The following is a 114415-nucleotide window of genomic DNA, read 5'->3' on the forward strand; positions in this document are numbered from 1 at the left end:
AAGATGGTGAACCGGCTCATCGAACCGTCGAGCGGCCGGATATTCCTGGACGGCGAGGACATATCCACCGTCGACCCCGTCCGGCTCCGCCGCCGCATCGGCTACGTCATCCAGCAGGTCGGCCTCTTCCCGCACAAGACGGTGCTGGACAACACGGCGACCGTCCCGCACCTGCTCGGCGTCAAGCGCGCCAAGGCCCGCGAGCGCGCGGCCGAACTCCTCGACCTGGTCGGCCTCGACCCGTCCGTCTACGGCGGGCGTTACCCCGAGCAGCTGTCCGGCGGCCAGCGCCAGCGCGTCGGCGTGGCCCGCGCCCTGGCCGCCGACCCGCCCGTGCTGCTCATGGACGAGCCGTTCGGCGCGGTCGACCCGGTGGTGCGCGAGCACCTGCAGAACGAGTTCCTGAGGCTCCAGCAGTCCGTGCGCAAGACGGTCCTGTTCGTCACGCACGACATCGAGGAGGCCGTACGTCTCGGCGACCGCATCGCCGTCTACGGCGCCGGCCGCATCGAGCAGTTCGACACCCCGTCCGCCGTCCTGGGCGCCCCGGCGACCGACTACGTGGCGGACTTCGTGGGCGCGGACCGGGGCCTGAAGCGGCTCTCGGTGACGCCCATCGAGGAGAGCGACCTCGACCAGCCGCCCGTGGTGCGCCTCGACGATCCGCTGCCCGGGAAGCTCGACGCGCCCTGGGCGGTCGTCCTGGACGCGAACGGCGACCTGCACGGCTGGATCTCCGCCGACCACGCGCGCGGGCGGACCGGCACGGTCAGGGAGCACGCCCGGCGCATGGAGGCCTGGCTGCCGGTGGGCGCGTCCCTGAAGCAGGCGTTCTCGACGATGCTGCAGCACGACGCCGGCTGGATCGCCGTCATCGACGAGAACAGCGAGGGCCGCTTCCTGGGCGTCCTCACCCCCGCCCGGCTGCACGAGGCCCTGCGCCGCTCGACGGCCGCGGACGCCCGGGACATCGCACGCGCGGACGTCGATCTGGAGACGGTCAGCGGCTCCTGATGCCGCCGGCCGCCCAAGCCGCGGGGCCCCCGCCGCGGGCGGCCGGGGCCCCGCGGTGCTCAGCGGTCGCTCAGCCGTCCGCTGATCCACTGGAGGGTGCCGGGGATCTCGCGCCGCCAGGTGTTGAAGTTGTGTCCGCCGCTGTCCAGGATGACCGACGCGATCCGGGTCGGCCGCCTCGACTTCACCAGCTCTATGAACTTCAGCGTGTCCCGGTAGTTCGCCTCCCCCTGCCTGCTGCTGGTGACGAGCAGTGAGGTGTCGGGCGCGGGCCGGTGCTTGAGGTACCACCACAGGTCGGCGTGGTCGCGCAGCGCCTCGTCCCCGTGGAAGAGGTCGCCCGTCGTGGGGTCGGCGGGTGCCCGGTAGTACGGCGAGAGCCCCGCCCCCGCGGCGTACGTCCCGGGGTGGTGGACGGCGAGTTTCAGCGCGCAGTACCCGCCCGTGGAGTCACCCACGACGCCCCAGCTGCCGGGCTTCCTGCCCACCCGGTAGTGGGCCGCCACGGCGTCGGGGAGGTCCTTGGCGAAGAAGGACTCGGCCTGCGGGCCGCCGGGTACGTCGACGCACTCGGTGTCCCGCGGCGGCGCCACGGTCGGCCGCAGCATGACCAGGATCATCGGCTGGATCTTCCCGTCCTTGGCCATCGCGTGCGCCGTCTGCGGGTAGTGCAGCCCCTTGATGAGCGCCTCGGCGGTGCCCGGGTAGCCGGTGAGGACGGTGACGGCCGGGAACGTCCGGGTGCGGTACCGCGGCTGGAAGTACTCCGGCGGCAGGTACACGTACGCGGGCGTGGCGATGTGGGTCGTACGGCCGACCACGTCGACCTTCTGGATCTGGCCGCCGACCTGCGGACGCGCCCCGCCCGACACGTTCACCTGCTGTGTGCCGACGACCTGGAGGGGGCCGCCGCCCGCCCCGCCGGGGCCGTGGTCGACGACCACGCCCTGACCGCTCTCCCGGCCGAACAGATCCGCCCAACTGGCGTAGAAGCCGAAGGCCTGGTTGGCGCAGAGCCCGACGGCGGCGAAGACCGCGACCTGGGTGGCCAGCAGCAGCCCGACCCGGCCGCTGACGGCCCGCCAGGTGTGCCGCGCCAGCCGCGGCCACAGCCACACCGTGCCGACGAACAGCAGCACGGCGGCCACGACCGCCGATACCAGCACCTTGTTGCTCGTGAGACCCATGGGCTCTTCCTGCCTGCGCTTTCCGGTCCCGGGCGCGCGCCACGCCTCTTCGCGGACGCTTGCCCGGGACTTTCCCTGCCTTTTGAAACGGCTTTCCGGAAGGGAGTGAACCTGTCTCCCCAAGACACCGTCCTAGAGGGCGCAATGTCGCCGGATGCCGGATTGGCACCGGATTCACGGTCTCTCGCGGAACTACGGGATGCGATGTCTGTCAGGATAGATGGGGAAATGTCCGGCGCGGTTCCGGACCGGCCGCGCAAGACGCGCCGACTGCTCCGCGGCCCGAGCGCCGAGGCCGCCCCCACGCTGGTCGCCCGGGCCTGCGCCCTCGTAGGACTCCTGGACATCTCCGCCGGTGTCTTCCCGCGCTTCCGGCACAGCCGCGTGCACACGCTGGCCGAGGTACTGCCGGGCGCGCTGGGCCCGTTCACCGCCGCGCTGTCGCTCAGTGCCGGCGTGCTTCTGCTGCTCCTCGCGCACGGGCTGCGCCGTCACAAGCGCCGGGCGTGGCGGGCCGCCGTCGTCCTGCTGCCGGCCGGTGCCGTGGCCCAGTTCGCGTACCGGCACTCCCTCATCGGCGTCGCCATCTCCCTCGCGCTGCTCGTGCCGCTGCTGCGCCACCGCGGTGAGTTCGCCGCCCTGCCCGACCCGCGCAGCCGGTGGCGGGCCCTCGCCAACTTCGTACTGATGGGCGCCGGTTCACTGGCCCTCGGACTGGTCATCGTCAGCGTCCACTCCGACCGGATGACCGGCGACCCCAGCCTCGCCGACCGCATCCAGCACGTGCTGTTCGGCCTCTTCGGCTTCACCGGCCCCGTCGACTACACGGGACCCACCTCCTGGACGGTCGCCTTCTCCCTCGGCGCGCTCGGCCTCCTGACCGCCGTCACCACGATCTACCTGGCCTTCCGCCCCGAACACCCCGCCGCGCGGCTCACACCGGACGACGAGAGCCGGCTGCGCGCCCTGCTGGAACGGCACGGCGGCCGCGACTCCCTCGGCCACTTCGCGCTCCGCCGCGACAAGGCCGTCGTCTTCTCCCCCAGCGGCAAGGCCGCGGTCACCTACCGCGTCGTCTCGGGTGTGATGCTCGCGAGCGGCGACCCGATCGGCGACGTGGAGGCCTGGCCCGGCGCCATCGAGCGCTTCATGGACGAGGCGAGGGCCCACTCCTGGACGCCCGCCGTCATGGGCTGCTCGGAGACGGGCGGTGAGGTGTGGACGCGCGAGACCGGGCTCGACGCCCTCGAACTGGGCGACGAGGCGGTGGTGGACGTCGCGGATTTCAGCCTGTCCGGGCGCGCGATGCGCAACGTGCGCCAGATGGTGAAGCGCATCGAGCGGGCCGGTTACGAAACCCGCGTCCGGCGCGTCCGTGACCTCGGCGAGGGCGAACTCGACCGGATACGCCGGGCGGCCGAGGACTGGCGCGGCACCGACACCGAACGCGGCTTCTCCATGGCGCTGGGCCGCATCGGCGACCCCGCGGACGGCGACTGCCTGATCGCCACCGCCCACAAGGCCGACGCCCGGCCGGGCCCGTACGGCGATCTCAAGGCAGTCCTGCACTTCGTCCCGTGGGGTGCCGACGGCGTCTCGCTCGACCTCATGCGCCGCGACCGTGCGGCCGACCCCGGCATGAACGAACTCCTCATCGTGGCCGCCCTGGAGGCGGCTCCCCGCCTGGGCATCGCACACGTGTCCCTGAACTTCGCGATGTTCCGCGCGGCGCTGGCCCGCGGCGAGAAGATCGGTGCGGGGCCGGTGCTGCGCGCCTGGCGCGGTCTGCTGGTCTTCCTGTCCCGCTGGTTCCAGATCGAGTCCCTGTACAAGTTCAACGCCAAATTCCGGCCCCGCTGGGAGCCCCGCTTCGTCGTCTACCGCTCCTCCGGCGAACTCCCGCGGATCGGCCTCGCGGCCATGCAGGCGGAAGGGTTCGTGAACCTCGCCCTGCCCCGGCTGCTGCGCCGCCGCACGCCGGTACCCCGCCGCCCCTGCGCACACGGGGTCACCGAGCGGGAGATGCGACCGGCGTGAGCCCCGGGAACGTGCGGGGGCGGGTCTTCCTGCCCAGGGCCCCGGGGGAGCCTCCCCCGGGGCCTCGCGTCCGCGGAGCCCGCCGACGGCGGGGACTGCCCGGTCCGCCCGAGGGGAAGCGGCGCACCCCCGGAGGCCTAGGCTGGACGCATGAGCACCAAGAGCGGGCGCGGCGAAGTCGCGGGGCTGCCGGTATGGGACCGCTGCGCGGTCATGGGGGTCGTCAACGTGACGCCCGACTCCTTCTCCGACGGGGGCCGCTGGTTCGACACGACGGCCGCCGTCAAGCACGGCCTGGGTCTGGTCGCCGAGGGCGCCGACCTGGTGGACGTCGGCGGTGAGTCGACCCGTCCCGGGGCCACCCGCGTCGACGAGGCCGAGGAACTGCGGCGCGTCATCCCCGTCGTGCGGGGACTGGCCTCGGAGGGCGTGACCGTCTCGGTCGACACCATGCGCGCCTCGGTCGCCGAGCAGTCCCTCGCCGCCGGGGCCGCCCTCGTCAACGACGTCAGCGGCGGCCTCGCCGACCCTGCGATGATCCCGGTCGTCGCCGCCGCAGGCGCCCCCTTCGTGGTCATGCACTGGCGCGGCTTCCTCTCGGGCGGCAACGCCGAGGGCTCGTACGAGGACGTCGTCTCCGAGGTCGTCGACGAACTGCACGCGCGCGTGGAGGCCGTTCTGGCGGGCGGCATCGCCCCCGACCGGATCGTCCTGGACCCCGGCCTCGGCTTCTCCAAGGCGGCCGGCCACGACCTGTCCCTGCTGGCCCACCTCGACCGGCTGCTGGCCCTCGGCCACCCACTGCTCGTCGCGGCCTCCCGCAAACGCTTCCTCGGTCGGGTTCTGGCGGGCCCCGGGGGCGCCCCGCCGCCGGCCCGCGAACGGGACGCCGCCACCGCCGCCGTCTCCGCGCTCGCCGCCCAGCAGGGCGCCTGGGCCGTCCGCGTCCACGAGGTGCGGGCCACCGCCGACGCCGTCCGGGTCGCCCGTGCCGTGGAGGGTGCCCGTGCCGGCACGCCCGCCCGGCCCGCGGGCGCCCTCCCCGGCACCGCGGTCCGGGACGCCGGCCCGCACGAGCCGGGCGGAGCGGGAGACCGGTGAGCGCGCCCCACACCGACGTCGAGCAGGTGGAGCTCGCCAACACCGCCTACTACGAGGCGATGGAGCGGGGTGACTTCGACGAAGTGTCCTCCCTCTGGATCACACCGTCGGATCTCGGCCACGACGAAGACGTCCACGACCCGGCGGACGCCGCCGTGATCTCCTGCGTCCACCCCGGCTGGCCCGTACTCTTCGGCCGCGGCGAGGTCCTCAGGTCGTATGCGCTGATCATGGCGAACACCGAGTACATCCAGTTCTTCCTCACCGACGTCCACGTCTCCGTCACCGGCGACACCGCCCTGGTGACCTGCACCGAGAACATCCTGAGCGGCGGTCCGCCGCCGGCGGACGGCGACGAGCTGGGCCCGCTCGTGGGCCAGCTCGTCGTCGCCACCAACGTGTTCCACCGCACACCGGACGGCTGGAAGCTCTGGTCGCACCACGCCTCGCCCGTACTGGCCGAATCCGGTGCCGAGGACGACGAGGACACACCCGGTTGAGTGGGTAGGCGCGCAGCGGCGGTTCGAACCACGGGGCCCTGGGTAGGGGCGGCTACCAACCCGTGAGCCGCCGTGTTCCCCATGGGAAACGCCCGGTGCAGCCCTGGCGGCGCCGCACCGGGCACCCCACCCGTGGCCGAGCACTGTCAGTGCCCGCAGGTAGATTCACCTGATGAGGCTGGTGCGCCGTCCGCACTCGGTACGCACCCGCCGCCACCGACGATTGCAGGAGTGATTCGCGTGGATCGTGTCGCGCTGCGCGGCCTGAAGGCCCGCGGGCACCACGGCGTCTTCCCCAGGGAGCGCGAGGAGGGCCAGACCTTCATCGTGGACCTGGCGCTGGGCCTGGACACCCGACCGGCCGCGGCCGACGACGACCTGACGAAGACCGTGCACTACGGCATCGTGGCCGAGGAGGTCGTGGCGGTCGTCGAGGGCGAGCCCGTCGATCTCATCGAGACGCTCGCCGAGCGCATCGCCCAGACCTGTCTGAAGCACGAAGGGGTCCTGGAGGTCGAGGTCTGCGTCCACAAACCGGACGCGCCGATCACCGTCCCCTTCGACGACGTGACCGTCACCATCACCCGGAGCCGAGTATGACCGCCTTCTTCACCGGAGGTCAGAGCGACCCGACCGTCCAGCCGGTGCCGCCCTCCGTGGTCGAGCGGGTCGACGCCGCCGACATCACCCTGAACAACCCGAAGCGCGCGGTGATCTCCCTCGGGTCGAACCTGGGCAACCGCCTGGAGACCCTCCAGGGAGCCGTCGACGCCCTGGAGGACACCCCCGGCGTCCGCGTCAAGGCCGTCTCCCCCGTCTACGAGACCGAGCCCTGGGGCGTGTCCCCGGACAGCCAGCCCGCCTACTTCAACGCGGTCGTGGTCCTCAAGACCACCCTTCCGCCCTCGTCCCTGCTGGAGCGGGCGCACGCGGTGGAGGAGGCCTTCAACCGCGTCCGCGACGAGCGCTGGGGCCCCCGCACGATCGACGTGGACATCATCGCCTACGACGGTGTCGTCTCCGACGACCCCGAGCTGACGCTGCCCCACCCGCGCGCCCACGAACGCGCGTTCGTCCTCGCGCCCTGGCACGACGTGGACCCCGAGGCGCAGTTGCCCGGGCACGGCTCCGTGGCCGGTCTCCTCGGCTCCCTCACCCGGGACGGTGTCACGCCCCGCGCCGACCTGGAACTCCGGCTGCCCGAGTAGTCGTTAAGGTCAGGACGACCGACCAAGCGGCTTACCGAAGGGGCAACGTGAAAGAGCTGCGCATCAGGACGCTGGCTGCCGTGTTCGTCGTGGCCGGCGTCCTGTCCTGGGCGGGCGCCCGCCTGTGGAACGCGGTGGGGACCCTCCCCCGGGTCCCGCTGGCCGCCCCCGTCGTCCTCGCCCTGATCGCCGTCGTCCTGCTGGCCACGGCGCTCTCGCTGCGCGCCCGCCTCCGGGCCCAGCGCGAGCGCCGGCCCGGCGCCAAGGGCGTCGACCCGCTGATGGCCGCCCGCGCCGTCGTCTTCGGCCAGGCCAGCGCCCTCGTCGCCGCCCTGGTCTCCGGGATGTACGGCGGCACGGGCGCCTTCCTGCTGGAGTCCCTGGAGGTCCCCGCCCGCCGCGACCAGGCCATCTACGCGGGCTTCTCGGTCCTCGCCGGCATCGGCGTCATCGCCGCCGCCTTCTTCCTGGAGCGGGTCTGCAAGCTCCCGGAGGACGACGACGAGAACGACGGGACGGCCGCGGCGGCCTAGGCACGCCGCGGCCGTCCCGTCGGAGCCGCCGTCTCGCGGCGGCCCGTACGCGGGTCAGCGGGCCCCGGCACGGTCAAGGGGCCCAGGCGCGGGTCAGCGGGCCATGATCAGGCTCATCGCTTCGTTGCGGGTGGCCGGGTCGCGCAGCTGCCCGCGCACCGCCGACGTGATCGTCTTGGCCCCCGGCTTGCGCACCCCCCGCATGGACATGCACATGTGCTCGCACTCCACGACGACGATCACCCCGCGCGGCTCCAGGATCGCCATCAGCGAATCGGCGACCTGCGTCGTCAGCCGCTCCTGCACCTGGGGGCGGCGGGCGTAGACGTCCACCAGACGGGCCAGCTTTGACAGACCCGTGATCTTGCCGTCGACGGACGGGATGTACCCGACGTGGGCCACCCCGACGAACGGCACGAGGTGATGCTCGCAGGAGCTGAGGACCTCGATGTCCTTCACCAGGACCATCTCGTCGTGCCCGATGTCGAACGTCGTCGTGAGCACGTCCTCGGGCTTCTGCCACAACCCCGCGAATATCTCCCGGTACGCCCGGGCGACCCGCCCCGGCGTCTCGCGCAGGCCCTCCCGGTCCGGGTCCTCGCCGACCGCGATGAGCAGCTCGCGCACGGCGTTCTCGGCACGCTTCTCGTCGAACACGCCGATCGTGCCCTCGCCGTCCAGCGTCACGGGGTCGGTCATCTGCTCCTCGTTCCTTGGCCTCTCACGCGTGTGACTCGACGCGTGATCACTCCGGGCATCAGAAATGCCGCACCCCCCAGGCTAGAACCTGGGGGGTGCGGCATCCATTCCGGGCCTGGTGAGGCCACCGGGAGCCGGACCATCAGCTCTCGGGGCGCTCCTCCGGGGCGGTCTCCGTCGAGGGGACGGACTCCGTCGCGCCGGCGATGGCGGCGGAGGCGCCGTTCGCCCCGTTCGTCAGCGACAGCTCCTTGGGGGAGAGCACCGGCGGGCGGGTGGACGGCGTGCGCCGGGAGGAACCGGTCCACGCGGGGCGGGCCGGCCGCTTGACGATGGGAGTGAAGATCTCGGCGATCTGCTCCTTGCCCAGCGTCTCCTTCTCCAGCAGCTGGAGCACCAGGTTGTCGAGGACGTCGCGGTTCTCGACCAGGATCTCCCAGGCCTCGTTGTGCGCGTTCTCGATGAGCTTCTTGACCTCTTCGTCGACGAGCGCGGCGACCTCTTCCGAGTAGTCGCGCTGGTGCGCCATCTCCCGGCCGAGGAACGGCTCGGTGTTGTCGCCGCCGAACTTGATCGCGCCGAGGCGCTCGGTCATGCCGTACTGCGTGACCATCGCGCGGGCCGTCGCCGTGGCCTTCTCGATGTCGTTCGCGGCACCCGTGGTCGGGTCGTGGAAGACGAGCTCCTCGGCCGCGCGGCCGCCCAGCATGTACGCGAGCTGGTCCAGCATCTCGTTGCGCGTGGTCGAGTACTTGTCCTCGTCCGGCAGGACCATCGTGTAACCGAGGGCCCGGCCACGCGACAGGATCGTGATCTTGTGCACCGGGTCGGAGTTCGGGGACGCCGCCGCGACCAGGGCGTGACCGCCCTCGTGGTACGCGGTGATCTTCTTCTCCTTGTCCGACATGATCCGGGTCCGCTTCTGCGGGCCCGCGACCACACGGTCGATCGCCTCGTCGAGCATGTTGTTGTCGATCAGCTTCTGGTTGCTGCGCGCCGTGAGGAGCGCGGCTTCGTTCAGCACGTTCGCCAGGTCCGCACCGGTGAAGCCCGGGGTGCGGCGCGCGACGGCGGACAGATCGACGTCCGGGGCGACCGGCTTGCCCTTCTGGTGGACCTTGAGGATCTCCAGACGGCCCTGCATGTCCGGGCGGTCGACCGCGATCTGGCGGTCGAAGCGGCCGGGGCGCAGCAGTGCCGGGTCGAGGATGTCGGGCCGGTTCGTGGCGGCGATGAGGATCACGCCGCCCTTCACGTCGAAGCCGTCCATCTCGACGAGCAGCTGGTTCAGCGTCTGCTCGCGCTCGTCGTGACCGCCGCCGAGGCCGGCGCCGCGATGGCGGCCGACCGCGTCGATCTCGTCGACGAAGACGATCGCCGGAGCGTTCGCCTTGGCCTGCTCGAACAGGTCACGGACCCGGGAGGCACCGACACCGACGAACATCTCGACGAAGTCGGAACCGGAGATCGAGTAGAAGGGAACGCCCGCCTCACCCGCGACGGCGCGGGCGAGCAGCGTCTTGCCCGTGCCGGGCGGGCCGTAGAGGAGCACACCCTTCGGGATCTTCGCCCCGACGGCCTGGAACTTCGCCGGTTCCTGCAGGAACTCCTTGATCTCGTGGAGTTCCTCGACCGCCTCGTCCGAGCCCGCGACGTCCGAGAACGTCGTCTTCGGGGTGTCCTTGGTGATGAGCTTCGCCTTGGACTTCCCGAAGTTCATGACCCGGGAGCCGCCGCCCTGCATCTGATTCATCAGGAACAGGAAGACGACGACGATGAGGACGAAGGGAAGCAGGGACAGCAGGATGCCCACGAAGGGATTCTGCTTGGACGGCGAAACGGTGTAGCCGTCCGGAATCTGCTTGTTCTGGTATTTGTCCTGGAGGGTGGTGGCGAGGGCCACACCCTGGTCGCCGATGTAGCTCGCCTGGATCTTCGAGCTGCCGTCGACCTTCTCACCGTCCTTGAGCGAGGCCTTGATGACCTGCTCGTCGCCGGTGGTGATCTTGGCCGACTCGACCTTGTTGTCATTGATCGCCTGGACGACCTGGCCGGTGTCCACTGTCTTGTAGCCGCCGGACGAGCCGACGACCTGCATCAACACGACCACGGCAAGGACGGCCAGCACGATCCACATGACCGGCCCACGGAAGTATCGCTTCACGTCCATCCATACGGAGCGGAGCCGCCCCGTCCCTCCTGCCATAGTGAGTTTGACAAAGACTTGTAAAGACTGTTCTTCGGACGGTACCCCAGCATTGTCACCCGAAGTCGCAGGGGACGACTGTCATTCCCGCCCACGCATGCTCCAACGGCGCGGAACCCGCTGGGGTTCCCGATCGTCCTGTGAAGAACGGCACCGGGCCCGTCAGCCGCCGTAGACGTGGGGCGCGAGCGTACCGACGAACGGGAGGTTGCGGTACTTCTCGGCGTAGTCGAGCCCGTAGCCGATGACGAACTCGTTCGGGATGTCGAAGCCGACCCACTCCACGTCGATCGCGACCTTGGCCGCCTCCGGCTTGCGCAGCAGCGTGCACACCTTGAGGGAGGCCGGCTCGCGGGAGCCGAGGTTGGAGATCAGCCAGGACAGGGTCAGACCCGAGTCGATGATGTCCTCGACGATCAGGACGTGCTTGCCCTTGATGTCGGTGTCGAGGTCCTTGAGGATCCGCACCACGCCGGAGGACTGGGTGCCCGCGCCGTACGAGGACACGGCCATCCAGTCCATCGTGACGGGGGTGGACAGCGCACGTGCCAGGTCCGCCATGACCATCACCGCGCCCTTGAGGACGCCGACGATCAGCAGGTCCTTGCCCGCGTACTCCGCGTCGATCTTCGCGGCCAGCTCGGCCAGCTTCGCGTCGATCTCTTCCTTGGTGATGAGCACCGACTTGAGGTCGGTGCCCATGTCTTTCGCGTCCACCCGCATCACTTTCGGTCGTCCGTCCCAACGGCCGCTCGGACCGCCCACACCCCGCGTAAGCGGTCCCCAGGAGCCACGCGAGCGGCTCCGGCGGAGGGTCCGGTTCAGCCTTGCCGGATCACCAGTCTGCCACCCTGCCGCCGGGCGACGACTTTGCCCGGGAGATTGATGGCTCCCTGACCTCGCCATCCGGTGATCAGCCGGTCCATCTCCTCGACGTGCCGGGCGAAGAGCGAGCCGGCCGGTGCGCCCGCCTCGATGGCCGCACGGCGCAGGATGCGGCGGCGCACGGCGGGCGGCAGGGCGTAGAGCTTGGCGCACTCCAGGAGGCCGGCGGAGTCGCGCACGGACGTCTCCGCCTGCCGGGCCCAGGCGTCGAGGGCGTCCGCGTCGTCGCGCGAGAGCTGGGCCGTACGGGCGAGCGCCTCGACGACCCCTTTTCCGAGCGCCTTCTCCAGCGCGGGCAGCCCCTCGTGGCGCAGCCGGGAGCGGGTGTAGGCCGGGTCGGCGTTGTGCGGGTCGTCCCAGACGGGGAGCGACTGCGCCATGCAGGCCTTGCGGGCGGTCTGCCGGTCCAGGTGCAGGAACGGGCGCCGGTAACGGCCGTCGGCCCCCGAGACCGCGGCCATTCCGGACAGGGAGCGGATGCCGGAGCCGCGGGCGAGGCCGAGCAGGACGGTTTCCGCTTGGTCGTCGCGGGTGTGGCCGAGCAGGACCGCGGCGGCTCCGTGACGTTCGGCGGCAGCGTCCAGGGCGGCGTAGCGGGCGTCGCGGGCGGCGGCTTCGGGCCCGCCGTCGCGGCCGACGGTGACGGCGACGGACTCGGCGGGACCCAGTCCCAGCTCGGTCAGGCGCAGGACGACCTCGTCGGCGCGCAGGCCGGAGCCGGGCTGCAGACCGTGGTCGACGGTGATGCCGCCGGCCCGGATGCCGAGTTTGGGGGCCTCGAAGGCGAGGGCGGAGGCGAGCGCCATGGAGTCGGCGCCGCCGGAGCACGCCACGAGCACGAGCGGCGGGGGCTGTTCGTGCGGGGTGTCCGCGGGCACGCCGGTGCCGCGGGCGCGCCGGCCGGCAGGGACCGGGACGCGGTCGCCGCTGCCGAGAGCCGCGGGGCGTACGGCGGTGGAGGAGGGCGCGCACCCGGCGCAGGAGGCGGGCGTACGCCCGGTGTCCGGGGAGGGTACGTGCTCGGTGAGGATGTCGTGGAGTACGCGGCGAACCGCCAGGCGTATCGCCGCGACCGCAGGATGGGGACCCATGTCCGGTTCCCTTCATGAAGTTTTCGGGGGGTGAACCCGGTGTCGGTCACTCAGAGTGTGTAGATGGTGACAGAACCGGGCCGTTCCCCGAGCATTGCACGCCTACTCCTGGCTCACGGTCCCTCGGACGGGTGATTGAAGGGGCGTTCGCCTGCCGTCGGCCGGATTCGTCTCACGCCCCCCCGCGGGCGGCTTCACGACTCCGCCGTGCGGTGCACCCGGGTGACCCAGTCCGCCGGTTTGGCGATCTCCGCCTTGGTCGGGAGCGTGTTCGGGGAGGTCCAGACGCGGTTGAACCCGTCCATGCCGACCTGTTCGACGACCGCGCGGACGAACCGCTCGCCGTCCCGGTACTGCCTGAGCTTGGCGTCGAGGCCGAGCAGCTTGCGCAGGGCGAGGTCCAGGCGGGAGGCGCCCGCGGCGCGGCGCTGCTGGAATTTCTCGCGGATCTCGGCGACGGACGGGACGACGGCCGGGCCGACGCCGTCCATCACGAAGTCGGCATGCCCTTCGAGCAGGGACATGACGGCGGTGAGGCGGCCGAGGATCTCCCGCTGGGCGGGCGTCTGCACCAGTTCGACGAGGGACCGGCCGCCGTCCTCGCCCTCCTCGCCCTCGGGGCGTCCGCCGACGAGGGACTGCGCGGCTTCCCTGATCCGCTCCAGGACGGTCATCGGGTCGACGTCGGTCTCCGCCAGGAAAGACTGGATTTCGCCCTCGAGGTGGTCGCGCAGCCAGGGCACGGCCGTGAACTGGGTGCGGTGCGTCTCCTCGTGCAGGCAGACCCAGAGGCGGAAGTCGTGGGGCTGGACGTCGAGTTCGCGCTCCACGTGCACGATGTTCGGGGCGACCAGGAGGAGCCTGCCGCCGCCGTTCCCACCGGCCGGAAGGTCGCGGGTGGCGGGGGCGAAGGTCTCGTACTGCCCGAGGACCCGCGACGACAGGAACGACAGGAGCATGCCCAGCTCGACGCCGGTGACCTTGCCGCCGACGGCTCCGAACACGGCTCCGCCGGCGCTGTCGCCGCGCCGTTCCTGCATCTTGTCCAGGAGCGGCTTGAGGAGTTCCCGGAACCCTGCGACGTTCGCCTGGACCCAGCCGGGGCGGTCGACGACGAGTACGGGGGTGTCGTGCACGCCGTCCACACCCAACCGGGTGAAGCCGCGGACGTGTTCCTCCGAGGCCTTCGCGTGCCGCCGCAGCTCCGCGACGACGGCCCTGGCCTCGTCGCGGCTCACCTCGGGGCCCGGCCTCACGAGCCGGGTCGCGGTCGCCACCGCGAGATTCCAGTCGACCATCTGGGCACCACCGATGCTCGTCATGCGTCAACCGTACGTGAGGGCGTCCGAGTGCGGTGAGGGGTGCGCCGCCGGGCGTGCGGCCGCCCCGTGGCCCTGGGGGTCCGTGAGGACCCGCGGTGCCTGGGGGGCGGCCGGGGCGCTGGCGCTACCGGCAGCCGCAGGCCGCCAACGCCGACGCCGAGCGGTCCAGGGCCGATTGGGCGCTCGTGCGGTCCGTGGTCCCGGAGGCGAGGAACGCGAAGGCCAGCAGGCGTCCCTCGGTGTCGACCACCGTGCCGGCCAGCGCGTTGACCCCCGTCAGGGTGCCGGTCTTGGCGCGTACGACTCCGGTGGCCGGGCGGTCCGCGCCGTCCGCGTAGCGCTGGCTGAGGGTGCCCGTGAAGCCTGCCACCGGGAGCCCGGTGAGGGCGGGGCGCAGCTCCGGGCGGGCGGGGTCACCGGCCTTCGCGAGCAGGGCGGTCAGCAGTTCGGCAGACAGCTTGTCCGAACGATTCAGGCCACTTCCGTCCGCGAAAACGGCGCCTTGCAGGGGCATGTCCAGTTTCTTCAGCTGGGCGCGGATCGCGGTCCCGCCGCCCTGGAAGCTGGCCGGTTCGCCGGAGGCGAGGGCGGTCTGCCGGGCGAGGGCCTCGGCGATGTCGTTGTCGCTGTTGGTGAGCATCCGCTCGACGAGGGCGGACAGCGGCGGGGACTCGACCTCGGCGAGCGTCCTGGAGCGGCCGGTCGCCTTGGAGGGCCCCGGCGCCGTCGTCTCGATGCCCTCGGCCTCCAGGAGTTCCGCGAACTCGCGCGCCGCGTCCGCCGCCGGGTCGGCGCTGCGTCCCGCGGCGCCGCTGGAGGAGCCGTCGAGACGGCCCTCGTCGACCATCAGCGGCGTGACCTGGGCGAGATTGCCCTCGACCCCGCTGGGCGGCTGCCCCGAGCCCGCGTACAGCGAGATGTCGTACGAGAGCGTCACCTTCTCCCGCTTGCGGGCCTTGAGCGTGCGGGCGGTGTCGGCGGCCAGGGTGCGCAGGCTCGCCCAGCCCCCGTCGGTCTTCTTCCGGGCGGTCAGGGTCGGGTCGCCGCCGCCGACCAGCACGACCTCCCCGGTGTCGGGCTCCAGGGCGGCGCGGGTCGTGATGCGGTGGTCGGCGCCTGCCGCGGTGAGCGCGGCGACGGCGGTGGCGATCTTCGTGGTGGAGGCGGGGGTCAGAGCCTCGCTGGCGCCCGTGCCGTACAGCCGTCTGCCGGTCGCGACGTCGACGACGACGGCCGAGCGCCGCGTACCGAGGGAAGGATCCTGCAGAAGCGGGTCGAGGACGCCGGCGAGGGCCCTCTCGGCGGGCGGGCGCGCCGAACCGCCGGCACCGCTCAGGTCGGCCAGGACGGACGCGGCGCTGGGCGCGGGCCGGGGTCCGCCGGGCGCCGCACCGGGGTCGCGGCCGTGATCTGTGCCACCCTGCCGGTCCCGCGCTGCGGCCCGGTCGCGCTCCGCCGTACGCTGACCCGAGGAGTCCCAGGGACCGGCCGCGGTCGCCAGCCCGGCCGCGAGCGCGAGGCCCGCGGCGGCGGCCACGGCCGTGAGCTGCACAGTCGTGACCTTCACGGGGCGCGGCCGGACGGCTCGGGTGACCCGCACGACGTGCGGTGCCACGGTTCGCGCGACCCGCGCCACATGCGGTCTCGCGGCCCGCCAAGCCCTCAGCTCTGGCACGATCACCAGCCCCTTTCGCGATCACACACCTGCGTGAGGGACACTTAACCACCAGAACTATGTGCTGATCATGGAGGAGCCACCGGTGGAGTTCGACGTCACGATCGAGATTCCGAAGGGTTCGCGGAACAAGTACGAGGTGGACCACGAGACCGGTCGGATCCGCCTGGACCGTCGACTCTTCACCTCGACCAGCTACCCGGCCGACTACGGCTTCGTCGAGAACACCCTCGGCGAGGACGGCGACCCGCTGGACGCGCTGGTCATCCTGGACGAGCCGACCTTCCCCGGTTGCCTCATCCAGTGCCGCACGATCGGCATGTTCCGCATGACCGACGAGGCGGGCGGCGACGACAAGCTGCTGTGCGTCCCGGCGCACGACCCGCGGGTGGAGCACCTGCGCGACATCCACCACGTCTCCGAGTTCGACCGCCTGGAGATCCAGCACTTCTTCGAGGTCTACAAGGACCTGGAGCCCGGCAAGTCCGTCGAGGGTGCCAACTGGGTGGGCCGCACCGAGGCCGAGGCCGAGATCGAGCGTTCCTACAAGCGCTTCAAGGAGTCCGGCGGTCACTGACCTGCCACTTCTTCGCGAGCGGGCCGTGCGACCCTGAGAGGGCCGCGCGGCCCGTTCGCGTTTCCGTACGCATACTGAGGCGTACGGAAGGTACGGGTGAGACGTACGGAAAGTACGCGTGAGGCGTACGCGCACATGCACGAGAGGCAAGGCAGGGGCTGGTGACGGACCCGCAGGCGGAAGACCGCACACCGCAGTCGGACGAGGCGAGGAGTGCGTTCGCCCCACCGGCCGGTGTGGTGGCGCCGCAGGCCCCGGTGGCCGAGGACGAGTCGTCCACGACGTCGGAGTTCGCGCTCCCCAAGGGTCTCGACGTCCCGCACCCGGTCCCCGGCGACACCGAGGGCTCGGCGTTCAACACCCCGCGCACCTACAGCGCGAAGCACGCGCCGCCCGCATTCACCCCGGCGGCCGGCCTGCCCGTGGTCAGGCTGACCAAGGACGCGCCCTGGCAGGACCGGATGCGCACCATGCTGCGCATGCCGGTGACCGAACGTCCGGCGCCGGAACCGGTGTCCAAGGAGGACGACTCCGGGCCGGCCGTCCCGCGCGTGCTGGACCTGACGCTGCGTATCGGCGAGCTGCTGCTGGCGGGCGGCGAGGGTGCCGAGGACGTGGAGGCGGCGATGTTCGCCGTCTGCCGCTCCTACGGGCTGGACCGCTGCGAACCGAACGTCACGTTCACCCTGCTGTCGATCTCGCACCAGCCGTCCCTCGTGGACGACCCCGTGACGGCCTCCCGGACGGTGCGGCGCCGCGGCACCGACTACACGCGTCTCGCGGCCGTGTACCGGCTCGTGGACGACCTCAGCGACACCGAGACCGCGATCTCCCTGGAGGAGGCCTACGGGCGCCTCGCGGAGATCCGCCGCAACCGCCACCCGTACCCCGGCTGGGTGCTGACCGCGGCGGGCGGGCTGCTCGCGGGAGCGGCCTCGGTGCTCGTCGGCGGTGACGTCTTCGTGTTCGTCGCCGCGGCGCTGGGGGCGATGCTGGGCGACCGGCTGGCGTGGCTGTGCGCGGGGCGCGGGCTGCCGGAGTTCTACCAGTTCACGGTGGCGGCGATGCCACCGGCGGCGATCGGGGTCGCCCTCCAGCTGTCGGGGGCGGGGGTGAAGGCGTCCGCGGTGATCACCGGTGGGCTCTTCGCGCTGCTGCCGGGAAGAGCGCTGGTCGCGGGCGTCCAGGACGGCCTGACCGGTTTCTACATCACCGCGTCCGCGCGCCTGCTGGAGGTCATGTACTTCTTCGTGGGCATCGTCACGGGCGTGCTGCTGGTCCTGTACTTCGGCGTGAAGCTGGGCGCCGAGCTGAATCCGGACCAGGCCCTCGGCGTCTCCGAGCGGCCGGTGCTCCAGCTCGTCGCGTCGATGCTGCTGTCGCTCACCTTCGCGGTGCTGCTCCAGCAGGAGCGCTCGACCGTGCTGGCGGTGACCCTCAACGGCGGTGTGGCCTGGGCGGTGTACGGCGCGATGCACTACGTCGGTGACATCTCACCGGTCGCCTCCACCGCGGTGGCCGCCGGTCTGGTGGGCCTGTTCGGGCAGCTGCTGTCCCGCTACCGGTTCGCGTCGGCGCTGCCGTACACGACGGCCGCGATCGGCCCGCTGCTGCCCGGTTCGGCCACGTACTTCGGGCTGCTGGCCATTGCGCAGAACGACGTCGACAAGGGTCTGGTGTCCCTGACCAAGGCGGCCGCGCTCGCGATGGCCATCGCCATCGGGGTGAACCTCGGGTCCGAGATCTCCCGGCTGTTCCTGCGGGTGCCGGGCGGGGACGCCGCGAGCCGCCGCGCGGCCAAGCGGACGCGTGGCTTCTGAGTCCGTACGGCTGCGGAGCGGTCCCCGGGCGTCCCTGCCGTCCCGGGGCGGGCGTCTAGCGTTTGGCGTGGCGGCCGCGCGGGCCCTGCGGGGGCTGGGCCGAAGCGGCCGAGGCGGCGGACTTCCTGCCCTTGCCGCGGGCCCGCAGGTACTCGACGGCGATCGGGACCACCGAGACGAGGACGATCAGGATCAGAATCGCCTCGATGTTCTTGTGCACGAACTCGATGTTGCCGAGCCAGAAACCGAGCAGCGTCACCCCCGCGCCCCACAGGACGCCACCGATGATGTTGAAGGTGATGAACGAGCGGTACCGCATGCCGCTGACGCCGGCGATGATCGGCGTGAACGTGCGCACGATGGGCACGAAGCGGGCCAGGACCAGGGACTTGGGGCCGTACTTCTCGAAGAACTCGTGGGCCTTGACCACGTTCTCCTGCTTGAAGAGGCGGGAGTCCGGGCGGGTGAAGAGCGAGGGGCCGACCTTCTTGCCGAAGAGATAACCGGCCTGGTCGCCGACGATCGCGGCGAGGCAGATCAGCGCGACGGCCGCCCACAGGGGGAAGTCCAGCTGCTTCGACGCGATCAGCAGACCGCAGGTGAACAGCAGCGAGTCGCCCGGCAGGAAGAAGCCGATGAGCAGACCCGACTCCGCGAAGACGATGAGCAGCAGGCCCCAGATGCCGAAACTGTCCAGGAGGGTGTTCGGATCCAGCCAGCTTGGTCCAAGGGCAAGCGTCGTCACGGTTCCGGGCTCCTGAGGGTGAAGGATGGGTGCGGCGGTGAGGTTCGGCCGTCCCAAAGCTATCAACGTCGGGTGTCCCCGCCAGGTTCCACGGGTGCCTCCGGGATGCACTGTGCCCCTACTGGGACAAAGCTGTGAGGCATGGGAATCGAAGACTACGGCGGCGGCATCGGCCCCCAGTCCGACGTACTGGTCGTGACGACGAACGATGTGCCGGGCCATCGCGTCGAGCAGGTCATCGGAGAGGTGTTCGGCCTCACCGTGCGCTCACGGCACCTGGGCAGCCAGATCGGGGCGGGCCTGAAGTCGATGATCGGCGGCGAGCTGAAGGGCCTCACCAAGACGCTGGTGGAGACCCGCAACCAGGCCATGGAGCGGCTCGTCGACCAGGCACGCGCGCGGGGCGCCAACGGCGTGCTGATGTTCCGCTTCGACGTGTCGGAGGCCGCCGACGTCGGCACGGAGGTGTGCGCGTACGGGACGGCGGTGGTCCTGGCCCGGGAGTGACCCCGGGCCAGGACGATCAGGCGTGCCGTTCGGCGTTCGCCGTGATCGCGTCCCGCAGGTGCTCGGCGAGTCCCGGCCGCACGGAGTCGTAGAACTCCTTGAACCGCTCGTCGGAGACGTACATCTCGCCCAGCCCCCGGTGGATCTCGTACGAGCACGCGTAGAACCACCGGGTGATGTGCCGGCGGTGCTCCTCGGCCAGGTCCATGGCCCGCTCGCCGGCCGGGGGCTCGCCCGCCGCCATGAGGGCGTCGTAGCGCGCCCCCCAGGCGGCGACCTCGGCCTGCATCCGCTTCCAGTCGTCCTTGGTGTAGCGGGCGGTCCGGCGCTGCGACTGCGCGTACGCCTCCGTGCCGCCCCAGCGCCGCCCTGCCTCCTCCGCGTGCGCCTCGGGGTCCTTGTCCCCGAAGACCTCGAATTTCTCCTCGGGCGTGAGATCGATGCCCATCGTGCGTGCCTCCATGGCGTGCTCCACGGCCGCGGCCATCCGCCGCAGCTTCTCGATCCGGGCGGTCAGCAGCTCGTGCTGGCGGCGCAGACGCGCGCGCGGGTCCGCTTTTCCGGTGGCCTGCTCGTCGAGCAGGGCCGCGACCTGGTCCAGTGGGAAGCCGAGCTCCCGGTAGAACAGGATCTGCTGCAGCCGGTCGAGGTCGGCGTCGCCGTAGCGCCGGTGTCCCGCGTGGCTGCGCTCGCTCGGTGCGAGCAGGCCGATCTCGTCGTAGTGGTGCAGCGTGCGCACCGTGACCCCGGCGAAACCGGCGACCTGGCCCACTGAGTAACTCACTTCCGCTCCTTCTCCGGTACGCCTCCAGGCTGGGGCCTCACGTCGCGTGAGGTGCAAGCCGGAATTCCCCCGGATGTTATGAGGCTTATGCCCGCTTAAGGTGTGGATCGTGAGCACCGAAGCCCCGGCGGCGCCGGGCCGGACCCCCGTCCGGCGTCTGCTGCCGCTGATCGTGCCCTCCGTCGTCGTCGGCGCCGCCGCGGCGCTGGTCCTGCTGGCCGTGAGCACGGTCGCCGGACAGCTCCAGGACGTCCTGTGGGAGACCCTCCCGGACGCCCTGGGCGTCGGCCGCTACTCCGTGTTATGGATGCTCGTGGTGCTCACGGCGACCGGTGTCGCCGTGGGGCTGGCCGTGTGGAAGGTGCCGGGGCACGCGGGTCCCGACCCGGCGGCCAGCGGCCTGGTCGACCCGCCGCTGCCGCCCGGCGTGCTGCCCGGGCTGCTCCTCGTCAGCGTCCTGGCCCTGGCGGGCGGGGTCAGTCTCGGCCCCGAGAACCCGATCACAGCCACCAACATCGCCCTCGCGTGCTGGCTGGGAACCCGGGTCGCTCCCGGCTCCCCCGCCCTGCTGTGGATGTCGCTGGCGGCCGCGGGCACGGTCGGCGCGCTGTTCGGCACCCCGGTGGCGGCCGCGCTGATCTTCTCCGAGGTGCTGGCCGGGCGGCCGGGACCCGGCGCCCTGTGGGACCGGCTGCTGCCACCGCTGCTCGCCGGCGGCACGGGCGCAGTGATCGTGACCCTGCTCGCCCACCCGAGCTTCGACCTCTCCCTGCCCGACTACCCGGGCCCGCACTGGGGCGACCTGCCGGGCGCCTTCGTCGTCGCCTCGGTCGCGGCGGTGATCGGCATGGCCGCGGTGCACGCCCTCCCGTACGTCCACGGCGCCTTCGCGCGGCTCCGGCGTCCGTGGCTGGCGATTCCCCTGGGCGGGCTGGTGCTCGGCCTGCTGGGCGCGCTGGGCGGGCATCTGACGCTCTTCAAGGGCCTGGACGAGGTGGAGGTGCTGGCCGCGGACCCCGACGGCTGGTCGGCGGGCGGGTTCGCGCTGATGGCCGTGGTGAAACTGGCCGCGCTGCTCGTCGCCACCTCGTGCGGGTTCCGCGGCGGCCGGATCTTCCCCTCGGTCTTCGCCGGGGTGGCCCTCGGTCTGTGCGCCCACGCGCTGGTGCCCCAGGTGCAGGTCACGCTCGCCGTGGTCTGCGCCGTCCTCGGGGTCCTGCTCGCCGTCACCCGGCAGGGCTGGATCAGCCTGTTCACCGCGGCCGTCCTGGCCGCCGACACGACCGTGCTGCCGCTGCTCGCGCTGGCGTCCGTACCGGCCTGGCTGCTGGTGACCGGCCGGCCCCAGATGCAACTGCGCGACGACGGGACCCCGCTCCGCTGACCCGCTCCCCCGACCTCATCCGCACCCCCATCCGCAACCTCATCCGCACGGAGGCGACATGGCGCTCCACAAAGGCCCCGGACAGTCCGAATCCGGGGACCGTCCCCTGTACGTCAATCCCTTCTTCGGGCAGGCCAACCCGGTCAGCGAAATGATCGAGGCCCCGCCCAAGCACCGGCTCCCGGACGGCCCGCTGCCGCCGACCACGGCGTACCAGCTCGTCCACGACGAGCTCATGCTGGACGGGAACTCACGGCTCAACCTCGCCACCTTCGTCACCACCTGGATGGAACCCCAGGCCGGGGTGCTGATGGCGGACTGCCGCGACAAGAACATGATCGACAAGGACGAGTACCCGCGCACCGCCGAACTGGAGCGGCGCTGCGTGGCGATGCTGGCCGACCTGTGGAACGCGCCCGACCCGGCCGCCGCCGTGGGCTGTTCGACGACCGGGTCGAGCGAGGCGTGCATGCTCGCCGGGATGGCGCTCAAGCGGCGCTGGGCCCGGCGGAACGCGGACCGGTACCCCGGGGCCCGCCCGAACCTGGTGATGGGCGTGAACGTCCAGGTCTGCTGGGACAAGTTCTGCAACTTCTGGGAGGTCGAGGCGCGGCAGGTGCCCATGGAGGGCGACCGGTTCCACCTCGATCCGAAGGCGGCCGCCGAGCTGTGCGACGAGAACACCATCGGGGTGGTGGGCGTCCTCGGCTCCACCTTCGACGGGTCGTACGAGCCGATCGCCGACCTGTGCGCGGCACTCGACGAGCTCCAGGAGCGCACGGGCCTGGACGTCCCCGTCCATGTGGACGGCGCGTCCGGGGCGATGGTGGCGCCCTTCCTCGACGAGGACGTGGTGTGGGACTTCCGGCTGCCGCGGGTGTCGTCCATCAACACCTCGGGGCACAAGTACGGGCTGGTCTACCCCGGTGTCGGCTGGGCACTGTGGCGGGACAAGGAGACGCTGCCCGAGGAGCTCGTCTTCCGGGTCAACTACCTGGGCGGTGACATGCCGACCTTCGCCCTGAACTTCTCCCGGCCGGGCGCCCAGGTCGTGGCGCAGTACTACACGTTCCTGCGGCTGGGCCGCGAGGGCTACCGGGCCGTGCAGCAGACGACCCGGGACGTGGCCCGCGAACTCGCCGGGCGCGTCGAGGCCCTGGACGACTTCAGGCTGCTCACCCGGGGCGACGAGCTGCCGGTCTTCGCCTTCACGACGGCGCCCGGGGTGACGGCGTACGACGTCTTCGACGTGTCCCGGCGGCTGCGGGAGCGCGGCTGGCTGGTGCCCGCGTACACCTTCCCGCCGAACCGGGAGGACCTGTCCGTACTGCGCGTGGTGTGCCGCAACGGCTTCTCGATGGACCTCGCCGAGCTCTTCGTCGACGACCTGAGCCGGCTCCTGCCCGAACTGCGCCGGCAGCCGCGCCCGTCGACCCACGACAAGGGCACGGCCACCGGCTTCCACCACTGAGGCTCTCTCAGGACACCGTCAGCGGCTGAGGCGGGCGAACCTCCGCACCGCCAGCGGGAAGAACACCGCGAGCAGGGCGAGCGGCCAGGCGACGGCCGCCCAGACGTGGCCCGGCTCGCCGCCCGGGCCGCCGAGGAGGTCCCGTACCGCCGTCGCCGTCCGGGACATCGGGTTCCACTCGACCGCCGTGCCCAGCCAGCCGGGCATGGCGTCCGGGGTGGCGAACGCGTTGGAGAGGAAGCCCACCGGCCACACCAGGATCTGGACGGCCTGCACCATCTCGGGCCGGCCGGCCACCATCGCCAGCTGGATGCCGATCCACAGCATCGCGAACCGGAAGAGCAGCAGCAGGCCCATGGCCCCGAGGAAGGCGTCCGGGCCGCCGTGCGCGCGCCAGCCGATCGCGTACGCGACGCCGGTCAGCACGAGCAGGGCCAGCGCCGACTGGAGCATGTCGGCGGTCGAACGGCCGACGAGCACCGCGCCGTTGGCCATCGGCATCGTCCGGAACCGGTCGATGACCCCCTTGTTGAGGTCCTGGGTGACGGCGAGCATCGTGCCCTCCAGGCCGAAGGCCATGGTGAGCGCGAGCATGCCCGGGACCAGGTAGTCGACGTAGGCGCCCGCCACCTCCCGGCCGCCGCCGACCAGGTAGCCGAACATCAGCAGCAGCATCACGGGGAAGACCAGGCCGACGAGCACCTGCACCGGCTGCCGTGCCCAGTGGGCGAGTTCGCGGCGGGTCATGGTCCAGCAGTCGCTCAGGACGTGGGATCCGGTGCGGCTGCGGCCGGTCTCGTACGTCGTGCTCACGCGGCCTCCTTCGCGCGGTGGTCGCCGGCGGTGAGGTGCAGGAACACCTCGTCAAGCGTCGGCCGCCGCAGGGCGATGTCCTCGGCCACGATCCCCGCCTCCTCCAGGGCGCGTACGACCCCGGCGAGCGCCGCCATCCGGTCGGTGACCGGCGCGCTCAGCAGGCGCCGGTCCGTGTCCACCGAGACACCTTCGGCGGGGACGGGCAACAGGGCGACGGCCGCGCCCAGTTGGCCCCCGTCGCGCAGCACCACGTCGATGCGGTCGCCGCCGGTGCGGGCCTTCAGCTCGTCCGCCGTGCCGTCCGCGACGACCCGGCCCCGGTCGACGACGGAGACGCGGTCGGCGAGCTGGTCCGCCTCCTCCAGGTACTGCGTGGTGAGCAGGACCGTGGTGCCGCCGCCGACCAGGGACCGTACGGCCGCCCACACCTCGGCGCGTCCGCGCGGGTCGAGTCCGGTCGTCGGCTCGTCGAGGAACAGCACCTCCGGCTCGGTGATCAGGGACGCCGCCAGGTCGAGCCGGCGGCGCATTCCGCCGCTGTACCGCTTGACGGCCTTGCGTCCGGCGTCCGCGAGTCCGAAGCGCTCCAGCAGCTCGCCGGAGCGCACGCGCGCCCGGCGGGCGCCCAGGTGGTGGAGCCGCCCGAACAGCTCCAGGTTCTGCCCGCCCCCGAGCTCCTCGTCGAGCGCGGCGTGCTGGCCGAGCAGGCCGATCCGGCGCCGCACCCGGGCGGCCTCGCGCACCACGTCGCACCCGGCGACCGCCGCGCGCCCCCCGTCGGGCCGCAGCAGGGTGGTGAGCACCCGCACCGCGGTGGTCTTGCCCGCGCCGTTCGGGCCCAGCAGGCCGTGCACGGTGCCCCTGCGGACCGTCAGGTCCAGGCCGTCCAGCGCCGCCCTGTCCCCGTACCGCTTCCGTAGGCCCTCGACTGCGATCGCGTCGGTCATCCGGCTCCCTTCACCCCAGGTAGTCAAACTTGACCACTTCGGGAAAGGTAACGCGCGGAACTCCGTCCGTCAAACTTGACTAGTCGTGGTCCCCGGGGTGCGGGGTCCCCGTGGCGTACGGGTTCTCCTCGCCCTCCGCCAGCACCCCGACGAACGGTTCGCCCTCACCCGCGAAGGTGTACGCACCGCCCTCGACCCGTTGGATCAGCCCCCGGGTCCACTCGGCGTCGGCGTCGGCGGCAAAGACCCACAGGTTCATGATCTCGCCGATGTGGCCGAGCTGTCCGGGGCCGCCCTCGGGCACGTAGTGCTCGGTGACCGCGGAACGCCACGCCTCGATCCGGTGGATGCGCTCCTTCAGAAGCCCCACCGCCTCGTCCCGCGGCAGTTCGACCAGGAAGCCGACCGCCGCCGACTTCACGTCCATCTTCTGGTCGTACGACGTCAGGGACTCCCGCAGGAGCGCAAGGAACTCCTCCGTGCCGCGGTCCGTGATCTCGTACTCGGTGCGCGGCGGGCCGCCCGCCGTGGAGGGCGCGATCTCGTGGGCGTGCAGCAGCCCCTGCTTCGCCATCTGCTTGAGGGCGTGGTAGATCGAGCCGGGCTTGGCGTTGGACCACTCGTGCGCGCCCCAGTACTCCAGGTCGTTGCGCACCTGGTAGCCGTGGGCCCGCCCGTGCTGACGCACCGCGCCCAGCACGAGGAGACGGATCGCTGACATGGGGTCCAGGTTAGGACCCCGCTCTCCGCCACCCCGCGTCCGGGCCGCTCAGCCCCGGCCGCCGCCCCGTTCCTCGGCGACCAGCTCGAAGGCCGTCCTTCCGTCCAGGGACTCCCTGATGATGTCGGCGTGGCCGGCGTGCCGGGCCGTCTCGGAGATCAGCCGCAGCATCACCCAGCGCATGGAGACCCGCTCGTCCGGCGGGAACCAGGGGTCGTTCGGCAGCGGGAAGGTGTCGTCGAGGCTCGGCACCGAGCGGATGAACGCCTCGGTCCCGGCCGCGACCTCCTCCCAGTACGCGAGCACCGACTCGGTGGTCTCGTCCCCGGCCAGCACGAAGCACTCGTGCCAGTTCGACTCGTCGCGCCGGACGGCGGGACGCTCGCCCCTGGCGCGGGCGATCCAGCCCTGCTCGACCTCGGCGAGGTGCTTGGCCAGCCCGGCGAGGGACAGTTCGCTCGCGCTCGGCCTGCTCGTGGCCTGCTCCGCGGTGAGCCCGAGCAGGGCCCGCCTGATGGCGCCGCGCTCGCCCTCCAGGAAGGCGAGCAGCGCGCCGCGCTCGTCGCCGTGTGCTTCCGCGGAAACGTGAGTGACCATGAAGGGCCGCCTTTCGTGGATGCCGTTGCCGTTCTTTCCGACACCCCGAACGTACGGGCCCTTGCGGACACCTGCTGTCCGCAAGGGCCCGGTGCGGGCGAGAAGAACCGGAACGGATCAGAACGGGAAGAGGCTGCGCCCGTGCTGCACGGAGATCCACTTCTGCGTGGTGAAGGCCTCGACGGTCGCCTCGCCGTTCAGGCGGCCGACACCCGACTGCTTCTCGCCGCCGAAGGCGACCAGCGGCTCGTCGTGGACGGTGCCGTCGTTCACGTGGAACATGCCGGTGTCGATCCGCTTGGCGAAGGCGACACCGCGCTCCACGTCCGCCGTGTGCACCGCGCCGCTGAGGCCGTAGGGGGTGTCGTTCACGATGCGCACGGCCTCCTCCTCGCCGTCGAAGGGGACGAGCAGTGCCACCGGACCGAAGATCTCCTGGCGCAGGATGCCGGAGCCGGCGGGCAGGCCGGTCAGCACGGTCGGCTCGACGAGGTTGCCGGTGGTGGCGCCGCGCAGGAGCGCGGTGGCGCCCTCGGCGAGCGCCTGATCCACGACTCCCGTGAGCGCGTCCGCCTGCGAGGAGTTGATGACCGGGCCGATGACCGTCTGCGGGTCGCTCGGGTCCCCGGACTTCAGCCCCCTGACCTTGGTGACGAACTTCTCGGTGAACTCGGCCTCCACCGAACGGTCCACCAGGACGCGGTTGGCAGCCATGCAGACCTGGCCCTGATGCACGTACCGGCTGAAGACGGCCGCGTCCACGGCGTAGTCGATGTCCGCGTCGTCGAGCACCACCAGCGCGCTGTTGCCGCCGAGTTCGAGCACCGAGCGCTTGAACTGGGCGGCGCAGACGGTGGCGACGTGGCGGCCCACCTGGTCCGAGCCGGTGAAGGAGATGACCTTGGGGACCGGGTGCTCCAGGAAGGCGTCACCGATCTCGGCGATGTCAGTGATCACCACGTTCAGCAGACCGCCGGGCAGCCCCGCGTCCTCGAAGATCCTGGCCACCAGCGAACCGCCGACGACCGGGGTGTTCTGATGCGGCTTGAGGACGACGCCGTTGCCGAGCGCGAGGGCCGGCGCGACGGACTTCAGCGACAGCAGGAAGGGGAAGTTGAAGGGGCTGATGACGCCGACGACGCCGACCGGGACGCGGTAGACGCGGTTCTCCTTGCCGTCGACCGGCGAGGGCAGGATGCGCCCCTCGGGCCGCAGCGCGAGCTGGATCGACTCGCGCAGGAACTCCTTGGCGAGGTGCAGCTCGAAGCCGGCCTTGAGGTGGGTGCCGCCCAGCTCCGCGATGATCGCCTCGGTGATCTCCGGCTCGCGCTCCTCGATGATCCGCAGGGCGCGCTCGAAGACGGCACGGCGCGCGTACGGGTTGGTCGCGGCCCACTCCCTCTGGGCGCGCTGTGCCGCGCGGTACGCGTCGTCGACCTCGTCGACCGTGGCTATCGTGATCGACGCCAGCTTCTCGCCGTTGTACGGGTTGAAGTCGATGATGTCCCAGGAGCCGGTACCCGGGCGCCACTCGCCGTCGATGTACTGCTGTGCCAGGTCGGTGAAGTAGGACGACATGTGATCCCTCAATCCCAGGGCTGCCGAGGCAGACATCCGATCAACGTCTGATCACACGTCATCGTACTGGTGTATCAAGGGAGTTGAGGGACGCTCGGGACAGTCCGCGGGGACTCCGGGAGACCTCGCGGACGGCACCGCCGGCCGGGTCAGGAGAGCTGGAGGAGTCCCCTGAGCAGGTCGCGGCTCTCGGACGGTCCCGGGCTGTCCTGCTGGAGCTCCTTGAGCGCGCCCTCGTACTGGGTGACGTCCTCGCGCTTGTCCAGGTACAGGGCGCTGGTGAGCTGCTCCAGGTAGACGACGTCCGACAGGTCGGACTCCGGGAAGCTCAGGATGGTGAAGGAGCCGCTCTCGCCCGCGTGGCCGCCGAAGCTGAACGGCATGACCTGGATCTTGACGTTCGGCCGTTCCGACAGGTCGATCAGGTGCTGGAGCTGGCCGCGCATCACCTCGCGGTCGCCGTACGGGCGGCGCAGCGCGGCCTCGTCCAGGACGCAGTTGAACTCGGGGGCGCGCTCGGAGACGAGGTGCTTCTGGCGCTCCATGCGCAGGGCGACCCGCCGGTCGACGTCCGCGGCGCTCGCGCCCTTCATGCCGCGCCGGACGACCGCGTGCGCATACGCCTCGGTCTGCAACAGGCCGTGCACGAACTGGACTTCGTAGGAGCGGATGACGTGTGCCGCGCCCTCCAGGCCGACGTACGTCGGGAACCAGCTGGGGAGCACGTCCGAGTAACTGTGCCACCACCCCGCGACGTTGGCCTCCTTCGCGAGGGAGATGAGGGACGTGCGCTCGGCCTCGTCGGTGATGCCGTAGAGCGTCAGCAGGTCCTCGACGTCACGCGTCTTGAAGCTCACCCGTCCCAACTCCATGCGGCTGATCTTCGATTCGGAGGCGCGGATCGAGTAACCGGCCGCTTCCCGGGTGATCCCGCGCGCCTCCCGCAGACGCCTCAGGTGCGACCCCAGCAGCATCCGCCGCACGACCGAGCCGCTCGATTCACCAGCGCTCACGTTCGTCCGCCTCCCCAACCGTTCCCAGGAGCCGCAGTCTGCCACTAAAACACTTCGAGCTGTACTCGTCCGGTTACAGAAACGGAAAGGAACCGAAGGAGCCAGGCCGGAAAAGATCAGTGAAGGACAAACACGAGGGAATTGGAGAGGAGAAGAATTGTCCAGAAAGTCGTACGGATCGTACTAATTCGTGCGCGTGCACGTGCATCTGCCCTTGCATCTGCTGACCGCTTTCGGAACCATGGCTCCCGCGCCACCGCTGCATCGCCACGACCGCGAACCCCGGGAGTGCCTCGCATGGGGACGAATGGATCGACCATGCTCGAGCCGTTACGGCAGGGGCTTCCGCCGCTCGACCCGACGGCCGTGTCCGACGCCGCCTCGTGCGCCCTGCCCGCCCGCTACGAAGCGGTGCGCGAGGCACGGCAGTTCACCCACAGAACGCTCGACCAGTGGGACATCGGCGACCGCTTCGACGACGTCTGCCTGGTGGTCTCCGAACTGGTCACCAACGCGCTGCGGCACGCGCTGCCCGCGGACACGCCGCCGCGCCCCGGCGAGCAGGACCCGCCCGTACGGCTGCATCTGATGCGGTGGACCACGCGTCTGGTGTGCGCCGTGCGCGACCCCAGCGGCGAGAGTCCCGCCGCGCGCGACTCGGACGACGCGGCGGAATCGGGACGCGGCCTGTTCCTGGTCGACTCGTTCGCCGACGGCTGGGGCTGGCATCCGCTCGCGGGCAGACTCAGCGGCAAGGTCGTGTGGGCGCTGTTCCGGTTGCCACCCGCCGGGGCCACGACGGAGTGAGGGACCGCGGCGCTTTTCGGCGCCGCGGTTCTACGCGCGTCACTGTACGTTGTTCAACCGTTACGGAAAGTTAGGCGGGTGGGTGGGCTCGGGTCGGCCCTGCGGGCGTCCCGAGCGGGCGATTCTCTGCGGGCGACCGTGCCGGCGTTTCGAGCGGACGTCTCCGGAACGGCCGTGCGGGCCTTCCGGGCGGGCGGCTTCAGGTCGGCCGTGCGGGCCTTCCGAGCGGGCGGCTTCAGGCCGGCCGTGCGGGCGTTGCCTTCAGGCGCCCGCTATCAGGTGATCGAACTCGCCGTCCTTGACACCCAGCAGCATGGCCTCGATCTCGGCGCGCGTGTAGACGAGCGCGGGCCCCTCGGGGAAGCGCGAGTTGCGCACCGCCACCTCACCGCCGGGCAGCCGCGCGAACTCCACGCAGGAACCCTGCGAGTTGCTGTGCCTGCTCTTCTGCCAGTTCACCCCATGCAGCGCCGTGGCCGCCATGCCGTTGTACACGTCGTCCACGTCGCACACGTCGTGGTCCACAGGTCGCTCCCCGGGTGGTGCATTGGCTGATGTGGCCATTGATGCAGTGGTCAACTGTTCCGGATCATAGCTTTGTTCATGTGCAGATGCATGGGCATATGCACGTGCACGCCGGGTGGTGACCCGGTTACAGCTTTTACCGGTTCTTGACTACTGCGCGCTGTCCCCGCGACTACAGCCCGTCCAGATCCCGCCCGAGAGGACACGGCACCCGCGACCGCCCGGCCCCCGCCCGTGATCTTCCACGCCCTCGTCCGCGCGGGGTTGTCCGGGTCGAATCCCTCGTGCACTAGGAAGAGACGCGTGCCGCGGCGTTCCTGTTCCACTGTCCGCGTGAAGGTCCGGACCGCGGGACCGGCGGGACCGGTCCCGGCCCGCTCGACGCACGGCGTCGGCCGCTCCCCCGGTGCGAGAACGTGCACGTCGGCCACGCCGCAGACGTCGGCGTCCGGCGTGGGACGGAGGTCAGGGGCATCGGGCCAAGGCCTTCGGCCGAAAGTTTTCGGAGCCCGGCGAGTGCTCGTCCACGGTTCGGCCGCCCGGCGGCCGAACCGTGGACGAGCACTCCCGCTGCTGTCCGCGCGCCTTCGGCTCTCCCGGGTCGACCCGCGTGAGCAAGCGCACGCCGGTTTCCACCCCGGGGTCCGCACGTCCTCCTGGTAGCTTGCTGCGGTCGTTCCGGCGACCTCAGTGATCATTTTGATCATCCGCCCACCCATGGGGGACTTCCAGTGACTTCGGCGACCTTCCCGCGCCGGCGGGTACAGAGCGCGGCCGCGGCCGCGGGACTGGCGGCGGCACTCGTGCTGACCGCCTGCAGCAGCGACGGCGACGGCGGTTCGGAGAAGGACTCCGCCACCTCCGCGAGTCCGTCCTCGACCGCCGGTGCGGACGGGGACACCGGGGGCTCAGGAAGTACGTCCTCCGCGGGGAAGCTGGAGGGCAGCTGGCTGGCCACGACGGACGGCAAGGCGGTGGCCCTGGTCGTCCACGGCAAGGAGGCCGGGCTGTTCGCCACCGGCGGCACCATGTGCACCGGCACCGCGGGCAAGGAGGCGGGCATGCGGATGATCCACCTGAAGTGCCCGGACGGCTCCGCCAAACGCTCCGACGGCATGGTCGAGTCCGTCGGCTCCACGACCCTGAAGGTCAAGTGGGAGGGCGGCCTCCAGGAGACGTACCGCAAGGCCGAGGGCGGAAAGCTGCCCACCGCTCTGCCGACGGCGGGCGGCTCCTGAGCTTCGCCGGGGGCGGGCGCCGGGTGGCTTCCGGGCAGGCGACGCCGACGGGCCGGTCATGCTTGTCGGGCCGCGGCATTCCTCGGGGTGCCGCGGCCCTACGCCGTTCCCGGGAGAACGGCGTGACGGCGGGGGCGTGACACGAGCGTGGACCGGACCGTCGTGACGGCGGGGGCGCGACACGGACATGGGCCGGACCGTCGTAACGGCGGGGGCGCGACACGGACATGGACCGGCCCCTCGTAACAGCGGGGACGCGACACGGACGTGGAGTGGTTTGCGCGATGATCCATGTGCACCGTCACGACTTCAAGGGGAACCCATGCGCGCCCTTCCGATCGCCGTCACCGTTCTCGCGGCGGCACTCACGCTGACCGCCTGCGACGACAGCGGCACCAACGACGCCGACACCAAGCCCTCCGCGGCCTCCGGCGCCTGCACCGCCGACCAGGTCGGTGTGGAGGTCGGCCCCGGCAACGCCGCCCCCGCCGCCGGGGACACCGGCAACATCCCGGTCACCGTCACCAACCAGGGCCCCGGCGACTGCTCCGTGCGGGGCTTCCCGGAGGTCGGCCTGCACAACGGCTCCGACTCCTGGACCGTCGCCCCGCAGGAGGGAGCGAACCCGGTGAAGGTGAAGCTGAAGGCGGACGAGGCCGCGACCTTCACGATCACGTACGTACGGGGGCCCGAGGGCGACTCCGCGAAGAGTGCCGACGTGAAGACCGTCAGGATCGGCCTGCCGGGCGCGACGGCCGCGAAGTCCTTCCCGTGGGAGTACGGCCCGGTCGCCCTCCGCGGCAAGAGCGAGCCGGACACGTCGGTGAGCCCGTTCCAGACGGCGGGCGACTGAGTCCGGGCCCGGGGCCGTCCGGACCGGGGGCAGCCGGGCCGACGTCGTTCCGGTCCGTCGCCGCGGTGGCGGAACCCGGTCCCGACGAGGGCCGGTTCACCCCCGTCGCGGCCGCCCCCGGCCGGCCCCCGAGCCGGCTCACCCCAGCCGAGGCCGGGCCCTGACCTGGGCCTCGTCCGCCGCGGCGGCGCCCTCGTGCCAGCCGGCGGCGTCGGTGACGCCGCGCAGGCGGGTGGTGACCGTGCGCGGGAACATGTCGTCCACCCGGTCCGCGACCGCGACGTCGCGCGCCGCGAGGACCGGCAGCAGCTCGCCCGCCGAGTCGGCCACCTGCCCCTCGGCTGCCGCCGCGAGCCGGTCGCCGATCCGGTGCGCGTACGCGGCGAGGAAGGACTGCCGGAAGGTCTTCGTGCGCTTGCGGCCCCCCGCCCGCTGGGCCGCCTCCGCCCTGGTCATGGCCACCGTGGCCTGCACGAGCAGGGAGGTGTGGAGCAGCTCGACCGCCTCCAGGTCGGCCTCGAAACCGACGACGGTGGAGAAGCCGAGGTCGTCGTTCCACACCGCGCGGCAGCGGTTCGCCCGGGCCACCGCGTCCAGCAGCACCGCCTTGGCCGTCTCGTACGGCGTCTCGATCCCGATCCGGCAGGCGCCCGGCGCGTCCTTGGCGTGCGTGCGGGCGGCGAGCAGCGCCTCGTCGATGCTGTGCCGCGCCATCAGCTCCTGCGCCTTGGCGCTCAGTGCCTCCGCCTCCTCCGGGAAGCCGGTCGCCTCCGCCTTCGCGAGCAGCGCGCGGATCCTGCCGAGCATGCGGGAGTCCTGGGAGGCCCGCCCGGCGTCCCTGGGGGCGCCCTCCCGGGGTGCGTCGAGCGGCTCGATGGACGGGAGCCGCAGCAGCAGCCGGTACAGCTCCAGCACGGCGGTCGCGTATGAGAAGCGGTCGGTGCGCGGGGCACGCGCCTCGTCCGCGAGGTCGTCGAGCTGTGCCGCCCACCGCGGTCCCCGGCCGGCTTCCTCCCGCCGCTTCGACTGCGCCATGATCAGCTCCGCCACCAGGCGCACGTGCACGCCGTCCAGCCGGCGGCGCACCATGCGTACGACGTCCGCGGGCTGCCAGCCGCGACGCCAGGCGGCGGCGACGAACTCCTCGCCCCGCCGGGTGAGTTCGGCGTCACAGGCGGGGTCGGCCGCGAGCAGCGAGGCCCCGGTGTCGAGGGCGGCGTCGGTGTCGGCGTAGAGGGCCTCGAAGGCGCGCTCCACGGTGCCGGGCGTACTGCTGGTCATGCACCGATCGTGCCACGGCCGGCGGGAGGGGCCCGCCCTGGCCTGCGGGGACAGTCTTGGCCCCGGGGGTGGGGCGGGGTAGGCCCGGCCCCACCCCGGGGACGCCCGCTGGTGGTCGTGTGCGCGGGGCCGGCGGACGGTTCGCTGGGAGGCATGACCACCACAGCCGTACGTATCCGATCCCTGCGCCGCCACTACGGCGCCGTCACCGCCCTGGACGGGGTGGACCTCGACTTCGCCGCCGGGACCTTCACCGCCGTGATGGGGCCGTCGGGGTCGGGCAAGTCGACGCTGCTGCACTGCGCGGCGGGCCTGGACCGGCCGACCTCCGGGACGGTGACCGTGGCCGGGGTGGAGCTGGCGGCACTGAGCGAACGGCGGCGGACGCTGCTGCGGCGGGAGCGGATCGGGTTCGTGTTCCAGTCCTTCAATCTGCTGCCGTCCCTGTCCGCCGCGCAGAACGTGGCGCTGCCGCTCCGGCTGGCCGGGCGCCGTCCGTCGCGGAGTGCGGTGCGCGAGGCGCTGGACCGGGTGGGGCTGGCGGAGCGGGCCGGGCACCGTCCGTCGCAGCTGTCGGGCGGCCAGCAGCAGCGGGTGGCCCTCGCGCGGGCGCTGATCACCCGCCCCGACGTCCTCTTCGGCGACGAGCCGACGGGCGCCCTGGACACCACGGCCGGCCGCCAGGTCATGCTGCTCCTGCGGGAGCTGGTGGACCGTGAGGGACAGACGACCGTGCTGGTCACCCACGACCCGGTGGCCGCCTCGTATGCGGACCGGGTGGTGTTCCTGGTCGACGGCCGGGTGAGCGGCGAGCTGTCGGCGCCCTCGGCGGGAGACGTCGCCGCGCGTCTGATGCGGCTGGAAGGCCCGCGCGGCGCGGCGCCGGCGGGTGCACCGTGCTGACCTGGTCGTCCCTGCGTACGCGCGGGGTGTCGCTGCTCGGTTCCTTCGTCGCCGTGGCGCTCGGGGTCGCGGTGGTGGCGGCGATGGGCCTCGGTCTGGCCGCGACGCTGGACGCCCCGGTGCGCGAGCCGCAGCGCTTCGCCGGCTCGCCCGTCGTGGTCATGGGGCAGGACACGCTCACGGTGGAGGTGCGGCGCGGACCGGGCACCGCGTCCGTGTCGAGGAGACTGGCGCATCCACACCCTGTGGATGGCGATCTGGTGCGCCGACTGCGCGAGTTGGGGACCGTCCGGACCGACGGCGCGGCCCGGGACGCGGTGGGCGTCGACGCGCCGGCCGCCGCCGTGCGCGCGGTCGTTCGCGAGGCCGCGCCGCCGGACGGGGCCGCCGACGGGGCCGGGTCCGGCCGGGTGCGGGTACTGACGGGTGACGACCGCCGGCTGGCCGATCCCGCGACGGCACGGGACACCGAGGCACTGGTCGCGGTCAACTCGCTGCTCGGGACGGCCGCCGGGGTCACGGGCTTCGTCTCGGTCTTCGTGACGGCGTCCACGTTCGCCTTCGTCGCGGCCCTGCGGCGGCGGGAGTTCGGGCTGCTGCGGCTGGCCGGGGCGACACCGGGACGGGTGCGCCGGCTGCTGCTCGGCGAGGCGCTCGCGGTCGGCGTCGCGGCCTCGACGGCGGGGTGCGCGCTGGGGGCGTGGGGGGCACCGCGGCTGGTGCGGGCGCTGGTGGAGGGCGGGATGGCCCCGCCGTGGTTCGCGCTGCGGGGGACGACGTACTGGCCGTACGAAGCCGCTTGCTGCACGGGGCTGTTGGTGGCCGTCACCGGTGCGTGGGCCGCCTCCCGCCGGGCGGGCCTGACCTCTCCCGTGGAGGCGTTGCGCGAGGCGGCGGTGGACCCGGGGGTGCTGCCGTGGCCGCGGCGGGTCCTCGGCCTCGCCCTGCTGGCGTGCGGACTCGGCCTGCTGGCCTGGAAGCTCGGCTCCGGCCCGGCCGAACTGCTGAAGCGCAAGACGTACACGACCCAGCCGATGATCCTGGCCACCGCGGTGGCCGCGCTGGCACCCGTGCTGGTCCGCCCGCTCGCGGGCCTGGCCCGGCTGCCCGGCGCGAGCGGCCTGCTGATCCGCGAGAACGCGCGCGCCTCCGTGCGGCGGACGTCGGCCGTGGCCGCTCCGGTCCTGGTGACCGTCGCGCTGGCGGGCTGCCTGCTCGGGTCGGCACAGACCGTCACCGCGGCGAAGGCGCGGGAGGCCGGCCAGGGGACGAGCGCCCGATTCGTCGTGACCGGCGACGACTTGACGCCGGTCCGGGTCGCGGGGGCGACGGTGTCGGGCACCGCGTCCACGGCGGTGTTCGTACGGGAGGAGGGCACCTCGCTGATCCGGTCGGACGCACGGGCGGTGACGGACGTGCGCGCGTTCGCGTCCGTCGCGCGGCCTCCGGTGGTGGCGGGGGACGTACGCGATCTCGACGACCGCTCCATCGTCGTGAACGAGGAGTGGGAGCGGCACGAAGTGGGTTCCGTGGTCCGGGTGTGGCTCGGCGACGGGCGGCCGGCCCGGCTGCGTGTCGCCGCGGTCCTGGCCCGGGGCACGGGGAACAACGGCGCCTACGTGACCAGGGCGAACGCTCCGCGGGCCGCCGTCGACCGGCTCGATGTGCGGGTCGGGCGCGGCGCGGATCCGGCGGCGGTCGCGGCTGCCCTGCGGGCGTCCGGTTCCGGCGGGCAGGTGCGCACGACGGCGGCCTGGCTGGCCGCCACCCATCCGCGCACCAGCCCGCAGACCCGGCTCGGACTGCTCGTCGTGCTCGGTATCGCCCTCGTGTACGCGGGCATCTCACTCGCCGGCACCCTGCTGATGGCGACCTGTGCCCGAGGCCAGGAGCTGCGCTTCCTGCGGCTGGCGGGAGCCACCCGGGCGCAGGTGCTGTGCGTGGTGGCGGGTGAGTCGGCGCTGGGAGTCGCCGTGGGCGCCGTCCTCGGCCTGGCCGTCACCGCCGTGACCCTCACCGGGCTGGCCGCGGCCCTGGGCCGCCTGTCGGCACCGGTGGTGGTCACGGTCCCGTGGGACCTGCTGGGCGGGTGCGCGGGGGCGTGCCTGGTGGTCGCGGTGGGGGTGTCGGCGGCGGGGGCGACGGTGGCGGGGCGTCGGTAGCGGGGGCGACGGTGGCGGGGGCGACGGCGGCGGGGCGACGGTGGCGGGGGCGACGGCGGCGGGGCGACGGTAGCGGGGGCGACGGCGGCGGGGCGACGGTGGCGGGCGTCGGTGGCGGGCGTCGGTGGCGGGGCCGGGGAGTCGCGGCGCCCTCGCGCGCAACTCCCCTCCCGTGACGCGGTGGTGGCGACGAGGCCGGGTATGACGGGCGGTGCCACCGGCTGCTGCGCCCCACCGGGCAACCGCCCGACGAGGATGAACGGTCCCCTCGTACGCGGCCGCCGTTCTCGTGCTCCGGCAGGGCCAGGAGGATCCGCTCGTGGCGACGTGGTGGTGGCCCGGTCGGCGGGGTACGAACGCCGCGCGGTCCGCGCGGAACGCCGATGTCAGACCCCCCTGCGACACTCGCAGACATGACGGACCGGTGGGCTCTCGCGCCGGCCGAGGACGGCGGCGTCGAAGTCGCCGCCCTCGGCCGGGACGGGCTGCCCGCGGGCCCGGTCCGTCGGGAGGCGGATCTCGTCGAGGCCGTGCGCGCACGGCCGGACGTGGTCCGCTGGGTGTGGCGGTCGACGGCCGAGGTGTATCCGCATCTGCTCGCCACGGGGGTGCGAGTCGAGCGGTGCTACGACATCGAGGCCGCCGAGACCCTGCTGCTCGGCCACGAGGGTCGCCTCGGTGAACCCCGGTCGGCGGCCGCCGCACTGGCCCGGCTGCACGGCGGGCCCGTACCGCGGGACCCTCCGCAGCGCTCCGCCGAGCCGGGCGCGCAGTCCTCCCTCTTCGAACCGCGCCGTGCGCACGTACCCCTCCGGGACCTCCTTGAGGTCTACGCGGACCAGCAGCGCCGCCACGACGCGGCGGAGCACCCGGAGCGGATGCGGCTGCTGACCGCCGCCGAGTCGGCGGGGATGCTGGTGGCCGCCGAGATGAACGGGGCGGGGCTCCCGTGGAGCGCGGACGTCCACCGCGAGGTACTGCACGAAATGCTCGGCGAGCGGTACGCGGGCGGCGGCGAGCCCCGCCGCCTGGCCGAGCTCGCGGACGAGGTGTCGGCCGCGTTCGGCCGCCGGGTCCGCCCCGACCTGCCGGCCGACGTCGTCAAGGCCTTCGCCCAGGCCGGGATCAAGGTCAGATCCACCAGACGGTGGGAGATCGAGTCCCTCGACCACCCGGCCGTGAAGCCGCTCGTCGAGTACAAGAAGCTGTACCGCATCTGGGTCGCCCACGGCTGGTCCTGGCTCCAGGACTGGGTCAGGGACGGCCGCTTCCGTCCCGAGTACCTGCCGGGCGGCACGGTCACCGGCCGCTGGGTGACCAACGGCGGCGGCGCCCTGCAGATCCCCAAGGTGATCCGCCGCGCGGTCGTCGCCGACCCGGGCTGGCGGCTCGTCGTGGCCGACGCCGACCAGATGGAACCGCGCGTGCTGGCGGCGATCTCCCGCGACCCCGGCCTGATGGAGGTCGCGGGACGCGAGAGCGACCTGTACCAGTCGGTGTCCGACCGCGCCTTCGCCGGCGACCGTGCCCAGGCCAAGCTCGCCGTGCTGGGCGCGGTGTACGGACAGACGTCAGGCGACGGCCTGAAGAACCTCGCCCTGCTGCGCCGCCGCTTCCCCAAGGCCGTCGCGTACGTCGACGACGCGGCGCGGGCGGGCGAGGAGGGGCGCCTGGTGCGTACGTGGCTGGGGCGGACGTGCCCCCCGGCGGCCGGGTCCGGCGAGGACTCCACGGAGGAGGCCGGCATCCCGCAGGACGACCCGGCGGACCCCGCCGACACCGCGAGGAGCACCGCCGACCAGGCCTGGGTCCCGGGTTACGCCTCCAGCGACTCCCGCGCCCGCGGCCGGTTCGCGCGCAACTTCGTCGTCCAGGGCAGCGCCGCCGACTGGGCCCTGCTGGTGCTCGCCGCCCTCCGCCGCACGTGCGCCGGCCTGGCCGCCGAACTCGTCTTCTTCCAGCACGACGAGGTGATCGTCCACTGTCCCGCCGAGGAGGCCGACACGGTGGTCACCGCGATCCGCGAAGCGGCGGAACTGGCGGGCAGGCTCACGTTCGGGGAGACCCCGGTCCGCTTCCCGTTCACCACGGCGGTGGTGGAGTGCTACGCGGACGCGAAGTGACGTCGGCCGGCGCCTCGTCACCCCTCCCCCAGCAGCACCCCCCTCAGCTCATTCCGGTCGTCGGAGGTGGGCGACCGGGGCCCTCGTCCACGTGCGTCCGCGCCCGCGCCCGCGCCGGAACCTTCGCCCGGCCTGAGCTGACGGACCGCCGGAACCGAACGGGGATGAGGCCGTCCCGATCCCCGGCGGCACGCCGACGACGGTCAGATGACGGGCGGCCGTCCCAGCCGCGTGAGCCGCCAGACCGTACGCCACCGCATGGGCCGCCGCTCCCCGCCCGACGCCCGGAACCCCTCGACGAACCCGCCGAACCAGGCACGCAACCCGCCCGCGGACCGCGTCCGGGCGAGCGTGAGGAGCACCCAGATGCCCAGGTGAACGGGGATGAGTGGAAGGGGAAGCCGCCGCCGGACGAGCCAGACGCGGTTGCGGGCGGTGACGCGGTAGTAGATGGCGTGCCGCGCGGGCGAGGTCTTCGGGTGCTGGAGGAGCAGTCCGGGTTCGTACAGGACGGTCCACCCGGCGTCGACGGCGCGCCAGGCGACGTCGGTCTCCTCGTGGGCGAAGAAGAACTCGGCCGGCCAGTCCCCGATCTCGTCGAGCATGCGCATGGAGAAGGCGTGCCCGCCGCCGAGGAAGCCGGTCACGGGCCCGCCCCGCATGGGATCGCGGGCGCCGACACGGGGTACGTGGCGCCGCTGAGTCTCCCCGTGCTCGTCGGCGATGCGGAACCCCACGATGCCGAGCCGCGGGTCTCCGGCGAACAGCTCGCGCACCTTGCGCAGCACGTCGGCGTCGACGAGGAGCCCGTCGTCGTCGAGCTCGACGACGACATCGACGTCCCCGAACTCCCGCAGCCTGCTGAGCGCCACGTTGCGCCCGCCCGGGCACCCGAGGTTCTCGTCCACCTCGATGGGGGTGACCTCGCCGGGCAGCCCGAGCCGCTCGGCGAAGTCGGGAAGGGGGCAGCCGTTCCCGACGATCACGATCCGGGCGGGAGCGACATCCTGCTTGGCGACGGACGCCAGCAGCGCGTCGACCTCGGCGGGCCGGTTCCCCATGGTCACCACGGCAACAGCGATCCGCGGCTCCTGCGCCACGACACCCACCTCATCTCGGCCGACACCCGTCCGCGATGCTAGCCGTTCACCGAGCCGTTCCCGGTCGTACGAACTCCGTCTGTCGGCAACGCCCCGGCCCCGCGGACGCGCTCAGGCAGCCGTCCAGGGAACCCGGCAGGTGTGGGGCGCCATGCCCTCCGGGCACAGGCTCCTGACGACCGTCTTGCGGATGGCCCGCCACGTCCGCAGGGAACACACCAAGTGGACCCGCAGCTCGACCGGTTCCCGCGTCCCGCCGGACTGACCGGGATGCTCCCAGTCCCACTGCTCCGCCAGGAAGTCGTACAGGTGGGCGGTCGTCAGCCCTCCGTCGGAAACCGTGCGCACGGCGACCTCACCGACGACCCGAGCACTCCGAGCGCCCACGGCCTCCCCGACGAGCCCACGAACCCACGCGACCCCTTGCTCGTCCGCGTACAGCCCGAACCGCAGAGTGCGCTTCCTCATCGCCCCAGGCCTTCCTGAACTGCTCACGTTCATCGGCTGTCCCCCACGGCCCCATTGAGCGCGAACTGGAGCGACCGGCTGCGCGGCGCCCGATCCGGGCCCCACCGAGACCCTCGACAGCCGAACGGCCCGCGCCCAGCGCCGTCACAGCGTCCGCGCAAAGCAAAAGCCCCAGGTCACGGCGAGTGAGTCCTGAGGCTTTCACAGAGCCGCCTTCGGGATTCGAACCCGAGACCTACGCATTACGAGTGCGTTGCTCTGGCCATCTGAGCTAAGGCGGCGCGCTGTCCGCACCATGGTGCGATCAGCAACGTCGGTAAGTCTACACAGTTTCGCAGGGTGCTCCGCACACGCCCTGGGGCCCTGGACACCGGGGCGTGCGGTGGGGTCACGAGCAGCTCTTCTCCTTGCTGGGGGCGGCGCCCCGGAGGAGGTAGCGGTTGATCGCGGCGTCGATGCAGGCGCTGCCGCGGCCGTAGGCGGTGTGGCCGTCGCCGTTGTAGGTGAGCAGCGTCGCGGAGGCGAGCTGGTCGGCGAGGGCCTGGGCCCAGGCGTAGGGGGTGGCCGGGTCGCGGGTCGTGCCGACCACGAGGATCGGAGCGGCGCCCTTCGCCTCGATGCGGTGCGGCTCCCCGGTGGGCCGGACCGGCCAGTACGCGCAGTTCAGGGCGGACCAGGCCAGGCCCTCGCCGAACACCGGGGACGCCTTCTCGAAGGCCGGGAGCGCCTTCTCCACCTCGTCGGGGCCCGAGAAGGCCGCCGGCAGGTCCACGCAGTTCACCGCCGCGTTGGCGAACATCAGGTTCGCGTACTTGCCGTTCTCGTCGCGCTCGTAATAGCTGTCCGCGAGGACGAGCAGACCCGCTCCGTCCTTGTCCTTCATCGCCGAGGTGAGCGCCTCGCGCAGCTGCGGCCAGGCCGTCTCGTCGTACATCGCCGCGATCACGCCGGTGGTGGCCAGCGCCTCACCGAGCTTCCGGCCGTCCGCGTCGCCCGCCGGGACGGGTGCCTTGTCGAGCCCGTCGAAGAACGCCCGCAGGTTCCTGCCCGCCTGGGCCGCGCTCGTGCCCGCCCCGCCGAGCGGGCAGTCGCTCTGTCCCACGCAGTCCTTCGCGAAGGCCTGGAACGCCGTCTCGAAGCCCGCCGTCTGATCCTCGTTCATCCTGCGGGCGGACAGCGAGGGGTCCATCGCGCCGTCCAGCACCAGCCTGCCCACCCGTCCGGGGTACAGCCCGGCGTACGTCGCCCCCAGGAACGTCCCGTACGAGGCTCCCACGTAGTGCAGCTTCGAGTCGCCGAGCACGGCGCGCAGCACGTCCATGTCGCGGGCCGCCTCGACCGTCGACACATGCCGCAGCAGACGGGGCGAATCCCGGCCGCAGCCCTCCGCGAACTCCTCGTAAGCGGCGACCAGTTCCCCCTTCTCCTTCTCGTCGTCCGGGGTGACGTCCGTCTGCGTGTACGCGTCCATGCGGGGGCCGGTCAGGCATTCGACGGGTTCGCTGCGGGCCACGCCCCGCGGGTCGACCGCCACCATGTCGTAGCGCGCCCGGACCTCGGCCGGGTAGCCGATGCCCGCGTACGACTGCAGGTAGCCGATCGCCGAACCCCCCGGTCCGCCCGGGTTGACCAGCAGCGAGCCGATGCGCTTGCCCGGGCCCGTGGCCTTCTTGCGGGCCACGGCCAGCTTGACGGTGCCCGACGCCGGCTTCGCGTAGTCGAGCGGTGCCTTCATCGTGGCGCACTCGAAGCCGGGGACACCGCACGAGCGCCAGGTCAGTTTCTGCTCGTAGTACGGGGAGAGCGCCGACGGCGTGGCCCGGGGCAGCGCGGCCAGCGCGGCGTCCGCCGTCGACGCCGTGGCTGCCGTCGTCGAACTGCCCGGGGAGCAGGCGGAGACGAGGAGCGCCGCGGCGGCGAGCAGGATGCCGCCGGCGCGCAGAGGGCGCGGCACTCCCACGGTCCGGACACGGCGGGGTGACTGGGAACGGAGGGCCCGGGCGGGCCGGAGGGACCGCGACGGCCGCAGGGAGCGCCTGATGTGCATCCCGCGAGCGTAACCTTGCGCGACCGCTCGATCACCATCGGTGGGGAAACCGGCTCGTACGAGTGACCCGGTCAAGCGAGTCCGTCCTGACGATGCTTCGCAGTCCCCCTCGAAGCACCGGGGCAGCCGTCAGCCCGCTCTGAGCGTCACCGTCATCGCCTCCACCGCGAGCAGCGGGGCCACGTTGCGGTCGAGGGCCTCGCGGCACGCGGCGATGGCGTCGATACGGCGGAGCGTCGCCTCCGGGGAGCTGCCGCGCGCTATGCGCTCCAGGCTGTCCTGCACCTCGGAGTTGGCGATGGCCACGCCGGACCCCAGCTGAAGGGCGAGCACGTCGCGGTAGAACCCGGTGAGGTCGATCAGGGCGAGGTCGAGGCTGTCGCGCTGCGTACGCGTTCTCCGGCGCTTCTGCCTGTCCTCCAGGTCCTTCATGACGCCCGCCGTGCCGCGCGGCATCCGGCCGCCCTGGCTCGCGCCGAGGGCCGTCTTCAGGTCGTCGGTCTCCTTCACGTCGACCTCCTCGGCGAGCTGCTTGGCGTCCTCCGCCGCTGTGTCGATCAGCTCCTGGGCCGCTCTGAGGCAGCCGCCGATGTCGTCGATGCGCAGCGGGAGCCTGAGGACGGCGGCGCGGCGCGTGCGGGCCCGCTCGTCCGTGGCCAGCCGGCGGGCCCGGCCGATGTGGCCCTGAGTGGCGCGGGCGACGGCCGCCGCGACCGTCGGCTCGATGCCGTCGCGGCGTACGAGGATGTCGGCGACCGCGTCCACCGGCGGGGTGCGCAGGGTGAGGAGGCGGCAGCGGGAGCGGATGGTGGGGAGGACGTCCTCGATGGAGGGGGCGCACAGAAGCCAGACCGTGCGGGGCGCCGGCTCCTCGACCGCCTTCAGGATGACGTTGCCCGCGCCCTCCGTGAGGCGGTCGGCGTCTTCCAGGACGATGACCTGCCAGCGGCCCGTCGCCGGTGACATCTGGGCGCGGCGGACCAGGTCGCGGGTCTCCTTCACGCCGATGGAGAGCAGGTCGGTGCGGACGATCTGCACGTCGGCGTGCGTGCCCACCAGGCTCGTATGACAGCCGTCGCAGAAACCGCAGCCGGGGACTCCGCCGAGGGCCCGGTCGGGGCTCACGCACTGGAGCGCGGCGGCGAACGCCCGTGCCGCCGTGGAACGGCCGGAGCCGGGCGGGCCCGTGAACAGCCAGGCGTGCGTCATCTTCGTCGCCTCGGGGGGCGCGGTGTCCGTGGCGATCGCCGTCACGAGCGCGTCGGCGTCACGGGCGGCACCGGCGAGCTGCACGCTCACCTTCTCCTGGCCCACCAGGTCGTCCCACACGGGCATGGGGCACCGCCCTTCCGTCGCACTTCGCCCTGCCGCGTCCCATTGTGCGGGAGGGCACTGACAATCCCGCCTTGGCGCCGGGGATCCACCACCGGACGCGATACGCGCCGCCGGCCCCGACAACCCGGCGGAGCGGGCGGACAGCGATACGCCGACCGCCCCAGCCCGGCGGAGCCGCCGGGCAGCCATGCACCGCGGCCCCGACGACGCCGGGGGCGGGGCGCCCGGTCCGGGCACCCCGCCCCCATCACGAATCCGGCGGCACTCGGCTCATCGCCGTCGGTGCCGATGCCACCGCTCTGCCGGTGCCGCCCTCGATGCGGGTGCCGGGGCCTATGCCGGATCGGCTCAGCGACGCCGTCCGCCCCTGCCGCGCCCCTCGTCCCGGTCGTCGTCCTCGCGCGGACCGAGCAGCTCGTCCGCCAGGCTCGGGAGGTCGTCCAGCGGAGTCTCCTCAGCCCAGTCCGAGCGCCGCCGGCGCGGGGTGCCCGTCTCGTCGACCTGTGGCAGCTCGCGCGTGCGCTCGTTGCCACCCTCGCTCGCGTCTCCGCCGTCGGGCCGCCGGCGTTCGTCGCCCGCCGGGCGCTCGTCGCGGAAGAAACCCGGCGGCACACGGTCGGTCGACCCGCTCGTTGCCCTGCCGCGTGCCGGGGCCTCGCCCGCGTCACGTACGGGCGGCAGCACCGCCGTCCCGTCGGCCGGACGGTCCGCACGCACCGGAGGCAGCACGGCCGTCTCGTCCGCCGCACCGGGCGTCACCGGGGGCAGCACCGCCGTCTCATCCGCTGCCGTCGAAGGAACCGGCGGCAGCACCGCCGTCTCGTCGGCCGCCGTCGGCGGGACCGGCGGCTTCGGCAGCGTGGCCGTCTCCTCGCCGTCCCCACGGGAACTGCCGTCCCCACGGGAACTGCCGTCCCGTCGGGAACCGCTCCCGGAACCGGTGGTCCCAGAACCGGCGGTCCCGGACCCGAAGCCCTCCCCGACCTCCCGCACGGGCGGCAGTACCGCAGTCTCGTCCGCAGGGCCGCCCGTCGCGTTCGTCGGTGTCACGACCGGCGTCGGCACGGTCGGCCGGCTGTCCGCAGCCGGCGCGGAAGGCGTCGAAGCGGCCACCGAAGGCGCCGCAGACGCGGCACCGGCGCCCGAGGGCCCCGCTCCCAGCGCCCCGGCCGCGGTCACCGCGGCCGCCGAAGCAGCCGCGGCCTCCGCCGCCGCCCGTCGCGCCTGTTCCGCCCGCAGCAACGCCTCCTCGGCCTTGCGCTGCTTCTCCAGGCGCCGGGCCTCGGCCTCGGCACGCAGCCGCGCCTCCTCCTCGGCCTGCCTGCGCCTGCGCTCCTCCTCGGCGGCCCGCGCCTGCTCCTCGGCGAGCTTGCGGACGCGCTCCTCCTCGGCGCGGCGGCGGGCCTCCTCGGCGCGCTGCCGGGCCTCCTCCGCCTGGCGCTCGGCCTCGCGGCGCTGAGCCTCCTCCAGCTCGCGCTGCTTGCGCTCCTCCTCCTCGGCACGCAGCTTGGCGAGCTGCTCCTGGCGCTCGCGCTCCAGACGCTCCTCCTCGGCCTTGCGGCGCGCCTCTTCCTCCGCCTTGCGCCGGGCCTCCTCCTCGGCCGCCCTGCGCGCCTCCTCCTGGGCCTTCACCTCGGCCTCGGAGAGGGGCAGCATCATGTCGAGCCGGTGCCGGACGACGGTGGTGACCGCTTCGGGCTCCTGGCCCGCGTCGACGATCAGGTAACGCCCGGGGTCGGCGGCGGCGAGGGTGAGGAAACCGGACCGCACGCGCGCGTGGAACTCGGCCGGCTCGGACTCCAGGCGGTCGGGTGCCTCCGTGAACCGCTCACGGGCCGTCTCCGGAGACACGTCCAGCAGGACCGTCAGATGCGGCACGAGACCGTCGGTCGCCCACCGCGAGATCCGCGCGATCTCGGTCGGCGACAGGTCGCGGCCTGCTCCCTGGTAGGCCACCGAGGAGTCGATGTAGCGGTCCGAGATGACGATGGCGCCGCGTTCGAGCGCGGGGCGCACCACCGTGTCCACGTGCTCCGCGCGGTCGGCCGCGTAGAGCAGGGCCTCCGCGCGGTTGGAGAGGCCGGCCGAGGACACGTCCAGCAGGATCGACCGCAGCCGCTTCCCGACCGGCGTCGCCCCGGGCTCGCGGGTGACGACGACCTCGTGTCCCTTGGCGCGGATCCAGTCCGCGAGGGCCTCGGCCTGCGTGGACTTGCCGGCCCCGTCGCCGCCCTCCAGGGCGATGAAGAAACCGGCTGCGGCGGGCGCCTGCTCCGGGTCGTCGCCGCCGCGCAGCGCGTCCCGCAGATCGTGCCGCAGCGGCACTCCGGACCGGTCGTCGATCTTGGCGAGCACCAGCGCGGCCACCGGCAGCAGCAGTGCGCCGACGAGCATCAGCGTGAAGGCGGCACCGCCGTGCGCGAAGACGAACTTGCCGTTCTCCAGCCGGTGCGGACCGATGGCGGCGGCGACCAGGGGCGCCACCAGCACACCGAGCGCCACGGACACCCGTACGACCGCGTGCAGGTGCTCGGTCGTCCGCGGCCGGCGGTACTCCTCGGTCTCCTGGTCGAGCAGTGTGTGCCCGGTGTTGGCGGCGACACCCGCGCCGACCCCCGCGAAACCGACTATCAGCAGCACCGTCGTGACATCCGGGACGAGTCCGGCGGTGAGCAGGGCGACGCCCGTGAAGGCGATGGCCAGCGCGAGCAGCCGGCGCCGCGACAGCGAGGGCAGCAGGGACGGCGCCGTACGGATGCCGATCACGACACCGCCGGTCAGCACGAGCACCAGCAGCCCGTACGTCACCGGGCCGCCGCCGAGGTCCTTGGCGTGCAGCACGAAGACGGCGACGGCGGCCGCGACGGCCCCGGCGACGGCGGCGCAGGCCGGCACGAGCAGCGGTATGGCCCCCGTACGGCCCTTGTCGACGCCCGTGCCGGTCTTGGGACGGCGCAGCCCCTCCAGGGGCGAGCGGGCGCGGGGGGTGCGCGTGCCGGGCAGTGTCAGGGAGGTGAGCACGGTGAGGGAGGCGGCGAACAGACCGGCGGCGACGTACGAGGCGAGAGCCGCCTGGTGCTGCTCGAACCAGTCGAGCCCGGCGCCCAGCAGGTTGTTCAGCAGCGACACGGCGACGAGTGCGGCGGCCGCGAGCGGCACCGACACGAAGGCCGTACGCAGCGACAGGCGCCGCAGTGTGTCCATGTGGTCCGGCAGCGGGCGCACCGTCGCACCCTCCGGGGGCGGCGCGGGCAGCAGCGCGGGCGCCGCGCTCTCGCGGCACACGGTCCAGAAGCGCTCGGCGACGCCGGTCACGAAGGCGGTCACCAGGAGGACGGCAAGCGCGTCGTCCGGGGTCCAGTCGATCCACAGCGGCGCGACGATCAGGAGGGCGGCGCGTACGGCGTCCGCCCCGATCATGGTCCAGCGGCGGTCGAGCGGCCCCTCCTGGCAGGTCAGTGAGCTGAGCGGGCCGAGGAGTACCGCCCCGAACAGCAGCGTCGCGAGGACGCGTGCCCCGAAGACGGCCGCCACGGCGAGGCTCGCCCCGCGATAGCCGCCGCCGAAGGAGCCATCGGCGATGGCCGCCTGGAGGACGAGGAGGACCAGGACCAGCAGGGCCAGGGCATCGCCGACTCCGCCCACCAGCTGCGCGCTCCACAGGCGTTTCAACTGCGGTCGGCGCAGGAGTGCGCGGACGGCCCGCTCCCGGGAATCTGCGACCAGGGCGTCGTCGGGGGCCCGGTGGTGGGCCGTTGGCTGCTCGGCTCGCGTCATCCTGACAGCCTATCCGGAGGGGACCGGCTCCCCGAAGGCGCGGCCGAACGTACGAGCGCCCCCACATCCGGAGGTGTGGGGGCGCGCGAGGACGGGCAGAAGAGAGGCCGCGTGGGCTCCAGGGAGCCGCCCTTGAGGGGATCCATGCTGACGTCCGAAAGGGCCCTCCGACTGAGGCCTCCGGGAGAAGGCCCCCGGAGAGGCCCCCCGGAAGTCCTCCGCGGAAGTCAGCTCTCCGAGGCGGCCGTCTTCTCGGCGGCGGCCTTCTTGGCGGGTGCCTTGGCCGTCGTCTTGGACGCCGTCGTCTTCTTCGCGGCCGTCTTCTTGGCCGGGGCCTTCTTCGCGGCCGTCTTCTTGGCCGGTGCCTTCTTCGCGGTCTTCTTGACCGGGCCCTTGGCGCGCTTCTCGGCGAGCAGTTCGAAGCCGCGCTCCGGGGTGATCTCCTCGACGCTGTCACCGGACCGCAGGGTCGCGTTGGTCTCGCCGTCGGTGACGTACGGGCCGAAGCGACCGTCCTTGATTACGACCGGCTTCTGGCTGACCGGGTCCTCGCCCAGCTCCTTCAGCGGCGGCTTGGCGGCGGCACGTCCACGCTGCTTGGGCTGCGCGTAGATCGCGAGCGCCTCCTCCAGCGTGATGGTGAAGAGCTGCTCCTCGGCGGTCAGCGACCGCGAGTCCGTGCCCTTCTTCAGATACGGCCCGTAGCGGCCGTTCTGCGCGGTGATCTCCACACCCTCGGCGTCCTTGCCGACGACCCGCGGCAGCGACATCAGCCTGAGGGCCTCGTCGAGCGTCACCGTGTCCGGCGACATCGTCTTGAACAGCGATGCCGTACGCGGCTTGACGGCGTTCCTGCCGGTCTTCGGGGTGCCCTCGGGGAGCACCTCGGTGACGTACGGGCCGTAGCGGCCGTCCCTGGCGATGATCTGGTGGCCGGTCGCCGGGTCGGCGCCGAGCTCGAAGTCGCCGCTGGGCTTGGCCAGCAGCTCCTCCGCGTACGCGACGTCCAGTTCGTCCGGGGCGAGGTCCTCGGGGACGTCCGCGCGCTGGTGGTTCTCGGAGTCCTTCTCGCCACGCTCGACGTAGGGGCCGTAGCGGCCGACGCGCAGCACGATGTCGTTGCCGACCGGGAAGGACGACACCTCGCGGGCGTCGATGGCGCCCAGGTCGGTGACGAGTTCCTTGAGACCGCCGAGGTGGTCGCCGTCGCCGTTGCCCGCCTCGGCGGCGCCGCTCGCCTCGCCCTCGCCGAAGTAGAACCGCTTCAGCCACGGCACGGACTGCGCCTCGCCCCGCGCGATGCGGTCGAGGTCGTCCTCCATCTTGGCGGTGAAGTCGTAGTCGACGAGCCGCCCGAAGTGCTTCTCCAGGAGGTTGACCACGGCGAAGGAGAGGAAGGACGGGACGAGAGCCGTGCCCTTCTTGAAGACGTATCCGCGGTCGAGGATCGTGCCGATGATCGACGCGTACGTCGACGGGCGGCCGATCTCGCGCTCCTCGAGCTCCTTGACCAGGCTGGCCTCGGTGTAGCGGGCCGGGGGCTTGGTGGCGTGGCCGTCGACCGAGATCTCCTCGGCGGACAGCGGGTCGCCCTCGCTCACCTGGGGCAGCCGGCGCTCGCGGTCGTCCAGCTCGGCGTTCGGGTCGTCGGCGCCTTCGACGTACGCCTTGAGGAAGCCGTGGAAGGTGATCGTCTTGCCGGACGCACTGAACTCGGCGTCGCGGCCGTCGGAGGCGCGGCCCGCGATCTTGACGGTGACGGAGTTGCCGACCGCGTCCTTCATCTGGGAGGCAACGGTCCGCTTCCAGATCAGCTCGTACAGCTTGAACTGGTCGCCGGTCAGACCCGTCTCGGCCGGGGTGCGGAAACGATCACCCGAGGGGCGGATCGCCTCGTGCGCCTCCTGCGCGTTCTTGACCTTCCCGGCGTACGTGCGCGGCTGGGCCGGCAGGTAGTCGGCCCCGTACAGCTGCGTGACCTGGGCACGGGCGGCGCCGACCGCCGTGTCCGACAGCGTGGTGGAGTCCGTACGCATGTAGGTGATGAAGCCGTTCTCGTACAGCTTCTGCGCCACCTGCATGGTGGCCTTCGCGCCGAAGCCGAGCTTGCGCGAGGCCTCCTGCTGGAGCGTCGTCGTACGGAACGGGGCGTACGGCGAGCGGCGGTACGGCTTGGACTCGACCGAGCGGACCGCGAAGTCCGTGTCCCGGAGGGCGGCGGCGAGCGCGCGGGCGTTCGTCTCGTCCAGGTGGAGCGTGTTAGGGCCCTTGATCTGCCCGAGCGAGTCGAAGTCGCGGCCCTGGGCGACGCGCTTGCCTTCGACCGCCGTCAGCCTGGCGACCAGCGCCGACGGGTCCGACGCGTCGCCCGCGCGGCCCGTGCCGAAGGTGCCGGTGAGGTCCCAGTACTCGGCGGAGCGGAAGGCGATGCGCTCGCGCTCACGCTCGACGACGAGGCGGGTCGCCACGGACTGGACACGGCCGGCCGACAGGCGTGGCATGACCTTCTTCCACAGGACCGGCGAGACCTCGTAGCCGTAGAGGCGGTCGAGGATGCGGCGGGTCTCCTGGGCGTCGACCATGCGCTTGTTGAGCTCGCGCGGGTTGGCGACGGCGGCGCGGATGGCGTCCTTGGTGATCTCGTGGAAGACCATCCGGTGGACGGGGACCTTGGGCTTCAGGACCTCGAGGAGGTGCCACGCGATGGCTTCGCCCTCGCGGTCCTCATCGGTGGCGAGGAAGAGCTCGTCGGAGTCCTTCAGCAGGTCCTTGAGCTTCTTGACCTGGGCCTTCTTGTCAGCGTTGACGACGTAGATCGGCTGGAAGTCGTGTTCGACGTCGACGCCGAGGCGGCGCACCTCGCCGGTGTACTTCTCGGGCACCTCGGCGGCGCCGTTCGGGAGGTCGCGGATGTGCCCGACGCTCGCTTCGACGACGTAGCCGGGGCCGAGGTAGCCCTTGATCGTCTTCGCCTTGGCAGGCGACTCGACGATGACGAGTCGGCGGCCGCCGTGTGCGGTGTCGCTGGTCGGGGACAACTTCGCTCTTCTCTCCGGATCGACGAGGGGGGTCTCCCCAGGTCTTGCTCCCGGGGGTCGTGTCGTGCTGACGCTGCGGAGTGTGACGGTACATCCCGCCCCCGTGTCAAACGGGAAAAGCCCGCAACGGCCACTCGAACGGTAACCCGACTCCCGCCATTCCTGCCGCCCGGAGTGGCCACCAGCTGTTTCGCCCCTATCCGGAGCGTGACCTCTCAATTACCGGACGCCATCCGCCCGGATACCGGCGAACCCCTCCCTACGCGCGCGTGAAGCACCAGACGCCGAGCACCAGCGCGCCGGCTGAGGCGAGGCCCGCGAGCGTCGCCGATGCGACGGGGTTCACACCGAGGGCGACGGGCTCGCGGTGCCGCAGCCGCATCGCGGTCCACGCCAGCAGTGCCCCTCCGAACAGGGTGAACGCCGCTCCCGCGAAGATCGCCGGCCCGCTTTCCATGGCTTCACCCTTCCGTCCCGCCGTTCCAGGGTGCGGAGACTGGCACGGCCGGGAAACGGCCGGACGAACCCGCGGTGAACGCGGAGCGGCCGACCCCGTGAGCACCCGGCGGAGCCCGCGCGCTGCCACCCCGCGGGTCCGCCGCAGCGTGGGCGGGGGCCGCGGCCGGACGACGTGGTGTGGCGAATTCGTCGTTTCACCGACGCCCGCCCCGCCTCGCCCGCGACTCCCGGCGACCGCGGCCTCCTCGTACACAGGCTCCGTCGTACGCAGGCTCCCTCGTACGCAGGCTCCGTCGTACGCAGCCCTCGTCGTGCACAGGCCCCGTCAGGCGCAACCCCGGCGACCGAAGCCCGCCGCCGGTCGAAGCCCGCCGCCGGTCGAGGGAGCCGCAGGCCCAGGAGTCGCCGGTGGAGAGCCCCGCCCACCGAGGGAGCCGCGGCCCAGGGAGTCGCCCGCTCAGGGAGTCGGCGGAGCGCCCCGCGGGCCGGGCCCCGCAGGACGGCCGAGGGGGGTCGCCTACTCGACGGCGCTCCCGACCCAGAGGGCAACGCGCTACCCGACGGCGCCCCCGGCCCCGGCAGTCGTGTCCCCCGCGCGGTGTCACCTCACCGGCTCGATGAACCCCTGTTCCACCAGCAGCCGGATCTGCTCGGGTGTGCGGTCGCGCAGCAGGACGGGGTCCTCGCCGACGAGTTGCGCGATGGCGTCCAGAATCCGCCCCGCGCTCAGCGTGCCGTCACAGACGCCCGCGAAGCCCGCGCCGACGGTGTCCACCTTGGTCGCCCGGCGCATTCCGCGGTGCTGACGCAGCACCACGTGCTCGGGGTCCTCGGCACCGGGCAGTCCGACCTGCTCCTGGACGACCTCGGCCACGAGCCTGAAGTGGCCGGAAAGCAGGGCCGCGTCGTCGTGCTCCCGCAGATAGCCGACGCGGTCGAAGTGCGCGCGCACGGCGTCACCGAGCGGCTGCTCGACCGAATGCGGCCATTCCTCGACCGTGATCGATGGCTCCGCGGCGCCGGTCCTGCGCAGGCTGATCCAGCCGAAGCCGACGGCCTTCACCTTGCGCGCCTCGAACTCGTCGAGCCAGGCGTCGTACCGCGTCTGGTACTCGGCGGGGTCGCTGCGGTGGTCGGCCGCGTCCCGCAGCCACAACTCCGCGTACTGCATGACGTCCTGCACCTCGCGCTGCACGATCCACGCGTCGCAGCCGCGCGGCACCCACGAGCGGAGCCGGTCCTGCCAGTCCTCCCCCTCCACGTGCTGCCAGTTGGCGAGAAACTGCGCGTACCCCCCTTCGTTCAGCCGCTCCCCCGCCTGCTGAACGAGCGTGCGGCAGAGATCGTCCCCGCCCATCCCGCCGTCCCGGTACGTGAGCCGGGCGCCGGGCGAGATCACGAAGGGCGGGTTCGAGACGATCAGGTCGTACTTCTCGTCGGCGACCGGCTCGAAGAGGGAGCCCTCCCGCAGATCGGCCGCCGGGGCACCGGAGAGCGCCAGGGTGAGTGCGGTGATGAGCAGGGCGCGGGGGTTGACGTCGGTCGCCGTCACGCGCGTCGCGTGCTGCGCGGTGTGCAGCGCCTGGATACCGGAGCCGGTGCCGAGGTCGAGCGCGGAGGCGACGGGCGTACGCACGGTGATGCCGGCGAGCGTCGTGGACGCCCCGCCGACGCCGAGGACGACACCTTCCTCCCGGCTGCCGATGCCGCCGGCCCCGCCGACCGCGCACCCGAGGTCGGACACGATGAACCAGTCCTCGCCGTCCGTCCCGCCGTACGGCCTGATGTCCACGGTCGCGGCGACCTCGTCCCCGCCCACCGAGGTCAGCCATCCGCCGTCCAGGCAGTCGGCGACGGGCAGCACGTCCGCCACGCGCGCGTGCGGCACCGGCTGTTGCAGCAGGAACAGCCGTACGAGGGTCTCCAGCGGGGTGTCCCCGCGGGTCGCCCGGAGCGCGGGCACGGTCTCGCTGCGCGCCAGCGCCGCGTACGCGGGGGCGCCGAGCAGATCGAGCATCCCGTCGGCGGTGTAGGACGCGCCGAGCAGGGCGTCCCGCAGCCGCGCGGCGACGTCGGGACGGTCGGACGAGGGCAACGGTGACAGGCTGGTGTGGCTCACCACCCCATTGTGACCCGCAGGGCGCCGCGACGACGGCGCGACCGGGCACCGTACGCCGGCCACTACCCCCGCGCACTCAGCACTCAGCACTCAGCACTCAGCACCGTACGGCCGCCACCACGCCCACGTACCGGGATCCGCCGAGGCCGCCATCACCCCCACGCACCGTGTTCCGCGCACGGCGCGCCACCAGGCCACCCACGCGGACCGAGCACCGTCAGGGCCGCCCCGGACGCGGCTGAGCGTCAGAGCCGCCCCCGGGCACGGAAAAGCACGGGAGCCACCCCGGTCACGGCTGCGTCAGCGCCACTCCCGGGCTCGGAAAACCGGCCCCGCCGCCGACACCGCGGGGCGGGGCCACCCGGCCGGCTCAGCCCTTGGTGACCTCGGGAGAGCCGGACGCGCTCTTGCAGCTCGCCTGCTGGGCCATGGCCTGGCCCACGTCACCCTCCTCGAGCTTCTTCAGCGCGTCGTTACCGCTCTGGCTCAGCTTGTCGAGTTCGGTGGCGACATCCTTGAGGCCGTCGGCGAACTTCGCCTGGTCCTTGGTGTTGAGCCCGTCGACCTGCTTGCGCAGGTCGGCGTACGACGAGGAGATGTCGTCCAGTTCCTTGACCGCGTCGGTCTGCTTCTTCTCGCCACCGTCGACATTCGGCGCCCCGGCCTTCTTCACGGCGGCGCCGATCGCCTTGTAGGCGTCGGACATGTCCTGGAACGCCTGCGAGTCGGTCGACTGGACCGCCTTGGGCGTGCTGTTGTCCGACGTCTCCTTCTGGATCGCGGCGTTGGCCGCCTCGATCTTCTTCGCCTGCGGCTTCACCGCGTCACAGACCTGCTTGGCCCACGAGTCCAGCTTCTCGTTGCCGTCGTCGCTGCTGCTGCTGCATCCCGACAGCGCCATCACCAGTACCGCACCGCCGGACACCGCGGCCGCGAGCTTCTTGTTCACCGGATTGGTCCCTTCCATGGCTCTCGGCCCCGGAACATACACGCCAAGTGGGGGACAACCGCATGCCGAACGTCGGCTCTATCCGTTATTGCGCCATTTGCACCAGGGAGACAAGGCTCACGGAGAGAGCGTGAACAGGAGCGGGCGGGCGGACAGCACGTCAATGCGCGCCGCCCGCCCGCCCGTTGGCCGCAATCCGGCCGGGCAGAGGTCCCCGTCGCTACGAAACCACCGCCGGATCGGGTGACTTGGCCGACCTGTCCGCGTCGCCGTCCTCGTCGCCCATGGCGAGGCCGCGCCGCTTGGAGATGTAGACGGCGCCCACGATCACGAGGAACGACAGCGCCGCGATCAGCACGCGCAGCCCGACGTTCCTGTCGTCGCCGTACGAGAACTTGACGACCGCGGGCGCGATCAGGAGCGCCACCAGGTTCATCACCTTCAGCAGCGGGTTGATCGCGGGACCGGCGGTGTCCTTGAAGGGGTCGCCGACCGTGTCCCCGATCACCGTCGCGGCATGCGCCTCACTGCCCTTGCCGCCGTGGTGGCCGTCCTCGACGAGCTTCTTGGCGTTGTCCCACGCGCCTCCCGAGTTGGCGAGGAAGACCGCCATCAGCGTGCCGGTGCCGATCGCGCCCGCCAGGAACGACCCGAGCGCGCCGACCCCGAGCGTGAACCCGATAGCGATCGGCGTCAGTACGGCGAGCAGACCGGGCGTGGCGAGTTCGCGCAGCGCGTCCTTGGTGCAGATGTCGACGACCCGCCCGTACTCCGGCTTCTCGCTGTAGTCCATGATCCCGGGGTGCTCGCGGAACTGCCGCCGCACCTCGTAGACCACGGCCCCGGCGGACCGGGACACCGCGTTGATCGCCAGCCCCGAGAAGAGGAAGACGACCGCGGCGCCCGCGATGAGGCCGACCAGGTTGTTGGGCTGTGAGATGTCCATCATCAGGTTCAGCGGGGCGCCGCTGCCGGAGACCTTCTCGCCCACCTCTCCCGCGGCCGTGGTGATCGCGTCACGGTACGAGCCGAAGAGGGCCGAGGCCGCGAGGACGGCCGTGGCGATGGCGATGCCCTTGGTGATGGCCTTGGTGGTGTTGCCCACCGCGTCCAGGTCGGTGAGCACCTGGGCGCCCGCGCCCTCGACGTCGCCGGACATCTCGGCGATGCCCTGCGCGTTGTCGGACACGGGACCGAAGGTGTCCATGGCCACGATCACCCCGACCGTGGTGAGCAGCCCGGTGCCGGCCAGCGCCACCGCGAAGAGCGCCAGCATGATCGACGTACCGCCGAGGAGGAACGCCCCGTACACGCCGAGGCCGATCAACAGGGCGGTGTAGACGGCCGATTCGAGACCGATGGAGATGCCGGCGAGGACGACGGTGGCCGCGCCGGTGAGCGAGCTCTTGCCGATGTCCCGCACGGGCCGGCGGGTCGTCTCGGTGAAGTAGCCGGTCAGCTGCTGGATCAGCGCGGCCAGCACGATGCCGATCGCGACGGCGAGGATGGCGAGAATCCGCGGGTCGCCGCCCTTGGCCTGGATGGCCGAGTCGGTGACACCGTCCAGGTCGGCGTACGAGGACGGCAGATAGGTGAAGACGGCCACCGCAACCAGCACCAGCGAGATCACCGCGGAGATGAAGAAGCCTCGGTTGATGGCGCTCATCCCGCTGCGGTCCGCCCGGCGTGGCGCGACCGCGAAGATGCCGATCATCGCCGTGAGGACCCCGATCGCCGGAACGATCAGCGGGAACGCGAGCCCGGCGTCGCCGAACGCGGCCTTCCCGAGGATCAGCGCGGCGACCAGCGTCACCGCGTACGACTCGAAGAGGTCGGCGGCCATGCCGGCGCAGTCGCCGACGTTGTCGCCCACGTTGTCGGCGATGGTCGCGGCATTGCGCGGATCGTCCTCCGGAATGCCCTTCTCGACCTTGCCGACCAGGTCGGCGCCGACGTCCGCGGCCTTGGTGAAGATGCCGCCGCCGACACGCATGAACATCGCGATCAGCGCGGCACCGAGACCGAAACCCTCCAGGACCTTCGGCGCGTCGGCCGCGTACACCAGCACCACGCAGGAGGCGCCCAGGAGACCGAGCCCCACCGTGAACATGCCGACGACACCGCCCGTGCGGAAAGCGATCTTCATGGCCTTGTGTGAAACGGCGGTGAGATCCTTTTCGGGCTCACCCTCCGCGGGAGTCGCTTCCCGTGCCGCGGCAGCCACACGGACATTGCTGCGTACGGCGAGCCACATACCGATATAACCGGTGGTCGCCGAGAACACCGCGCCGACCAGGAAGAAGATCGACCGGCCGGCCCGTTGATTCCAGTCGTCCGCGGGCAGCAGCATGAGCAGGAAGAACACCACGGCGGCGAATACGCCGAGGGTCCTCATCTGCCGCCCCAGGTAGGCATTCGCGCCCTCCTGGATCGCGGTCGCGATCTCCTTCATGCTGTCGGTGCCCTCGCCGGCGGCGAGGACCTGGCGCACCAGGATTCCGGCGACCACGAGTGCCGCGAGCGCGACGACCCCGATCACCATCACGATGATGCGGTTGTCATCCGTCAGTACCGCGGCTGCGAGGGTAGTGGGGTGGTCAAACTCATGAGGGGTAGAAAGCCCCGCCATTCGTCCTCCTTGACGCTTGGGCTGAGCTCAAGATGTGGACGGATTGTAGGTACCGGAACCTGATCAAAACAGTGTGCGGCAAACAGAATTAGCCTTCACAGGCCCTTCAGCAAATGATCCGACAGTGAACGCGGAACCCGAAAGCGGTAATGGCGCAAAAGCGTTGACGCGTGATCCAATAATCGGGTCATTGATCGTGAATGAATTCACGAAAACGAGCCCGCTCAGTCCGCGCACGCAAAAGGGCCCTGCTGAACAGGGCCCTTGAGGTTCTACGGGTTCGTCGGTCGCGTCCTACGGGGGACGAGGGGACGTCCTGCGGCGTGTGCCGCTTGCGACCCACGGGACGTCTGCGGGGTACGCAGCGACGCGTCCGCGCCGCACGTCGGCCGCGTCCGCTCGGTAGCTCGGTCGCGTCCGCGCGGTAGCTCGGCCGCGTCCGCAGGTACTTCGGGGTGTTACGGGACGAGCGCGGCGGGCGGCGTGGTCGGCCAGCTCATCCTGATCAGTCCGCCGTTCTCACCGGCGGTCACCTCGAAGTCGTCGACCAGGCCGCTGATGACCGCGAGGCCCATCTCGTCCTCCTCGGTCTCCACGTCCGGCTCCTCGGACGCACCATGGGTGCCTGGCACCCGGTCACCCGGGGCCGCACGCGGTGCCTCGTCCCCGACCTCGATGGAGAACTGCTTCTCGTCCTCGATCAGCGACACCCGGACCGGCGCCGACGTGCCGCTGCTCTGGTGCAGTCCGACGGCACGGGTGCACGCCTCGCCCACCGCGAGTCTGACCTCGTCGAGTACGGCCTCGTCCACTCCGGCCCTGCGCGCCACCGCTGCCGCCACCAGTCGGGCGGTCCTGACGTGCTCGGGCAGCGCGCTGAAGCGGAGTTCAACGGTGGCCATGCATCCCCCTAAGAACTACGGGCGTGCTGTCAGGGGGCCGGGCCGCCGAGGCCCGTCCCCCCTCGTTGCTTCTACCGTCGCGGGCGCGCGACTGCTGCCGTCCTGTGGCACACGGCCCGCGGACGGGTCAGTCGGTGGCCGCCACCGCTTCCTCGACAGAGGTGTGGATGGGGAACACCTTGGTGAGGCCGGTGATGCGGAAGATCTTCAGAATGCGCTCCTGGTTGCAGACCAGCCGCAGCGAGCCCTCGTGAGCACGCACACGCTTCAGACCGCCGACCAGCACGCCGAGCCCGGTGGAGTCGAGGAAGTCCACGCCCTCCATGTCGACGACAAGATGGAAATTGCCGTCGTTCACCAGCTCGACCAGCTGTTCGCGCAGCTTGGGCGCGGTATATACATCGATTTCGCCACCGACCTCGACGACCGTGCGATCGCCGACGGTACGGGTCGACAGGGACAGGTCCACGGATCCTCCAGCACCTTGCTAATCGAGCGGTCATCCCAAGGGACACCTCGGCAGCCCCGGGACGGTTCGCCAGCCGCGATGGCATTCAATCACTTACCGGCAGGCGTGCACGACGCCTTGGCTCCATTGTCCGTCACGCCAGTGACACACTCGGTCCCGATGGCCAAGAATCACCGATCCGATCAGACCCCGACGGACACCGCCTCCAGCCCCTCGCCGGGCGCGGTCCTGGAGCGGCTCGCCTCTGGGCAGAGCCGGGCTTCGCGCATCACTCATACGGAGCACTTGCCCCCGCGTGAGGGTCGGCATGCCGTCTGGCCCGACCGGATCCGCCCCGAGGTCGTCGCCGCCGTCCAGGCCGCCGGTATCACCCACCCGTGGGCCCACCAGGCACGGGCCGCCGAGCACGCCCTGGACGGCGAGTCGGTGATCGTCGCCACCGGCACGGCCTCCGGCAAGTCCCTGGCCTACCTCGCACCGGTCCTGACCGCCCTCATGGACGGCTCCGAGGCCCCCAACGGCCGTGGCGCCACCGCCCTCTACCTGGCACCCACCAAGGCCCTGGCGGCCGACCAGTGCCGGTCGGTGAAGGAACTTTCACAACCTCTCGGGAACGCCGTGCGCGCCGCGGTCTACGACGGCGACACGCCGGTCGAGGAACGCGAATGGGTCCGCCAGTACGCCAACTACGTCCTGACCAACCCCGACATGCTGCACCGCGGGATACTGCCCGCACACCCCCGCTGGTCCTCCTTCCTGCGCTCCCTGCGCTATGTCGTCATCGACGAGTGCCACACCTACCGGGGCGTCTTCGGCTCGCACGTCGCCCAGGTACTGCGCCGTCTGCGCCGTCTGTGCGCTCGCTACGGCTCCTCCCCCGTCTTCCTGCTGGCCTCCGCGACCGCGGCCGAGCCCTCCGTCGCCGCCGGCCGCCTCACCGGCCTTCCCGTGGTCGAGGTCGCCGACGACGCCTCCCCGCGCGGTGAACTGGTGTTCGCGCTCTGGGAGCCCCCGCTCACCGACCTGCACGGCGAGAAGGGCGCACCCGTACGGCGTACCGCCACCGCCGAGACCGCCGACCTCCTCACCGACCTGACCCTCCAGGGCGTGCGCTCCGTGGCCTTCGTACGCTCCCGCCGGGGCGCCGAACTGATCGCGGTCATCACCCAGGAACGCCTCGCCGAGACAGACCGTTCACTGGTCCGGCGTGTCGCGGCGTACCGCGGCGGCTACCTCCCCGAGGAACGCCGCGCCCTCGAGTGTGCCCTCCACTCCGGCGAACTCCTCGGCCTCGCCGCCACCACCGCCCTCGAACTCGGCGTCGACATCTCCGGTCTCGATGCCGTCCTCATCGCCGGCTATCCCGGCACCCGGGCCTCCCTGTGGCAACAGGCGGGCCGCGCGGGCCGCGCGGGGCAGGGGGCGCTGGCGATCCTGGTCGCCCGCGACGACCCGCTGGACACCTTCCTCGTCCACCACCCGGAGGCTCTCTTCGACCAGCCCGTCGAGTCCACGGTCCTGGACCCCGACAACCCGTACGTCCTGGCGCCCCACCTCTGCGCCGCCGCCGCCGAGATACCCCTCACGGACGAGGACCTCGCGCTCTTCGGACCGGCGGCGGCCGATCTGCTGCCGCAGCTGGAGGCCGCGAGGCTGCTGCGCCGCCGGACGAAGGCCTGGCACTGGACGCGCCGCGAGCGGGCCGCGGACCTCACCGACATCCGCGGCGGTGGCGGCACCCCTGTCCAGGTCGTGGAGTCCGGGACGGGCCGGCTCCTCGGCACGGTCGACGAGGGCGCCGCGCACACCGCGGTGCACGAGGGTGCCGTCCACCTCCACCAGGGCCGCACGTATCTGGTGCGCAAACTGGACCTGGAGGACTCCGTCGCCCTCGTCGAGGAGGCCGCTCCCCCCTACTCGACGGTCGCCCGCGACACGACGTCCATCTCCGTCCTGGAGACGGACGTCGAAGTGCCCTGGGGCGACGGCCGGTTGTGCTACGGCTCCGTCGAGGTCACCAACCAGGTCGTCTCCTTCCTGCGACGCCGGCTCATCACCGGTGAGGTGCTCGGCGAGACCAGACTCGACCTCCCTCCCCGTACGCTGCGCACACGTGCCGTCTGGTGGACGGTCACCGAGGACCAGCTGGACGCCGCCCGGGTGAACCCGGAGATCCTCGGCGGCGCCCTGCACGCCGCCGAGCACGCCTCGATCGGCATGCTGCCGCTGTTCGCCACCTGCGACCGCTGGGACATCGGCGGTGTCTCCGTCCCGCTCCACCCGGACACCCTGCGGCCCACGGTCTTCGTGTACGACGGTCACCCGGGCGGGGCGGGCTTCGCGGAACGCGCCTTCCACACCGCCCGCGCCTGGCTCACCGCCACCCGCCAGGCCATCGCGTCCTGCGAGTGCGACGCCGGCTGCCCCTCCTGCATCCAGTCCCCCAAATGCGGCAACGGCAACGATCCGCTGCACAAGCGGGGAGCGGTGCGGCTGCTCACGGTCCTGCTCCAGGGGGCGCCGGAGCAGGACGAGCCCGCCCCTCCGGACCACCAGGACCACCAGGACCGGCAGGGCCCGCAGGATCCGCCGGTGGATTCGCGGGATCCGCAGGACCGGCCCGATCCGCTGGGGCCGTCGGCCCCGGTGGGTCCGGGGGGCCCGGAGGAGCGGGAGGACCCGCAGGCCCCGCTCTAGACCGGACCTCCGCGGCAAGGAACCCTCCGCCCGAGGACGCCGTCACGTCCGACACCTCGCCCTCCAGGGCACACCGCACCAGACGGGCGCCCTGAGCCCGGGCGATGCGCTCCGCGTCGGCGCAGGCGGAGGTGCCGCCGTTCATCCAGTGGTCCGCCGCCGCGAGCGCCGCGAGGTCCGCCGCGGCGGCCGTGCGATGACGAGTCACGATCGCCTGCCCCATGGCCAGCACGGCTCCGAAGACGACGCACAGGACGGCGATCGCACCCACCACCCAGACGGAAGCGGAACCTCGGTCGGACCGGCAGGGGAAGAAGCGCCGGCGGAACCGGCCCGCCACCGCACCGCGTCCCACCCTCCTCACCCCGCCACCCCCACCGTCTCCTCGGCCAACGCCACTGCCTCGTGCCGTAGTTCGAGCGTCAGGGTGTCCGGGCCGGGCGGGTGGGCCGCGACCGCCACGCGCACCAGGTCGCCGTCGCGGCTCACCGTCACCCGCGCCCCGTCCGGAGCCGCCCGGCGGGCCACCGCCACCACCGCGTCGGGCGGGTCCTGGCGGGCCGCCGCACGGGCTCCCGCCCGTGCCGCGTCCACACACTGGATCTGCGCGGACGCGGCGAGCAGCGCCCAGACGAGAGCCATCGCGAAAAGCACGAGGGCAGGCAGCACGACCGCGGTCTCCGCCGTCACGAACCCCCGGTCCCGCCCCCGGGGCGGGTGACCGCCCGAACCGTCCAGGAACGCCGGTGAGGACATGCGCCCTCTTGGCCCGCCCTTGAACCCCGGCCGGGAGCGCCGGCACCTCTCGACGCCGGCCGCTGACACCGCGCCCGCCGGCCACACTCCGGTCCCCTCACATCCGGACATCGAGCGCCCGTCCCACGATGTCCTGCAACTCCCCGCTGACCTGTCCGCTCGTCAGCACCTTGTAGAGCACCGCGGCGAACGCCACCGCAGCGATGATCCCCATCGCGTACTCGGAGGTGACCATGCCCGCGTCCCTCTTTGCCGCCACCAGCCTGGCCCGGTGCGCCTCGCGCATCCTGCCCGTCACAGCCCACAGCCGTGCCCGTACCGCTTTGTTCATCTCAACCCCCGTAAGGTCCGTACTCGTTCGTCTGTCGCTTGTGATCACTGCCGTGTCCCGCGCCCCGTCACCAGGCATCCGCTCCCGTCATCCACCACCGCCTCCCAGCGCGCCTTCCGCGAGCCCGATCACCACGGGCAGCACTCCGACCGCGATGAACGCCGGCAGGAAGCACAGTCCGACGGGCGCGGTCACCATGACTCCCGCGCGGCGGGCGCGGGCGGTTGCGGCGCGGCCCCACTCGGCGCGGGCCTCCGCGGCGATCCGGGCGACGGGCTCGGCAGCCGGCACACCCGACTCGCCCGACCGCTCGAGAAGCCGCGCCAGGGAAGCGGCTCCCGGCATCGACGCCAACCCGCGCCAGGAAGTGCCCGGTTCGCCGCCGAGCCGGACCTCGGCCGCACCTCGCGTCAACCGCTCCCCGACCGGTCCACGCAGGGCGTCCCCCACCGCCTGGGCCGCCGCCACGGGGCTCGCGCCGGCCGCGATGCAGGCGGCCAGCAGGTCCGCCGCGAGCGGCAGTTGCCGTGCGGCCGCGGCCATGTCGTACTCCGGCCCCGGCCCCGTCCCCTGTCTCAGGCGCCACCACCACACCCCGAGTCCGGCGGCCGACCCGACCAGGAGCCCGGCCACGCCTCCGACCAGCACCCAGCCGGCACACCCGGCCCCAGCCACCGGCAGCCACCGCCGCGCCGCCCCCCACACCTCGCGGCCCCGCCGCACGGCCGCCGCCTCCCGGAGGAGCAGCTCGGCCAGCCTTCGCCGTGCCCTGCGCTCCCGCCCGGCCACGCCGACCAGCCACCCCAGAGCCGACGCCACGCACAGGACCGCCCCCAGCCTGTGGACAATCTCCGCACTCATCCCGCCTCCGCTCCTCGTACGATCCGCAGCGCCCACCACAGGCCCGCGCCCTCCAGCACCGCGCCGACCAGCAGACAGCCCAGGCCCGGCCCGGTGTGCAGCACCACGTGCAGGGGATCGGCGCCGAGGGCCGTGCCGAGCAGCAGCCCCAGCACCGGCAACCCCGCGAGCATCACCGCCGTGGACCGGGCGCCGGCCAACTGGGACCGCAAATCCGCACGCTGGTCCCGCTCCGCACGCAGCGCTCCGCCCAGGCGGTCGAGGCCGCTCGATAGACCGGCGCCCCGGTCCACGGCCACCCGCCAGCACGCCGCGAGCCCCGACAACCCCTCGGCACCCGGTTCTCGTGCCGCGGCGGAGAGGGCGCCGGGCACATCCCCGCCGAACCGAGCCGCCGCCAGCACCACCGCCTGCGCCTCACCGAGCCCGCCCGCGTCGGCCGCGGCACGCAGCAGCGCCTCTCCCGGCTGCCGCCCGGCCCGCACCTCTCCCGCCAGCGCCGCACACAGGCCGATGACCGCGTCGCCCCGCCGCTCCTGCTCCCGGCGCCGCTCCCCGGCCCGCCGCACGCGCCGCAACAGAGGCACACCGGCGGCACCCGCCAACAGGGGCAGCACGGACGCCCCCAGTGCCGCGATCACCAACCCGCAGGCCAACGACCACCACTCGGCTGTCAGTTGTCGGCGCAGTCGCCGCACCCGGGCGAGCGCTTCCTCCCACGGCGGCCGTCCGACGCCAAGCGCCCCGCCTTCCGCGCACAGCAACCGCGCCCGCCGCACCTGCGAGTTCCGGCCGCCCGTCAACCAGGCCGCCGTCCCGGCGCACAACGCGGCCGCGCCCGTCGCCACCTCACCGATCGCCGTCGACATCCCGGCCCCCGTCCACCTCTCGTCGTCGGACCTCCGTCACCACTGCTCGTTCCTTTCGGTTCCGGCCCGGAGCAGCCCCCGCAACCGCTCCCACCCGCGCTCGTACGCGAACGCCTCGGCGCCCCAGCGCAGCGCGGGCACCGTGACCACCAGCCCGGTGGGATCCCGCTCGAGCACATGCACCTCGGCGATCCGGCGACGGCCCGCCCGGTCGCGCACCAGATGCAGGACCACCGCCAGCGCGGCCGCCAGCTGGCTGTGCAGCGCCGCCCGATCGAGCCCGGCGGCCGTGCCGAGCGCCTCCAGCCGGGCGGGCACCTGAGCCGCCGCATTCGCGTGCACCGTGCCGCAGCCGCCCTCGTGCCCGGTGTTCAACGCCGCCAGCAGCGACACGACCTCGGGACCGCGCACCTCCCCGACGACCAGCCGGTCGGGTCGCATGCGCAGTGCCTGCCGCACGAGATCCGGCAACCCGACCTGTCCGACGCCTTCCTGGTTCGCGGGCCGCCCTTCGAGGCGGACCACGTGCGGATGGTCGGGCCGCAGTTCGGCCGAGTCCTCGGCGAGCACGATCCGCTCGCCCGGACCGACGAGCCCGAGCAGCGCGCTGAGCAGCGTCGTCTTGCCCGTCCCCGTGCCCCCGCTGATCAGGAAGGACAACCGGGCGTCCAGGAGTGCCCGGAGCACCCGGTCCCCGCCGGGCGGGACAGTCCCCGCGGTCACCAGCTCGTCGAGGGTGAAGGCCCGCGGCCGTACGACCCGGAGCGAGAGACAGGTGGAGCCGACCGCGACCGGCGGCAGGACCGCGTGCAGGCGAGTGCCGTCCGGCAGGCGGGCGTCCACCCAGGGGCGGGCGTCGTCGAGCCGTCTCCCGGCCACGGCCGCCAGACGCTGCGCGAGACGCCGTACGGCCGCCGCGTCCGGGAAGGAGACGCCCGTCAGCTCCAGACCGCCGCCCCGGTCGACCCATACCCGGTCCGGTGCCGAGACCAGGACGTCGGTCACCGTCGGGTCCGCGAGCAGCGGGTCGAGGGGCCCGCTGCCGACCAGTTCGGAGCGCAACGCGTCGGCGGCCCCGAGCACTTCCGCGTCCCCGAGCACCCGTCCCTGTTCGCGGAGCGCCTGTGCCACACGGGCAGGGGTCGGGTCGGCCCCGCTTTGGGCGAGCCACTGCCGTACACCGTCCAGCAGGCCCGTACCCGCGCCCGTGACTGGGCCGGATGCCGTGTGCCCGACGCCGCTCGGCTCCGTACCGGAATGCCTGCGGGCTCGTGGGCCCGGGCGGCCGTCCGGGCCCGAACCCCAGCTCATACGCCCCCTCCTTCGACGGGCATGTGCTCCCAGAACGCTGCGCAGAAGCGGGCGAGCGGGCCGCGCGTCGCTCCCCCGGGCGGTACGCCACCGTCCGGACGCGGGACCTCTTCGGGCACCTCGCCGACCAGGGGCAGTCCGAGCAGGCGGGCGACCTCCCGGTCGTCCAGACCGGGTGCGTACGGACCTCTCACCGCGACGCGCAGGTCGCGCAGCACCATGCCGACCGCCGACGCCACCCGACCCGCGGACGCGACGGCGCGCAGCTCGGCGGGGACCACCAGGACTCCGAGGTCGAGCTGGGCGAGTGCCTCGGCGGCGCCCTCGTCGATCCTTCGCGGGAGGTCGACGACGACCGCGCCGCCGCGCCGCCTGGCCGCGGCGAGGACGGCCCGGACCGCCGGGGGCGGGATGGCCACCGCGTCGCCGCGGTCCCAGCTGAGGACCCGCAGTGCGTGAAGCTCGGGAAGCGACTCCTCCAAGGCACCCCCACCGACCCGGCCGCGGGATGCGGCGAAGGCGGGCCAGCGCAGGCCTTCGACCGCTTCCCCGCCGAGGAGGACGTCGAGTCCGCCGCCCAGCGGATCGGTGTCCACGAGCAGGGTGCGCCGACCCTGGCGTGCCGAGGTGACCGCGAGGGCGCACGCCAGCGTGGACGCCCCGGCACCGCCCCGGCCGCCGATCACGCCGACGGTGAGGGCGGGGCTGCCGACGCCCTCGGCCACGTCGGCGATGCGGTCGACCAGCCACCGCTCCCCGTCGGGCAGCATCAGGACGTGGTCCGCGCCGATCTCGACGGCCCGCTGCCAGACCCCGGAATCGTCCTGATCCCGCCCCACCAGCACGACACCCCTTCTGCGGGTGGCTCCGCGCACCCGGGCAGCGGCGTCGTCACCGACGAGGACGAGCGGTGCCACCTCCCATCCGCCGCCGCGCTCCGGCAGGCCGGGGTGGACCTCCGGTCGGGCGCCCGCCGCCGCGCACAGGCGCAGCAGGTCGTCGAGCAGTTCGACGTCCTCCGTGACGATCAACGGTCCGCCCTGCCGCCCTTCGGCGGTGGGCGGCCGCCCGTGTGTGATGGCTCCGGCCACGATCTCCAGCCCCCTTCGCTACTGTCCCGGCGGGGTGCTGAGCGACCCCGCGATTCCCGCTCGTGTGGAGGACCTGAGACCGGCCTCCATATGAACGGCCGATACGAACCGGCCAAACGCGTCCGGCAAACGGAACCGGCCATGAACTCGCCGCGAGCGGACGCGTTGGAATCACGGTGCAACGAACGGGAAAATCGTGTGGATCTTGGTCGATAACTGTGGACAACTCAGGGGCTGTGAATATCGGCTTCACTCATACCGGTGGCCCTTGTGCGACTTCCACAGCGCAGCGCTGTGACCACGTAGAGTGACGAATCATGAACACGCGCCAACAGGCCCGAAGACAGCACACGGAGATCAGGAGACTGCGAACGCAAAGGGGGAAACCCACCCGGACATGCGACGACCCCCGCCGGGGGGGAGAGCGGGGGTCGTCTCCACGGCCGACTCGGGGGGGGAGGAGCCGGGCCGGGTTAGCACGGTCGCGAACGATCCGTGACTTCCATGGTGTACCCGAGAGCTCTCTCAGGCAAACCCACACGCCCCACACTACGCCGAATGGTGGGCGCCTATGCTCACCCTCGTGGAAAACCACTCCTTGCCCCGTACAGCGGCCTTCTTTGACCTGGACAAGACGGTCATTGCGAAGTCGAGCACCCTCACGTTCAGCAAGTCGTTCTATCAAGGCGGGCTGATCAACCGAAGAGTGGCGCTGCGTACCGCATACGCCCAGTTCGTGTTCCTGGCGGGCGGTGCCGATCACGACCAGATGGAGCGGATGCGCAAGTATCTGTCCGCCATGTGCCGTGGCTGGAACGTCCAGCACGTCCAAGAGATCGTCGCCGAGACGCTGCACGGACTGATCGACCCCATCATTTACGACGAGGCCGCCTCCCTCATCGAGGAGCACCACACCGCGGGCCGCGACGTCGTGATCGTCTCCACGTCGGGCGCCGAGGTGGTGGAGCCGATCGGCGAACTGCTCGGTGCCGACCGCGTGGTGGCGACCCGCATGGTGGTGGGCGACGACGGCTGCTTCACCGGCGAGGTGGAGTACTACGCGTACGGGCCCACCAAAGCCGAGGCGATCAAGGAGCTGGCCGCGTCGGAGGGGTATGACCTGGCGCGCTGCTACGCCTACAGCGACTCGGCGACCGACCTGCCCATGCTGGGATCCGTCGGCCATCCCCACGCCGTGAACCCGGACCGCGCGCTGCGGCGGGAGGCGGTCGCCCGGGGCTGGCCGATCCTGGACTTCCACCGTCCGGTCCGCCTGAAGAAGCGGCTGCCCGCCCTGTCCGTACCGCCCCGTCCGGCGCTCGTCACCGTCGCGGCGGTCAGTGCGGCGGCTGCCACGGCGGGACTTGTCTGGTACGTGAGCCGGCGCCGGACGCCTCTCGTGTGACCTCCGCGGCAGCCTCCGGACCGGAGAGTCCCTCGCATGGCCACGAATCCGCAGTGCCGAGTCGCCGTAGGTGCAGCCGAGTCGCTGCAGGCGTAGCAGACGCCGACCCGTTGGCACCCTTTTGCAGGCAAAAGTAAAGAAGTACGACGGGGGGTTCCGCTTCCTGCGGACCTGGAGTACAAAGAAGTTAACGGCCCGCGAGACCAAGGACATCCGAGAGGACTACCTTCGAACGCACCACGGCCCCACGGACCGAGCATGGACACCAGGCACCCACGCGACGTCGACCCGTCGATTACGGGCCAGCCGCACCAGGTGACGGGCAAGAGTTCCCGACCTGATGGGCAACATTTCGAGGACGCATGGTAACCAGGTGAACATGCCAGCGGCGGTACGAGTTCTCGTACCGCCGCAACCCTGTTCCCAGGATTTTCCGCTACCGGAAAACGGACCGGGGGCTCCCCCGTCAGGCCGCTCCGCGCTGGAGCGCCTCGCACACCGCCGTCGACTCCCGGGCGCCCAGTTCGACCGCCTTGCCGCAGTGGGCGATCCAGGCCGCCATGCCCTCCGGGGTGCCGGAGACGTAGCCGTCGAGCGCTGCCGCGTAGGCCGCGCGGCCGAGTTCGCCGTGGCCGACCTCGGCCGGGCAGACGGACTTCGGGTCCAGGCCGCTGTTGATCAGGACGATCCGTTCCGCGGCGCGCGCCACCAGCCCGTTGTGCGAGCCGAAGGGCCGCAGGGCGAGCAGCTCGCCGTGGACGACGGCGGCCGTCACCAGGGCAGGGGCCGATCCTCCGGCGACGACCAGCCGGGCCAGGCCCTCGAGGCGGCCGGCGACCTCGTTCGCGTCCGGCAGCGGCAGCTCGATGAGCGGCTCGGCGACCGGCTCACCGTCCTGACGCGGCCGCCCCACCTCGTCCGCGCTGTCGGCGGCGGCAACCAGGTGCAGCCGGGCCAGCACCCGCAGGGGCGACTGCCGCCAGATGGAGAGCAACTGGCCGGCCTCGGCGGTCAACCGCAGGGCCGCGCCGACCGACCGGGCCTCGTCGTCCCCACGGAAGTCGGTGCGCCGACGCACCTCCTCGAGCGCCCAGTCGGCACCCGAGAGCGCCGCGGAGCCGCGCGCCGCGCGCAGCGCCGCCTCGGACGTGATCTCGTTGCTGCGCCGACGCATGATCCGGTGCCCGTAGACCCGGTCCACGGCCTTGCGCACGGACTCCACGGACTCGGCCACGCCGGGAAGCGAGCCAAGGGCCGCGAGCGGATCTGCGGTCGCGCCTGTCGTACTCATGAGTACGACACTACGCACCCCCGCAGCCCTCCCCACGAAGGAGTGGTCTTCTTCACGTCGACGCGCGTGTGGACGCCCCCTCCGCACTATCTTCCTGAACATGAAAATTGCTTTCGTTGGGAAGGGCGGCAGCGGCAAGACCACCCTGTCCTCCCTCTTCGTCCGCCATCTGGCGGCCGTCGGCGCCCCGGTCGTGGCGGTGGACGCCGACATCAACCAGCACCTCGGAGCCGCGCTCGGACTCGACGAGGACGTGGCCGCGGCCCTGCCCGCGATGGGGGCGCACCTGCCGTTGATCAAGGACTACCTGCGGGGTTCCAACCCGCGGATCGGGTCCGCCGAGGTGATGATCAAGACCACTCCGCCCGGCGAGGGCTCGCGGCTGCTGCGGGTGCGCGGGGACAACCCCGTGTACGACGCCTGCGCACGGCCGGTGGAACTCGACGACGGCGCGGTCCGTTTGATGGTCACCGGCCGCTTCACCGAGGCCGACCTCGGGGTCGCGTGCTACCACTCCAAGACCGGTGCGGTGGAGCTGTGCCTGAACCACCTGGTCGACGGCCGCGACGAGTACGTGGTGGTCGACATGACGGCGGGCTCGGACTCCTTCGCCTCCGGGATGTTCACCCGCTTCGACATGACGTTCCTCGTCGCCGAGCCGACCCGCAAGGGGGTCTCCGTCCATCGCCAGTACAAGGAGTACGCCCGCGACTACGGCGTCACCCTGAGGGTCGTCGGCAACAAGGTGCAGGGCCAGGACGACGTCGACTTCCTCCGCGCCGAAGTCGGTGACGACCTCCTGGCCACCGTCGGACACTCCGACTGGGTGCGTGCCATGGAGAAGGGCCGCCCGCCCCGGTTCGAGCTTCTGGAGGACGTCAACCAGCAGACCCTGCGCATCCTGCGGGCCGCCGCCGACGCCACGTACGAGCTGCGTGACCGGGAGCGTTACATGCGCCAGATGGTGCACTTCCATCTCAAGAACGCGGACTCGTGGGGCAACGCGAAGACGGGGACCGACCTGGCGGCGCAGGTCGACCCCGGCTTCGTCCTGGGCGAGGACGCGACGGCGGCCGTTCCACCGGCGGCTGTCGACGCGACCGTGTGACCCGCTACTGCCGGAAGGCCGGGGCCCCGGGGACGCCCTTGGGGGCCGGGGCCGCACGGCCCGACAGGTACGCCGGCCAGCCCTCCTTCGGGGCCTGGCCCACTTTGAGGCCGCGCAGCTTCTCCAGCGTGGCCGGGTCCTGGGCGTCGAGCCAGTCGGCGAGCTGCCGGAAGGAGACGCAGCGCACCTCGGACCTGGTGCACACACTCCCGATGACCTCGTCGAGGGCACGCATGTACGTGCCGCCGTTCCAGGACTCGAAGTGGTTGCCGATGACCAGGGGCGCGCGGTTGCCGTGGTAGGCGCGCTCGAAGCCCTGGAGCAGGCCGTCACGCATCTGGTCGCCCCAGTACTCCTGCTTGGCGGGGTCGCCCTGGGTGGTGGTGCCTGACTGGTTCACCATGAAGTTGTAGTCCATGGTGAGCGTCTCGAAGCCGCGGCCCGGGACCGGGACGAGCTGCATCGACAGGTCCCACAGGCCCTCCTTCTTCTTGGGCCAGACCTGGTCGTTGACACCGCTGGTGTCGTACCGGAAGCCCAGCTGGCGGGCGGCGCGCATGAAGTTCTTCTGCCCTTCCAGGCAGGGGGTCCGTGCGCCGATGAGCTCCCGGTCGTAGTCGAAGGGCAGTGGGGACGCGTTCGTCATACCGGTGTTGGTCTTCCAGGACTTCACGAACGACTTCGCCTGGGCGATCTCGTTCTTCCATTCCTTGACCGACCACTCGCCGACGCCGCCCCCGCTGCCGCAGAAGTGGCCGTTGAAGTGGGTCCCGATCTCGTTGCCCTCCAGCCACGCCGCGCGCAGCTGCTTCACGGTCTCCTCGATGCCCTGCCTGTCGTTGAAGCCGATTTCGGAGCGGCCGGGCGAGTGCTGCGGCGGCTTGTAGAGCTCGGCCTTGTCCTCCGGCAGCATGTACACGCCGCTGAGGAAGTACGTCATCGTCGCCTTGTTGTCCTTCGCCACCTTGCGGAAGTGGGAGAACAGCTTCTGGCTGTCCTCGCCGGCGCCGTCCCAGGAGAAGACCACGAACTGCGGGGGCTGCTGGCCGGGCTTCAGCCGCTCGGGCCGGGGCAGATGCGGCTGCGCTCCGGTGTAGGCGGTGGAGCCGTCGCCGATCAGGCGGACCGCGTTCTTGGGCGCCGGGACCGCGGCGGGCTTCCTCGCGCCGGGCGCGCCCTCATCGGAACGGGTGGTGCCGGTGGCGCAGCCGGCGAGTGCCGTGGCGCAGGCCGCGCCGAGCGCGGCACCCGCGGCGATCCTTCGGATTGCGGCCATCTTCCGCCCACCTTCTTCCTTCAGTCAGGGCAACGCTGCTCAGGGCGTTCTCGGGGTGCTGGGCAGGGGCGTGCCGTCAGCGCCGTCAAGGTCGCACGGACTTTGGAAGAGATTTGTATGACAAGCCGATGAAAATCCCCATTCACTCGGGCGAGTGTTTCGTTGACCCATTTGCCGCTATTCAACCCACCTGCCCTTTACTCTGCATTACGATCCATTTACCGAGCGTTGAATCATCCCGCCGCTGCACGCCGTGACCCACGGCCGCGACCCGCCCCCGTCTCGAGCGGGGGACCACCTGTTCCGCGACCGCGCTGCCCCGGAGGAGACGGGAACCATGTCTGCCTGCGCCCCCGCCCACGCCGCCGACCCGACTCGGCCCCCGCGTGTCCCCGAGCCCCACAGCCCCCGGCCGGCCCCACCCCGCCGATTCCGTATCGCGGGTGCCGATGTGTCGGCCTCCATCGCGGTCTTCCTGATCGCCCTGCCCCTGTCCCTCGGCATCGCCCTGGCCACCGACGCCCCGCTTCAGGCCGGCCTCGTCGCCGCGGCGGTCGGCGGGCTCGTCGCCGGACGGTTCGGCGGCTCCCCGCTCCAGGTGAGCGGCCCGGCCGCCGGCCTCACGGTGGTCACCGCCGAGCTGATCCACCGCTACGGATGGCGTACGACCTGCGCCATCACGGTCCTCGCGGGCATCGCGCAACTAGGCCTCGGATGCCTGCGTGTGGCCCGCTCCGCACTCGCCGTCAGCCCCGCCGTCGTCCACGGCATGCTCGCCGGCATCGGCATGACCATCGCCGTCGCCCAGCTGCACATCGTGCTAGGAGGCACCCCCCAGAGCTCCGTGCCCGCCAACGTGCTGGCGCTGCCCGCCCAGTTGGCCGGGCTGCACCCCGCCGCCGTGTCCATGAGCGTGCTGACCCTGGTGCTGCTGCTGGCCTGGCCGCGGGTCCCCGGGCGGATCGGGCGCGTCCTGCGCAAGGTCCCCGCCGCGCTCGTCGCCGTCGGCGGGGCCACGGCGGCCACCTCGCTCGCCGGGCTGCGCCTGCCCATGGTCGACCTGCCGTCCTGGAGCAGCCACGCACTGGCCGGACTGCCCGAGGGCCCGGTCCTCGGCCTCGTCGCCGCCGTCCTCACGGTGACCCTGGTGTGCAGCGTGCAGTCGCTGCTCGGCGCCGTCGCCGTGGACAAGCTGGTGGCCGGGCGGCCGGGACTGCACGCTCACGTCGGCCGGTCCGACCTCGACCGCGAGCTGCTCGGCCAGGGTGCCGCCAATGTGGTCTCCGGGGCACTCGGCGGTCTGCCGGTCGCCGGCGTGGCGGTACGTACGTCGGCGAATGTGCACGCGGGTGCCGTGAGCCGGAACTCCACGATGCTGCACGGCGTTTTCGTAGTAGCCGCCGCGCTGCTGATGGTCCCGGCCCTGGAGCTGATCCCGCTCGCCTCACTCGCCGCCCTGGTCATGGCCGTCGGCATCCAGATGGTGTCCCTGCACCACATCCGCACCGTGACCCGCCACCGCGAGGTGCTCGTGTACGCCGTCACCACGCTCGGCGTCGTGGCCTTCGGCGTCCTGGAGGGCGTGGCGCTCGGGGTCGCCGTGGCCGTCGGTGTCGCCCTGAACCGCCTCGCCCACACCCGGATCACGCACGAGGAGAGGGAAGGAGTCCAATACGTAGGAGTGCGTGGGCAGTTGACGTTCCTCGCCGTGCCGCGCCTCAGCCGTGCACTGCACCTGGTCCCGCGGGGCTCCGCGGTCGTCGTGGAGCTGGACGGCTCGTTCATGGACCACGCGGCCTACGAGTCGTTGCAGGACTGGCAGAACACGCATGTCGCCCAGGGCGGCAAGGTCGAGATCGCCGGACGCAGGCTCGGGACCCGCATCGCCGAGCCCACGGACGGCTCCCACTGCCGGTGCCGCCCCTGGACACCCTGGCGAAACCACCACTGCGAGCCCTCCGCCGGCCGGCAGCCCGCGTCGGCCGGCGGCCCCTCGGACAGCCGGGAGCGCACCGGTGGGACGGCCGGTTCCCCCGGACGCAGCGGACACCAACTGGCCCGTGGCATCAGCGCGTTCCAGCGCAACACCGCGCCGCTGGTGCGGGGCGAGCTGGCCCGCCTGGCGCGCGAGGGGCAGCGGCCGTCGCAGCTCTTCCTGACCTGCGCCGACTCACGGCTCGTCACATCGATGATCACGTCCAGCGGCCCCGGCGACCTCTTCGTCGTACGCAACGTGGGCAATCTCGTGCCGCCGCCCGGCGAGGAGAGCGGGGACGACTCGGTGGCCGCCGCGATCGAGTACGCGGTGGACGTGCTGGAGGTGCGGTCCATCACGGTGTGCGGGCACTCCGGGTGCGGGGCGATGCAGGCCCTGCTGAACTCCGAGCCCGGTGGAGCGCAGACGCCCCTCAAGCGCTGGCTGCGGTACGGCCTGCCGAGCCTGACGCGGATGGCCACCGCCGACCGGCCGTGGCCCCGGCTCGCCGGACGGGCCCCGGCCGACGCGGTGGAGCAGCTCTGTCTGACCAACGTGGTGCAGCAACTGGACCATCTGCGGGCGCACGATTGCGTGAGCCGCGCCCTGGCGGCGGGGGCGCTGGAGCTGCACGGGATGTATTTCCACGTGGGCGAGGCGCGGGCGTATCTGCTGACCGGCGCCGACGACGCTGAAGGCGTCGGCACGGCCGAGCTGTTCGACCACGTGGACGAGCCCGAGGACCTGCCCAGTCCCGCGTGAGCATGACTGGGGTGCGGCCGGATCAACGACGGCCGCACCCGGCCGGACCCTCCGCCCCCCGGTACGAACAGCCCTCCGCACCAGCTGGCGCCCCTCCCGGATGGCCCCGCCCACCCGTGGCGTCGCCGGGCCGGGCCCGTCCGTGCGCCGCAGACTGAACCCGGCCACCCGCCCGTACGTGCCCCTGAGTGACCCCACGGTCGCCGAATAGGTCTAAACCAATTCCGGATCGGCCCTTGTCATCGGGCCCTCCGGTCTGATGAGCTGTGGCCTGGGACACAACGGACACCCTGGGAAAGGGAGATGTCGTGAGCAACGAAAGCCTGGCCAACCTGCTGAAGGAAGAGCGCAGGTTCGCGCCGCCCGCCGACCTGGCCGCGAACGCCAATGTCACCGCGGAGGCGTATGAGCAGGCCAAGGCTGACAGGCTCGGCTTCTGGGCCGAGCAGGCCCGTCGGCTGACCTGGGCCACCGAGCCCACCGAGACCCTCGACTGGTCGAATCCGCCGTTCGCCAAGTGGTTCAAGGACGGCAAGCTCAACGTCGCGTACAACTGCGTGGACCGGCATGTGGAGGCCGGCCACGGCGACCGGGTCGCCATCCACTTCGAGGGCGAGCCCGGCGACAGCCGCGCGATCACCTACGCCGAACTCAAGGTCGAGGTGTCGAAGGCCGCCAACGCGCTGACCGAGCTGGGCGTCCGGAAGGGCGACCGGGTCGCCGTCTACCTGCCGATGATCCCCGAGGCGGTCGTCGCGATGCTCGCGTGCGCCCGCATCGGCGCCGCCCACTCCGTCGTCTTCGGCGGATTCTCGGCGGACGCGATCGCGGCCCGGATCGCGGACGCCGACGCCAAGCTCGTCATCACCTCGGACGGCGGCTACCGGCGCGGCAAGCCCTCCGCGCTGAAGCCGGCCGTCGACGACGCGGTCAGCCGGACGGACGCCGTCGAGAAGGTGCTCGTCGTGCGCCGGACCGGCCAGGACGTCGCCTGGACCGAGGGCCGCGACGTCTGGTGGCACGAGATCACCGCCAGGCAGTCCGCGGAGCACGCGCCGGAGGCCTTCGACGCCGAGCACCCGCTGTTCATCCTGTACACGTCCGGTACGACGGGTAAGCCGAAGGGCATCCTGCACACCTCCGGCGGCTACCTCACCCAGGCGTCGTACACCCACCACGCGGTGTTCGACCTCAAGCCGGAGACCGACGTGTACTGGTGCACGGCCGACATCGGCTGGGTCACCGGACACTCGTACATCACGTACGGGCCGCTCTCGAACGGCGCGACGCAGGTGATGTACGAGGGCACGCCGGACACCCCGCACCAGGGCAGGTTCTGGGAGATCGTCCAAAAGTACGGGGTGACGATCCTCTACACGGCGCCGACCGCGATCCGTACGTTCATGAAGTGGGGCGACGACATCCCCGCGAAGTTCGACCTGTCCTCGCTGCGGGTCCTCGGCTCCGTCGGCGAACCGATCAACCCCGAGGCGTGGATCTGGTACCGCAAGCACATCGGCGGCGACCGCACCCCGATCGTCGACACCTGGTGGCAGACCGAGACCGGCGCGATGATGATCTCGCCGCTGCCGGGCGTCACCGAGACCAAGCCGGGCTCCGCCCAGCGGGCCCTGCCCGGCATCTCGGCGACCGTCGTCGACGACGAGGCGAACGAGGTCCCGGACGGTGGCGGCGGATACCTCGTCCTCACCGAGCCGTGGCCGTCGATGCTGCGCACCATCTGGGGCGACGACCAGCGGTTCCTCGACACGTACTGGTCCCGGTTCGAGGGCAGGTACTTCGCGGGCGACGGAGCGAAGAAGGACGACGACGGGGACATCTGGCTGCTCGGCCGGGTCGACGACGTCATGCTCGTGTCCGGGCACAACATCTCCACCACCGAGGTCGAGTCGGCGCTCGTCTCGCACCCGTCGGTCGCCGAGGCGGCCGTCGTCGGCGCCGCGGACGAGACGACCGGACAGGCCATCGTCGCCTTCGTCATCCTGCGCGGCACGGCCTCCGCGGAGGACGAGGGCCTGGTCGCGAACCTGCGCAACCACGTGGGCACGGCGCTCGGACCGATCGCCAAGCCGAAGCGGATCCTGCCGGTGGCGGAGCTGCCGAAGACCCGTTCCGGCAAGATCATGCGACGGCTGCTGCGTGACGTCGCGGAGAACCGCGAGCTCGGCGACGTCACCACGCTCACCGACTCCACGGTGATGGACCTCATCCAGGAGAAACTGCCGGCGGCGCCCAGGGAGGACTGAGGTCACGGCCGAGAGGCCTGAGCATGCCCCCGAGGGCACCCGGCGCCGCGCCGGGTGCCCTCTTTGTGTCTAATGTGAAGATCACCGGATCCGTCCCGCAGCACCTTGCGTAAGCTGAGGAACGCGTCAACAACGTCATACGTGGACCCAAGGTGCGCCGGGAAGTCTGGTCGGCATGTGCTCAGCCCTGCCCACCGACCGGAGGTCGCCCCGTGACCGCGCCCAGCACCGCCACCCGTAAGTTCCTCGGCCGGCTCTCGCTGCCCGAGCGGAACTTCGTCGCGAACGCGCTGCGCGCCGAGACCGTCGGCGGCATCCTGCTGCTCGTCGCCGCGATCGCCGCGCTGATCTGGGCGAACGTACCCGCGCTGCACGACAGCTACGAGAGCGTCCGCGACTTCCACCTCGGCCCCGCCGCGCTCGGACTCAACCTGTCCGTCGAGCACTGGGCGGCCGACGGTCTCCTCGCCGTCTTCTTCTTCGTCGCAGGCATCGAGCTCAAGCGGGAACTGGTCGCGGGCGACCTGCGGGATCCGAAGGCCGCGCTGCTGCCCGTCGTCGCCGCGCTCTGCGGCATGGCCGTACCAGCGCTCGTCTACACCCTCGTCAACGTCACCGGCGGCGGCTCCCTCCAGGGCTGGGCGGTCCCGACCGCGACCGACATCGCCTTCGCGCTGGCCGTCCTCGCCGTCCTCGGCACGTCCCTGCCCTCGGCCCTGCGCGCCTTCCTGCTCACACTCGCCGTCGTCGACGACCTGTTCGCCATCCTGATCATCGCCGTGTTCTTCACCGACCGGCTGAACTTCCCGGCGCTCGGCGGCGCCGTCGTGGGCCTCGCCGTCTTCTGGCTGCTGCTGCGCAAGGGGGTACGCGGCTGGTACGTGTACGTCCCGCTGGCCCTCATCATCTGGGGGCTGATGTACAACAGCGGCATCCACGCCACCATCGCCGGTGTCGCGATGGGCCTGATGCTGCGCTGCCACCGGGTGGAGGGCGCGGGACCGGACGGCAAGCCCGAGGAGCGGTCCCCCGGCGAGCGCGTCGAACACCTGGTGCGCCCTGTGTCGGCAGGACTCGCCGTTCCGCTGTTCGCCCTGTTCAGCGCGGGTGTCGCGATGTCCGGCGGCGCCCTGGGCGCCGTCTTCACCCGGCCCGAGACGCTCGGTGTGATCCTCGGTCTGGTCGTCGGCAAGACGGTCGGTATCTTCGGCGGGACCTGGCTGACGGTCCGTTTCACCCGTGCCTCCCTGAGCGAGGACCTCGCCTGGCCGGACGTCCTCGCGGTCTCCTCCCTCGCCGGCATCGGCTTCACCGTGTCGCTGCTCATCGACGAACTGGCCTTCGCGGGTGACCCGGTGCTCGCCGACGAGGTCAAGGCCGCCGTCCTCATGGGCTCGCTGATCGCGGCCGTACTCGCCGGGACGCTGCTGAAGGTACGGAACGCCAAGTACCGCCACCTGTGCGAGGCCGAGGAGCGCGACGAGGACAGCGACGGCATCCCCGACATCTACGAACTCGACAACCCGGCGTACCACTTGCGCATGGCCGACATCTACGAGAAGAAGGCGGCCGAGCACCGCAGGCTGGCCGCGGAGAAGGCGGCCGAGCGACGCGCGCTTGCCGAAGTGAAGGGCGGGGCAGGCGAGGAGAACGCCGGTCCGGCATGATCTGACGGGACCGCACCATTCCATGCAGAAGAGGGAGATCGCGATGAGCGCACCCGACGGCAGCCCGGTCGGCGCCGAACGCAGCATCGGCCAGTTGTTCGCCTCGGCGACTACTGAGATGTCCGCGCTGGTGCACGACGAGATCGCGCTGGCGAAGGCGCAGCTCAGGCACGACGTCAAGCGCGGGGCGGTCAGCGGCGGCGCGTTCTCCGCGGCCGGCGCGGTGCTGATCTTCTCCCTGCCGATGCTGAGCTTCGCCCTGGCGTACGCCATCCGGACCTGGAGCGACTGGAACCTCGCCGTCTGCTTCCTGCTCTCCTTCGCCGCGAACGTGCTGGTCGCCGGGGTGCTCGCGCTGATCGGCGTCGTCTTCGCGAAGAAGGCCAAGAAGGGCAAGGGCCCGCAGAAGGTCGCCGCCTCCATGAAGGAGTCGGCGGGCGTCCTGCAGAACGCCAAGCCGCACCCCCGTGAGGTGACGGCCCACGAGCGTGTCCCGGAGGCCATCGAGGCTGTGGCACGCTCATCCTCATGACCGACCCCGCCACACCTTCGGCTCCACCCGCTTCAGTCGTACGGCTCGACGTGCCCGGCGGGAAAGGGGTCGTCCACCGGGACGTCGCGGCCAACGGCGCGCGCTTTCACATCGCCGAGATGGGCGACGGGCCGCTCGTTCTCCTGCTGCACGGCTTCCCTCAGTTCTGGTGGGCCTGGCGGCATCAGATGGCGGCTCTCGCCGACGCGGGTTTCCGCGCGGTGGCCATGGACCTGCGGGGCGTCGGCGGCAGCGACCGCACCCCGCGCGGCTACGACCCGGCGAACCTGGCCCTCGACATCACCGGGGTCGTCCGGTCGCTCGGCGAGCCCGACGCCGCGCTAGTCGGCCACGACCTGGGCGGCTATCTGGCGTGGACGGCCGCCGTGATGCGCCCGAAGCTCGTCCGCCGGCTGGCGGTGTCGTCGATGCCCCACCCCCGCCGCTGGCGCTCGGCCATGCTCTCGGACGTCAAGCAGACGACCGCGGGTTCCTACATCTGGGGGTTCCAGCGGCCGTGGATCCCCGAGCGTCAACTCGTCGCCGACGACGCCGCTCTGGTGGGCCGTCTGATGCGGGACTGGTCGGGGCCGCGCCTGCCGGACGACGAGGTCGTGGAGACGTACCGGCGCGCCATGTGCATCCCGTCGACGGCGCACTGCGCGATCGAGCCGTACCGCTGGATGGTGCGTTCGATGGCCCGCCCGGACGGCATCCAGTTCAACCGGCGGATGAAGCGGCCGCTGCGCGTGCCGATGCTCCATCTGCACGGTTCGCTGGACCCGGTGATGCGCACGCGCAGCGCCGCGGGCTCCGGGCAGTACGTCGAAGCCCCGTACCGCTGGCGGCTGTTCGACGGACTGGGGCACTTCCCGCACGAGGAGGATCCGGTGGCATTCTCCACCGAGCTCATCAACTGGCTGAAGGATCCCGAACCCGACCGGTGACGAGTCCCGCGGGCGTCCAATAGACGGGTGTTCGAACCCGTTCGGCATCCAGCGGGGAACGCTTGTCCCCGAACAGCCAAATGCCTCGCGCATAGGCCAATTGGGGGCCCGGGAGGCGGTTACCGACCATGAGGCCCGGGCAGACGTCGGGGTATGGGCTGGACGCACGACTACAGTGACGCAGCACGCACCCGTCGCTCGGCCACGGGCCTGAGCCCCCACCGGAGGGGTGCCCCGCAGCTGCAGGGCACGGACCTCAGGCTGGGAATCCCGCACATCCTGCGCCGCCGGGCCCGCTGGGTCTCGGCGCGACTGCGCCACCCCCGCGGCTGACCCGCCGACCGGACGCCACGGCTCTTCGGCCCGGCTGACCGGACAGCGGACAACGGACAACGGACAGCTTCCGCCTCGTCAGAGCGCGCAGCTGTCGCTGTCCACCTGCTGGTTCGCCGTACGACCCTTGGTGATGTCCTCCCGGACCTCGTCCGCGGTCAGCGCGTAGCCGGTGTCGTCGTTGTCGAGGGACTTGGCGAACACCACGCCGTACACCTTGCCTTCGGGTGTGAGCAGCGGTCCGCCGGAGTTTCCCTGGCGCACGATCGCGTAGAGCGAGTAGACGTCGCGCCGGACCGTGCCGCGGTGGTAGATGTCCGGACCGTTGGCGGTGAGCCGGCCGCGCACCCGCGCGGGCTGCACGTTGTACGCCCCGTTCTGCGGGAAGCCCGCGACGATCGCGCCGTCGTCCCTGGTCGCGTCCTTGGACGTGAACCGCAGGGTGGGCGCGCGCAGGTTCGGCACGTCCAGTACGGCGATGTCGCGCTCCCAGTCGTACAGGACGACCGTCGCATCGTACTTCCGGCCCTCGCCGCCTATCTGGACCGTGGGCTCGTCGACACCGCCGACCACGTGCGCGTTGGTCATGACGCGGCGCTCGCCGAAGACGAAGCCGGTGCCTTCGAGGACCTTGCCGCAACTCTGCGCGGTGCCCATGACCTTGACGATGGACTTCTGCGCGCGCTTGGCCACCGCGCTGTTGGCGAGCGCCGGGTCCGGGGGCTGGACCTCGGTGATCGGTTCGTTCGCGAAGGGGCTGAAGACCTGCGGGAAGCCGTTCTGCGCGAGGACCGAGGAGAAGTCGGCGAACCAGGTGTCGGCCTGGGTGGGCAGCGCCCGCGACACGCCCAGCAGCACCTTGGAGCCGCGTACTTCCTTGCCGAGCGTCGGCAGCGTCGTACCGGCGAGGGCCGAGCCGATCAGCCAGGCCACGAGCAGCATCGCCACCACGTTGACCAGGGCGCCGCCCGTCGCGTCCAGGGCACGGGCGGGTGACCAGGTGATGTACCGGCGGAGCTTGTTGCCGAGATGGGTGGTGAGGGCCTGGCCTACGGAGGCGCAGACGATCACGACGATCACCGCGACGACGGCGGCGGTCGTACTGACCTCCGTGTCCTCGGTCATGGCACCCCAGGCAACGGGGAGCAGATAGACCGCGACGAGGCCGCCTCCCAGGAAGCCGATCACCGACAGGATGCCGACGACGAAGCCCTGGCGATAGCCCACGATCGCGAACCACACGGCGGCGACCAGCAACAGGATGTCCAGCACATTCACGGAGGCCACCCTGTCATGCGCGCCAGTCGAGCGGGACCTGCTTCTCCCGGTCCCAGGGCAGCTCCCAGCCCGCGTAGTGGAGGATCCTGTCGATGATCCCGGCCGTGAAGCCCCAGACGAGGGCCGATTCGACCAGGAAGGCCGGGCCCCGGTGACCGCTGGGGTGGACCGCCGTCGCCCGGTTCGCCGGGTCCGTGAGATCCGCCACGGGGACCGTGAAGACCCGCGCCGTCTCGGCCGGATCGACGGCGTCGACCGGGGTCGGACGGCGCCACCAGCCGAGCACCGGTGTCACCACGAAGCTGCTCACCGGAATGTAGAGCCGGGGCAGCACGCCGAAGAGCTGGACGCCGCTCGGGTCGAGGCCGGTCTCCTCCTCGGCCTCGCGCAGAGCGGCCCGCAGCGGCCCGTCGGTCTCGGGGTCGCCGTCCTCGGGGTCGAGGGCGCCGCCGGGGAAGGACGGCTGGCCCGCGTGCGATCTGAGGGAACTCGCGCGTTCCATGAGCAGCAGCTCGGGGCCGCGGTCCCCCTCGCCGAAGAGGATCAGCACGGCGGACTGGCGGCCCGCGCCGTCGGCCGGCGGCAGGAAGCGGCTCAACTGGAGCGGCTGCACCGTCTCCGCGGCGCGGGCCACCGGCTCCAGCCAGCCGGGCAGGCCGACCTTGCTCGGCGCGATCCCGTCGGCGGACAGGCCGCGGCCCAGGTGTGTGCCGTGGCCGTGCTGCGTGCCGTGGCCCTGGTGTGTGCCGTGGCCGTGGTGCGTATGGCTCGCGTGCGTCATCGCCACCCCCGTTCTTCCGGTCTCAACGCGTGCGGGGCCGCGGATCGTTCCGCGCCGCAGGTCATCCGGTGCCCAGGGGCGGTGCCGCGATACCACCGGCGTCCAGGTAGGCCTGCGGGGGCTTGAGACGCTGGCCCGGGAAGCCGCCCTTCTCGTACTTCAAAAGCTTCTTCGCCTTCTCGGGGTCCGTCTCGCCCTCCCCGTACGCCGGGCAGAGCGGGGCGACGGGGCAGGCGCCGCAGGCCGGTTTACGGGCGTGACAGATGCGGCGGCCGTGGAAGATCACGTGGTGCGAGAGCATCGTCCACTCGCTCTTCGGGAAGAGTGCACCGACGACCGCCTCGACCTTGTCCGGGTCGGTCTCGTCCGTCCACTGCCAACGGCGCACGAGGCGTCCGAAGTGGGTGTCCACGGTGATGCCGGGCCGCCCGAAGGCGTTGCCGAGCACCACGAACGCGGTTTTGCGGCCCACTCCGGGCAGCTTGACGAGGTCTTCCAGCCGACCGGGCACCTCGCCCCCGAAGTCGTCCCGCAGCGCCTTGGACAGTCCTATCACCGACCTGGTCTTGGCCCGGAAGAACCCGGTGGGCCGCAGGATCTCCTCGACCTCCTCCGGGTTGGCGGCGGCCAGGTCCTCGGGCGTGGGGTACTTCGCGAAGAGTGCCGGTGTCGTCTGGTTCACCCGCAGGTCGGTCGTCTGCGCGGACAGTACGGTGGCGATCACGAGCTGGAACGCGTTCTCGAAGTCCAGTTCGGGGTGCGCGTACGGATACACCTCGGCGAGTTCGCGGTTGATGCGGCGGGCCCGACGGACGACGGCGGGGTCGGGCTTGGGCTGCTGCGGCGGGGGCTTCTTGACCGCGGTCCTGGCCGTCTTGGCCGTCTTGGCCGTCTTCGCCGTCTTGGCAGCGTTCCTGGGCGGGGCCGTTTCGGTCAGCGCCTTCTTCGCGGACGCGGCCTTCTTCGCGGACGCGGCCCTCTTCGCGGGTGGCTTCGCGGGTGTCGCCTTCTTGACGGCGGTCTTCTCCGGCGCGGTCGTCTGCTCCGCCGGCGCGGTCGTACGCCCGGCGGGCGCCGGCTTCTTCACGATGGCCTTCGTCTTCTTCTTCTCGGCGGGCTTCTCGGCGGCGGCCTGCACCGGCGCCGACCCTGCCGCATTTGTCGGTTTACTGGTTCCGCCCGTGGCCTGTTCGCCCACAGCGGAATCGCGACGTACAACCACCCGCCCAGCCCCCTTGGCCTGTGCTCTCACCGGCGATTTGGACACCCGGCCAGCCTAAAGCCCGGCACCGACATCCGCCCCGGACCCTGAAGATCGGCCCCCAATTGGCCCCCTGCCGCACTCGCCAGGACGCCAGTACGGCAGACTTGTGACTGATCACACTGTTTGGAACGCCCGGCAAAATGGGGAACACGGTCCCCTGGCACACGGGGGAGCAAGATCCCCTGAGCAGGTCGACAAGGAGAGAACTCGTGGACGACGTTCTGCGGCGCGCCCCGCTCTTCGCGGCGCTCGATGACGAGCAGGCCGCGGAGCTCCGCGCCTCCATGAGTGAGGTGACCCTCGCCCGCGGTGACGCTCTCTTCCACGAGGGTGACCCCGGGGACCGGCTGTACGTGGTCACCGAGGGCAAGGTGAAGCTCCACCGCACCTCCCCCGACGGCCGGGAGAACATGCTGGCCGTCCTCGGTCCCGGCGAGCTGATCGGCGAGCTGTCGCTGTTCGACCCCGGTCCGCGTACGGCCACGGCCAGCGCGCTCACCGAGGTCAAGCTGCTGGGCCTCGGCCACGGCGACCTCCAGCCCTGGCTGAACGCGCGGCCCGAGGTGGCCGCCGCCCTGCTGCGCGCCGTCGCCCGGCGCCTTCGCAAGACCAACGACCAGATGTCCGACCTGGTCTTCTCGGACGTGCCGGGCCGGGTGGCCCGCGCGCTCCTGGACCTCTCCCGCCGCTTCGGCGTGCAGTCGGAGGAGGGCATCCACGTCGTGCACGACCTGACGCAGGAGGAGCTGGCCCAGCTGGTCGGCGCCTCCCGCGAGACGGTCAACAAGGCCCTCGCCGACTTCGCCGGGCGCGGCTGGCTCCGCCTGGAGGCCCGTGCCGTGATCCTGCTGGACGTCGAGCGGCTCGCGAAGCGCTCGCGCTGACGCCGTCCGCTTCTTCGCCGTACGCGACGGGGCCCCGCCTTCTGGAGAGGCGGGGCCCCGTCGTCGTCGACGGACGTTTCCCGCCCCTTCGCCCCGTCCCGGCTCAGCGCTGACGCGCTCGTCCTGAAATGCCGGACGGGCCGACCATGGCAACGGGCACAGTGGGTCCGTGAGCGGAAGTGAGCAGGACAGAGGGCTCGACGCCCAGGGATACATGAAGCGCGAGGGATCCCTCGGGAGGATCCCGTCGGCGTTCCGGCCCGTCGTCGCGGCGGCGCGCGGCCGGGTCGGTGAGGTCTTCGGAGCGCGGCTGCACAGCGCGTACCTCTACGGATCGATCCCGCGCGGCACCGCGCGCGTGGGCCGCAGCGACCTGGACCTGCTGCTGGTCCTGCGCGAGGAACCGACGGAGGCCGACCACGCGGACGCCCGCGCGCTGGACGAGGCCCTCGACGCACGGTTCCCGCAGATAGACGGCGCGGGGACGCTGCTCCTCGGCCGGGAACGCGCGCTGAGCGACCTGGAGAGGTACGACGGCGGCTGGTTCGTCGCCTGCCTCTGTACGCCACTCCTGGGCGAGGATCTGGCCGCACGCCTGCCCCGCTACCGGCCCGACTCCCTGCTGGCCCGGGAGACGAACGGCGACCTGGCGGTGCTCCTGCCGCGCTGGCGTGAACGGATCAGGGACGCGGCGGACACGGACGAGGCACGAAGCCGCCTGGTGCGCCTCATGTCACGCCGCCTCGTCCGCACCGGGTTCACCCTCGTCATGCCGCGCTGGAACGGCTGGACGAGCGATCTGCGGGAGATGGCCGAGGCGTTCGGCGCGTACTACCCGGGGCGCGCCTGCGAGCTGCGTGAGGCGGCAGCCCTCGGATACGAACCGCGCGGCGACCCGGCCGTCCTGCGTTCGTACGTCGACGACCTCGGCCCGTGGCTTGCCGAGGAGTACACGCGCGTGCACGGCGTCAAGACGCCACGTCCTGGCCAGGGCTGGTCCGGCGGTCCGGCAGTTCCCGCGACCGGCTAGATGAGGCCGTGTTCCTGGAGGTAGTCCATCTGGGCCCGTACGGACAGTTCCGCGGCGGGCCACAGCGAGCGGTCCACGTCGGCGTACACGTGGGCGACGACCTCGCCCGGCGACCGCAGGCCGTTCTCGACGGCCGTCTCGACCTGGGCGAGGCGGTGGGCGCGGTGGGCGAGATAGAACTCGACGGCGCCCTGCGCGTCGTCGAGGACGGGTCCGTGCCCCGGCAGGACGGTGTGGACGCCGTCGTCGACCGTCAGGGACCGCAGCCGCCGCAGCGAGTCGAGATAGTCCCCCAGGCGGCCGTCGGGATGGGCCACCACGGTCGTACCGCGCCCGAGGACGGTGTCCCCGGTCAGGACGGCCCGGTCGGCCGGGAGATGGAAGCTCAGCGAGTCGGCGGTGTGCCCGGGTGTCGGTACGACCCGCAGTTCGAGTCCGCCGACGGTGACGACGTCGCCGTGGGCGAGTCCTTCGTCGCCGAGCCGCAGTGCCGGGTCCAGCGCCCGCACCTTCGTGCCCGTCAGCTCGGCGAACCGCCCGGCGCCCTCCGCGTGGTCCGGGTGCCCGTGCGTGAGCAGGGTCAGCGCGACCCGCTTGCCCGCCCGGTGCGCCGTGTCCACGACGTTCCGCAGGTGTCCGTCGTCCAGCGGCCCGGGGTCGACGACGACCGCGAGCTCGGAGTCCGGCTCGGACAGGAGCCAGGTGTTCGTGCCGTCCAGGGTCATCACGGACGCGTTCGGGGCCAGGACGTTGACGGCCCGCGGGGTGGCGGGACCGGAGAGGACCCCGCCCCGCGGCTGTCCTGGAAGGGCTGCTGCTTCCGTCATGCGGGGGCTCCCCCGGTCGGGACGTGCTTGGTGAACTCGTCGTGCCCCGGCCAGGACAGGACCACTTCGTCGCCCTCCAGTCGGGCCTGCGCCAGAACGGGCGTCAGGTCGCGGCCCTGCGCGGCGGCGAGGGCGTCGGCGGCCGTGGCGTACGGGAGCAGCTGGCGCAGCGTCGCGATGGTCGGCGGCATCATGAGCAGCTCGCCCCTGTCGTACCCCCGCGCCGCGTCCGCGGGCCTGATCCACACGGTGCGGTCGGCCTCCGTGGAGGCGTTGCGGGTGCGCTGGCCTTCGGGGAGGGCGGCCACGAAGAACCAGGTGTCGTAGCGCCGGGGTTCGAACTCGGGGGTGATCCAGCGGGTCCAGGCGCCGAGCAGGTCCGATCTCAGCACGAGCCCGCGGCGGTCCAGGAACTCGGCGAAGGAGAGGTCCCGGGCGACCAGGGCCGCGCGGTCCGCCTCCCACTCCTCGCCCGTCGTGTCGCCGACCACGGTGTCCGGGGTGGGCCCGGCGAGCAGGACGCCGGCCTCCTCGTACGTCTCGCGGACCGCCGCGCAGACGACGGCCTGGGCGGATGTCTCGTCGACGCCCAGCCGGTCCGCCCACCACGCGCGCGTGGGACCCGCCCAGCGGATGTGGTGCTCGTCGTCGCGGTGGTCCACGCCGCCGCCCGGATACGCGTACGCGCCTCCGGCGAAGGCCATGGAGGCGCGTCTGCGCAGCATGTGCACCACGGGGGCGCTGTCGGTGTTCCTGAGCAGCATGACGGTGGCCGCCCGTCTCGGGGCGACCGGTGTGAGCGTGCCGTCCGCGAGCGCACGGATCCGCTCGGGCCACTCCGGTGGGTACCACTGCCCATTCGCCATGGCCGGAGGCTATCCCGTGGCGCGCTAATGTTCGAGAGGCGGCTGTCGGCCGACCAGGAGCGGTCCCGGACCGACCTGGCGCCGGGTCCCGGACCAGCAGGCGCCGGGTCCCGGACCGCGGGCGCCGGGTCCCGGACGGAAGACCTGCCCCTGGGGGGTGGCGGGTTACGCCCCGGTCAGCTCCACCTGGATCTCGACCTCGACCGGCGCGTCCAGCGGCAGGACCGCCACACCGACCGCGCTGCGGGCGTGCACGCCCTTGTCGCCGAGAACCTCGCCCAGCAGTTCGCTCGCGCCGTTCAGGACACCGGGCTGGCCGGTGAAGTCCGCGGCGGAGGCCACGAAACCGACGACCTTCACGACGCGCGCGATGCGGTCGAGGTCGCCCGCCACCGACTTGACCGCGGCGAGCGCGTTCAGCGCACAGATACGGGCCAGGTCCTTGGCTTCCTCGGCCGTGACCTCGGCACCCACCTTGCCGGTCACCGGGAGCTTGCCGTCCACCATCGGCAGCTGGCCGGCCGTGTAGACGTACACGCCGGACTGCACGGCGGGCTGGTACGCGGCCAGCGGCGGAACGACCGACGGCAGCGTCAGGCCGAGCTCGCGGAGCCTGGACTCGACGGCACTCATGCCTGCCTCTCCCGCTTCAGATAGGCCACCAGCTGCTCGGGGTTGTTCGGCCCGGGCACGACCTGGACGAGCTCCCAGCCGTCCTCGCCCCAGGTGTCCAGAATCTGCTTCGTGGCATGGACGAGCAGCGGCACGGTTGCGTATTCCCACTTGGTCATGTGGCCGACTGTATCCGCTGTTATCCACAGCCTCCCGCGTAGCCCGGGCGCGGACTGGTTAGGCTCGAAGACGTGAGCAGGCTCCAGGTCGTCAGTGGCAAGGGCGGTACCGGCAAGACCACGGTAGCCGCCGCCCTCGCGCTCGCCCTCGCGACCGAGGGCAAGCGGGCCCTCCTCGTCGAGGTCGAGGGCAGGCAGGGCATCGCGCAGCTCTTCGAAACAGAAGCGCTGCCTTACGAGGAGCGGAAGATCGCCGTCGCTCCGGGGGGCGGGGAGGTGTACGCACTGGCCATCGACGCCGAGCTGGCCCTTCTGGACTACCTCCAGATGTTCTACAAGCTCGGCGGCGCGGGACGAGCCCTGAAGAAGCTAGGCGCCATCGACTTCGCGACCACCGTCGCGCCCGGCGTGCGGGACGTCCTCCTCACGGGCAAGGCCTGCGAGGCCGTGCGCCGCAAGGACAAGAGCGGCCGCTTCGCCTACGACTACGTGGTGATGGACGCCCCGCCCACGGGCCGCATCACCCGCTTCCTGAACGTGAACGACGAAGTGGCCGGCCTGGCCAGGATCGGCCCGATACACAATCAGGCCCAGGCCGTCATGCGCGTCCTGAAGTCCGCCGAGACGGCCGTCCATCTGGTGACCCTGCTGGAGGAGATGCCCGTCCAGGAGACCGCGGACGCCATCGCCGAGCTGCGCGCGGCCGGGCTGCCGGTGGGGCGCCTCATCGTGAACATGGTGCGTCCCGCCGTACTGGATCAGGCCGATCTGGAGTTGGTCGGGGCCGCTCCCCGGAGCGGCATCGCCAGGTCGCTCTCCGCGGCGGGACTCGGCGGCGCCCGTCGCGGCGGGCTCGCCGAACGGCTCGTGGAGCCGCTCCTCCAGCAGGCCGAGGAGTACGCCGAGCGCCACACCCTGGAGCACGAGCAGCGAGCCGTGCTCAGGGAGTCGGGCCTGCCGCTGCACGAACTCCCGCTGCTCGCCGAGGGCATGGACCTCGCGGGCCTGTACGAACTGGCCAAGGAACTGCGTCAGCAAGGGATCTCATGAGTCCGGACCCGGCACGCGCCCAGGGCCACGGCCCCGCATCCGATCAGGCCCGCGCGATCGACTCCGCACGCCTTCTGGACATCGATCCGCTGATCGACGACCCGAAGACCCGCATCGTGGTGTGCTGCGGCTCGGGCGGCGTCGGCAAGACGACCACGGCGGCGGCCCTCGGGCTGCGCGCCGCCGAGCGCGGCCGCAAGGTGGTCGTGCTGACCATCGACCCGGCCCGCCGGCTCGCCCAGTCCATGGGCATCGACTCCCTCGACAACACCCCGCGCCGGGTGAAGGGAGTCGAGGGCGACGGCGAACTGCACGCCATGATGCTGGACATGAAGCGCACCTTCGACGAGATCGTCGAGGCGCACGCGGACGGCGAGCGGTCGGCCGCCATCCTGAGCAACCCCTTCTACCAGTCGCTCTCGGCGGGCTTCGCGGGCACGCAGGAGTACATGGCGATGGAGAAGCTGGGGCAGCTGCGCTCCCGCGACGAGTGGGACCTGATCGTCGTCGACACGCCGCCCTCGCGTTCGGCACTGGACTTCCTGGACGCGCCGAAGCGGCTCGGCTCGTTCCTCGACGGCAAGCTGATCCGGGTCCTGATGGCACCGGCCAAGGTCGGCGGACGCGCGGGGATGAAATTCCTGAACGTGGGGATGTCCATGATGACGGGCACCCTGGGCAAGCTGCTGGGCGGTCAGCTGCTGAAGGACATCCAGACGTTCGTGGCGGCCATGGACACGATGTTCGGGGGCTTCCGCAAGCGGGCCGACGCCACGTTCAAGCTGCTCCAGGCGCCCGGGACGGCCTTCCTGGTGGTGGCGGCCCCGGAGCGGGACGCGTTGCGTGAGGCCGCGTACTTCGTGGAGCGCCTGGCCGCCGAGCACATGCCGCTGGCGGGCCTGGTCCTCAACCGGGTCCACGGCAGTGACGCTGCGCACCTGTCCGCCGAACGGGCGCTCGCCGCGGCGGAGAACCTCCAACTCGCCGGAGCGGACGAAGTCGTCGGTGCCGCCGGGGACGAGGGCCGCACGACCCCGGTGACCGGGGACTCCACGGTGGTAGAAAATCTTGCGGCCGCCCGCATTGTGGATCAGGGGGACGGGAAAGCTGGACTTCGTAACTCTCCCGAAACGTACGGCAGTTCAGACTCTCCAGTCGATCCGGATCCCGCTTCTCCTTCTGTTTCCGCGTCCGCGTCCCCGTCCCTGTCCGCTTCCGCTTCCGCTTCCGCTTCCGCTTCCGCCGAAGGCTCCCCCGCCACGGACGGAGCAGTCGAACAGCTCACCGCGGGCCTGCTGAGGCTGCACGCCGAGCGGATGCAGCTGCTCTCCCGCGAGCGGCGTACACGTGACCGCTTCACCGCGCGCCATCCCGAGGTGGCGGTGGCCGAAGTGGGCGCACTGCCCGGCGATGTGCACGACCTCGCGGGGCTGCGGGACATCGGGAACCGGCTGGCGGCCCATCGGCCGGAGCTGCCTGCGGCTGAGGCCTGAGGCCCGGGGCTCGACCCGCGCCGCGCGTAACAGCCCCAGGCTGAGCGGCGCACAGGGCAACCGAGGCCCGGAATGCGGCCGGGCAACCGAGGCCCGGGATGCGGCCGGGCACCAGCCGCGGGCCCGTCCGGCGCCCGCGTGACGCGGCGCCCGAGCCCGAAGGCTCGACGAACTCGACGAAGCGACCGGGGGCACCCACGCCTGATCGAGGCGTCCTGCGCCCGCACCTGAGAGGCCCCTGTCGTGTGTCACGGGGGCGTGCTCTTCGTGCCAGGGGGGTGGTGGAGACGGACCCGGAGGACCCGCCGCCGCAGCCCGAGGGCACGGCGTCCGAGTCCGAGGGACGGTCCCCTCAGCCCACCGCCGCGTAGTTCTCGTACACCTCTTCCTCGTCGAGGGGCAGCAGGCCGGCACCGCGCTCGTACTCCGTACGCGCGGTCTCCAGCAGCCGACGCCACGACGTCACGGTCGGTCGCCTGCGCAGCAGTGCGCGGCGCTCACGCTCCGTCATGCCACCCCACACGCCGAACTCGACGTGGTTGTCGAGCGCATCGGCGAGGCACTCCGTGCGCACCGGACATCCAGTGCACACCGCCTTCGCCCGGTTCTGCGCTGCTCCTTGAACGAACAGTTCATCCGGATCGGTAGTGCGGCAGGCCGCCTGCGCACTCCAGTCGGTTACCCAGCCCATACCGGCGCCGTCCTCTCCCGAATCGAGGCTCCCCCACGGCGGCAGCGGCATATTCACCGCCGCCAGTTGAGGACGTTACGGAAGGTGGGCACAGCGCAACACCCCCTTCGGGCCCAATCTTGAATGGCCCGAACGGACTATGCGTAAGCGGCAGATCACCCGGGGGAGTGAGCGCAGGACATACGGCAGTTTCCCGGCAGACCGGGACAGTTCAGTTGAGCCACAACGGACGCCCGATGACACACAAGGCGGATTCGGACACGCCCCCGACAAAAATATCGGGAGACGTCCGGAACGATTCGGGGTCGCCGGACGTACTTGATACGTGGCCCTGCTGCTGTGACAGTTGAGAGCAGCTTAGGCCAAGGCATATACGCGTGTCCGGCGAATGAGAACGTAGGCTGCCCTCATGCCAAAGAAGCGCTCGGGCGGTGGTCTGTCCCCATCGCAGCAGGCCGCCAAGTTCCTCGGTGTCAGTGTGCTCGCCGGAGCGGTGCTGGCCGGAATCGCGTTGCCCGCCGCCGGCGCGCTGGGCCTCGCGGCCAAGGGTTCCGTCGAGAGCTTCGACGAGATCCCCGCCAACCTCAAGCGGCCCCCGCTGAGCCAGCGCACCTCCATCCTGGACAACCAGGGCGGCCAGATCGCGACGGTCTACTCGCGCGACCGCACGGTGGTCGACCTCAAGGACATCTCGCCGTACATGCAGAAGGCGATCGTCGCCATCGAGGACTCGCGCTTCTACGAGCACGGCGCCGTGGACCTGAAGGGCATCCTGCGCGCTGTGAACCAGAACGCGCAGAGCGGCGGAGTCGCCCAGGGCGCGTCCACACTGACGCAGCAGTACGTGAAGAACGTCTTCGTGGAGGAGGCAGGCGACGACCCGACCAAGGTCGCCGAGGCCACCCAGCAGACGCTCGGCCGCAAGATCCGCGAGCTGAAGTACGCGATCCAGATCGAGGAGAAGCTCGGCAAGAAGCGCATCCTCGAGAACTACCTGAACATCACCTTCTTCGGAGAGCAGGCCTACGGCGTCGAGGCCGCGGCCCAGCGCTACTTCTCCAAGCCCGCCAAGAAGCTGAATCTCCAGGAGTCCGCGCTGCTCGCGGGCATCGTCCAGTCGCCCAGCCGGTACGACCCGGTCAACGACGAGGCGGAGGCCATCAAGCGGCGCAACACCGTCCTCCAGCGCATGGCCGAGGTGCACGACATCTCCCGGCAGGAAGCCGAGAAGGCGAAGAAGAAGCCGCTCGGACTGCACGTCAGCGAGCCGAAGAACGGCTGCATCACCGCGGTCAAGGGCGCCGGCTTCTTCTGCGACTACGTGCGCGAGGTCTTCCTGAACAACAAGGTCTTCGGCAGGACCAGGGAGGCCCGGGCCAAAGTCTGGAACCAGGGCGGCCTGACGATCCGTACCACGCTGGACCCGCAGGCCCAGGAGTCGGCCCAGGCGTCGATCAAGGAGCACGTCAACAAGAGCGACGACGTGGCCACCGCCGCGACCATCGTCGAGCCCGGCACCGGCAAGATCCTCGCGATGGGCCAGTCGCGTCCGTACGGCTTCGGCAAGAACCAGACGCAGATCAACCTCTCCGTGGACAAGTCCATGGGCGGCGGCGCGGGGTACCAGCCCGGTTCCACGTTCAAGCCGATCGTGGCCGCGGCCGCCGTGGAGGGCGGCAAGCCGGCGACGCAGCAGTACTCCTCTCCGTACGAGATGGAGTACCCGAGCCCGGTCTCCGTCTGCGACGGCAAGAACTGGACCAACCTCCAGAACGAGAAGCTCACGAACGAGAACGAGTCGGAGCGCGGCCCGTACGGCATGAAGGAAGCGACCGCCAAGTCGGTCAACACCTACTACGTGCAGCTGATCAGCGACATCGGCATCTGCCCGGTGACCGACATGGCGAAGAAGATGGGCGTGAAGCGCGCCGACGGTTCCAAGATGGCGCAGGCACCGTCCATCGCGCTCGGCACGCAGGAGATGTCCCCGCTGACGATGGCGAACGCGTACGCGACCTTCGCCTCGCGCGGCACGTACTGCACGCCGATCGCCATCGAGTCGATCAGCCAGATCGTGGGCGACGAGAAGAAGTCCTTGCGGGTGCCGAGGACGAGCTGCTCGCGGGCGATGTCCGAGACCACCGCCGACACCATCAACACGCTGCTGAAGGGCGTGGTCGAGGACGGTACCGGTACCGAGGCCGGCCTCACCGGCCGCGCCAGCGCGGGCAAGACCGGTACGACGGACTTCCGCTACGCCGCCTGGTTCGTCGGGTACACGCCGAACATGGCCGGCGCGGTCTGGGTCGGCGACCCCGCCCACAAGCGCCGGATGACCGACATCACCATCGGCGGCGTCTACCGCGACAAGGTGTACGGCGGTGAGGTCCCCGGACCCATCTGGCGGGACATGATGACGGGCGCCCTGCAGAACAAGCCCGCGCCCGACTTCAACCTCGTCAACATTCCCGACGGCGGCAGCGGCCGGGGCCAGGACGACGGCGGCAACGGCGACGGCAACGGGCACGGGCACGGGCACGGGCACGGGAACGGCAACGGCAACGGGGGCGACGGCGGCATGACGACCGACGGCGGTTTGACCACCATCGGCGGTACGACGACCGGCGGCGGCACCGACGGCGGCGCCTTCCCGACGCCCTCTTTCTCGTTCCCCGAGGGCTTCATCCGGGGCCAGGGCAACGGCGGCAACGGGTTCGGGGGAAGGAACGGCTAGCCGGGCCGCCCGGCGGGGCTCCGCGCTCCGCGTTCCTCTGCGACACGGCGGTGGGGGCGCCCCTGGTGACCGGGGGCGCCCCCACCTTTTCGCGCGTTGACCTTCTGGGGTAGCCGGGGCTCCGCTGCCCGCAGGAAGCTCCCGGCGCGTTCGGCCTCTTGGACGGGCCGGGGCTCAGCTGCCCGCGAGGAGCTGCTTGACCACGGCGGCGACGCGGCCTCCCTCGGCCTGACCGGCCACCTTCGGGTTCACGATCTTCATGACCTGGCCCATGGCGCGCGGTCCCTCGGCACCGGCCGCCCGGGCCTCCTCGACCGCCTGGGCGACGATCTGCCGGAGCTCCTCGTCCGACATCTGCTTGGGCAGGTACGTGGCGAGGACCTCGCCCTCCGCCTTCTCCCGCTCGGCCGACTCGGCACGCCCGCCCTGCGCGAAGGCGTCCGCCGCCTCGCGGCGCTTCTTCGCCTCGCGGGTGATCACCTTCTGTACTTCGTCGTCGGAGAGCTCGCGCTTCGTCTTGCCCGCGACCTCTTCCTTGGTGATCGCGGCGAGGGTCAGCCGGAGCGTCGAGGAGCGGAGCTCGTCGCGCTCCTTGATGGCGGAGTTGAGGTCTTCCTGCAGCTTCGACTTGAGCGTGGTCATGTCGTCGATTGTCGCAGGTACGGGGAGACGAACGCCCGTCGATTTCGCGGGGGCCGTCCCGTTGCCGTGCCGGGAGTTGCTCCTGGGGCACCTCGACAGCTGCGGGCCCCGAAGGTTGTCCACAGGCGGGCGTCGGTCCCTCCGCGGTCTGACACGATGGACGCATGCGCGCGCTATACGGAGTACCAATGGGAATCACGGCGGTGGGCGCCGCCGGTCTGTTGTACGCGGCGGGTTTCGAGGCCCGCTCCTTCCGTCTGCGACGGGTGACGGTCCCGGTCCTGCCACCGGGTATGCGTCCCCTGCGGGTGCTCCAGGTGTCCGACATCCACATGGTGAGCGGTCAGCGCAAGAAGCAGCGCTGGCTGCGCTCCCTCGCGGGGCTGCGGCCCGACTTCGTCATCAACACCGGGGACAACCTCTCCGACCCGGAGGGCGTCCCGGAGGTACTGGACGCGCTGGGCCCCCTGATGGAGTTCCCCGGGGCGTACGTCTTCGGGTCGAACGACTACTACGGCCCCAAACTCCGCAACCCCGCCAAGTACTTGTTCGAGAAGGCCCAGGGCCGGCACGGCCTGAACGGCAACGCGCCCGCGGTCAACGCGGTGCACAACCCGTGGGAGGACCTGCGGGACGGTTTCGACGCGGCGGGCTGGCTGAACCTGACCAACACCCGCGGGACGCTGAAGATCGAGGGCGCCTCGGTCGAGCTGACCGGCCTCGACGACCCGCACATCAAGCGCGACCGCTACGCGCGCGTAGCCGGTGGCCCGTCGGAGTCCGCGGACTTCTCGATGGGCGTCGTGCACGCTCCGTACCTGCGCAGCCTGGACGCCTTCACGGCGGACGGCTATCCGCTGATCCTTGCGGGTCACACCCACGGCGGCCAGCTCTGCCTGCCCTTCTACGGCGCCTTCGTCACCAACTGCGACCTGGACACGGACCGGGTCAAGGGCCTGTCCCGGCACCACGCGGAGGGCCGGACGTCCTACATGCACGTGTCGGCGGGCTGCGGCACGAACCGCTACACACCGGTACGGTTCGCGTGCCCGCCGGAGGCGTCGCTGCTGACGCTGGTGGGGCGGAAGTAGGCGGGGGTCTGGGGAGGTCGGGACCGCCGGGAGGCCGGGACCGACTGGCCAGGGGGCCGCGAGGCCGGGACCCGTGGGTCCGGGGAGGCCGGAACCGCCGGGGCGGGCCTGCTGGGCCATGTAACCCGCTCGGCTTGTCCCGTATCGCCCGATTCGCGGCATCCGCTTAGCGTGAGCTCATGACCGCCCCGATACCCAAGGACATACCGGACCTCCCCGCGATTCCCGGTATCCCCGCGCCGGCCCCGTTCATCGTCCCCGCGACCGCGGTGGTGGCTCCCGTACGCCGCCGTGCTACAGCCGTCTACCGCCTTCTGGTGGTCCTGGCGGCCGCGGCCGGCGTGGCCATGGAACTCCGCTGGGGCAGCCCCGTCCGGGTACTGAGCTACTTCACGATCCAGAGCAATGTGCTGCTGGCCGTGGTGCTCCTCGCCTCGGCGCGGCGCGCGTGGACGGCCCGCCGCCCCCTGCATCCACTGGTGAACGGTGGCGCCCTGCTCTGCATCGTGATCACGGGCCTCGTGTACCACGTGATCCTGGCGAATGCCGCCAGCCCGTTCTCGATGACGGGCGACGCGCCGAGCGGCTGGCACGCGGTCGCGAACCATCTGCTGCACACGGTGACGCCGATCGCGGCGGTGGTGGACTGGCTGCTGCTGACGAGCCCGGCACCGGTGCGGGTGAGCCAGGCGGCCGTGTGGCTCGTCTATCCCGTGGCCTACCTCGCGTTTTCCGTCGCGCGCAGCGCGGTGATCCCCTCGACCTCGTCGGTGCGGTACCTGTACCCGTTCCTGGACGTGGACCGGCACGGCCACCTGGGCGTTCTCAGCAACGCCCTGCTCCTGGGCCTCGCCTTCTACGCCCTCGCCCTCCTGCTCGTGGCCGCCGACCACCTCCGCCCGGACCCGGTCCGCCGCCGCGCCAAAACCGGATTTCGTCTCCAGCCACCGGTGGGCTAAAGTAAACGACGTCGCCGCGACAGCAGCGACAATCGGGGTGTAGCGCAGCTTGGCAGCGCGCTTCGTTCGGGACGAAGAGGTCGTGGGTTCAAATCCCGCCACCCCGACAGAGAAACACCAGATCAGGCCCGGTGCTGAGAGATCAGCGCCGGGCCTGATTTGCTTTGAGTGAGCGCCTTGGACGGTGAGGAAGTCCTGGCGTACGGCGGTGCCCGCCGTCTGTGACGGCGGGCACCGCCGCTGCACACCGACACTTATCTCACTTGCCGGCACCAGTTCCCCGAATTGGGTGCCGGGCTCGGCTGAGACTGAGTTCAGAACGCCTTCAGGTAGACCCTGGCCTGATCGTCCTTGAGCGTCTGGACGTAGATGTCGATCCACTGCACCTTCTTGCGGCGATCATCCTTCACGCACGGGGGGCAGACTCCGGCCGAGCGGGCTCCCTTCAGCGTCTGCGGCTCGGCCAGCCCCAGGTGCTTGAAGAGCTCGCCATCCGGGGCGAAGTCGACCTTGTTCGCCTTCAGCGGTTCTTCGGGACGAAGGTCCTCCGCGATGCCTTCGGCGTTCTTCTCACTGGTGACGAACGAGAGAAGGTAGATGTCCTCCTGCGGGTTGACCTGCACGGCCCCCTTGACCTCGGTCGCGGCTTTGGGCGCCGTCACGTTCATGAACGCTGACGCCTCGGGCGCACCGGCGTACTTGTCCCAGTGCGACATGCGCCCGTCGGTCACGCGGCGATCGTCCGTGTCCGGACTGGAGCACGCGGAAAGCAGGAGGGCGGCAGCCAATGCCGTGATGAGGGGGGTACCCCGTCTGATCGTCACCGGTTCCCCTCTTCGTCGCGGGAGACGTCACCGCACGCTACGTTCCTGAACACCTCGCCTGCATCCGCGAACCCGAACCCGTCGGTGCGGACGACCTCACTGACAGGCGCGTGCCCTAGCGGGAGGGCGTCGGGTGGGGTCCCTTCTGTGTGAGCGCCGCTGTCACCGCCGTCGCCGCCGTCGTCGCCGCCAGGGTTCCGAGCATGACCAGGGCGACTCCGATCGCGAAAAGGCCGCTCGCGTCGTCCGACCAGTCGTAGTAGGCGGCGACGGTCAGGCCGGCCGTTGTGCCGAGTACGGCGCTCACCGTGTGCCGTCGGGACGCCGCCCAGTACACCGGCGCCAGCAGCGTCAGCGCCAGGCCGATCACCTGCCATGCCTCGTACGGGCCGGTCGTCGAGCCGTCGGGGTGCACGTCGCGGTGCTGGTCCCAGCCCAGCCAGGCCGCCCAGAGCGCCGCCGCCACCACGGCGAGGAGAAAGCCCGGCATCAGGCGGCGGGCGGGGTTCGGAAGTCGTTGCTCCATGGCTCCACTGTTTCGGCTCGCCGCCCCGCCGGCCAGAGCGCACGTACTCACCTGCGACCGAGTACTTCGGACCGGCGGGCGGGGTCGTACCGTTCGCTCCGGGGGCTCAGTCGTGTGGTCGGTCCCCCGACGCCGGTGGTTCGGGTTGGGTTCGTTCAACCGGGCTGTTCGTGAGGTGAGTTCGTGGGTGTTCTCGGGCGCTCTGCTCTCCTGGCAGCGGCCCCGTGGGGCGTTCCCCGCGGTGATCTCGTACGGTGACGTCGGTGACGCCCCACCCTCGCGCCCGGCCGGGCTCGTGGCGTTGCCGGTGTTCTTCGCGAAAGGTCTTTCACGGTGACAGTCAACGCCCCGCGCCAGAGCCTCCGTTCGGTGGCTGTCGGTGCCGCCGGGGGTCGGCCCTGCACGCTGGTCGTGTGCCGGGGGTGCTGCTGCGGCAACCCGCGCAAGTATCCGGGCACCGACCACGAGTGGCAGTTGGAGCGGCTGCGGGCCGGCGCCGAGGCGTCGGGCGGGCGGTTCGCCGTGCGCACGACGGACTGTCTCGGGCCCTGCGACCAGGCCAACGTCATCGTGGTGCAGCCCTCCGCCGCCGGGCGGCAGCGCGGCGGCCGGGCGACCTGGGTCGGCTTCGCCATGGACGACGACTGCACGGAGGAGCTGATCGGCTGGGCCGCGGCCGGGGGCCCCGGCATCGCCGCGCCGCCGACGACGCTGGAGCTGCAGTTCGTACGGCCGCCGGGTGAGACCCGCGGCCGCGCCCGTTCACGCTCCCGCCGCTGATCCCCGGGGACAACGACACCCGCTACGACCGCTTCCTGTGCCCGGTGCCCGCGCCGGACGGCAACATCAGCCAGCGAACGGGCACTTGTCCCGACGGCGGCCCGCCGCTGTGGAACCGGTGGTGCTCGTGCGGCAGTCTTCTCCTGTGTGGGGAGCCTTCCGAGTCAGAGCGAGCCGCCCGAGACCGTCGCGCACATGGTGGTGTGCGGTGACGACGGTCTCGCGCACCGGCTGGCCGCCGAACTGCGGGGTGTGTACGGCGAGCGGGTGACCCTCGTCGTGCCGCCCGCGGCCCGGCGTGTGCAGCCGCCCGTGGTGGGCCGGACCCGGGCGCCGGGCCTGTTCGACCGGGTGTCCGCCGCCGTCACCCGTGCGGCGGGCAACGGCGACGCGGCGAGTGCCCGTACGACCGGGAACCGGGACGCGGGAAGCACCCGTACGACGGCGGACCGGGACGCGGGCGCGGCTCACGCGCCGGGGCTCCGGGGCCCCGGAGCCGCCCGGAGCGCCGAACCGCCGGGCGCCGAGCGGGTGCTGGAGGCCGCCGAGGCCACCGAGGCCGTGCTCGCCGAGGCGGGGGTGGAGCGGGCCGCCGCGCTGGCGCTGGTGTACGACGACGACGAGACGAACATCCGGGCCGCGCTGACCGCCCGTCGCCTCAACCCCCGGCTGCGGCTGGTGCTGCGGCTCTACAACCGGCGGCTGGGCCAGCACATCGAGGCGCTGCTCGACCAGGCCGCCACGCTGGCCGCGGCGGGCACCGACGAAAGCGCCGACGGGTTCGACGGCTTCGACGCGTCCACCACCGTCCTGTCCGACGCCGACACGGCCGCGCCCGCGCTCGCCGCGACCGCCGTGGCCGGCACCAGCAAGGTCGTCCAGACGGACGGGCTGCTGCTGCGGGCCGCCGAGCGCCCGCCGCCGGGGCCGGGGCAGGTCGCCGACCCCGGCCTGTGCACGCTGGCGCTGCTGTCCGCGACGACCAGCGACCCGGCCGGCGCCGACGGCTCCGAGAGCAGCGGCGCCGAGGGACCCCGGCTGCTGCCCGACCAGGGAGCGGTGGCCGCGGCGACCGGGCGCGGGACCATCGTGCTGGAGACGGTGTCGTACTCCGGGCCACCGCTGCCCGCGGGACGCAGCGTCGTGCCGTTCGCCTCGCTGCTGTCACGGCGGCTGCGATGGTCGTTCGTGGGTCTGGTCGCCTGCGTGGTCGCGCTGGCGGTGGCGTCGATGGCGGTCACCGGGGAGGAACCGCTGCACGCCACCTACCTGACCCTGCTCGACCTCTTCGCGATCAACGACCCGGCGATCGGCAAGCCCCTCGGCCGGCAGCTGCTGCAACTCCTGTCCGGACTCGTCGGGCTGCTGCTCCTCCCGGTGCTGCTCGCCGCGGTGCTGGAGGCCCTCGGCACCTTCCGCAGCGCGTCGGCGGTGCGCCGGCCGCCACGGGGGCTGTCCGGGCACGTGGTGCTGCTCGGGCTCGGCAAGATCGGTACGCGGGTGCTGACCCGGCTGCGGGAGCTGCACATCCCGGTGGTGTGCGTCGAGTCCGACCCGGAGGCACGGGGGCTCGCGACCGCACGGCGGCTGCGGGTGCCGGTGGTGCTCGGTGATGTCACGCAGGAAGGCGTCCTGGAGGCCGCGAAGATCCACCGGGCGCACGCGCTGCTTGCGCTGAGCAGCGCGGACACCACGAACCTCGAAGCGGCCCTGTACGCCCGGTCGTTGCGCCCCGACCTGCGCGTCGTGCTGCGTCTGTACGACGACGACTTCGCGACCGCCGTGTACCGGACCCTGCGGGCCGCGCACCCCGGGGCGCTCACCCGCAGCCGCAGCGTCTCTCATCTCGCGGCGCCCGCGTTCGCCGGGGCGATGATGGGGCGGCAGATCCTCGGGGCGATCCCGGTCGAGCGCCGGGTGCTGCTGTTCGCCGCCGTGAGCGTGGGCGGGCATCCGCAGCTGGCGGGGCGGACGGTGGGCGAGGCGTTCCGGGCGGGCGCGTGGCGGGTGCTGGCGCTGGACACGGCGGCGCCGGGGGAACGCCGGGGCGGCCTGGCGGCGACCTGCCCGGCTGGCTCCGCCCGCGGCGAGCGCCCCTCCGGGCTCGTCTGGGACCTGTCGTCCACGTACGTCCTGCGCCCCGAGGACCGGGTGGTGCTGGCGGCCACCCGGCGCGGCCTCGCGGAACTGCTGGGGCGCCGCCCCCTGGATCGGGCGGGGACCTGACCGGCTCCCCGCCGACAGTGGCCTCGCCGGCGGCTGTCCCGCCCGCAACTGTCCCCGCCCGCAGCCGAGTCGGGCTGGGTCCGGTCGCCCGCGCGAAGCCCCCCGAGGCCCCGCGCGAACACCTACCCCCCGAGGTGCCTCCGCGCGAAGTCCAGCTCCAGCCTCACCTGCTTGATGCGCTCGTCCACGACGAGTGACCCGTGGCCCGCGTCGTAGCGGTAGACCTCGTGGACGGCGTCGCGGGCGGCGAGGCGCTCGACGTAGTTGTCGACCTGGCGGATGGGGCAGCGCGGGTCGTTGACCCCGGCGGAGATGTAGACGGGGACCTTGACCGCGTCGACGTACGTCAGCGGGGAGGACGCCTCGAAGCGCTCGGGGACCTCCTCGGGGGTGCCGCCGAGCAGCGTGCGGTCCATCGCCTTGAGGGCCTCCATCTCGTCGTGGTAGGCCGTCACGTAGTCGGCGACGGGGACGGCGGCGATGCCGAGGGTCCACGCGTCCGGCTGCGTGCCGAGGCCGAGCAGCGTGAGGTAGCCGCCCCAGGAACCGCCGGTGAGGACGAGGCGGGAGGGGTCCGCGAGGCCGGACGTCACCGCCCACTCGCGGACGGCGGCGATGTCCTCCAGCTCGATCAGACCGACGCGCTGCTTGAGCGCGTCCGTCCACGCGCGGCCGTACCCCGTGGAGCCCCGGTAGTTGACCCGGACCACCGCGTACCCGTGGTCCACCCAGGCTGCCGGGCCGGCCGCGAAGGAGTCGCTGTCGTGCCAGGTCGGGCCGCCGTGGATGTCGAAGACGGTGGGCAGGGGGCCGGTGGTCCCCTCCGGCCTCTGCACCAGGGCATGGATGCGTCCGCCGGGGCCGTCCACCCAGACGTCCTCCACGGGCACGGATCCCGGGGACTTCATGCCGGGCGGGTCCAGGACGACGTCACCTGTGGTCGAGCGCACCGCCGACGGCTCGGCCGCCGACGACCACAGGTACTCCACGGTGCCGTCGGGGCGGGCGGTGGCACCCGACACCGTGCCCGGCGGCGAGGGCACCCGGGTCAGCTCGCGGCTCACCAGGTCGTACCTGAAGAGCTCGCTGCGCGCCTCGAAGCTGTGCCAGACGAGGAGCGCGGAGCCGTCGGGATACCACTCGGCGCCGACGTCACCGGGCAGGTCCAGGGCCAGGTCGGTCTGCTCGCCGGTCGTCACGTCCCACACCAGCGGCTCCCAGCGACCGCGCCGCTGGTGTCCGATGAGCAGCCGCGGGTCCCCCTCGACGGGGGCGAAGCCGAGCACCTCGAGGCCGAGCTCGACGGTGCCGCCCTCGGTGTCGTCGAGCTCGGCGACCGGGGATCCGTCGGGCCGCAGCACGCGCAGCGCGGAATGCATCGCGTCGCCGTGCTCGGTGTGCTCGACGGCGATCAGGGAGCCGTCGTGGGAGAGGTCGCCGACACCGGCGGACTCGCGGTGCCGGTAGATCTCCAGGGGGGCCTCGCCGGTCCTGGCGAGGTGGATCGTGGAGCCGTCCTCGTCGGTGGAGCGGCCCACGACCGCCGCACGCCCGTCCCTGCCGAGGGCCAGGCCCGACGGGTAGGACGGCTCGAGGCCGGGGACGGCGGTTTCGTCGGGGCCGCCGCCGAAGGGCTGGCGCCGCCAGACGCCGAACTCGTCGCCGTCCTTGTCGTCGAACCACCAGAGCCACTGGCCGTCCGGGGAGAGCACGCCGTCCGTCGTGCCGTTCGGCCGGTCGGTGACCTGGCGCTGCTCTCCCGATTCGCGGTCCCACGCGTACAGCTCGTACGTCCCCGTCGCGTTCGAGACGAACAGCGCGCGGTGCGGGGCGTCCTCCGCCCAGTCCGGCAGGGACACCCGCGGTGCCCGGAAGCGCTTCTCCCAGTCGGGCATCTCCACGCCGGCCTGCGTGGACCCCTGCTCCTGCGTGGTCCCGTTGCTCTCAGTCATGGCCCCATAGTGCCTGGCCCGTCCGACAACGCGCCGAGGAGTCCCCCAGCCTGTGGAAAACTCCCGCCACGGCCGGGACGGCGAGAGGGCAGGCACCCACCCCGCGGCCCGCCTCCGCGCCGCGGCCCCGTACCGTTGACGGCGTGTACCGGTTTCTGCTGACGCCCCGCTGGTGGGGGATCAACGTCTTCGTGCTGTTGGCCATCCCCTTCTGCGTCTTCATGGGGTCGTGGCAGCTGGGCCGGTTCGAGGACCGGGTGCAGGACCACCGGACGGCGACCGAGCAGGCCGCGTCCGCCGAGAAGCAGCCGGCCCGCCCCCTGGACGAGCTGCTGCCCGTGGACCGTGGCACGTCCGGCGCCCGGGCCACCGCCAGCGGCCGGTACGGCAGGCAGCTGCTGGTGCCCGGCCGCGAACTGGACGGCAGGCGCGGCTACTACGTGCTGACGCTGCTGCGGACCGACGGCGGCAGGGCGCTGCCCGTGGTCCGGGGGTGGCTGCCCGGCGAGGCGGACCCGGCGAAGGTCCCGGCCGCGCCCGCCGGAGAGGTCACCGTGACCGGCGCCCTCCAGGTGTCCGAGAGCCCCGGGGCGAACGGCGCCGGCGGCGGCCTGCCCGCCGGCCAGACCGGCGCGATCAGCACCGCGTCGCTGGTGAACCTTGTGCCGTACGACGTGTACGACGCCTGGATCACCCTCGACCACGCGGACGGCGGGATGCGGGCGGTGCCCGCGACCGCGCCGGAGGGCACGGGCCTGGACCTGAAGGCGTTCCAGAACCTCGGCTACACCGGCGAGTGGTTCGTCTTCGCGGGCTTCGTCGTCTTCATGTGGTTCCGGCTGCTGCGCCGTGAGGCGGAGTTCGCCCGGGACGCGGCGCTGGGCCTGGTCCCGGACGAGGAGCCCGCCGGGCGGAACGCTCAGGACCCGGCGAGCAGCCCCGTCCAGTAGACCGTCCCCGCGCAGGCGTTGGGCACCACGGTCGACGCCGAGGGAGCCCCGCCGGCCGCCGTGTGCGACACCACGACCTTGCCGTCGACGGTGTCCTCCCTGACCATCTGCGTCGAGACGCCGGAGTCGGTGGAGGTGCCGCCGCTGTCCGCCGTACCGCCCGAGGGTGTCGGGTCCGGGGAGGGGTCGCCGCCGCCGACGGGGGGACACGCCTGCGAGGGCACCCAGGCGAACTTCACCACGTACGAGCCGCCCGGCCGGAGCACCAGGGTGGCGGCCTCCTGGGACGGGTCGGGCAGTGCCGGGGCCCCGTCACCCGCCGCGTGCCGCACCGCCGCGGTCTTCGACGGGTCCGCGGCACCCGTCGCCGTGGCGCCCACGCTGCCGGGGCCGGTCACGGTGCAGTCGGTGCCGGAGACGTTGGAGACGGAGAAGCTGCCGTAGACCGCGCCGGCCGCGTCCGGGGTGCCCGCCGAAGCCGTGGCGCCGCCGAGCTGCGCGGCCGTGCAGGGCGCGGCGCCCGCCGCCGAGGCGCTCGGGGCGGCGCCGCCGGTGACGCCGCTGCCGGTGCCCTTGCCCTTGTCCTGCTTGCCCTTCTCCTTCGTGCCCTTGTCCTTGGACTTGCCGGAGGGGCCGCTCGTGCCGCCGCCGTGGCCGTCCTCGCCCTTGCCTTCGCTCTGCCCGCCCTGCGTCGCCTGGCTGTTGCCCACGACGGAGGGGTGGGCGTCCGAGCCCGTCGCGTTCGAGACGTGGACCAGGGCCGGGACGGCGGTGCCGATGAAGAGCGCGGCGGCCGCCATGCCGACCATGGCCTGGCGCTTGCGGGCGCGCCGGGCCGGCACCGCCCGGCGCAGGTGGTCCAGGGTGCCGTCGGCCGGTTCGATCTCCTCGACGGCGCTGTGCAGCAGCCTGCGCAGCGCCAGCTCGTCGGAGCCGAGCCCTTCGGGGCCCTGTTCTTCGGGGCCGTGGTTCACAGTTCCGTTCCCAGCGTGCGATTGCGTGTGATCGTGCTCGGGGCGCCGCTCGTGGTGCTCACTCATGCCGGTGCCTCCATGGCGACGCGCAGCGCCGCGATGCCGCGCGAGCCGTACGCCTTGACGGACCCCAGGGATATCCCCAGCGTGTCGGCGACCTGGGCCTCGGTCATGTCCGCGAAGTAGCGCAGCACCAGCACCTCGCGCTGCCTGCGCTGGAGGCCCTTCATCGCCTTGATCAGGGCGTCCCGCTCCAGCAGGTCGTACGCGCCCTCCTCGGCGCTCGCCATGTCCGGCATGGGCTTGGAGAGCAGCTTCAGGCCGAGGATGCGCCGGCGCAGCGCGGACCGGGAGAGGTTCACGACGGTCTGCCGCAGGTAGGCGAGCGTCTTCTCGGGGTCCCGGACGCGTTTGCGTGCCGAGTGCACCCGGATGAAGGCCTCCTGGACGACGTCCTCGCAGGACGCGGTGTCGTCGAGCAGAAGTGCCGCCAGACCGAGGAGCGAGCGGTAGTGCGCGCGGTAGGTCTCGGTCAGGTGGTCGACGGTGGTGCCCGCCGCCGTGGTGTCCTCGGCGCCGTCGCGCTGGTTCGGTATGCGGGCCTGCCGCGTCGCGGGCACGGGGGCGATCACCGGCATGCCGCCGGGCGTGCCGGGGCTGCGGGGTCGGCGGGGTGGACGCAGGGCGGTGCCCCTCGTCTGTACCGCGGTGAAATCGAGTACCTCTGCCACGCCAGTTGGACACGTCTGCCCCCGTCAGGGTTGTACGCGTCAGGCATCGCATTTGCGTCAGGCACCCCGTTTGACATGGTGTCAAATGCCCTCATGCGTACCAGCTCTTCCCTTGTGCCCCGTGTGCCGTGAAGTTCGGACGCGCCGAAGTGCGTCCGCAAAGACGCTCCCCGCCCTCCGCGCGGTTGCGGAGAACGGGGAGAAGAATCTTCGGACGCCCAGCCGGTCCGTTTCAAGTGGTCCGGACCATTTGGCGAGCCACGCTCCGGCACGATCTGCACAGATCCTACAAACGAACGCGTCGTCGGCCGACGGGATTTCCGGCCCCGGGACGCCCGGAGCGAGACCTGCGTGCCGGCCGGGTGCGGGGCGGGGGACCTACGCGCCGGTGATCTCCGCCGCCACCAGCTCCGCGATCTGTGCCGTGTTCAGGGCGGCGCCCTTGCGGAGGTTGTCGCCGCAGACGAACAGTTCGAGCGCCGTGGGGTCGTCGAGCGACCGGCGCACCCGTCCCACCCAGGTCGGGTCGGTGCCCACCACGTCGGCGGGGGTGGGGAACTCACCGGCGGCCGGGTTGTCGAAGAGGACGACCCCGGGGGCGGTGGCGAGGATCTCGCGGGCCTTGTCGACGGTGACCTCGCCCTCGAAGCGGGCGTGGACGGTCAGCGAGTGCGTGGTCACGACGGGGACGCGTACGCACGTCACGGCGACCTTCAGGGACGGCAGGCCGAGGATCTTGCGGGACTCGTCGCGGACCTTCATCTCCTCGGAGGACCAGCCGTCGTCCGCCAGGGACCCGGCCCACGGCACCACGTTGAGCGCCACCGGCTCCGGGAACGGCCCGGTGTTGTCCCCCACGGCCCGCCGTACGTCACCGGGCTTGGTCCCCAGGTCCGTGCCGGCGACGAGCGCGAGCTGCTGCCGGAGCGTGTCGATCCCGGACCGCCCGGCGCCGCTCACCGCCTGGTAGCTGGAGACGACCAGCTCACGCAGGCCGAACTCGGCGTGCAGCGCGCCCAGCGCGACGATCATGGAGAGGGTCGTGCAGTTCGGGTTGGCGATGATCCCGCGGGGCCGCAGCCGGACCGTGTGCGCGTTGACCTCGGGCACGACGAGGGGCACGTCGGGGTCCATCCGGAAGGCGGCGGAGTTGTCGACCACGATCACGCCCTTGGCGGCGGCGACCGGCGCCCACTGGGCCGCCACCTCGTCGGGCACGTCGAACATGGCGACGGCGACGCCGTCGAAGGCGTCCTCGGTGAGCGCCACGACCTCGACCTCCTCGCCGCGCACGGTCAGCTTGCGGCCGGCCGAGCGCGGCGAGGCGATCAGGCGGATCTCGCCCCAGATGTCCGCGTGCTGGGACAGGATCTGGAGCATGACGGTGCCGACGGAACCGGTCGCTCCCACGACCGCGAGCGTCGGCCGCCCGCTCCGCGACCCGGACGGGGACATCAGCGGCCCGTGCCTCCGTAGACGACGGCCTCGTCGCTGTCGGAGTCGAGACCGAAGGCGGTGTGCACGGCGCGCACCGCCTCGTTCACGTCGTCGGCGCGGGTGACCACGGAGATGCGGATCTCGGACGTCGAGATCAGCTCGATGTTCACCCCGGCGTCGCTGAGCGCCTCGAAGAAGCCGGCCGTGACGCCCGGGTTCGTCTTCATGCCGGCGCCGACCAGCGAGATCTTGCCGATCTGGTCGTCGTAGCGCAGCGAGTCGAAGCCGATCTTGTCCTTCGCCTTCTCCAGCGCGTCGATGGCCTTGCGGCCCTCGGTCTTGGGGAGGGTGAAGGAGATGTCCGTCAGGCCCGTGGCGGCGGCGGACACGTTCTGCACGACCATGTCGATGTTGATCTCGGCGTCGGCGATGGCGCGGAAGATCGAGGCGGCCTCGCCGGGCTTGTCCGGGACGCCGACGACCGTGACCTTGGCCTCGGAGGTGTCGTGAGCGACACCGGAGATGATGGCCTGCTCCACCTTCTGGTCCCCTTGCTTCGGCTCGTTGCTGACCCAGGTGCCCTGCAGTCCGCTGAAGGACGAGCGCACGTGGATCGGGATGTTGTAGCGGCGGGCGTACTCCACGCAGCGGTGGAGCAGCACCTTGGAGCCGGAGGCGGCGAGCTCCAGCATGTCCTCGAAGGAGATCCAGTCGATCTTCTTCGCCTTCTTCACCACGCGCGGGTCGGCGGTGAAGACGCCGTCCACGTCGGTGTAGATCTCGCAGACCTCGGCGTCGAGCGCCGCGGCGAGCGCGACGGCGGTCGTGTCGGAGCCGCCGCGTCCGAGGGTGGTGATGTCCTTCTTGTCCTGCGAGACGCCCTGGAACCCGGCGACGATGGCGATGTTGCCCTCGTCGAGCGCCGTCCTGATCCGGCCCGGCGTGACGTCGATGATCCGCGCTTTGTTGTGGACCGAGTCGGTGATGACACCCGCCTGGCTGCCGGTGAACGACTGGGCGCTGTGGCCCAGGTTTTTGATCGCCATCGCCAGCAGGGCCATGGAGATCCGCTCCCCGGCGGTCAGCAGCATGTCGAACTCCCGCCCGCTGGGCATCGGAGATACCTGCTCGGCGAGATCGATCAGCTCGTCCGTCGTGTCGCCCATCGCGGAAACGACCACGACCACCTGGTGGCCGTTCTTCTTCGCTTCCACGATCCGCTTGGCGACGCGCTTGATGCCCTCGGCATCGGCTACGGAGGAGCCTCCGTACTTCTGCACGACAAGGCCCACGTGCGCTCCTCGCTCAATCCGTCTCTGCACCGCACAACTGCGGTCGGCTCAGTCTATCGAGCGGCCGGAATTCCCCTCCCCGGTACCGCATGGTGAGATGTCCCGCTCACCACATGATCACCGGGTAGGTCTCCCGGCCGCTCCAGGACGGCCCCTGCCCGATGCCGGCGCGGGTCACTCGCAAAGTGCGCCGTGTCACAGGGGGCGGTGCGGGCCGGCCAGACCCGCGGGGGCGGTGCGGGTCCGGCAGACCGGCGGGCGGCCGGCGGGTCCTGGCGGACCCGCGGGCGGCGCCCGGCCGGGGCCGTCACTTGAGCTCGCGCAGCCCCAGCGGTCCGCCGATCTCCTCGGCCATGACCCGGCCGGCCTCCTCGGCGAGGGCGTCCTCACTGAGGTCCTGGTCGGTGTCGAGGCCGTCGAGCTCCTGGAGGGGCTGGTTCAGCCGCACGTGCGCCACCAGCGACTGGAGGGCGCGCAGCGCCGCCGACGCGGTGGAACCCCAGTTGGAGAAGTACGAGAACTGCCACCACCAGAGCGCCTCGGTGGTACGGCCCGCGCGGTAGTGGGCCATGCCGTGCCGGAGGTCCGCCATGACGTCGACGAGGTCGTCGGAGATGCGCGCCGGGACCGGGGCCTTGCGGGGCTCGTACGGGTCGAAGACCTCGGAGTAGACGTCGACCGGGTCGAGCATGGCCGCGAGGCGCAGGCGCAGGTCGTCCACGTCGGGCTCGGGGCCCATGTCCGGCTCGTAGCGCTCGTCGGGGAGGATGTCCTCGTGCGCGCCGAGGCGGCCGCCGGCCAGCAGCAGCTGGGAGACCTCCAGCAGGAGGAAGGGCACGGCCGAGTCCGGCTCGTCGCCCTTGGCGACCTCGGTCACGGCGACCAGGAAGCTCTCGATCTGGTCCGCGATCTGGACCGCGAAGTCACCGGGATCGGGAGTCGTCGCATGCAGCATGGCGTCAGACATCTAGGAGTCGTCTCCCCTCGAAGGCGCGGCCGAGTGTGACCTCGTCCGCGTATTCCAGGTCGCCGCCCACAGGGAGGCCGCTGGCCAGGCGGGTGACCTTGAGGCCCATGGGCTTGATCATGCGGGCGAGATACGTGGCCGTGGCCTCGCCCTCCAGGTTCGGGTCCGTGGCGAGGATCAGCTCGGTGACCGTGCCGTCGGCCAGCCGCGCCAGCAGCTCCCTTATCCGCAGGTCGTCCGGGCCGACGCCCTCGATCGGGCTGATCGCGCCGCCCAGGACGTGGTACTTGCCCCGGAACTCACGCGTCCGCTCGACCGCGACGACGTCCTTCGGCTCCTCGACCACGCAGATGACCGAGAGGTCGCGGCGCGGGTCGCGGCAGATGTTGCACAGCTCCTCCTGCGCGACGTTGCCGCAGGTGGCGCAGAAGCGGACCTTCGCCTTGACCTCCATGAGGCACTGCGCGAGCCGGCGGACGTCCGTCGGCTCGGCCTGGAGGATGTGGAAGGCGATCCGCTGCGCGCTCTTGGGACCGACGCCGGGCAGCCGCCCGAGCTCGTCGATGAGGTCCTGGACCACGCCTTCGTACAACGGACTGCCTTTCCTGTGCTTCGTCGGTACGCATCAGTGTCCTGGTACGTACGGTAGTTGGCCGCCGCCGGTCTCCGACAGGCGGGCCGGGCCCCGACACGGCGGGCCCGGCCTCGCCACCCCGTCAGAAGGGCAGGCCGGGGATGCCGCTGCCGCCGCCGAGCCCCTGGGTGAGCGGGCCCAGCTTCTGCTGCTGGAGCGTCGACGCGTTCTCGTTGGCCGCGTGGACGGCCGCGACGACCAGGTCGGCGAGGGTCTCCGTGTCCTCCGGGTCCACGGCCTTCGGGTCGATCCTCAGCGCCCTGAGCTCGCCGGAGCCCGTCACGGTCGCCTTCACCAGGCCGCCGCCCGCCTGGCCTTCGACCTCGGTGCGCGCCAGTTCCTCCTGCGCGGTCGCGAGGTCCTGCTGCATCTTCTGGGCCTGCTGGAGCAGCTGCTGCATATTGGGCTGGCCACCACCGGGAATCACGATCAGCTCCTGGTTTCGTACGGCTGTATGGGCGGGGGTTTCCCGCTGGCACGAGCCTACGTGGTCGGGGGGTCGGCCGCCCAAGCACTCTTTCGAGTGAGGCGGCCCGGAATCCTATACCTGATCAAGGCCCACTTCCGGGCGGAACAGCCCTGAAACCCGGTCCGTCGCCACCCATTGGGCGGTAGGAAAGGGTCCGGCGCTCCAGCACCAGCCGTCACAGGCCTTCGAGCAGCCGTCACGCAACGTCATCAGTAGGGAGTGCCGGGTGAGCCAGCCGGAGATGCCGCCCGAGGGGCCGCCCCGGGACGGAGGGGGCGAGGACGCCGCGGGTCCCCGGCCGGGCGACCTCGGCGGACGGGCGTTTCCGCTCGGCGACTGGGGAGAGCCCGCGGAGCGTCTCCACGAGCTGTATCTGTGGGTGGAGCGGGGCGCGCTGGACACGGCGTCCTGGTATCTCGCGGACCGCGTGTGGAAGCGGCGCGGGGCGCGAGCGCTGCGGACCGGGGCGGCGGCGGGCGCGGTGACCGGGGCGGCGCTGCCGCTGCTCGACCTCACCAGGGTGGTGGGCGGGGCCGCCGCCTGGGGGTATCTGACGCTGCTCCTCGCGGTCGCGTGCGTGGCCGGCGACCGGTTCTTCGGGTTCACGTCCGGCTGGATGAGGGACGTGGCGACGGCGCAGGCCGTACTGCGCCGACTGCAGGTGCTCCAGTTCGACTGGGCGTCCGAGAGCGTGCGCGAGGTGCTCGGGCCCACCGAGGGGACGGCCGGGGAGGCGGCGGAGCGGTGCCTCGGGGTGCTGCGGCGGTTCTCCGAGGACGTGACCGAGCTGGTCAGGACGGAGACGGCGGACTGGATGGTGGAGTTCCGCACGGGGGCGTCGGCGCCGCTGGGGATGCAGGCGTCCGTGGCCGGGGCGCCCCGGGTGGACGGGACCCCGCAGAGCCGGTTCCCGCTGCCGCCGGGTGTCCGGCCGAACATGCCCAGGCAACGCCCGCCGGAGCCGCGGTGACCCCCGCCGGAGCGGCGGTGCCACTGCGGGGTGACCCTCGGGGTCCCCGGCGGTGTGACCCTCCGGGGCCCCCGGCGGTGTGACCGGCGCGGGGAGGTGGGGGCGCCGCCCCGGGGGCCGGGTGCGTGACAGGCACGGCAGGGCAGGCGCCGGGTACGGCGCAGGCGTGGGAGCCACCCTGCCGGGACCGAGTGCGCGGCAGAGCGGGAGCCACCTCGCCCGGGGGCGCGCGGCAGTGGCGGCGGCGCCGCCCTGTTCTGCCCGGGGCCGGATACGCGACAGGCGTGGGAGCCGCCTGCCCGAGTGGGCGGCACGCTGCAGAGGCCGCAGGCGCCGGGTACGGCGGAGGCTTGGGAGCCACCCCGCCCCGGGGGCCGAAACGCGACAGACGCCGGGTACGGCACAGGCGCGGGGGCCAACCCGCCCCGGGGGCCGGACACGCAACAGCCGCGGCCCCGCTCGAGAGGGCGGCACGCGGCACATGCCGCGGGCGCCAGGTACGGCACCGGCGTGGGCGTTACCCTCCCCGGCGGCCGGACGCGCGGCAGGCGCGGCAGGCGCCGGGTACGGCACGGGCATAGGAGCCACCCCGCCCGGGGCCCGGCGCGCAGCAGGCGCGGCGAGCGGCGCCTTGTCCCCCCTAGGGCCGGATACGCGGCTGGCGCGGGAGCCGCCCTACCGGCACCGAGTACGCGACAGGCATGTGAGCCACCCCGCCCGGGAGGGCGGCGCGTGGCAGGTGCCGGGTACGGCGCAGGCGTGGGGAGCCACCCCCGCCCGGGGGCCGGGTGCGTGACAGGCGCGGTGGCGGCGGCCTGCCCCTGCCCTGGGGGCGGATACGCGGTCGGCGCGGGCGCCGCGCAGCCGAAACCGGATGCGCGGCGCCACTCCCGCCCGGGTGCCGGGCGCGCGGCGGGCGAGGGGTGACACGCCCGCCGGGTGTCACCCCTCGCCGCAGATCCGCAGCCCCACCGGGGTTCCGCACGGCAGGTGGCCGTGGGTGCGGACGACGTCCTGGCCTGCGCCGCGGCTGACGTAGGCCAGGAAGCTGGAGGCGAGGGAGGCGGCGGGCGGGCGGCCGTAGGTGTAGGCGTACTCGATCTCGCGGTACGGGTAGTCGCCGGCGCCCTGCTCCAGCTCTTCGACGGACGGGTCGTGGCCGTCGAGGGCGAGGCGGTGCAGGCCGGCGAAGCCGGTGGCGAGGGTGAGCTCGCTGTAGCCGATCGCGCCGGGCAGCCGGGCGACCGTGTCCAGCACCTGTTCGGTGGAGTCGAGTTCACAGCGCACCACCGGGGCCCCGGCGTCGTCCTTGTGGACGCAGTCCCGCGAGGAGTTGGCGATCTCGCCGCGCCCCAGCACCCGCCGCTGGAAGACCTGCCGGGTACCGGAGTTGGCGTCCCGGCTGACCAGGACGACCGGACGGTCCGGGCCGCCGAGCTGCTTCCAGTTCCCGATCTCCCCGCGGTAGACACGGCGTACGTCGGCACGGGACAGGCTCTTCAGCGGGATGTCCTCGTGGACGACCAGCGTGAACACGGACACCGCGAGGCGGCTCTCCCGCAGTTGGGGAAGCCCGTCCGGCTTGCGCCCGTCCGAGAGGGCGACCACGGCCGGTGAGCCGCCGTCGGACGCGGTGCCGGCGGCCTGGAGTTCGCGTACTCCCGCGGTGCTGCCGTGTGCGTCGACCGTGATGAGCGACCCCGCGCAGTCCCTCTCGTACTTGTCGGCCAGCTCCCGCATGACGGGTGCGAAGGCGGTCGATCCGGTCACCGTCAGCGTGCCCCGCGCACAGCCGATCGGCGGCGGGGTGTCGTCCCGGACGACGACGATGGCCGCGAGCGTCACGACGCACACCGTGAGCAGGACGGTGATCAGCCGGGCCGCGCGGCTGAACAGCGGCGGCTGGTCGTCCGGGGTCGTACTGCGGTTGGGGCTCACCACGCCGTCCCGGATCCCGCCGATGAGCCGTATGGGCCGCCCGACGTCTCCGCCCGACAGCAGCACCAGCAGCTTGTAGTGCTCGCCCCGGTTGAGCGGGACGCGCGGGATGCGCAGGGTGCCGTCCTCGTAGCCGAGACCGGCGGCCGCGCTGAAGTGGTCCATCAGGTGCTCGGTGCCGGGCGGCTGCGTCACGGACACGCCCCGGATCGTGCGGTCGGTGAACACCGCGGTGAGACCGTGCCGTTCGCGGCCCGTGTAGTCGTCGCCCGCGATGCTCCGGGAGCCGTCGTTCTCGATCCGCAGCAGGACGAGCGTCGCGTCGGCCATGCCCGGCACCTCGTCGAACAGCCCGAGCCGTACGTTCGCGATCCCCGACCGCACGTCGTCGCCGATGGGGTTGTCCATCTGGACCCGGTAGCCGACCCGCTTGCTCCGCGGCACCCGCCGCTCGTACCAGACCATCCCCGCCGACGCCACGATGCCGACCACCGCGGTCGCGATCGCCACCACGTTCTCCGCGCTCAGCCACTCCATCCGGCACTCCCCCGGGCCGCGCGGGCCCCGAGCCGCGCGGTGCCGTCACGGTACGGCCCGGAGGGGGAACGGCCGGGATACGGCAGATGAAGTTCGCCGCCGGTTCGAGGCCCGCATGCCCCGAACGGCCTTGCGCACCAGCGCCGTTCGGCCGCTCAGCCGCCCTTCGTGTACGTCAGCTCCTGGCCCGACTCCGTGATCACGCGGCGCAGGCGGCCGTCCGGCAGGAGGGTGACCTCGGAGCTGCCGCCTGGGGAGCACGAGGAGGCCGGTTCGCCGACGACCACCTCGGACGGGCCCATCTCCAGGGGCCCGTCGGCGGTCGGGGTCTTCGCCAGCTCGGCACGGAACACGCAGTGGTAGGTGCCGCCGCCGGCCGGGCCGTCGGCGGTGAGCGAGAGGACGGTGTCGCCCGCCTTGCCCTGCCGGATCACCAGACGCCGGGTGTTGTGGCCCGTCGCGTTGTCGATGCTGCCGGTCCAGGTGCCGAGGTACTTCTCCGGGATCCCGCCGTCCTTCGGCGCCTCGGAGGTGGGTGACCCGGACACGGACCCCGACACGGAGGGGGACGGCTGCGACGGGTCCGGGCCGGGTGTCGCGGGCCCGGTGGTGACCGGCGTCGGACCCTTGCCGTCGTCGTCGGTGCCGCCCTTCATCAGCGCGTACACGGAACCGCCCGCGCCGAGCGCGACCACCAGGGCGACCGCGACGAGCGCCGCGGTGGAACGGCCGCGCCGGCGCCCGGGCTCCTGCTGCGGCGGGACGGCGGCGGGGCCGTAGGGCGGGGTCGGGCCCGGTCCGTACGACGGAGCGGGGCCCGGCGCCGGGGCCGGACCGTATCCGGCGGGCGGCCCGGCGCCCCAGCCGTTCTGCGGATAGCCGTACGCCGAGGCCTGCGGGTGCTGCTGCGGATGGCCGTAACCGGGCGGGGCTGTCGGCGGTGGCGCCATACCCGGCCCGGAGACCATCGTGGGGAGGTGGTTCACCGGGGCCGGGTTCCCGGGCGGGGGCGGGGTGGCGCCGCCGGGGGCCTCGGCGGCGGAACCGTGCTCCGGCGGAGCCTGCGTGGCGGCGGGGGGCGCCTCCGGAGCCGGGGGCACCTGCGGAGCGGGGCGCTTGACGAGGTCGGGGGAGTCCGGGGCCGGGATCGCGCGGGGGTCCCCGGCCGGTGCGCCCGCGCCGGGGACCGCGGGCGACACGGCATCAGGGGCGCCCGACGCGGCGGAACCCGCGGCAGCGGCAGCCGCGGAGGCGGCACCCGCGGGAGCGGCGGCCGGGACGCCCGGCCGGGACGCCCCGGACGCCGGCTCGTCCGGGTTCTCCGTGTCGAGCAACTGCACGGCGTGCCGCCCGAGTTGGGCGACCAGCGTGCCCGGCAGCCACGGGTCGCGGGCCCGCCCGTCGACGACGGTGTCCTCCGCCCCCGTGCGCTCCAGGATCCGGTCGAGGGTGGGCCGCGCCGCCGGGTCCTTGCGCAGGCAGTCACGGACGAGTTCCGCCAGGGCCTCCGGCACGCCCGTCAGGTCGGGCTCCTCCTGCGCGATGCGGAACATCAGGGCGTGCACGCCGCTGTCGGAGCTGCCGAAGGGCTGGGCGCCGGTCGCCGCGTACGCGAGGACGGACCCGAGGCAGAAGATGTCGCACGCCGTGGTGATCCGGTCGCCCCGGACCTGCTCGGGTGCCATGAAGCCGGGGGATCCGACGAGCGCGCCGGTCCTGGTGAGCCCGCCGTCGGTGACGGTCTCC

At 72.1% G+C, this 114415-nt stretch carries 96 protein-coding genes, 2 tRNA genes and 1 pseudogene (2 of these 99 cut by a window edge); 39 read left to right on the forward strand and 60 right to left on the reverse strand.

The window, feature by feature from the left end:
- On the forward strand, positions 1-1014 hold the 3' portion of the coding sequence (locus AC0ZLC_RS21930; RefSeq protein WP_476753647.1) for an ABC transporter ATP-binding protein. It extends 135 nt beyond the left edge of the window; the window shows 1014 of its 1149 coding nt (coding positions 136-1149); the start codon falls outside the window, past its left edge; the stop codon is at positions 1012-1014.
- Between the two features lie 59 nt (positions 1015-1073).
- On the opposite strand, the gene AC0ZLC_RS21935 is transcribed toward AC0ZLC_RS21930, so the two are convergent.
- Positions 1074-2201, reverse strand: coding sequence for an alpha/beta hydrolase (locus tag AC0ZLC_RS21935; RefSeq protein WP_476753648.1), 1128 nt, complete (start codon positions 2199-2201; stop codon positions 1074-1076).
- A gap of 228 nt (positions 2202-2429) precedes the next feature.
- Here AC0ZLC_RS21935 and AC0ZLC_RS21940 point away from each other — a divergent pair, with 228 nt between their 5' ends.
- The 6 genes from AC0ZLC_RS21940 to AC0ZLC_RS21965 all read left to right on the forward strand — a co-directional run bounded on the left by AC0ZLC_RS21940 (position 2430) and on the right by AC0ZLC_RS21965 (position 7580).
- On the forward strand, positions 2430-4238 hold the full coding sequence (locus tag AC0ZLC_RS21940; protein ID WP_476753649.1) for a phosphatidylglycerol lysyltransferase domain-containing protein: 1809 nt from the start codon (positions 2430-2432) through the stop codon (positions 4236-4238).
- 150 nt (positions 4239-4388) lie between these two features.
- A complete protein-coding gene (gene folP, locus AC0ZLC_RS21945) occupies positions 4389-5339 on the forward strand; it encodes a dihydropteroate synthase (protein WP_476753650.1) in 951 nt (316 codons plus the stop codon).
- The gene (locus AC0ZLC_RS21950) at positions 5336-5839 is read left to right on the forward strand and encodes a nuclear transport factor 2 family protein (protein WP_476753651.1); all 504 of its coding nucleotides are present in this window, start codon (positions 5336-5338) and stop codon (positions 5837-5839) included. The genes folP and AC0ZLC_RS21950 overlap by 4 nt, the downstream gene beginning before the upstream one ends.
- Positions 5840-6079: 240 nt before the next feature.
- Entirely contained in the window at positions 6080-6439 is a 360-nt protein-coding gene (gene folB / locus AC0ZLC_RS21955; RefSeq protein ID WP_358854735.1) for a dihydroneopterin aldolase, read from the forward strand.
- The gene (folK, locus tag AC0ZLC_RS21960; RefSeq protein WP_476753652.1) at positions 6436-7047 is read left to right on the forward strand and encodes a 2-amino-4-hydroxy-6-hydroxymethyldihydropteridine diphosphokinase; all 612 of its coding nucleotides are present in this window, start codon (positions 6436-6438) and stop codon (positions 7045-7047) included. The genes folB and folK overlap by 4 nt, the downstream gene beginning before the upstream one ends.
- A 47-nt stretch (positions 7048-7094) precedes the next feature.
- On the forward strand, positions 7095-7580 hold the full coding sequence (locus AC0ZLC_RS21965; RefSeq protein ID WP_476753653.1) for a DUF3180 domain-containing protein: 486 nt from the start codon (positions 7095-7097) through the stop codon (positions 7578-7580).
- A gap of 93 nt (positions 7581-7673) precedes the next feature.
- Here the strand turns inward: AC0ZLC_RS21965 and folE are convergent, their stop codons facing one another.
- The 6 genes from folE to dacB all read right to left on the reverse strand — a co-directional run bounded on the left by folE (position 7674) and on the right by dacB (position 15464).
- Positions 7674-8279 (reverse strand): GTP cyclohydrolase I FolE, encoded by a 606-nt coding sequence (folE, locus tag AC0ZLC_RS21970; RefSeq protein ID WP_358854732.1) that lies wholly within the window; start codon positions 8277-8279, stop codon positions 7674-7676.
- A 142-nt stretch (positions 8280-8421) separates the two neighbouring features.
- Complete coding sequence (ftsH, locus tag AC0ZLC_RS21975) at positions 8422-10449, reverse strand: ATP-dependent zinc metalloprotease FtsH (protein ID WP_476753654.1); 2028 nt, start codon at positions 10447-10449, stop codon at positions 8422-8424.
- Between the two features lie 198 nt (positions 10450-10647).
- A complete protein-coding gene (gene hpt / locus AC0ZLC_RS21980; RefSeq protein WP_010986089.1) occupies positions 10648-11208 on the reverse strand; it encodes a hypoxanthine phosphoribosyltransferase in 561 nt (186 codons plus the stop codon).
- Between the two features lie 98 nt (positions 11209-11306).
- On the reverse strand, positions 11307-12461 hold the full coding sequence (gene tilS / locus AC0ZLC_RS21985) for a tRNA lysidine(34) synthetase TilS (RefSeq protein ID WP_476753655.1): 1155 nt from the start codon (positions 12459-12461) through the stop codon (positions 11307-11309).
- A gap of 194 nt (positions 12462-12655) precedes the next feature.
- Complete coding sequence (locus AC0ZLC_RS21990) at positions 12656-13783, reverse strand: zinc-dependent metalloprotease (protein WP_476753656.1); 1128 nt, start codon at positions 13781-13783, stop codon at positions 12656-12658.
- Positions 13784-13907: 124 nt separating this feature from the next.
- Positions 13908-15464, reverse strand: coding sequence for a D-alanyl-D-alanine carboxypeptidase/D-alanyl-D-alanine endopeptidase (gene dacB / locus AC0ZLC_RS21995; RefSeq protein WP_476753657.1), 1557 nt, complete (start codon positions 15462-15464; stop codon positions 13908-13910).
- 79 nt (positions 15465-15543) lie between these two features.
- Here dacB and AC0ZLC_RS22000 point away from each other — a divergent pair, with 79 nt between their 5' ends.
- Positions 15544-16035: an inorganic diphosphatase gene (locus AC0ZLC_RS22000; RefSeq protein ID WP_121406362.1), complete on the forward strand. Its 492-nt coding sequence runs from the start codon at positions 15544-15546 to the stop codon at positions 16033-16035.
- 161 nt (positions 16036-16196) lie between these two features.
- Positions 16197-17855, forward strand: coding sequence for a threonine/serine exporter family protein (locus AC0ZLC_RS22005; RefSeq protein WP_476753658.1), 1659 nt, complete (start codon positions 16197-16199; stop codon positions 17853-17855).
- 55 nt (positions 17856-17910) lie between these two features.
- Here the strand turns inward: AC0ZLC_RS22005 and AC0ZLC_RS22010 are convergent, their stop codons facing one another.
- Complete coding sequence (locus AC0ZLC_RS22010) at positions 17911-18600, reverse strand: DedA family protein (RefSeq protein WP_476753659.1); 690 nt, start codon at positions 18598-18600, stop codon at positions 17911-17913.
- A 141-nt stretch (positions 18601-18741) separates the two neighbouring features.
- Here AC0ZLC_RS22010 and AC0ZLC_RS22015 point away from each other — a divergent pair, with 141 nt between their 5' ends.
- Complete coding sequence (locus tag AC0ZLC_RS22015; protein WP_358854726.1) at positions 18742-19107, forward strand: YbjQ family protein; 366 nt, start codon at positions 18742-18744, stop codon at positions 19105-19107.
- Positions 19108-19123: 16 nt separating this feature from the next.
- Here the strand turns inward: AC0ZLC_RS22015 and AC0ZLC_RS22020 are convergent, their stop codons facing one another.
- Positions 19124-19891 carry a MerR family transcriptional regulator gene (locus AC0ZLC_RS22020; RefSeq protein WP_476753660.1) on the reverse strand — a complete coding sequence of 256 codons (768 nt, stop codon included), beginning with the start codon at positions 19889-19891 and terminating at the stop codon, positions 19124-19126.
- 109 nt (positions 19892-20000) lie between these two features.
- Here AC0ZLC_RS22020 and AC0ZLC_RS22025 point away from each other — a divergent pair, with 109 nt between their 5' ends.
- Positions 20001-21275, forward strand: coding sequence for an ion channel protein (locus tag AC0ZLC_RS22025; RefSeq protein WP_476753661.1), 1275 nt, complete (start codon positions 20001-20003; stop codon positions 21273-21275).
- Between the two features lie 58 nt (positions 21276-21333).
- The gene (gene gad, locus AC0ZLC_RS22030) at positions 21334-22746 is read left to right on the forward strand and encodes a glutamate decarboxylase (RefSeq protein ID WP_476753662.1); all 1413 of its coding nucleotides are present in this window, start codon (positions 21334-21336) and stop codon (positions 22744-22746) included.
- An 18-nt stretch (positions 22747-22764) separates the two neighbouring features.
- On the opposite strand, the gene AC0ZLC_RS22035 is transcribed toward gad, so the two are convergent.
- From AC0ZLC_RS22035 to AC0ZLC_RS22060, 6 genes are all read right to left on the reverse strand, one after another.
- On the reverse strand, positions 22765-23493 hold the full coding sequence (locus tag AC0ZLC_RS22035) for an ABC transporter permease (RefSeq protein ID WP_476753808.1): 729 nt from the start codon (positions 23491-23493) through the stop codon (positions 22765-22767).
- A 62-nt stretch (positions 23494-23555) separates the two neighbouring features.
- Complete coding sequence (locus tag AC0ZLC_RS22040; RefSeq protein WP_476753663.1) at positions 23556-24509, reverse strand: ATP-binding cassette domain-containing protein; 954 nt, start codon at positions 24507-24509, stop codon at positions 23556-23558.
- A gap of 79 nt (positions 24510-24588) precedes the next feature.
- Complete coding sequence (locus AC0ZLC_RS22045) at positions 24589-25230, reverse strand: PadR family transcriptional regulator (protein ID WP_476753664.1); 642 nt, start codon at positions 25228-25230, stop codon at positions 24589-24591.
- A 48-nt stretch (positions 25231-25278) separates the two neighbouring features.
- Positions 25279-25827 carry a DinB family protein gene (locus tag AC0ZLC_RS22050; protein ID WP_476753665.1) on the reverse strand — a complete coding sequence of 183 codons (549 nt, stop codon included), beginning with the start codon at positions 25825-25827 and terminating at the stop codon, positions 25279-25281.
- A gap of 117 nt (positions 25828-25944) precedes the next feature.
- Complete coding sequence (locus AC0ZLC_RS22055; protein WP_476753666.1) at positions 25945-27405, reverse strand: aldehyde dehydrogenase family protein; 1461 nt, start codon at positions 27403-27405, stop codon at positions 25945-25947.
- Positions 27406-27554: 149 nt separating this feature from the next.
- Positions 27555-28379 carry a helix-turn-helix domain-containing protein gene (locus AC0ZLC_RS22060; RefSeq protein WP_476753809.1) on the reverse strand — a complete coding sequence of 275 codons (825 nt, stop codon included), beginning with the start codon at positions 28377-28379 and terminating at the stop codon, positions 27555-27557.
- A 336-nt stretch (positions 28380-28715) separates the two neighbouring features.
- Here AC0ZLC_RS22060 and AC0ZLC_RS22065 point away from each other — a divergent pair, with 336 nt between their 5' ends.
- Positions 28716-29225 carry an ATP-binding protein gene (locus AC0ZLC_RS22065; RefSeq protein ID WP_476753667.1) on the forward strand — a complete coding sequence of 170 codons (510 nt, stop codon included), beginning with the start codon at positions 28716-28718 and terminating at the stop codon, positions 29223-29225.
- Positions 29226-29486: 261 nt separating this feature from the next.
- Here the strand turns inward: AC0ZLC_RS22065 and AC0ZLC_RS22070 are convergent, their stop codons facing one another.
- Positions 29487-29750 carry a DUF397 domain-containing protein gene (locus tag AC0ZLC_RS22070; RefSeq protein WP_476753668.1) on the reverse strand — a complete coding sequence of 88 codons (264 nt, stop codon included), beginning with the start codon at positions 29748-29750 and terminating at the stop codon, positions 29487-29489.
- 731 nt (positions 29751-30481) lie between these two features.
- Between AC0ZLC_RS22070 and AC0ZLC_RS22075 the strand changes: the two genes are divergently transcribed.
- Both AC0ZLC_RS22075 and AC0ZLC_RS22080 read left to right on the forward strand, forming a co-directional pair.
- Positions 30482-30988 carry a hypothetical protein gene (locus tag AC0ZLC_RS22075; RefSeq protein ID WP_476753669.1) on the forward strand — a complete coding sequence of 169 codons (507 nt, stop codon included), beginning with the start codon at positions 30482-30484 and terminating at the stop codon, positions 30986-30988.
- A 322-nt stretch (positions 30989-31310) separates the two neighbouring features.
- A complete protein-coding gene (locus AC0ZLC_RS22080; protein ID WP_476753670.1) occupies positions 31311-31841 on the forward strand; it encodes a DUF4232 domain-containing protein in 531 nt (176 codons plus the stop codon).
- A 138-nt stretch (positions 31842-31979) separates the two neighbouring features.
- On the opposite strand, the gene AC0ZLC_RS22085 is transcribed toward AC0ZLC_RS22080, so the two are convergent.
- Complete coding sequence (locus tag AC0ZLC_RS22085) at positions 31980-33122, reverse strand: DUF2786 domain-containing protein (protein ID WP_476753671.1); 1143 nt, start codon at positions 33120-33122, stop codon at positions 31980-31982.
- Between the two features lie 153 nt (positions 33123-33275).
- Between AC0ZLC_RS22085 and AC0ZLC_RS22090 the strand changes: the two genes are divergently transcribed.
- The 3 genes from AC0ZLC_RS22090 (at position 33276) to AC0ZLC_RS22100 (ending at position 38310) form a co-directional block, all read left to right on the forward strand.
- Positions 33276-34025 carry an ABC transporter ATP-binding protein gene (locus AC0ZLC_RS22090; RefSeq protein WP_476753672.1) on the forward strand — a complete coding sequence of 250 codons (750 nt, stop codon included), beginning with the start codon at positions 33276-33278 and terminating at the stop codon, positions 34023-34025.
- Positions 34019-36187 (forward strand): ABC transporter permease, encoded by a 2169-nt coding sequence (locus AC0ZLC_RS22095; RefSeq protein ID WP_476753673.1) that lies wholly within the window; start codon positions 34019-34021, stop codon positions 36185-36187. Before AC0ZLC_RS22090 ends, AC0ZLC_RS22095 begins: the two co-directional genes overlap by 7 nt.
- A 413-nt stretch (positions 36188-36600) precedes the next feature.
- Entirely contained in the window at positions 36601-38310 is a 1710-nt protein-coding gene (locus tag AC0ZLC_RS22100) for a bifunctional 3'-5' exonuclease/DNA polymerase (RefSeq protein WP_476753674.1), read from the forward strand.
- 203 nt (positions 38311-38513) lie between these two features.
- On the opposite strand, the gene AC0ZLC_RS22105 is transcribed toward AC0ZLC_RS22100, so the two are convergent.
- From AC0ZLC_RS22105 to bldG, 13 genes are all read right to left on the reverse strand, one after another.
- Positions 38514-39419, reverse strand: coding sequence for a glycosyltransferase family 2 protein (locus tag AC0ZLC_RS22105; RefSeq protein ID WP_476753675.1), 906 nt, complete (start codon positions 39417-39419; stop codon positions 38514-38516).
- Positions 39420-39521: 102 nt separating this feature from the next.
- A complete protein-coding gene (locus tag AC0ZLC_RS22110) occupies positions 39522-39878 on the reverse strand; it encodes a hypothetical protein (protein ID WP_476753676.1) in 357 nt (118 codons plus the stop codon).
- 207 nt (positions 39879-40085) lie between these two features.
- A tRNA-Thr gene (locus tag AC0ZLC_RS22115) sits at positions 40086-40159 on the reverse strand.
- A gap of 107 nt (positions 40160-40266) precedes the next feature.
- Positions 40267-41925, reverse strand: coding sequence for an alpha/beta hydrolase (locus AC0ZLC_RS22120; RefSeq protein ID WP_476753677.1), 1659 nt, complete (start codon positions 41923-41925; stop codon positions 40267-40269).
- Between the two features lie 129 nt (positions 41926-42054).
- Positions 42055-43260 (reverse strand): DNA polymerase III subunit delta', encoded by a 1206-nt coding sequence (locus tag AC0ZLC_RS22125; protein ID WP_476753678.1) that lies wholly within the window; start codon positions 43258-43260, stop codon positions 42055-42057.
- Between the two features lie 348 nt (positions 43261-43608).
- Positions 43609-47037 carry a dTMP kinase gene (tmk, locus tag AC0ZLC_RS22130; protein ID WP_476753679.1) on the reverse strand — a complete coding sequence of 1143 codons (3429 nt, stop codon included), beginning with the start codon at positions 47035-47037 and terminating at the stop codon, positions 43609-43611.
- A 227-nt stretch (positions 47038-47264) separates the two neighbouring features.
- Positions 47265-50075: a type I DNA topoisomerase gene (gene topA / locus AC0ZLC_RS22135; RefSeq protein WP_476753680.1), complete on the reverse strand. Its 2811-nt coding sequence runs from the start codon at positions 50073-50075 to the stop codon at positions 47265-47267.
- A gap of 259 nt (positions 50076-50334) precedes the next feature.
- Positions 50335-50532, reverse strand: a complete 198-nt coding sequence (locus AC0ZLC_RS22140) for a hypothetical protein (protein ID WP_476753681.1) — start codon at positions 50530-50532, stop codon at positions 50335-50337.
- A 603-nt stretch (positions 50533-51135) separates the two neighbouring features.
- Positions 51136-52653: a DUF7059 domain-containing protein gene (locus tag AC0ZLC_RS22145; protein ID WP_476753682.1), complete on the reverse strand. Its 1518-nt coding sequence runs from the start codon at positions 52651-52653 to the stop codon at positions 51136-51138.
- 370 nt (positions 52654-53023) lie between these two features.
- Entirely contained in the window at positions 53024-53620 is a 597-nt protein-coding gene (locus tag AC0ZLC_RS22150; protein ID WP_476753683.1) for a small secreted protein, read from the reverse strand.
- A gap of 202 nt (positions 53621-53822) precedes the next feature.
- The gene (locus AC0ZLC_RS22155; protein WP_476753684.1) at positions 53823-56231 is read right to left on the reverse strand and encodes a sodium-translocating pyrophosphatase; all 2409 of its coding nucleotides are present in this window, start codon (positions 56229-56231) and stop codon (positions 53823-53825) included.
- 458 nt (positions 56232-56689) lie between these two features.
- Positions 56690-57133: an ATP-binding protein gene (locus AC0ZLC_RS22160; RefSeq protein ID WP_476753685.1), complete on the reverse strand. Its 444-nt coding sequence runs from the start codon at positions 57131-57133 to the stop codon at positions 56690-56692.
- Positions 57134-57260: 127 nt separating this feature from the next.
- The gene (gene bldG, locus AC0ZLC_RS22165; protein ID WP_010986038.1) at positions 57261-57602 is read right to left on the reverse strand and encodes an anti-sigma factor antagonist BldG; all 342 of its coding nucleotides are present in this window, start codon (positions 57600-57602) and stop codon (positions 57261-57263) included.
- Between the two features lie 78 nt (positions 57603-57680).
- Between bldG and AC0ZLC_RS22170 the strand changes: the two genes are divergently transcribed.
- Entirely contained in the window at positions 57681-60299 is a 2619-nt protein-coding gene (locus AC0ZLC_RS22170; RefSeq protein WP_476753686.1) for a DEAD/DEAH box helicase, read from the forward strand.
- On the opposite strand, the pseudogene AC0ZLC_RS22175 reads toward AC0ZLC_RS22170, so the two are convergent.
- From AC0ZLC_RS22175 to ssd, 7 genes and pseudogenes are all read right to left on the reverse strand, one after another.
- A pseudogene (locus AC0ZLC_RS22175) lies at positions 60259-60663 on the reverse strand (Rv3654c family TadE-like protein); the annotation flags it as partial. The gene AC0ZLC_RS22170 and the pseudogene AC0ZLC_RS22175 overlap by 41 nt on opposite strands.
- A complete protein-coding gene (locus AC0ZLC_RS22180; protein WP_476753687.1) occupies positions 60660-61055 on the reverse strand; it encodes a TadE family type IV pilus minor pilin in 396 nt (131 codons plus the stop codon). The pseudogene AC0ZLC_RS22175 and the gene AC0ZLC_RS22180, both read right to left, overlap by 4 nt.
- A 97-nt stretch (positions 61056-61152) precedes the next feature.
- Positions 61153-61386 (reverse strand): DUF4244 domain-containing protein, encoded by a 234-nt coding sequence (locus AC0ZLC_RS22185; protein ID WP_476753688.1) that lies wholly within the window; start codon positions 61384-61386, stop codon positions 61153-61155.
- An 87-nt stretch (positions 61387-61473) separates the two neighbouring features.
- Entirely contained in the window at positions 61474-62247 is a 774-nt protein-coding gene (locus AC0ZLC_RS22190) for a type II secretion system F family protein (protein WP_476753689.1), read from the reverse strand.
- Positions 62244-63116: a type II secretion system F family protein gene (locus AC0ZLC_RS22195; protein ID WP_476753690.1), complete on the reverse strand. Its 873-nt coding sequence runs from the start codon at positions 63114-63116 to the stop codon at positions 62244-62246. The genes AC0ZLC_RS22190 and AC0ZLC_RS22195 overlap by 4 nt, the downstream gene beginning before the upstream one ends.
- Before the next feature lie 36 nt (positions 63117-63152).
- A complete protein-coding gene (locus tag AC0ZLC_RS22200; RefSeq protein WP_476753691.1) occupies positions 63153-64427 on the reverse strand; it encodes a TadA family conjugal transfer-associated ATPase in 1275 nt (424 codons plus the stop codon).
- Positions 64424-65518 carry a septum site-determining protein Ssd gene (ssd, locus tag AC0ZLC_RS22205; protein WP_476753692.1) on the reverse strand — a complete coding sequence of 365 codons (1095 nt, stop codon included), beginning with the start codon at positions 65516-65518 and terminating at the stop codon, positions 64424-64426. Before ssd ends, AC0ZLC_RS22200 begins: the two co-directional genes overlap by 4 nt.
- A gap of 571 nt (positions 65519-66089) precedes the next feature.
- Between ssd and AC0ZLC_RS22210 the strand changes: the two genes are divergently transcribed.
- Positions 66090-66923: an HAD family hydrolase gene (locus AC0ZLC_RS22210; RefSeq protein ID WP_476753693.1), complete on the forward strand. Its 834-nt coding sequence runs from the start codon at positions 66090-66092 to the stop codon at positions 66921-66923.
- Positions 66924-67389: 466 nt separating this feature from the next.
- Here AC0ZLC_RS22210 and AC0ZLC_RS22215 read toward each other — a convergent pair whose 3' ends face one another.
- Positions 67390-68214: a Fic family protein gene (locus AC0ZLC_RS22215; protein WP_476753694.1), complete on the reverse strand. Its 825-nt coding sequence runs from the start codon at positions 68212-68214 to the stop codon at positions 67390-67392.
- Between the two features lie 100 nt (positions 68215-68314).
- On the opposite strand from AC0ZLC_RS22215, the gene AC0ZLC_RS22220 reads away from it, so the two are divergent.
- Entirely contained in the window at positions 68315-69322 is a 1008-nt protein-coding gene (locus tag AC0ZLC_RS22220) for an ATP-binding protein (protein ID WP_476753695.1), read from the forward strand.
- 4 nt (positions 69323-69326) lie between these two features.
- Here AC0ZLC_RS22220 and AC0ZLC_RS22225 read toward each other — a convergent pair whose 3' ends face one another.
- Positions 69327-70598 (reverse strand): polysaccharide deacetylase family protein, encoded by a 1272-nt coding sequence (locus tag AC0ZLC_RS22225; protein WP_476753696.1) that lies wholly within the window; start codon positions 70596-70598, stop codon positions 69327-69329.
- A gap of 337 nt (positions 70599-70935) precedes the next feature.
- On the opposite strand from AC0ZLC_RS22225, the gene AC0ZLC_RS22230 reads away from it, so the two are divergent.
- The 6 genes from AC0ZLC_RS22230 (at position 70936) to AC0ZLC_RS22255 (ending at position 79081) form a co-directional block, all read left to right on the forward strand.
- Positions 70936-73335, forward strand: coding sequence for a bifunctional SulP family inorganic anion transporter/carbonic anhydrase (locus AC0ZLC_RS22230; protein WP_476753697.1), 2400 nt, complete (start codon positions 70936-70938; stop codon positions 73333-73335).
- 266 nt (positions 73336-73601) lie between these two features.
- A complete protein-coding gene (gene acs, locus AC0ZLC_RS22235) occupies positions 73602-75602 on the forward strand; it encodes an acetate--CoA ligase (protein WP_476753698.1) in 2001 nt (666 codons plus the stop codon).
- A 212-nt stretch (positions 75603-75814) separates the two neighbouring features.
- Entirely contained in the window at positions 75815-77269 is a 1455-nt protein-coding gene (nhaA, locus tag AC0ZLC_RS22240; protein ID WP_476753699.1) for a Na+/H+ antiporter NhaA, read from the forward strand.
- A 43-nt stretch (positions 77270-77312) separates the two neighbouring features.
- A complete protein-coding gene (locus tag AC0ZLC_RS22245; RefSeq protein ID WP_476753700.1) occupies positions 77313-77801 on the forward strand; it encodes a phage holin family protein in 489 nt (162 codons plus the stop codon).
- Complete coding sequence (locus AC0ZLC_RS22250) at positions 77798-78748, forward strand: alpha/beta fold hydrolase (RefSeq protein ID WP_476753701.1); 951 nt, start codon at positions 77798-77800, stop codon at positions 78746-78748. Before AC0ZLC_RS22245 ends, AC0ZLC_RS22250 begins: the two co-directional genes overlap by 4 nt.
- Before the next feature lie 153 nt (positions 78749-78901).
- Positions 78902-79081, forward strand: a complete 180-nt coding sequence (locus AC0ZLC_RS22255; protein ID WP_476753702.1) for a hypothetical protein — start codon at positions 78902-78904, stop codon at positions 79079-79081.
- A 78-nt stretch (positions 79082-79159) separates the two neighbouring features.
- On the opposite strand, the gene AC0ZLC_RS22260 is transcribed toward AC0ZLC_RS22255, so the two are convergent.
- The 3 genes from AC0ZLC_RS22260 to nth all read right to left on the reverse strand — a co-directional run bounded on the left by AC0ZLC_RS22260 (position 79160) and on the right by nth (position 82362).
- The gene (locus AC0ZLC_RS22260; protein ID WP_476753703.1) at positions 79160-80359 is read right to left on the reverse strand and encodes a MarP family serine protease; all 1200 of its coding nucleotides are present in this window, start codon (positions 80357-80359) and stop codon (positions 79160-79162) included.
- A gap of 13 nt (positions 80360-80372) precedes the next feature.
- The gene (locus AC0ZLC_RS22265; RefSeq protein WP_476753704.1) at positions 80373-81140 is read right to left on the reverse strand and encodes an NUDIX hydrolase; all 768 of its coding nucleotides are present in this window, start codon (positions 81138-81140) and stop codon (positions 80373-80375) included.
- Positions 81141-81201: 61 nt separating this feature from the next.
- Positions 81202-82362 (reverse strand): endonuclease III, encoded by a 1161-nt coding sequence (nth, locus tag AC0ZLC_RS22270; RefSeq protein WP_476753810.1) that lies wholly within the window; start codon positions 82360-82362, stop codon positions 81202-81204.
- Between the two features lie 251 nt (positions 82363-82613).
- On the opposite strand from nth, the gene AC0ZLC_RS22275 reads away from it, so the two are divergent.
- Positions 82614-83288 carry a Crp/Fnr family transcriptional regulator gene (locus AC0ZLC_RS22275; RefSeq protein ID WP_016642758.1) on the forward strand — a complete coding sequence of 225 codons (675 nt, stop codon included), beginning with the start codon at positions 82614-82616 and terminating at the stop codon, positions 83286-83288.
- 214 nt (positions 83289-83502) lie between these two features.
- Positions 83503-84318, forward strand: coding sequence for a nucleotidyltransferase domain-containing protein (locus AC0ZLC_RS22280; RefSeq protein WP_476753811.1), 816 nt, complete (start codon positions 83503-83505; stop codon positions 84316-84318).
- Here AC0ZLC_RS22280 and AC0ZLC_RS22285 read toward each other — a convergent pair.
- The 4 genes from AC0ZLC_RS22285 to AC0ZLC_RS22300 all read right to left on the reverse strand — a co-directional run bounded on the left by AC0ZLC_RS22285 (position 84315) and on the right by AC0ZLC_RS22300 (position 86802).
- Positions 84315-85145, reverse strand: a complete 831-nt coding sequence (locus AC0ZLC_RS22285; protein WP_476753705.1) for an MBL fold metallo-hydrolase — start codon at positions 85143-85145, stop codon at positions 84315-84317. The two genes, AC0ZLC_RS22280 and AC0ZLC_RS22285, sit on opposite strands and share 4 nt — an antisense overlap.
- The gene (locus AC0ZLC_RS22290) at positions 85142-86011 is read right to left on the reverse strand and encodes an NUDIX hydrolase (protein ID WP_476753706.1); all 870 of its coding nucleotides are present in this window, start codon (positions 86009-86011) and stop codon (positions 85142-85144) included. Before AC0ZLC_RS22290 ends, AC0ZLC_RS22285 begins: the two co-directional genes overlap by 4 nt.
- Before the next feature lie 165 nt (positions 86012-86176).
- On the reverse strand, positions 86177-86644 hold the full coding sequence (locus AC0ZLC_RS22295; RefSeq protein WP_476753707.1) for a RidA family protein: 468 nt from the start codon (positions 86642-86644) through the stop codon (positions 86177-86179).
- A complete protein-coding gene (locus tag AC0ZLC_RS22300; protein ID WP_010986011.1) occupies positions 86641-86802 on the reverse strand; it encodes a DUF4177 domain-containing protein in 162 nt (53 codons plus the stop codon). Before AC0ZLC_RS22300 ends, AC0ZLC_RS22295 begins: the two co-directional genes overlap by 4 nt.
- Positions 86803-86874: 72 nt before the next feature.
- On the opposite strand from AC0ZLC_RS22300, the gene bagA reads away from it, so the two are divergent.
- Positions 86875-87852: an ATPase BagA gene (gene bagA, locus AC0ZLC_RS22305; RefSeq protein ID WP_476753708.1), complete on the forward strand. Its 978-nt coding sequence runs from the start codon at positions 86875-86877 to the stop codon at positions 87850-87852.
- Positions 87849-89345, forward strand: coding sequence for an ATPase BagB (gene bagB / locus AC0ZLC_RS22310; RefSeq protein ID WP_476753709.1), 1497 nt, complete (start codon positions 87849-87851; stop codon positions 89343-89345). The genes bagA and bagB overlap by 4 nt, the downstream gene beginning before the upstream one ends.
- 352 nt (positions 89346-89697) lie before the next feature.
- Here the strand turns inward: bagB and wblA are convergent, their stop codons facing one another.
- On the reverse strand, positions 89698-90036 hold the full coding sequence (gene wblA, locus AC0ZLC_RS22315) for a transcriptional regulator WblA (protein ID WP_476753812.1): 339 nt from the start codon (positions 90034-90036) through the stop codon (positions 89698-89700).
- 409 nt (positions 90037-90445) lie between these two features.
- On the opposite strand from wblA, the gene AC0ZLC_RS22320 reads away from it, so the two are divergent.
- A complete protein-coding gene (locus tag AC0ZLC_RS22320; RefSeq protein ID WP_476753710.1) occupies positions 90446-92770 on the forward strand; it encodes a transglycosylase domain-containing protein in 2325 nt (774 codons plus the stop codon).
- A gap of 174 nt (positions 92771-92944) precedes the next feature.
- On the opposite strand, the gene AC0ZLC_RS22325 is transcribed toward AC0ZLC_RS22320, so the two are convergent.
- Positions 92945-93412 (reverse strand): GatB/YqeY domain-containing protein, encoded by a 468-nt coding sequence (locus AC0ZLC_RS22325; protein ID WP_476753711.1) that lies wholly within the window; start codon positions 93410-93412, stop codon positions 92945-92947.
- A 164-nt stretch (positions 93413-93576) separates the two neighbouring features.
- On the opposite strand from AC0ZLC_RS22325, the gene AC0ZLC_RS22330 reads away from it, so the two are divergent.
- The 3 genes from AC0ZLC_RS22330 to AC0ZLC_RS22340 all read left to right on the forward strand — a co-directional run bounded on the left by AC0ZLC_RS22330 (position 93577) and on the right by AC0ZLC_RS22340 (position 95569).
- Positions 93577-94503: a metallophosphoesterase gene (locus AC0ZLC_RS22330; RefSeq protein ID WP_476753712.1), complete on the forward strand. Its 927-nt coding sequence runs from the start codon at positions 93577-93579 to the stop codon at positions 94501-94503.
- Between the two features lie 179 nt (positions 94504-94682).
- A complete protein-coding gene (locus tag AC0ZLC_RS22335; protein WP_476753713.1) occupies positions 94683-95462 on the forward strand; it encodes a Pr6Pr family membrane protein in 780 nt (259 codons plus the stop codon).
- 33 nt (positions 95463-95495) lie between these two features.
- Positions 95496-95569, forward strand: a tRNA-Pro gene (locus tag AC0ZLC_RS22340).
- Between the two features lie 207 nt (positions 95570-95776).
- Here the strand turns inward: AC0ZLC_RS22340 and AC0ZLC_RS22345 are convergent.
- Both AC0ZLC_RS22345 and AC0ZLC_RS22350 read right to left on the reverse strand, forming a co-directional pair.
- Positions 95777-96193, reverse strand: coding sequence for a hypothetical protein (locus AC0ZLC_RS22345; RefSeq protein WP_476753714.1), 417 nt, complete (start codon positions 96191-96193; stop codon positions 95777-95779).
- Positions 96194-96401: 208 nt separating this feature from the next.
- On the reverse strand, positions 96402-96812 hold the full coding sequence (locus tag AC0ZLC_RS22350) for a hypothetical protein (protein WP_476753715.1): 411 nt from the start codon (positions 96810-96812) through the stop codon (positions 96402-96404).
- Between the two features lie 369 nt (positions 96813-97181).
- Here AC0ZLC_RS22350 and AC0ZLC_RS22355 point away from each other — a divergent pair, with 369 nt between their 5' ends.
- Both AC0ZLC_RS22355 and AC0ZLC_RS22360 read left to right on the forward strand, forming a co-directional pair.
- The gene (locus tag AC0ZLC_RS22355; RefSeq protein WP_476753716.1) at positions 97182-97592 is read left to right on the forward strand and encodes a (2Fe-2S) ferredoxin domain-containing protein; all 411 of its coding nucleotides are present in this window, start codon (positions 97182-97184) and stop codon (positions 97590-97592) included.
- Positions 97593-97787: 195 nt separating this feature from the next.
- Positions 97788-99818, forward strand: a complete 2031-nt coding sequence (locus AC0ZLC_RS22360) for an NAD-binding protein (RefSeq protein ID WP_476753813.1) — start codon at positions 97788-97790, stop codon at positions 99816-99818.
- 122 nt (positions 99819-99940) lie between these two features.
- Here AC0ZLC_RS22360 and AC0ZLC_RS22365 read toward each other — a convergent pair whose 3' ends face one another.
- Positions 99941-101770 (reverse strand): S9 family peptidase, encoded by a 1830-nt coding sequence (locus tag AC0ZLC_RS22365; protein WP_476753717.1) that lies wholly within the window; start codon positions 101768-101770, stop codon positions 99941-99943.
- Positions 101771-101913: 143 nt separating this feature from the next.
- Between AC0ZLC_RS22365 and AC0ZLC_RS22370 the strand changes: the two genes are divergently transcribed.
- Positions 101914-102720, forward strand: a complete 807-nt coding sequence (locus AC0ZLC_RS22370; RefSeq protein ID WP_476753718.1) for an SURF1 family protein — start codon at positions 101914-101916, stop codon at positions 102718-102720.
- Here AC0ZLC_RS22370 and AC0ZLC_RS22375 read toward each other — a convergent pair.
- The 7 genes from AC0ZLC_RS22375 to AC0ZLC_RS22405 form a co-directional block, all read right to left on the reverse strand.
- On the reverse strand, positions 102690-103760 hold the full coding sequence (locus AC0ZLC_RS22375) for a hypothetical protein (protein WP_476753719.1): 1071 nt from the start codon (positions 103758-103760) through the stop codon (positions 102690-102692). The genes AC0ZLC_RS22370 and AC0ZLC_RS22375 overlap by 31 nt on opposite strands.
- Positions 103757-104332, reverse strand: a complete 576-nt coding sequence (locus AC0ZLC_RS22380) for a SigE family RNA polymerase sigma factor (protein WP_476753720.1) — start codon at positions 104330-104332, stop codon at positions 103757-103759. Before AC0ZLC_RS22380 ends, AC0ZLC_RS22375 begins: the two co-directional genes overlap by 4 nt.
- 471 nt (positions 104333-104803) lie before the next feature.
- Positions 104804-105880, reverse strand: coding sequence for an aspartate-semialdehyde dehydrogenase (locus AC0ZLC_RS22385; RefSeq protein WP_476753721.1), 1077 nt, complete (start codon positions 105878-105880; stop codon positions 104804-104806).
- Positions 105880-107154, reverse strand: coding sequence for an aspartate kinase (locus AC0ZLC_RS22390; protein WP_358852928.1), 1275 nt, complete (start codon positions 107152-107154; stop codon positions 105880-105882). Before AC0ZLC_RS22390 ends, AC0ZLC_RS22385 begins: the two co-directional genes overlap by 1 nt.
- Positions 107155-107461: 307 nt before the next feature.
- Positions 107462-108121: a DUF5063 domain-containing protein gene (locus tag AC0ZLC_RS22395; protein WP_476753722.1), complete on the reverse strand. Its 660-nt coding sequence runs from the start codon at positions 108119-108121 to the stop codon at positions 107462-107464.
- On the reverse strand, positions 108114-108713 hold the full coding sequence (gene recR / locus AC0ZLC_RS22400; RefSeq protein WP_356133870.1) for a recombination mediator RecR: 600 nt from the start codon (positions 108711-108713) through the stop codon (positions 108114-108116). The genes AC0ZLC_RS22395 and recR overlap by 8 nt, the downstream gene beginning before the upstream one ends.
- 124 nt (positions 108714-108837) lie before the next feature.
- The gene (locus AC0ZLC_RS22405) at positions 108838-109182 is read right to left on the reverse strand and encodes a YbaB/EbfC family nucleoid-associated protein (RefSeq protein WP_358852930.1); all 345 of its coding nucleotides are present in this window, start codon (positions 109180-109182) and stop codon (positions 108838-108840) included.
- 268 nt (positions 109183-109450) lie between these two features.
- On the opposite strand from AC0ZLC_RS22405, the gene AC0ZLC_RS22410 reads away from it, so the two are divergent.
- Complete coding sequence (locus AC0ZLC_RS22410) at positions 109451-110194, forward strand: SLATT domain-containing protein (RefSeq protein ID WP_476753723.1); 744 nt, start codon at positions 109451-109453, stop codon at positions 110192-110194.
- Positions 110195-111136: 942 nt separating this feature from the next.
- On the opposite strand, the gene AC0ZLC_RS22415 is transcribed toward AC0ZLC_RS22410, so the two are convergent.
- Positions 111137-112669 carry a substrate-binding domain-containing protein gene (locus AC0ZLC_RS22415; protein WP_476753724.1) on the reverse strand — a complete coding sequence of 511 codons (1533 nt, stop codon included), beginning with the start codon at positions 112667-112669 and terminating at the stop codon, positions 111137-111139.
- Between the two features lie 155 nt (positions 112670-112824).
- Positions 112825-114415, reverse strand: partial view of a serine/threonine-protein kinase gene (locus tag AC0ZLC_RS22420; RefSeq protein ID WP_476753725.1) — the 3' portion only. The gene runs 485 nt beyond the window's last position; only the last 1591 of its 2076 coding nucleotides appear in the window; the start codon falls outside the window, past its right edge; it ends in the stop codon at positions 112825-112827.

It is taken from the genome of Streptomyces sp. GLSS-08 (genome assembly GCF_056387915.1).

What these genes read in the sequence shown, in the direction of transcription:
- AC0ZLC_RS21935 (WP_476753648.1), bottom strand. Translation starts at nt 2,201, where the DNA reads ATGGGTCTCACGAGCAACAAGGTGCTGGTATCGGCGGTCGTGGCCGCC.
- AC0ZLC_RS21940 (WP_476753649.1), top strand. Translation starts at nt 2,430, where the DNA reads ATGTCCGGCGCGGTTCCGGACCGGCCGCGCAAGACGCGCCGACTGCTC.
- folP (WP_476753650.1), top strand. Translation starts at nt 4,389, where the DNA reads ATGAGCACCAAGAGCGGGCGCGGCGAAGTCGCGGGGCTGCCGGTATGG.
- folK (WP_476753652.1), top strand. Translation starts at nt 6,436, where the DNA reads ATGACCGCCTTCTTCACCGGAGGTCAGAGCGACCCGACCGTCCAGCCG.
- folE (WP_358854732.1), bottom strand. Translation starts at nt 8,279, where the DNA reads ATGACCGACCCCGTGACGCTGGACGGCGAGGGCACGATCGGCGTGTTC.
- ftsH (WP_476753654.1), bottom strand. Translation starts at nt 10,449, where the DNA reads ATGGACGTGAAGCGATACTTCCGTGGGCCGGTCATGTGGATCGTGCTG.
- hpt (WP_010986089.1), bottom strand. Translation starts at nt 11,208, where the DNA reads ATGCGGGTGGACGCGAAAGACATGGGCACCGACCTCAAGTCGGTGCTC.
- tilS (WP_476753655.1), bottom strand. Translation starts at nt 12,461, where the DNA reads ATGGGTCCCCATCCTGCGGTCGCGGCGATACGCCTGGCGGTTCGCCGC.
- AC0ZLC_RS21990 (WP_476753656.1), bottom strand. Translation starts at nt 13,783, where the DNA reads ATGACGAGCATCGGTGGTGCCCAGATGGTCGACTGGAATCTCGCGGTG.
- AC0ZLC_RS22015 (WP_358854726.1), top strand. Translation starts at nt 18,742, where the DNA reads ATGGGAATCGAAGACTACGGCGGCGGCATCGGCCCCCAGTCCGACGTA.
- gad (WP_476753662.1), top strand. Translation starts at nt 21,334, where the DNA reads ATGGCGCTCCACAAAGGCCCCGGACAGTCCGAATCCGGGGACCGTCCC.
- AC0ZLC_RS22035 (WP_476753808.1), bottom strand. Translation starts at nt 23,493, where the DNA reads ATGACCCGCCGCGAACTCGCCCACTGGGCACGGCAGCCGGTGCAGGTG.
- AC0ZLC_RS22040 (WP_476753663.1), bottom strand. Translation starts at nt 24,509, where the DNA reads ATGACCGACGCGATCGCAGTCGAGGGCCTACGGAAGCGGTACGGGGAC.
- AC0ZLC_RS22045 (WP_476753664.1), bottom strand. Translation starts at nt 25,230, where the DNA reads ATGTCAGCGATCCGTCTCCTCGTGCTGGGCGCGGTGCGTCAGCACGGG.
- AC0ZLC_RS22050 (WP_476753665.1), bottom strand. Translation starts at nt 25,827, where the DNA reads ATGGTCACTCACGTTTCCGCGGAAGCACACGGCGACGAGCGCGGCGCG.
- AC0ZLC_RS22055 (WP_476753666.1), bottom strand. Translation starts at nt 27,405, where the DNA reads ATGTCGTCCTACTTCACCGACCTGGCACAGCAGTACATCGACGGCGAG.
- AC0ZLC_RS22060 (WP_476753809.1), bottom strand. Translation starts at nt 28,379, where the DNA reads ATGCTGCTGGGGTCGCACCTGAGGCGTCTGCGGGAGGCGCGCGGGATC.
- AC0ZLC_RS22065 (WP_476753667.1), top strand. Translation starts at nt 28,716, where the DNA reads ATGGGGACGAATGGATCGACCATGCTCGAGCCGTTACGGCAGGGGCTT.
- AC0ZLC_RS22080 (WP_476753670.1), top strand. Translation starts at nt 31,311, where the DNA reads ATGCGCGCCCTTCCGATCGCCGTCACCGTTCTCGCGGCGGCACTCACG.
- AC0ZLC_RS22085 (WP_476753671.1), bottom strand. Translation starts at nt 33,122, where the DNA reads ATGACCAGCAGTACGCCCGGCACCGTGGAGCGCGCCTTCGAGGCCCTC.
- AC0ZLC_RS22090 (WP_476753672.1), top strand. Translation starts at nt 33,276, where the DNA reads ATGACCACCACAGCCGTACGTATCCGATCCCTGCGCCGCCACTACGGC.
- AC0ZLC_RS22100 (WP_476753674.1), top strand. Translation starts at nt 36,601, where the DNA reads ATGACGGACCGGTGGGCTCTCGCGCCGGCCGAGGACGGCGGCGTCGAA.
- AC0ZLC_RS22110 (WP_476753676.1), bottom strand. Translation starts at nt 39,878, where the DNA reads ATGAGGAAGCGCACTCTGCGGTTCGGGCTGTACGCGGACGAGCAAGGG.
- AC0ZLC_RS22120 (WP_476753677.1), bottom strand. Translation starts at nt 41,925, where the DNA reads ATGCACATCAGGCGCTCCCTGCGGCCGTCGCGGTCCCTCCGGCCCGCC.
- AC0ZLC_RS22125 (WP_476753678.1), bottom strand. Translation starts at nt 43,260, where the DNA reads ATGCCCGTGTGGGACGACCTGGTGGGCCAGGAGAAGGTGAGCGTGCAG.
- tmk (WP_476753679.1), bottom strand. Translation starts at nt 47,037, where the DNA reads ATGACGCGAGCCGAGCAGCCAACGGCCCACCACCGGGCCCCCGACGAC.
- AC0ZLC_RS22140 (WP_476753681.1), bottom strand. Translation starts at nt 50,532, where the DNA reads ATGGAAAGCGGGCCGGCGATCTTCGCGGGAGCGGCGTTCACCCTGTTC.
- AC0ZLC_RS22150 (WP_476753683.1), bottom strand. Translation starts at nt 53,620, where the DNA reads ATGGAAGGGACCAATCCGGTGAACAAGAAGCTCGCGGCCGCGGTGTCC.
- AC0ZLC_RS22155 (WP_476753684.1), bottom strand. Translation starts at nt 56,231, where the DNA reads ATGGCGGGGCTTTCTACCCCTCATGAGTTTGACCACCCCACTACCCTC.
- AC0ZLC_RS22160 (WP_476753685.1), bottom strand. Translation starts at nt 57,133, where the DNA reads ATGGCCACCGTTGAACTCCGCTTCAGCGCGCTGCCCGAGCACGTCAGG.
- AC0ZLC_RS22170 (WP_476753686.1), top strand. Translation starts at nt 57,681, where the DNA reads ATGGCATTCAATCACTTACCGGCAGGCGTGCACGACGCCTTGGCTCCA.
- AC0ZLC_RS22180 (WP_476753687.1), bottom strand. Translation starts at nt 61,055, where the DNA reads ATGTCCTCACCGGCGTTCCTGGACGGTTCGGGCGGTCACCCGCCCCGG.
- AC0ZLC_RS22185 (WP_476753688.1), bottom strand. Translation starts at nt 61,386, where the DNA reads ATGAACAAAGCGGTACGGGCACGGCTGTGGGCTGTGACGGGCAGGATG.
- AC0ZLC_RS22190 (WP_476753689.1), bottom strand. Translation starts at nt 62,247, where the DNA reads ATGAGTGCGGAGATTGTCCACAGGCTGGGGGCGGTCCTGTGCGTGGCG.
- AC0ZLC_RS22195 (WP_476753690.1), bottom strand. Translation starts at nt 63,116, where the DNA reads ATGTCGACGGCGATCGGTGAGGTGGCGACGGGCGCGGCCGCGTTGTGC.
- AC0ZLC_RS22200 (WP_476753691.1), bottom strand. Translation starts at nt 64,427, where the DNA reads ATGAGCTGGGGTTCGGGCCCGGACGGCCGCCCGGGCCCACGAGCCCGC.
- AC0ZLC_RS22210 (WP_476753693.1), top strand. Translation starts at nt 66,090, where the DNA reads ATGCTCACCCTCGTGGAAAACCACTCCTTGCCCCGTACAGCGGCCTTC.
- AC0ZLC_RS22215 (WP_476753694.1), bottom strand. Translation starts at nt 68,214, where the DNA reads ATGAGTACGACAGGCGCGACCGCAGATCCGCTCGCGGCCCTTGGCTCG.
- AC0ZLC_RS22220 (WP_476753695.1), top strand. Translation starts at nt 68,315, where the DNA reads ATGAAAATTGCTTTCGTTGGGAAGGGCGGCAGCGGCAAGACCACCCTG.
- AC0ZLC_RS22225 (WP_476753696.1), bottom strand. Translation starts at nt 70,598, where the DNA reads ATGGCCGCAATCCGAAGGATCGCCGCGGGTGCCGCGCTCGGCGCGGCC.
- AC0ZLC_RS22230 (WP_476753697.1), top strand. Translation starts at nt 70,936, where the DNA reads ATGTCTGCCTGCGCCCCCGCCCACGCCGCCGACCCGACTCGGCCCCCG.
- AC0ZLC_RS22245 (WP_476753700.1), top strand. Translation starts at nt 77,313, where the DNA reads ATGAGCGCACCCGACGGCAGCCCGGTCGGCGCCGAACGCAGCATCGGC.
- AC0ZLC_RS22250 (WP_476753701.1), top strand. Translation starts at nt 77,798, where the DNA reads ATGACCGACCCCGCCACACCTTCGGCTCCACCCGCTTCAGTCGTACGG.
- AC0ZLC_RS22255 (WP_476753702.1), top strand. Translation starts at nt 78,902, where the DNA reads ATGGGCTGGACGCACGACTACAGTGACGCAGCACGCACCCGTCGCTCG.
- AC0ZLC_RS22265 (WP_476753704.1), bottom strand. Translation starts at nt 81,140, where the DNA reads ATGACGCACGCGAGCCATACGCACCACGGCCACGGCACACACCAGGGC.
- AC0ZLC_RS22280 (WP_476753811.1), top strand. Translation starts at nt 83,503, where the DNA reads ATGAAGCGCGAGGGATCCCTCGGGAGGATCCCGTCGGCGTTCCGGCCC.
- AC0ZLC_RS22285 (WP_476753705.1), bottom strand. Translation starts at nt 85,145, where the DNA reads ATGACGGAAGCAGCAGCCCTTCCAGGACAGCCGCGGGGCGGGGTCCTC.
- AC0ZLC_RS22290 (WP_476753706.1), bottom strand. Translation starts at nt 86,011, where the DNA reads ATGGCGAATGGGCAGTGGTACCCACCGGAGTGGCCCGAGCGGATCCGT.
- AC0ZLC_RS22295 (WP_476753707.1), bottom strand. Translation starts at nt 86,644, where the DNA reads ATGAGTGCCGTCGAGTCCAGGCTCCGCGAGCTCGGCCTGACGCTGCCG.
- AC0ZLC_RS22300 (WP_010986011.1), bottom strand. Translation starts at nt 86,802, where the DNA reads ATGACCAAGTGGGAATACGCAACCGTGCCGCTGCTCGTCCATGCCACG.
- bagB (WP_476753709.1), top strand. Translation starts at nt 87,849, where the DNA reads ATGAGTCCGGACCCGGCACGCGCCCAGGGCCACGGCCCCGCATCCGAT.
- wblA (WP_476753812.1), bottom strand. Translation starts at nt 90,036, where the DNA reads ATGGGCTGGGTAACCGACTGGAGTGCGCAGGCGGCCTGCCGCACTACC.
- AC0ZLC_RS22320 (WP_476753710.1), top strand. Translation starts at nt 90,446, where the DNA reads ATGCCAAAGAAGCGCTCGGGCGGTGGTCTGTCCCCATCGCAGCAGGCC.
- AC0ZLC_RS22325 (WP_476753711.1), bottom strand. Translation starts at nt 93,412, where the DNA reads ATGACCACGCTCAAGTCGAAGCTGCAGGAAGACCTCAACTCCGCCATC.
- AC0ZLC_RS22330 (WP_476753712.1), top strand. Translation starts at nt 93,577, where the DNA reads ATGCGCGCGCTATACGGAGTACCAATGGGAATCACGGCGGTGGGCGCC.
- AC0ZLC_RS22335 (WP_476753713.1), top strand. Translation starts at nt 94,683, where the DNA reads ATGACCGCCCCGATACCCAAGGACATACCGGACCTCCCCGCGATTCCC.
- AC0ZLC_RS22350 (WP_476753715.1), bottom strand. Translation starts at nt 96,812, where the DNA reads ATGGAGCAACGACTTCCGAACCCCGCCCGCCGCCTGATGCCGGGCTTT.
- AC0ZLC_RS22360 (WP_476753813.1), top strand. Translation starts at nt 97,788, where the DNA reads ATGGTGGTGTGCGGTGACGACGGTCTCGCGCACCGGCTGGCCGCCGAA.
- AC0ZLC_RS22365 (WP_476753717.1), bottom strand. Translation starts at nt 101,770, where the DNA reads ATGACTGAGAGCAACGGGACCACGCAGGAGCAGGGGTCCACGCAGGCC.
- AC0ZLC_RS22375 (WP_476753719.1), bottom strand. Translation starts at nt 103,760, where the DNA reads ATGAGTGAGCACCACGAGCGGCGCCCCGAGCACGATCACACGCAATCG.
- AC0ZLC_RS22380 (WP_476753720.1), bottom strand. Translation starts at nt 104,332, where the DNA reads ATGCCGGTGATCGCCCCCGTGCCCGCGACGCGGCAGGCCCGCATACCG.
- AC0ZLC_RS22385 (WP_476753721.1), bottom strand. Translation starts at nt 105,880, where the DNA reads ATGTCCCCGTCCGGGTCGCGGAGCGGGCGGCCGACGCTCGCGGTCGTG.
- AC0ZLC_RS22395 (WP_476753722.1), bottom strand. Translation starts at nt 108,121, where the DNA reads ATGTCTGACGCCATGCTGCATGCGACGACTCCCGATCCCGGTGACTTC.
- AC0ZLC_RS22415 (WP_476753724.1), bottom strand. Translation starts at nt 112,669, where the DNA reads ATGGAGTGGCTGAGCGCGGAGAACGTGGTGGCGATCGCGACCGCGGTG.